Genomic DNA, 114,293 nt, shown 5'->3' with positions numbered 1-114,293 from the left:
GCACCGCCGCCCACGCTCCCGGACGCCGTCGGTGTGGGGAGGTCGGGTGAACGTCGTCCACAGCGTCGCGAGGGATCTGACACGCGGCGCGGGCGGATGGGATGCTGGCGCTCGTGTTCTCGAGCCTCGGTCGTCGTGTCGCCCGTCATCCCCGTCTCACGGTCGTCGTGTGGGTCGTGCTCACCGGGCTCGGCTTCGCGCTCGCGCTGTTCGGCGTGCACGGCGAGAGCGTGTTCGACCGGGTGACCACGGGGGCGCCCTCCATCCCCGGGTCGGACAGCGAGCGCGCGACCGAGATCCTCGCCGAGAACGACGAGGGCGGCCCGGAGATCACGCTGCTGGTGAGCGATGTCGACCCGGCGGACGCGCAGGTCGTGGAGGCCATGACCGAGGTGAACGCGGACCTCGTCGCGATCGAGGGCGTGGACACGGTCATCAACCCGTACGTGATCCCCGGCGGCGTGGAGGACCCGGCCGCGCAGTCGCTCGTCGCGAGCGACGGGGACGGGTTCCTCACCGTGGTGACGCTGCGCACGGACCTCGACGCCGAGCGCACGGACGCCGTGGCCGAGCGCGTCGTCGAGCAGCTCGAGGCGGTGCCCGGCGTCCTCGCGGAGGCCGCGCCCGACGCCGCCGGGGAGGCGACGGGGCTCGTCGGGTCGAACGCGCTCATCGTCGACGCCATCACGGGCCAGGTGGAGGAGGACCTCACGACCGGTGAGAAGTTCGCCCTGCCGGTCGCGCTGCTCATCATGGTGCTCGTCTTCGGCGGGTTCCTCGCGGCCGCGATGCCGATGGCGGGGGCCGTCGCCTCCATCGGGACGGGGCTCGGCGTGCTGCTGGGCCTCACGTACGTGCTCGACGTCGACGCGTCCGTGGTCAACGTCGTCACCCTGCTCGGGCTCGGGCTCTCGATCGACTACGGGCTGCTCGTCGTCTCTCGGTTCCGGGAGGAGCTGCACCGCCTCGTCGAGGCCGGCGACGACCCGGCGTTGCGGCGACGCCGCGGGGACGGCGTGGTCCACGCGGCGCTCGTGCGCACGATGGAGACGGCGGGCCGCACCGTCGCGTTCTCCGCGCTCACCGTCGCGATCTCGATCGCCGGGCTCATGGTGTTCCGCCCGGACATCCTGCGGTCCGTCGGCGCCGGCGGCCTCGGTGTCGTCCTCGTCGCCGTCGCGACGGCGCTCACGCTCGTCCCCGCGCTGCTCGCGTTCTCGGGCCGCCGCCTCGCGAAGCCCGGCGTCCTCGGCCGCGTCCCCGGCCTGCGCCGCGTGCTCGCCCGGACCGCGGACGTGCAGTCCGACGAGGGCGCGTTCTCCCGGCTCGCGGCGCGCGTGCAGCGTCACCCGGTGTGGGTGCTGCTCACGACGGTGGTCGTGCTCGTCGTCCTCGCCCTGCCCGTCCTCGGGCTGCACATGCGCAACTCCGGCATCGAGCTGCTCCCCCAGGGCTCCCCACAACGCGAGTTCGTCGACGAGCTCGCCGCGCAGTACCCCTCGAGCGAGAGCGCCCAGGTGGTGGCCGTGGTCGACGCGAGCGTCGAGGAGGCGCAGGCGTGGGCGGACGAGGTCGCCGGGCTGGACGGCGTCACGAGCGTCGACCCCGCGGCACCGCTCGGCGACTACGCCGTCGTGGGCGTGCACGTCGACGCGGACGACGCCGGCGGGCCGGAGGCGGTGTCGGTCGTGCGCGAGGTGCGGGCGACCGACAGCGCCTTCGACGTGTGGGTCACCGGGCAGGCGGCCGGCCAGGTCGACTTCCTCGACGCGCTCGGTGAGCGCGTGTGGTGGGCCGTCGGCATCGTCGTGGGCGCGACGCTCGTGCTGCTGTTCCTCATGACGGGGTCCGTCGTGGTGCCGGTCAAGGCGCTCCTCACGAACGCGCTCTCGCTCGCGGCCTCGCTCGGCGTGCTCGTCTGGGTGTTCCAGGACGGGCACCTCGAGGGCCTGCTCGACTTCTCCTCGGTCGGGGGGATCGAGACGTACGTGGTCGCGCTCGTCGTCGCCTTCGCGTTCGGCCTCGCCATGGACTACGAGGTGTTCCTGCTGGCGCGCGTCAAGGAGCTCTACGACGCCGGGCACCCCAACGACGAGGCGGTGCGCCTGGGGCTCCAGCGCTCCGGCCGGATCATCACGTCCGCGGCGGCGATCATCATCGTCGTGTTCGCGGGCTTCGTCTTCGGAGACCTCCTCGTCATCAAGGAGGTCGGGTTCGCGCTCGCCGTCGCGGTGCTCATCGACGCGACGATCGTCCGCCTGCTCCTGGTCCCCGCGACGATGACGCTGCTCGGCCGGTTCAACTGGTGGGCACCCCGCCCGCTGCGCTGGGTGCACCGCAAGCTCGCGATCACGCACTGAGATCACCCGCCCGGAAGAGGCCCTGTCGGGTGTCGTTCGTGCGCGGGCACCGCCACCTGCGGTTACGGTGGTCGGCAGCACACCGGTCACACGGGGGGAGACGGATGGCGGACGACAACCGCACCGCGGTCATCGTCGAGGACGACGCGGAGATCCGTGAACTCCTCCAGACGGTGCTCGGACAGGCGGGATTCACGACCGAGGCGGCGGCGACAGGCGTCGAGGGCGTCGAGCTCGTCCGGCGTACCGACCCTGTGGTGACGACCCTCGACGTCAGCCTCCCGGACATCGACGGGTTCGAGGTATGCCGTCGCATCCGCCGCGTGTCGGACACGTACGTGGTCATGCTCACGGCGCGCACCGACGAGATCGACACGCTCCTGGGTCTCGACGCCGGCGCGGACGACTACCAGACCAAGCCGTTCCGGCCGCGCGAGCTGCGCGCCCGCATCGAGGCTCTCCTGCGGCGACCACGCCACGGCCCGCCCGCGGAGGGCGTGGACCGGCCGCGCACGGCCCCGCCGCCCGGCGAGCCGGATCTCGTCGGCGCGGACGGCCTCCTTCTCGACGTGCCGCGGCGGACCGCCACGGTCGACGGCTCGGCGGTCCACCTCACACGCAGCGAGTACGACATCCTCGGCGCGCTCGTCGAGGCGTCGGGCCGTGTCGTGAGCCGGAACGAGCTCGTCCGCGTCCTGTGGGGAGAGGAGTACGACGCCGGCACATACGTCACGGACGCCGACCGCCGCAGCGTGGAGGTCCACGTCGCCAACCTCCGCCGCAAGCTCGGCGACGGTCCGACGACGCCGCGATGGATCCGCACGGTACGAGGGGTCGGCTACCGCTTCGACCCGATGGGCTGACCGAGCGTCGTCGGCGGGTCGCTCAGCAGCCAGGTCACCTCCTCGAGCACGGTGCGGGCGACGGCACGCAGTTCGTCGAGCGCCCGGCGCTCGTCCGCGACGCGGCGCACACCGCTCCGGTCGAGAACGCGCGTGACCGCCGCGGCCACCTCTTCGGCACCCACCATGAGCGACGTGGACCGCACCGTCAGGAGCATGCGGCGCGCCTCCACCTCGTCACCGCGGGCCAGCGCGCCGGCCGCAGCCTCGATCCGCGGGACGAGGAGATCCCGGTAGGCCACGAAGAAGCGTCGGACCGCCTGCGCGTCCCCGTCGAGGTCGTCCGCGAGCGCCGTCCAGGCCCTGCGCAGGTCGTCCTTCACGCGACGAGTCCGTGATGGCGCCGCACCAGCCGGCGCAGCATGAAGACGGTCTGGGCGATGGTGACGATCCCGAGGACCGGCCATCCGACGGCCAGCAGCGAGGACCGGGCGTCCGCCGGGAGGATCGTCCAGGCCCAGAGCACGAAGACCAGCCCGACCAGGGCGACGAGCAAGGGGCTCAGGAACGCCCAGCCGCTTCCGCGCTCCGCCTTCGCCTGCGCCGCCCAGTTGTCCGTCCGCGACCGCGCGAGGAACTTCGCCCACGCGCGCGCGAAGTGCCCGACCCGGATCCACATGTAGAGCTCCGCGGGCACGAGGGTGGCCGCGAACAGCACGTCGCGCCACGTGCGGTCCTTGATCGAGAGGGCGGTCCGTACGTTCAGGGCCACGGCGACGACCGGCGGGACGAGCCAGACCGGCGAGAACTCGAAGGCGTGGATGCTCAGCGCTCCGGCGACGAGCAGGCCGAAGAGGAGGCGCGTGACGGCGTTGACGAGCATGCCGACGTTCTCCATCCACCGCAGGCGCAGGTGGGGATGGAAGGGCTGGCCCCGCGTGTCGCCGCGCTGCCCGGGCCACATCAGGTCGATGGCACCGTAGTTCCACTTGACCTGCTGGCCGTCGAGCGCCCGGAGCGTGGTCATGCCGCCGACGGTGGCACGCGCGGTCGCGGAGATCTTCGTCGAGTAACCGAGGGACTTGATCTGCAGGCTGAGGAGGGAGTCCTCGACCTCCGAGTCGGAGACCCAGGGGTGGCGCTGGTGGTGGGCGCGCATCACGGCGTCGAGAGCGGACATCCGGAAGAGGGACGCCTGGCCGCCGAGGACGGCCATGTTCCGGCCGCGCAGCAGGTTCTGCATGTTGAACGCCGCGAACTGGGCGCGCTGCCCGGTGAGCAGGAACCGGGCGACCGCGCCGCGCGGAGACACGTTGTCCACGGTGTAGATGGCCGAGATCCCGCCGATGCGGGGGTCGGAGGCCATCTCGGCCTCGAGCCGCTCGACGGCGTCCTTGGCCATGACGGTGTCGCCGTCCACGCCGAGCAGGTAGTCCGCGCCTTGGACAAGGCGGAATCCGTAGTTGAGCGCACCGACCTTCTTGTCGGGGAGAGCGCCGAGGTCGTGGACGTAGACGCGCGTCGTCTGCTCCACGCCACGGCGTCGCACTGTGCGCTCGCCGGCGAGCTTCGACGCCTTGGCGAAGGTGCGGTCGCTGGTGTTGTTGACGACCACGTGCACCGCGTCCGGGACGCGGGTCTGGCGCAGGAGGCCCTTGAGGACCGCCTTGATCGTCGAACCCTCGTTGTACGCGGGGATGACAGCGCCGATCGTCGAGCGGCGCACCGGCTCGTGCACGACGAGGTCGTCCGGGGTGAAGTGGTAGCGGTCGAGCTCCTTGCCGAGCGGCGCGGGCTGGCCGACGCCGGCCGGGGGCCGGTCGGTCATCAGTGCGGTCATCATGGCCTCGTCTGTCGGGAGGATCAACGAGACCGACTCTGCGCGCCCCGGCGCGACGCAGGCGCCGCGTCGACGCAGCGGAACCTCAGGATCGGCTCAAGATCTGCCACGACGACGAGGGCGACCACGACCGCCCACGTGCCTGGACGCGCCGAGGGCGTGCCCCCGGACGGGTGGCACGCCCTCGGCGGAGACCGGGGTCAGGCGTCGTCGCGCTCCTGGCCGTCGCGGGCCGGGGATGCGGGCTCCGCGTCGACGCCCGCCTCCTTGCGCTGCTCGGGCGTGATCGGCGCCGGGGCCTGCGTGAGCGGGTCGAACCCGCCACCCGACTTCGGGAACGCGATGACGTCGCGGATCGAGTCCGACTTCGTCAGCAGCGCGACGATGCGGTCCCAGCCGAACGCGATCCCGCCGTGCGGCGGCGCGCCGAACTTGAACGCGTCGAGGAGGAAGCCGAACTTCTCCTGAGCCTCCTCGGGCCCGATGCCCATGACGTCGAACACGCGCTCCTGCACGTCGCGGCGGTGGATACGGATCGAGCCGCCGCCGATCTCGTTGCCGTTGCACACGATGTCGTACGCGTAGGCGAGCGCCTCGCCCGGGTTCTGCTCGAACGTGTCGACCCAGTCGGGGGTGGGCGACGTGAACGCGTGGTGCACGGCGGTCCAGGCCGAGTGACCGAGGTCGACGTCGTCGTCCTCGCCCGTCGGCTTGAACAGCGGCGCGTCGACGATCCAGACGAACGCCCAGGCGTCCTCGTCGATGGCACCCGTGCGCTTCGCGATCTCCTGGCGCGCGGCACCGAGCAGCGCGCGCGAGTCCGACGTCTTGCCCGCGGCGAAGAACACCGCGTCGCCCGGCTGCGCGCCGGTCGCGTCACGCAGGCCCTCGCGCTCGGCGTCGGACAGGTTCTTGGCGACCGGACCGGCGAGCGTCCCGTCCTCCTGGAACGTGACGTACGCGAGCCCGCGGGCGCCGCGCTGCTTGGCCCACTCCTGCCAGGCGTCGAACTGGCGGCGCGGCTGCGAGGCCCCGCCCGCCATGACGACGGCGCCCACGTACTCCGCCTGGAACACGCGGAACGGCGTGTCCTTGAAGTAGTCCGTGAGCTCGACGAGGGGGTTGCCGAAGCGCAGGTCGGGCTTGTCCGACCCGTAGAGGCGCATGGCGTCGTGGAACGTCATGCGCGGGATCGGCGTCGGGATCGTGTACCCGATCAGCTCCCACAGCGCGACGAGGATCTTCTCCGCGAGGGCGATGACGTCGTCCTGCTCGACGAAGCTCATCTCGACGTCGAGCTGCGTGAACTCGGGCTGGCGGTCGGCGCGGAAGTCCTCGTCGCGGTAGCAGCGTGCGATCTGGTAGTAGCGCTCCATGCCCGCGACCATGAGCAGCTGCTTGAAGAGCTGCGGCGACTGCGGCAGCGCGTACCAGGAACCGGGCGCGAGGCGCGCGGGCACGAGGAAGTCGCGCGCGCCCTCGGGCGTCGAGCGCGTGAGGGTCGGAGTCTCGATCTCGACGAACTCCTCGGCATCGAGCACGCGGCGCGCGGCCTGGTTGACCTTGGCGCGCAGGCGCAGCGCGTGCGCGGGGGCGGGACGGCGCAGGTCGAGGTAACGGTGCTTGAGACGCGCCTCCTCGCCGATCGTCTCGGTGTCCGCGAGCGCCGTAGAGACCTGGAACGGCAGCGCCTCGGACGTGTTGAGCACGACGACGTCGCTCGCGACGACCTCGATCTCGCCCGTCGGCAGGGATGGGTTCTCGTTGCCGTCGGGGCGGCGCGAGACCTCGCCGGTCACCTGGAGGACGAACTCGTTGCGCAGCGGGTGCGCGACGGCCTCGTCGCGGATGACGACCTGGGCGATCCCGGAGGCGTCCCGCAGGTCGATGAAGGCGACGCCGCCGTGATCGCGCCGACGGTCGACCCAGCCCGTGAGGGTGACGGTCTGACCGGTGTGCTCGGCCCGCAGTGAGCCGGCCGTTCGGGTGCGCAGCACGGAGGATTCCTTCCAGGTGGGCGGTGGGGGTCGCGCTCCCGGGGGCGGGCGCGCGTCCGGACGAGTCTAGTGCGGGCGGGCGGGCGGCTCGACCGGATACCGTGACGGTGCCGCCGCGCCGCCAGGGCGCCGACCGCGTCGCGCGTCCGGGCCGGCGGCACCGGCGCGCGCCGATCGGCCCGCCGTCCGCACGAGGAGGGTGACCCCGTGGCACGCACCATCGCGACGAACCGGCGCGTCGAGCGCGACGAGCTCGAGCAGTTCCTGCGGTCCCGGCACGACGGCGTCCTGGTCACGACGCGCGCCGACGGCCGACCCCAGCTCAGCCCGGTGACGTACGGGGTCGACGACGCGGGCCGGATCGTGGTGTCGACGTACCCGGAGCGCGCGAAGGCCGTCAACGTGCGCCGCGACCCGCGCGCGTCGCTGCTCTCGCTGGGCGAGCGCTTCTCCGACCCGTGGGTGCAGGTCGACGGCGAGGCCGAGGTGATCGACCTGCCCGAGTCCGTCGAGCCGCTCGTCGACTACTACCGATCCATCAGCGGGGAGCACCCCGACTGGGACGAGTACCGCGCCGCGATGGTCACGCAGGGCAAGTCGCTCGTGCGCCTGACGATCACGCGCTGGGGCCCGGTAGCGACGGGCGGGTTCCCGGCACGCCTCGCGGAGGCCTGACGAGCTCGTCGAGCAGCCATCTCGTGCTGACATCGACCGCGAACCACGGGGACGGGCGCTCCACGTCCAGCACCGACCAGGCGACGGCGGCGTGCACGACGCACTCCTCCCCGGGCTCCAGCCCCGGAAGACTCCAGAAGACTCCCGTGCCCGGTCGAGGGCTCCGGTGCTCACCAGCCCGTCGTTCTCCCACTCGGCCGTGCCGGGCCGGTACGGCACGCGCGCCCACCAGCGCGGGAGCAGGTCGGCGGATCGGGACCGCAGCCACAGCGACTCCTCGTCGTCACCGCCGATCGTCAGCTCCGTCGTGCCGTCGTCGATCGAGACGGCGCACAGGTACTGCCCCTCGTCGGCCGCCGCAGAGCACGAGGCGGGGACCTGGTCGAGCCCGGCGCTGAGCCGGAACGGGGCGAGGCGACCGCGAGCGCGCACGTGCCAGACCGCGCCCCACGCCGCGAGGAGCGGCGGGTAGCCCTCGGGGACGGTCCCGTCGAACGGGCCGCAGACGAGGCGGACGTCGGCGATCTCGCCGGCGCTGCGCACGGCACGAGTGCCAGGGCTGAGGGACTCTGGCTCCGCGCCCACGTCGCCGAGAGGCAACCCTTCGGTGTGGAACCGGACGGCCCCGAACGGAGTCGCTACCGACGGCCATCGCGGCCGAGGCGCGTGGTCGGGGCCTCCGCGCGGGCTCTCGTCCGGACTGCTCACGCCACGAGCGTAGGGTGCGCCGCATGACGGTGAAGGCGAACGTGACCCTGTGCGTCCTGCTGTGGCCCACGGAGGGCAACGCCGACCTGTTGCGCGAGTACGAGGACGACGTCCTCGCGCTGGTGCCGGTCTACGGCGGCCGCGTGCTGTCGCGCGTGCGCGCGCTGCCCGGCCAGGACGCGGCGCTGCCGACCGAGGTCCAGGTCATCGAGATGCCCGACGACGACGCCCTCGCCGCGTACCTTGCCGACCCCGCCCGCGTGGCGCTGGCCGACGTCCGGGACCGGGTCGTGGCACGGACGGACATCGTCCGGGTCGGTGCCGTCCCGCACGGCGACCAGACCTCCTGAGCCGCGCACAGGGCGCGCCATGGGTAGCGGCGTCGCCCGGTCGGCGTCTCGCGTGGCCCTCCACGCCGGGTCAGAACAGGACCTGCTCCACTCCCCCGCCGACGACGTCCAGGCCCCCGCCGTCGACCGGCATGCCCGCGAGGGCGCCGTCGTGACCGGGCCCGTCGGGCTCAGGGGACGTCCCGGCGAGGCTCCCGGCCGGGTAGGCGCCGTCCGTCGGCGGCCCCGCATCATGGTGACGGTCGCCGAGACCGCCGAGCTCGCCCCGGCGGTAGCGACCCTCGACGCCCGCGGGACCGCGGTGCCCGGAGACCGCGAAGCCGCGCGCCTCGAGCATCGGGCGCACGCGGTCCCACAGCCACGACCGGTAGGCCTTCGAGGCGTACGTGCCGCGCGCGTAGACGCGCTCGTACCCGGGCACGAGCTGCGGGTGCTCGCGCGCGAGCCAGCCCATGTACCACTCGCGCGTGCCGGGCTTGAGGTGCAGGGGCAGGACGGTGACGCCCGTCGCGCCGGCGTCCTTCACCGCGTCGAGCAGGTCGGTGAGCGCGCGGGTCGAGTCGGTCAGCCAGGGCAGCACGGGCGCGACCATGACCCCGCACGGGAGCCCCGCCTCGCGGACGGCCCGGATGAGGTCGAGCCGGGCGCGGGGCGACGGGGTGCCCGGCTCGACGCTCGCCTGGAGCGCCGGGTCGAGGAGCGCGAGCGAGACGCCGATCCCGACCTCGACGCGCGAGGCGGCGTCGACGAGCAGCGGCAGGTCGCGGCGCAGCAGCGTCCCCTTGGTGAGGACGGACAGCGGCGTGCCGGACCCTGCGAGGGCGTCGATGATGCCGGGCATGAGCCGGTAGCGGCCCTCGGCCCGCTGGTAGGGGTCGGTGTTGGTCCCGAGCGCGACCGCCTCGCGGCCCCACGACCGCCGGCCGAGCTCGGCGCGCAGCACGTCGTCGACGTTGACCTTGACCACGACCTCGCGGTCGAAGTCCTCGCCCGCGTCCAGGTCCAGGTACTCGTGGGTGGGCCGCGCGAAGCAGTTGTGGCTCACGACCCCCGCCGCGACGAAGTCGCGCGTGCCGGTCGTGATGTCGACGAGCTCGGTCTCCTTCCCCGGCCCGTCGAGGGCTTCCAGCGAGTCGACGCGCAGTGCGTCGCTGCCGGTGACGTCGCGCCCCTCGAGCGCGGCACCCTCGTGAGCGAGCGCCGCGGCGCCCGGGCCGACGAGCACGTCGCCGAGCGCGAGGTGGGCGCGGCGGCGCGGGCCGCCGACGACGTGACGCCAGCCGCGCTCCGTGAGGAACCGATGGTCGCCGCTCGCGACGAGCCGCGTGCCGTCCGCGAGGGTCACGCGGTACGCGCGCTTGCGGGTGGTCCAGCGGTCGAGCACACGCGTGCGTACGTACCGCCGGTACGCGCCGTGCGGCGCGGTCCCCAGGATCTCGTCGCCGACACGCAGCTCGCCGATCGGGCGCTGGGTGCCGTCGGCCAGGAGCACGGGGGTCGACGGGGCGAGGCAGTAGGAGCACGCATGGCTGCATCCCCGGTACGGGTTGACCGTCCAGCGGAACGGCATGCGCGACATCGCCGGGACCCTGGACAGCGCGCTCTTGGCAGTCACCTCGTGGAACGTGATCCCCGCGAACTCGGGCGTGCGCACGCTGCGCACGAGGCCGACGCGCTCCAGCCCGGGGAGCGCGCCGTCGTCCGCGCCGAGTGCCTGTCCGTCCCACCTCACCCTGGTATTCGAACAGGTGTTCGATCGCGAGTCAAGGTCGTCGGGCCGGGCGCGCGCCGCTCGGTCGGCGTCCCGAACCGCCCGCGCCGTGAGGAGCCACAGGCTCGCGAGCGGGACGTGGTGACCGGTCCCGCACCGTCCCGCGGGCTGAGACACCGGGATTGTCGAGAGCGCACGGAGGCCCTAGGGTCGGGGCCGAACGCCCCCGGGGAGCGCACGAGCGCTGAGAGTGCAGGCCGGACACCCGTCCCTCCTGCAGACCCGTGGAACCTGATCTGGTTCGTACCAGCGAAGGGAGCAGGGCCGACGTCACCGTCCCCTGCGCGCTCGTGCCCGCGCGCCCCGCGCCCGGGCCGTGCGTGCGGGCCGAGGCGGTGGCGTGCCGTCGTGCACCCTTCGCCCCGGGGGCCCGACGGAGGGATCCGCATGTCCGAACCCCGCACCACCCCGCAGCAGACGACCCCGAGCGCCGCCCCCGGGGCGGCCGTCGGGACGACCGACGACCCGACCACCGGGACGACGGGACGCACGCGCCCGGCGACGCCCCGGCGTGCCGTGCGCCGCCGGGGCCTGACCCTGCACGAGACGGTGCTCATCGCCGTCCTCGGGGTCGTCTTCGGGTTCGTGTACTGGGCGTTCGTGCAGCTCTGGGCCCCCTTGCAGCTCGCGATGGGCCCGCTCGCGGACCTCGCCGCGAACGTCCTCGCGGGCGCGTGGATCGTCGTCGGACCGCTGGCCACGTACATCGTGCGCAAGCCGGGCGTCGGCATCCTCGCCGAGACCCTGGCCGCGCTCGTCGAGGTCGTCTTCCTCGCCTCCCCCGCCGGGCCGCTCCTGCTCGTCGTGGGCCTGGTCCAGGGCCTCGGCGCCGAGCTGCCGTTCGCGCTCACGCGCTACCGCCGGTTCGGCTGGTGGGTGTTCGTCGCGTCCGGCGTGAGCGCCGCGCTCGTCACGTTCGCCTTCAACGCCGTGCGCTTCGGCTGGCTCGGGCAGGACTACGCGATGCTCCGGCTGGGGGTCCAGGTCGTGTCGTGCGTCGTGCTGTGCGGCCTCGCGGCCCGCCTCCTGGGTGACGCGCTCGCCCGCACCGGCGCCCTCGACGCCTTCGCGATCGGCGCGGCCCGCCGTGGCTGAGCGCGCCGCCTCCGGCACTCCCGAGGCCGCCCCACCCGACGCCGTCACGGCCGACGCCCTGACCGTGCACCTCGGGCACGACGGCGCCCGGGTGCTCGACGGCGTCGACGTCACCGTCCCGGCCGGGACCAGCCTGCTGGTGCTCGGCCCGTCCGGGTGCGGCAAGTCGACCTTCCTGCGCGCGCTCGTCGGCGTCGTCCCGCACACGCTCCCGGGCACCGTCGCAGGCGGGCTGCGCGCGGCCGGGCTCGACCCGCGCGACGTGCCGCCGCCCGTCCTCGCCGCCCGCGTGGGCCTCGTCCAGCAGCGGCCCGGCGACCAGCTCTGCCTGGCGCGCGTGGACGAGGAGCTGCGGTTCGCGCTCGAGAACCACGGCGCCGACCCGCGCACCATGGACGACCGCGCGACCGCCGCGCTCGCCGCGGTCGGCGCCGCGCACCTGCACGACCGCCCGACCCACGCCCTGTCGGGCGGCGAGGCGCAGCGCGTCGCGGTCGCCGCCGCGCTCGTCGCCGACCCGGAGCTCGTCGTCCTCGACGAGCCCACCGCGCTCCTGGACCCCGCTGCCGCCCACGAGGTCGGGTCGCTCGTCGCCGGCCTCGCCCGGACACCCGGGCCCGACGGCGAGGGGGCGCCCGCCAGGCTCCCCCACCGCTCCGTCGTGCTCGTCGAGCACCGCCTGGACGACCTGGGGGCGCTGCCCGGCGCCACCCTGGTGCTGGACCGTGAGGGCCGGGTCGTCACGCACGGCCCCACGCACCGCGTCCTGCGCGAGCACGCGCGCGACCTCGCCGACCTGGGGTGCTGGCTGCCGCTCGCTGTCCGCCTGGAAGAGGCGGGCGCCTCCGGGCCGCTCGGCTCGCCCGAGACCGACGACTGGCTGGTCGACCTCGTGCGAGCCTCGCCCGTGCGCTCGAGGACCACGGACCGGCCTCTGGACGCGACCCCGGCAGCAGCGCGCCCGGTCGTGCTCCGGGCACGCGGGCTCGCCGTCCACCGGGGCGGCCTCGGCGCGGGACGCACCCGCCGGGGCGAGCACCCCGTCGTGCGCGACGTCGACCTCGACGTCCGCGCGGGCGAGGTGCTCGCCGTCGTCGGGCCCAACGGGGGCGGCAAGTCGACGCTCCTGCGCGGCCTGGCGGGGCTCGAGCGCACCACGGGCGAGGTCGCGACCGCGACGGGCGATCCCGTCGCGATGGTCTTCCAGGACCCCGAGCACCAGCTCGTCGCGCGCACCGTGCGCGAGGAGGTCGCCTGGTCGGCGCGGCTCGCCCGCCTCGACGACGTCGACGCACGCGTCGCCCGGACCCTCGCCGCGTTCGGGCTCGCGCACCTCGCCGACGCGAACCCGTACCGGCTCTCGGGCGGCGAGCAGCGGCGCCTGTCTCTCGCGACGGCGACCGTGCTCGACCCGCCGGTCCTCCTCGCCGACGAACCGACGTTCGGCCTGGACCGTGCCCAGGCCCACGCGGCCGTCCGCGTGCTGCGGGGGCGTGCCGACGCGGGTGGCGCCGTGGTCGTCGTCTCGCACGACCTCTCGCTCGTCGCGGCGATCGCCGACCGGGTGGCCGTGGTCGTGGACGGCGCGCTCGCCACGGTCGCGGAGCCGTCCACGGTCCTCGCCGACGACGCGCTGTGCGCGCTCGCGGGCCTGCGCCGCCCACCGCTGCTCGACTGGTGGGCACGGACCGGCCGCGCGCGCGGCGTCGACCCGGGCGCGCTCGTGCGAGCGCTCGACACCGCGTGCGACGCCGTCGCGCGCGACGGAGGGTCGGGCGCCCCGGAGCCCGGGTCGCTCGTCCCCGCGGAGGTGGCCCCGTGACCGCACGCTCTCCGTCCGTCCTCGAACGCTGGAACCCGACGGTGAAGCTCGCCACCGTGCTCCTCCTGTCCACCGGCGCGCTGCTCGTCACCGACCCGGTCACCCCTGCGACGGCCTGGCTGCTGACGGTCGCGGCCCTGCTCGCGCTCGGTCGTGTGCCGGTGCGCACGCTCGCGCTGGCCCACGTCCCGTTCGTGGTCTTCGCGTCGAGCCTCCTCGTCGTCAACGTCGTCACCCGGCCGGGCGGCGACGACGTCGTGCTCGGGCCGCTCACGGTCGGCGCGGACGGGCTCACGATCGGTGCCGCGCTCGCCCTGCGCACGCTGTTCGTCGGGGCGCTGTCGCTCGTGCTCGTCCTCACGACCGACCCCGTGCGCCTCATGACGAGCCTGCACGAGCACGCCCGCCTCCCGGCGACCTGGACGTTCGCGGTGCTCGCCGCGCACCGGCTCCTCGTCGAGCTTCCCGACGCCTGGCACACGATCCGCTGCGCCCAGGCGGTGCGCGACCCGCGGCGACGTCGCGGCCGTCTCCCTCGCTCCCCGCGGTCGCTGGGCGCGGCAGCCTTCGCCCTCCTCGTCGGGGCGGTGCGCCGGAGCGAGCGGCTGACGGTCGCGCTCGAGTCGCGCGGCTTGGGCTCGGGCCCCCGGACGACGTCGCGCCCCGTGCCCCTGGGCGTGCCGGACGTCGTCGCGGCGGGCGCGGTGCTCGCCCTCGCCGGGGCGCTCGTCGCGGTCGGGGTGGTAGCGGGGTGGCTCAGGGGGATCGGCGCGCTCACCGCCTGAGGACGCCGCGGCGGGCGGACCCGGACCGCCTCAGGCGGGCTCGACCACCGCTCCCTCGACCGGGACCCCGAGTGCGACCGTGCCCGTCCGGCCGTCGCGGCCGTGCTCGCGGTAGTCGCGGAACGCCAGCGGCAGGCCGTGCGCGACGTGGGCGTCTGGACCGTCCATGACCTGGACGTGCACGTGCGGCTGCGTCGAGTTGCCCGAGTTCCCGCACCGGCCCACCACGTCGCCCGTCGTCAGCCGCTGCCCCGGACGCACCGCGACCGATCCGCGCCGCAGGTGGGCGAGCACCACGAAGACCCCCGGCGCGTCGAGCGCGAGCACCACGTGGTTGCCCGCGAGCGCCGCGCCGCCCGCGCGTGCCCGGGACGCCTGCGTGAGCGCGTACCCCAGCAGCGCGGACGGCGAGCGTCGGGCCACGTGGTCGGGCTCGCCGTCGTGCACCGCGACGACGGCCCCGGGGGCGGGGGCGAGGACGGGCAGGCCGAACGCGAGGAACCGCTCCGGCGGCTCGGTGCCCAGGGCGGTGCGCCAGTCACGCACGTCCGCGGTGCGGCGGCCGCGCACCGCGACGAAGTCGATCGCGTACGTCGTGGCGAACAGGTGCGTCCCGTGGCTCGGGACGCGGCGTGCGGGACTGTTCTGCACGAGCCAGGTCCCGGTGAAGGGCAGCCCGAGCTCGACCGGTCCGGCCACGTGGCCTCCCCTCGCGCCGGGCGTGCGGACCACCGCCGGTCGGTCAGCCGGCCGCCGGCACCACGCGCGGGAAGCGGTCCTCGGCCGGCGGCTCCCACGTCGCGGGTTCGGCGTCCACCTGCTCGCCCGAGCGGATGTCCTTGACCTGGTCCGGCGAGCGCGTCCCGTCCTCCTCGAGGCGCCCCGGGAACCAGACGAACGGGATCCCGCGCCGGTCGGCGTAGCGGATCTGCTTGCCGAACTTGGCGGCGGCCGGCGCGACCTCGACCGGGACGCCCCGTGACCGCAGCGCGGACGCGACGGCGTCGGACGCGTCGCGCGTCTCCTCGCTCGTCACCGCGACGACGACGGCGCTCGGCACGGAGCGCGTCGCCCGGACCAGGCCCGCGGACAGCAGTCGCGAGACGAGACGGGACACGCCGATCGACAGGCCGACGCCGGGGTAGGTGTTCGCGCCGTCGGACGCGAGCGTGTCGTAGCGGCCGCCCGAGCAGATCGACCCGAGCTGCTCGTGACCCACGAGCACGGTCTCGTAGACGGAGCCCGTGTAGTAGTCGAGCCCGCGCGCGATCTTGAGGTCCGCGACGACGACGCCCGGTGCGCGCACGCTCGCGGCCTCGATCAGGGCGCCGAGCTCGCCGAGCCCGGTCTCGAGCAGGTCGCTCTCCACGCCGTGCCGGGACGCGAGCGCCCGCACGCGGTCGACGACGCCCGTGTCGCTGCCACTGATCGCGGCGAGCGCGAGGCAGGCCTCGGCCTGCTCGGTCGTGGTGCCCGCCTCCGAGACGAGGAGCGCCGCCACCTTCTCGGGGCCGATCTTGTCGAGCTTGTCGATCTGACGCAGCACCTCGTCCACGGCGTCGATCCCCAGGCCGCGGTAGAAGCCCTCGGCGACCCGGCGGTTGTTCACCAGGACGCGGACCTCGGGGACGCCGATGTCGCGCAGCGCGCCGAGCGCCTCCGCCATGACGAGCGGCAGCTCGACCTCGTAGTGGTAGGGCAGCTCGCCCGCGCCGACGACGTCGATGTCCGCCTGGGTGAACTCCCGGAAGCGCCCGTCCTGGGGGCGCTCGCCGCGCCACACCTTCTGGATCTGGTAGCGCTTGAAGGGGAAGGCGAGGTGCCCGGCGTTCTCGAGCACGTAGCGCGCGAAGGGGACGGTGAGGTCGAAGTGCAGGCCGAGCTGCTTGTCGCCCCTGCTCGCACCCTCCGTCTCTCCGGCCTCCTCCTGGAGGCGGCGAAGGACGTACACCTCCTTGGACGTCTCGCCCTTGCGCAGGAGCTGGTCGAGCGGCTCGACCGCGCGCGTCTCGATCCCGCCGAACCCGTGCAGCTCGAACACCCGGCGCAGGGTGTCGAGGACGTGCTGCTCGACGATCCGGCCGTCGGGGAGCCATTCGGGGAAACCGGAGAGGGGTGTGGGCCTGGCCATGGGTCAGATCTTCCCAGACACCGGCACGGAGGTCCGCATCGTCCGCCCGACGGACGCGCACGCCCGGGGCGTGTCAGCCCGCGAGGAACGGGTTGGTCGCGAGCTCGCGCGCGACGGTGGTGGCGGGGCCGTGCCCTGGCAGCACGTGCCACGCGGGGTCGAGGCGCCCGACGACGTCGCGCAGCGTGCGGGCCATCGTCGCGCCGTCCCCGCCCGGCAGGTCCGTGCGACCGACGGACCCCGCGAAGAGGACGTCGCCGCTGAGCACGAGCCCCGCGCCCGGCTCGCCCACGAGGTAGAGGGTCGACCCCTCGGTGTGGCCCGGTGCGCCGACCGCGTGCAGCACGACGTCGCCCCAGCGCAGCGCCCCCTCCTCGCCCGCGGCGAGGTCGAACGTCTCCACGCGCGCGGGCTCGCGGTAGTCCCCCGGACGGGCCCCGGCCGCGGCGAGCGCCGCGCCGAGCGGGCCGGAGACGAGCGAGCGCTCGCCCCGGTCGCCGGTGGGCGAACCGTGCTCGAGGCTGCCGAACGGGTCGGCGAGCCGGTACGCGTCAGCGACGTGCAGGACGACGGGCACGTCGAACCGGTCCGCGAGCGCCGCCGCGTCCCAGGTGTGGTCCACGTGCCCGTGGGTCGCGAGCACGGCCCGCGGCACGAGGCCGGCCGACGCGACGTGGGCGGCGACGTCGTCGGCGGTCCCCGCGCCCGCGTCCACCACGACGCAGTCGCCGCTCGGCGCGCTCACGACCGTGCAGTTGGTCCCGAAGACGGGCGCGACCACGACGTGCAAGGTCACCGCGGCGGCGCCCGACGCGTCGTCGGGCGGGGGCGACGGCGTCGTGCCGGAAGGTCGGTCCACGCGCCCGAGGGTAGCCCGCGGGGCGTCAGCGGGTCGCCGTCCGCGTGCTCGGGACCTGCGGGGCACCCGGCCGGTCGATACCGGACCGTGACCTGCGCACGGCAAATCCACCCGCCACCAGGGCGCTCGGTGCCTAGACTGTCCCCTACCGACCGCGGCCGCACCGGGGTCGACCGTGCGCGCCACGACGGCGCCGGACGAAGGAGCTGGGGTGTCGACGAAGAGTCGCGAGCGCGAGCAGGCGCGCCGTCGCGAGGAGAAGTGGGACCGTCACGTGGCCCAGCTCCGCGCGAAGCGCCAGCGGACCTGGTCGATCGTCGGCGTCGTCGCGGCGCTCGTGGTGATCGGCGTCGCCGTGTGGTGGGCGCTGTCCGCCACCCAGGCGCCGGGGACCGACGCAGGCGGCGACGGCACCGCGCCGTCCGCCTCCGGCGAGCACACGCTGCCTCCCGCGTCCGCCGCCGAGGGGCGCGACTGGACGTCGACGCTCACCACGAGCGCCGGCGACCTCACGCTCACGCTCGACGGCGCGGCGGCCCCGCAGGCCGTCGCGAGCTTCGTCTCCCTCGCGGAGTCCGGGTACTTCGACGGCACGTCGTGCCACCGCCTCACCACGTCGGGCATCTACGTGCTCCAGTGCGGCGACCCGACCGGCACGGGCACGGGCGGCCCCGGCTACTCGTTCGGCCCCATCGAGAACGCCCCGTCCGACGACGTCTACCCGGCCGGGACCGTCGCCATGGCCCGCCAGGGCGGCGACGGCGAGTCGATGGGCTCCCAGTTCTTCCTCGTCTACGAGGACTCGACCATCCCGTCCGACGCGGCGGGTGGTTACACGGTGTTCGGCACCATCACGTCCGGCCTGGACGTCGTCCAGGCAGTCGCTGACGCGGGGACGCAGGACGGATCCGGCGACGGGTCCCCCGCCACCCCGGTCACCATCGAAGGAGTTGAGACCCAGTGAGCGATCCCGCCAAGGACCAGGCGAGCGCACCGGCACCGGAGCCCGCGGAGGCGAGCGAGACCGGACGGGTCGACGCGACAGACGTGGAGCCGACGGACGCCCCCGCCGTCACCGACGCGGCCGACGGGACCGCCGGCGCGACCGAGACCCCGGCCCCCGCTGACCAGGAGCCCACGGACGAGCCCGCCGCCGAGCAGCAGCCCGACGTCCCGGCCGAGCAGGCGACGGACGAGACCGCGACGGACACCGCGACGAGCGCGGAGGAGACCGCTCCGGACGTCGCCGAGCCCGTCACCGACGACGCGCCGGCCGAGCCGACCGACGCGCCGACCGCCGAGGCGCAGGACTCCGAGACGCCCGCGGCCGACGACCCGGCACCCGCGACGGACGCCGTCGCCGAGACGGAGGCCGTCGCCGAGGAGACCGCCGCCGAGACGGAGGCCGTCGCCGAGGCCGAGGCCCCGGCGGCGCCGAAGCCCGCCGCACCGCGACCAGGCCCCCGCCCCAAGCCGTCCGCCGTGCCTCACCCGCCGCGCAAGCCCGCCCCGGCCGCCGCGGGCGCCCCGGCCGCTGCGGCGTCCGTGCCCGAGGTGCCCGCGGTCCCGGCGCTCTCCGACGACTCCGCGGCCGCGAAGGCCGCGGCCGAGTTCGGTCGCGTGGACGAGGACGGCACCGTCTACGTCCGCGAGAGCGCGGGCGAGCGCTCCGTGGGTCAGTTCCCCGGTGTCGACGCCGAGGAGGCGCTCGCGCTGTACGTGCGGCGCTACCTCGACCTCCAGGCGAAGGTCGCGCTCTTCGAGGCGCGCCTGACGAGCACCGACCTGTCGGTCAAGGAGATCGACCAGACGATCGCCCGGCTCACCGAGGAGACCGCCGAGCCGTCCGCGGTCGGCGACCTCGACGGCCTGCGCGCGCAGGTCGAGTCGCTGCGCGGAGCCGCGGCCGAGCGCCGCGGCCAGCTCGAGGCGGAGCGCGCCGCCGCCAAGGCGGCCGCTCTTGAGGCCCGGACCGAGATCATCGAGGCGGCCGAGAAGATCGCCGCGACCGACCCGAGCCGCATGCAGTGGCGGCCCGCCGGCGAGGAGCTGCGCGGCCTGCTCGACCGCTGGAAGGAGGCGCAGCGCTCCGGCCCGCGCATCGACCGGGCGAGCGAGGAGGCGCTCTGGAAGCGGTTCAGCCACGCGCGGACCGCGTTCGACCGCGAGCGCCGGCACTACTTCGCCGAGCTCGAGCAGCGCAACGCCTCCGCCAAGTCGGCCAAGGAGAAGCTCGTCGCCGAGGCCGAGGCGCTGTCGTCCAGCACCGACTGGGGACCGACGGCGGGCGCGTACCGCGACCTCATGGCGCGCTGGAAGGCCGCGGGTCGCGCGAGCCGCAAGGACGACGACGCGCTGTGGGCCCGGTTCCGCGCCGCGCAGGACACGTTCTTCCAGGCCCGTGACGCCGTGAACTCGGCGACCGACGCCGAGTACGCCGCCAACCTCGAGGTCAAGGAGGCGCTGCTGACCGAGGCGGAGAAGCTCGTCCCGGTCAAGGACCTCGGTGCGGCCAAGGCCGCGCTGCGCGACCTCCAGGAGCGCTGGGAGGAGGCCGGGCGCGTGCCCCGCGGCGACCTGCAGCGCGTCGAGGGCCGCCTGCGCGCCGTCGAGAACGCCGTCCGCGACGCCGAGCAGGCGCAGTGGACGCGGACCAACCCTGAGACGCGGGCGCGCGCCGAGGGCGCCGCGGCGCAGCTCGAGTCCGCGATCGAAGGGCTCGAGGCGGACCTCGCGGCCGCGCAGGGCCGCGGCGACGCGCGCGCGGTCAAGGATCTCGAGACCGCGCTGACCGCGCGTCGTGCCTGGCTCGAGCAGGTCGTGCGCGCGGCGGAGGACTCGCGCGGCTGACGCCGCCGTCCTTCAGCAGCTACTCAGGGCCCGGGGGCCGGCGCTCGTCCACAGGCGAGCGCCGGCCCCTTCCGCGTGCCCGGGCCGATGGGGCACGGTGTGCGCATGCCGCCCGCTCCTCGCACCGTCCCGCCCGCACCCGCACCCGCACCCGGCTCGACGCTCACGCGGCTCCTCGCGCCCCGCGTCACGGACCTGGGACTGCTCGTCGTGCCGGCGGACGTCGGTGGGCACGCCGCCTTCCAGGACCTCGTGCGGTCGGGTGCGCTCCGCCGCCTCTGGGGCGACGTCGCCGCGCCCGCGCTCGTTCCGGACACACCGACCCTCCGCGCGCTCGCCGTCCGCGACCTCGTCCCGCAGGGGACCGTCCTCGCCGGGAGCGCCGCGGCCTGGGTGCTCTGCGGATCGCCCGCACCGCGCGTGCTCGACGTCGTGTACCCGCCGGGCCGGCACCGTCCCGCACCGCTCGCGGGCCGGGCGCCGCGCCAGTCGCACGTGCTGCGCGACGACCGGACCCTGGTCGCGGGGGTGCTGGTGACGTCGGTCGTGCGGACCGCCCTCGACGTCGCGACGCGGTGCGAGCCCGACGAGGCGCTGAGGACCCTCCGCCGGCTGCGTGACGTCTGCGGGCTCGAGCCCCGGCTCGCGGTCCGCTCGCTCGAGCTGCGCCACCGGTGGGCCGAGCGCCCGCGGGCGCGGCACACCCTCGCGCTCCTGCTCGCCGGGGAGCACGAGCCGGTCTAGGTTGGTCGGCATGGCCGCAGCCACGACACCTCCCGTGGAGCTCGACGTCCGTGGCCGGACCGTGCGCGTCACGAGCCCGGACCGCGTCGTCTTCCCCGCGCGAGGGGTGACCAAGCTCGACGTCGTGCAGTACTTCCTCAGCGTCGGGGACGGGATCCTCGGCGCCCTGGTCGACCGTCCGACGACGCTCGAACGCTGGCCCAAGGGCGTGTTCGAGGGGGCGCGGATGAGCACCCGCACCGACAACACCGGCGACGCGTTCTACCAGAAGCGCATCCCCAAGGGCGCGCCCGACTACGTGCGCACCGCACGCATCGCCTTCCCGAGCGGGCGGACCGCCGACGAGGTGTGCCCGACCGAGCTCGCCGTCGTCGCGTGGGCCGCGAACCTGGGGACCCTGACGTTCCACCCGTGGCCCGTGCGAGGCGAGGACGTCGAGGCCGTGGACCAGCTCCGCATCGACCTCGACCCCCAGCCCGGGACCGACTTCGACGACGCCGTGCGCGTCGCGCCGCACCTGCGCGAGGTGCTCGACGAGCTGGGCCTCCCCGGGTACCCGAAGACGTCGGGCGGTCGCGGCATCCACGTCTTCGTGCCGATCGCGCCCGAGTGGGACTTCGTCGCGGCGCGTCGCGCGACGATCGCGATCGGTCGCGAGCTCGAGCGCCGCCTTCCCGAGCAGGTCACCACCAAGTGGTGGAAGGAGGAGCGCGGCGCCAAGATCTTCGTCGACTACAACCAGATGGCGCGCGACCGCACCATCGCCTCGGCGTACTCGATCCGTTCCAACCAGCGCGCGACGGTGTCCGCTCCGCTGCGCTGGGAGGAGCTCGGTGACGTCCACCCGGACGACTTCGACGTGCTGTCGATGCCCGCGCGCTTCGCCGAGGTCGGCGACCTCTTCGCGCCGCTGCGCGCCGACCGTGACGACCCGGGGGCGTCGCTCGAGCCCGCCCTGGAGCTGTCCCGCCGCGACGAGGCCGAGCACGGGCTCGGCGACCTGCCCTATCCCCCGGAGTACCCGAAGATGCCGGGCGAGCCCAAGCGCGTGCAGCCGAGCAAGGACCGCGACCGGCCCCGCGCCTAGCGGCTGGTCGTCCGCGGTCGGCGCCGGCCGCAGCGCGACCCGCGCGTCAGACGACGCCCGGAGCGCCCGGGAGGATGTCGGTGAGGTCGTAGCGCACGGGCTCCTCGAGCTGGTCGTAGGTGCACGACGACGGATCTCGGTCGTCGCGCCAGCGCCGGAACTGCGCCGTGTGCCGGAACCGCGTGCCCTCCATGTGGTCGTACGCCACCTCCAGCACGCGCTCGACGCGCAGCGGCGTGAACGACAGGTCCTTGCCGGAGCTCCACCGCGACACCGCACCCGGCATCCGCTCGCCGGCGGGGTTCTCCCATCCCGACCACGGGTGCGCGTCGGCCTCCGGCGTGCCCGGCTCGACGACGAGCGGGGCGAGCTCGGTCACGAGCGCGGCCCGGCGTGCCGCCGGGAAGGACGCGGCGACGCCCACGAACTGGAGCTGGCCGCCGTCGTCGTACAGCCCGAGCAGGAGCGACCCGAGCAGCGGCTTCGCGGGCGTCGACGTCTTGTGCAGGCGGTAGCCCGCGAGCACGACGTCCGCCTCGCGCCCGTGCTTGATCTTGAGCATCGCGCGCTTGTTGGGCTGGTACGTCCCGTCGAGCGGCTTCGCGACGACACCGTCGAGCCCCGCGCCCTCGAAGGTGTCGAACCACTCGCGTGCGACCGCCACGTCACGGGTGCGGGGGGTGGCGTGCACGGCGGGGCCGTCGAGCCCGAGCGAGTCCAGCACCTCGTGGCGGCGCGCCAGCGGCTCGCCCGTGAGGTCGTCGTGGTCCAGGGCGAGCACGTCGAACACGACGAGCGCGGCGGGCGTCTGCTCGGCGAGCAGGCGCACCCGCGAGGCCGCGGGGTGGATCCGCTGCTGGAGCACCTCGAACTCGAGGCGCCCGTCCCGGGCGACGACGATCTCACCGTCGACCACGCAGCGGGGCGGGAGGGCCGCGCGCACCGCCTCGACGACCTCCGGGAAGTAACGCTCCATCGGCCGCGCGTTGCGGCTGTCGAGACGCACCTCGTCGCCGTCGCGATACACGATCGCGCGGAACCCGTCCCACTTCGGCTCGTAGACGTACCCGCCGTCCACCGCGTCGGGCTCGGGCACGTCGGGCACGGACTTGGCGAGCATGGGCAGCACGGGAGGCATGACGGGCAGTTCCATGTGCCGATGCTGCCACCGGCCGCAGCGTGCGGCACGACGACACGTCCGGGTACCCGGTACGGCCGCTCGCGCGGCGCGAGCGCGACGGGTCAGGCGGGGAGCTGCGTCGCCTCGGCGGCCTTCGTCCCGGTGATGCGGTAGACGTCGAACACGCCGTCGACCTTGCGGACCGCGCTGAGCACCTGCGCGAGGTGCGCGGGCTCCGCCATCTCGAACACGAAGCGGGACATCGCGACGCGGTCGTTCGACGTGGACACGGTGGCCGAGAGGATGTTCACGTGGTTGTCGGACAGGACGCGCGTGACGTCGGAGAGCAGACGCGCCCGGTCGAGCGCCTCGACCTGGATCTGGACCAGGAACATCGCGTTGCTGCCCGTCGTCCACGAGACGTCGACGATGCGCTCGGGCTGGTTGCGGAGCCCGACGACGTTGCCGCAGTCCGCGCGGTGGACGCTCACGCCCTGGCCGCGCGTGATGAAGCCGATGATCTCGTCGCCCGGGACAGGGGTACAGCACTTGGCGAGCTTGACCCAGATGTCGTCGACGCCCTTGACCATGACGCCGGGGTCCCCCGTGCGCACGCGGCGCGCGGTGTGCCCGGGGCGCGCGGTCTCCGCGACGTCCTCGACCGTGCCCTCCTCGCCGCCCATCGCCTGGACGAGCTTGGAGACGACGTTCGCCGCCGACACCTGGCCCTCGCCGATCGCGGCGTAGAGCGCCGTGACGTCGGCGAAGCGGAGCTCGTTGGCGAGCGCGACGAGCGACTCGTGCGACAGCAGGCGCTGGATCGGCAGGTTCTGCTTGCGCATCGCCTTGGCGATCGCGTCCTTGCCGTGCTCGACCGCCTCCTCGCGGCGCTCCTTGGAGAACCACTGGCGGATCTTGTTGCGGGCGCGGGGGCTCTTGACGAACGCGAGCCAGTCGCGGCTCGGGCCCGCGTTCTCGGACTTCGAGGTGAGGACGTCGACCGAGTCGCCGTTCTCGAGCGTCGAGTCGAGCGGGACGAGCCGCCCGTTGACGCGCGCGCCCATGGTCCGGTGCCCGACCTCGGTGTGCACGGCGTAGGCGAAGTCGACCGGGGTCGAGCCGGCGGGCAGCGCCATGACGTCACCCTTGGGCGTGAAGACGTAGACCTCCGCGCCGCCGATCTCGAAGCGCAGCGAGTCGAGGAACTCCGCGGGGTCCGCCGTCTCACGCTGCCAGTCCACGAGCTGGCGCAGCCACCGCATGTCGTTCGCCGCGGTGTCGTCCTTCGCGGTCTTGCCGCCCGACTTCGCGGTCTCCTTGTACTTCCAGTGCGCCGCGACGCCGTACTCCGCGCGCCGGTGCATCTCGTGCGTGCGGATCTGGATCTCGACGGGCTTGCCGCCGGGACCGATGACCGTCGTGTGCAGCGACTGGTACATGTTGAACTTCGGCATCGCGATGTAGTCCTTGAACCGCCCGGGCACGGGGTTCCACCGTGCGTGCAGCGCGCCGAGCGCCGCGTAGCAGTCCCGGACGCTGTCCACGAGGACGCGCGCACCGACGAGGTCGTAGATCTCCGCGAAGTCGTGGCCGCGCACGATCATCTTCTGGTAGATCGAGTAGTAGTGCTTGGGCCGCCCGGTGACGGTCGCCTTGATCTTCGCACTGCGCAGGTCGGCCGTGACCTGCTCGCGCACGACCGCGAGGTACTCCTCGCGCGCGGGCGCGCGCTCGGCCACGAGGTGCACGATCTCGTCGTAGACCTTGGGGTACAGGGCCTGGAAAGACAGGTCCTCGAGCTCCCACTTGATCGTGTTCATGCCGAGGCGGTGCGCGAGCGGAGCGTAGATCTCGAGCGTCTCGCGCGCCTTGCGGCCCGCTGACGACGACGAGACGTACTTCCAGGTGCGCGCGTTGTGCAGCCGGTCGGCGAGCTTGATGACGAGCACGCGGATGTCGCGCGCCATGGCGACGACCATCTTGCGCACCGTCTCGGCCTGCGCCGCGTCCCCGTACGTCACCTTGTCCAGCTTGGTCACGCCGTCGACGAGCATGGCGATCTCCTCGCCGTACTCCCCGGTGAGCTGCGCGAGCGAGTAGTCGGTGTCCTCCACCGTGTCGTGCAGCAACGCGGCGGCGAGCGTCGACCCGTCGAAGCCGAGCTCGGCGAGGATCGTCGCGACGGCGACGGGGTGGGTGATGTACGGGTCGCCGCTCTTGCGCAGCTGCCCGCGGTGCGCGCGCTCCGCGGTCTCGTAGGCACGCTCGATGACCGTGAGGTCGGTGCGGGGGTGGTTGGTGCGGACGGCCTGGAGCACCGGCTCGAGCGCCGGGCTGCCGGCGTTCGGCCGGGCGCCGAAGCGCACGAGGCGCGACCGCACCCCACGCCCGCCGGAACCGCCCTGCCCCGGGGTCGGCTGCGCGCCCGCCTTCTCCGGGGCGCGCGACGTCCGGGTGTTCTCGCTCATGCGCGCCTCCTTCCGCAGGCCGGCGATCGCCGACACCGTGTCGACGACCAGCCGAGACGACCGGAGTGGCAATCCTACGACTCGACGTGGACCAGAGTGGTCACGTCGCGGCCCGCGAGCCGCTCGCGACCACCCAGGCCCTCGAGCTCCATGAGGAACGCGAGGCCGACGACGACGCCTCCCCCGCGCTCGACGAGCTCGGCGCCCGCAGCCGCCGTGCCCCCGGTCGCGAGCACGTCGTCCACCACGAGAACACGCGCACCGGTCGGCAGTGTTCCCGAGCGCAGCTCGATCGTCGCCGTGCCGTACTCGAGGTCGTACGTCACGGCGTCGGTGGGCGGCGGCAGCTTGCCCGCCTTGCGCAGCGGCACGAAGCCGACGCCCAGGTGCGTCGCGAGGGGGGCGCCGACCAGGAAGCCCCGCGCCTCCATGCCCGCGACGAGGTCGATGCCGCCCGCCGCACGCGCCACGTCCCCGAGCGCCTCGACGACGTGACCGAAGGCCTCGCCGTCGGCGAGGAGCCCGGTGATGTCGCGGAAGGTGATGCCGGGCCCAGGGTAGTCGGGCACGGCGCGGACGAGCTCGAGCACGCGGGACGCCCGCTGCGCGCCGAGACCGGCGAGGCCGACGGCCCGCAGGCCGTCCACCTCGCCGGTCGGCGTGTGGTGCTGGTCCGTCATCGGGGACGACGGCGGCGCGGCTGCGCCTTGTTGCCCAGGTGCTCGCCCGGCTGGAGCTGGCGGTGACCCGCCCCGACGCCGGCTGCCGCGAGCGCGGCGTCCTCGTCGTCGCCCGCCGCCTCGACGCGCTCGGCCCGCAGCGCGAGCACCTTCGCCGTGTGGTCCCGGATCGGCTTCTCGCGCTCGCGCAGGGCGACCTCGAGGGGGGTGGCGAGGTAGACCGACGAGTACGCTCCCACGGCCATGCCGACGAACAGCGCGAGCGCGATGTCGCGCAGTGTGCCGGCACCGAGGAGGAACGCACCGATGAAGAGGATGCCCGCGACCGGGAGCAGCGCGACGATCGAGGTGTTGATCGAGCGCACGAGCGTCTGGTTGATCGCGAGGTTCGCCCGCTCGGCGTAGGTGCTCCGCGTCTGGTCGAGGACGCCCGCGGTGTTCTCCCGCACCTTGTCGAACACCACGACCGTGTCGTAGATCGAGTACGCGAGGATCGTCAGGAGCCCGATCACGGTCGCCGGGGTGATCTCCCAGCCGATGAGCGCGTAGATGCCGACCGTGACGACCAGGTCGTGGAACAGGGCGATGACCGCGGCGAGCGCCATGCGCCAGTTCCGGAAGTAGACCGTCATGACCAGGCTGACGAGCAGCAGGAACACGACGAGGCCGACGACCGCCTTCTGGGACACGTCCTTGCCCCAGGTCGGGCCGATGTAGGAGCTCGTCACCTCGCCCGTCGAGACGCCGTAGGCGTCGGCGAGCTCCGTGGCGACCTGCTCGACCTGCTCGTTGCTGAGCTCGGCGGTCTGGATCCTGACCGTGCTGGAGCCCACCGAGGTGACGCGCGGGACCTCCTCGGGCGCGACCGCCGCGACAGCGTCGAGCGCCGGGTGCTGCGACGTGTCGGACACGCCGGAGACCGTGAACTCGGACCCGCCGCGGAACTCGATCCCGAGGTTGAGGCCACCACCCGCCATGCGGATGCCGATGACCCCGAGCGAGAGGACGACCAGGACGATCGCCACCAGGAAGTAGCCGCGTCGCTTCGCGACGATGGCGTAGGACCGACGGCCCGTGTACAGGTCGTTGCCCCACTGGGCGAAACCGCTGGCCATCAGTGCTTCTCCTCGTTCTCGTCGCCCGCCGCGTCAGCGGAAGGAGACCCGTCGTCGCCGGACGCCGCGGCGGCGCGCCGTTCGGCCGCCCGGCGTTCAGCGATGGTCATGCGCGGCCCGTCGGCTCGGCCCACGCCGGCGCCGACGGTCTCCCGTACCGGCGCCGCACGCGTGGGCTCGGGGGCGTCCGTCACCGGCGCGTCCTCGGGCTCCGCGCCCGCGACCGGCGCGGCCTCGGTGGTGGTCGCGCCGACGACGCGACCACGGCCCGCGTACCGCGCGGTCCGCACGCCCAGGCGCCGGGGGTCGAGGCCCGAGGCCGGGTGGCCGTTCGCGAAGAACTTCGTCCGGGCGAGCAGCTGCATCAGCGGGTGCGTGAAGAGGAACACCACGACGAGGTCGACGAGCGTCGTCAGACCGAGCGTGAAGGCGAAGCCGCGCACACCGCCGACCGCCAGGTAGTACAGGACGATCGCGGCAACGAAGTTCACGGCATCCGAGGCGAGGATCGTGCGGCGCGCGCGCTGCCAGCCCTTCTCGACCGCAGAGTTCAGAGTCCGGCCGTCGCGCAGCTCGTCGCGGATGCGTTCGAAGTACACGATGAACGAGTCTGCGGTGATGCCGATCGCCACGATGAGTCCCGCGACGCCGGCGAGCGACAGCCGGTACCCGATCGTCCACGACAGGACCGAGATGACGCCGAACGTGATGACGGCGGCGATACCGAGCGACGCGACGGTCACGAGCCCGAGCATCCGGTACTGGAAGAGCGAGTAGATGACGACGAGCAGCATGCCGATCGCGCCCGCGAGGAGGCCCTTCTCGAGCTGCTCGGAGCCGAGCGTCGCGGAGATCTGCTCCTGGCTCTGCACCTCGAACGTGAGGGGCAGCGAGCCGAAGTTGAGCTGGTTCGCGAGCGTCGCCGCGCTGTCGCGCGTGAAGCTCCCGGAGATCTCGGCCTTGCCGTCCGGGATGGCGACCTGCGACACCGGCGCCGAGATGACCAGGCCGTCGAGCACCATCGCGAACTGGTTCTGCGGAGCCGGGAGCGACGTGAGGCGGGTCGTGACGTCGCGGAACGCCTGGGTGCCCTCGCCGTCGAACTCGATGTTGACGACCCACTCGTTCGTGACGACGCCGTTCTGGCCGACCCGCAGGCCGGAGTTGGCGTTCGAGATGTCCGTGCCCTCGATCTCGACGGGACCGAGGATGTACTTGGCGGAGCCGTCGTCGGCGCACGCGACGAACGCGGAGTCCGTCGGACCGCTGTCGCCGCCGACGAGGTTCTCCGGGAGCGTGCAGTCGAGCGCGTCGAACTGCTCCTGCAGCTCGGGCGTGATCTGGGCCAGGTCGCTCGGGTTCTCCGGTCGCGTCGCCTCGTCGGCCGGGTCGGACGCGGCGTCTTCCGCAGGAGCGTCCGTCGCCTCGTCGGCGGCCGGGTCGCCCGTCTCCTCGGTGGCCGCGTCGCCGGACTCGGCGGCGTCCGCGGACTCCGTCGCGTCAGGTGCGTCCTCTGCCGCGGCGTCCTCACCCGCAGCCGCGTCGGTCGCCTCGTCGGCCGGCGTCGCGGTCGGCATCCCCACGGTCAGCACGGGCCGGAAGCGCATCTGCGCCGACGTGCTGACGAGGTCGATCGTCTCCTGGGACGGCTGCCCGGGGATCCCGACGACGATGTTGTTCTGACCCTGGCTCGTGATCTCCGCCTCGGAGACACCCTGCGCGTCGATGCGCTGGCGGATGACGTTGATCGCCTGGTTGATGTCCTCGGCCGTCGGCTGCGAGCCGTCGGTGGTGACGGGCTGCAGGATGATCTGCGTGCCACCCTCGAGATCGAGCGCGAGGCCCGGGGTCAGGCTCGCCCCGCCCGGGTTGTCCTCGGTCTTCGGGTCGAGCTTCGTGCCCGCGAAGAGGGACCCGAAGAGGACGACGATGAGGATTCCCAGGGTGACGAGGGTCCGTACGGGCCTCGCTCGTGTGCTGCTGGTGGCCAACTGTCCGTCTCTTCTCGTGCGTGTGCGGTGGGCCTCGCGGCCCACCGCGTCAGACCGGTCGCGGCAGCGACCGGCATAAGGTCACTTGGTATCGGTGCCGTCGTCCCGGCGCCCGCGCTCCTTCTCCGACCCGTCGTCGGTCAGACCGGACAGGTCGTCGGGGACGACGAGGTCGTCGACGTCCCCCTTCGACGTGCTGGGGTCGGCGTTCGCGCTGCCGTAGACCGCCGCGGTCTCCGACGTCTCGTCGGTCTCCGTCTCCTCGGTCTCGACCGGAGGCTCGACGAGCTTCGCGATGGCCGCGCGCAGCCACCGGGACTGGTTGCCCGGCGTGGACTCGATCGTGATGACGTCAGCGTCCTCGTCGACGTCGACGATCGTGCCGAACATGCCCGAGCCCGTCATCACCTCCTGCCCGGGGGCGAGGGTCGCCCGGAAGTTCTGGGCCTCGCGCTGCTGCTTGCGGGTGCGGCTGGTCATGAGGAACATCGCACCCGCCGCGAGGGCGAGGATGAGGATGAAGCTGATATCCATGACGGAGTCTCGTGTCCTGTTCTGTGCGGGATCTGCGCGCAGTCTAGGCGTGCGCGCACGGTTCACCAACGAGCCGTCTCGCCGCGGAGTTCCGCCCGCTCGGGTCCCGACCATTCTAGGACCACGTTCGGCGCGCCTGTGACCGCCGTCACGGGGCCCTGCCGCGAGGCCCGCACGGCCGGGCCGTCAGGCGTCGAACAGGGTGCCGCCCTCGCGCGGCGGGGTGAGCCCGAGGTGCGCCCACGCGGCCGGCGTCGCGACACGCCCCCGGGGCGTCCGCCCGATCAGCCCCTCGCGCACCAGGTACGGCTCGGCGACCGTCTCGACCGTCTCGGCCTCCTCGCCGACCGTCACGGCGAGCGTCGTCAGCCCGACCGGCCCGCCGTTGAACCGCGTGCACAGCGCCGTGAGGACCGCCCGGTCGAGGCGGTCGAGGCCGATGGGGTCCACCTCGTAGACCTCGAGCGCCGCCCGCGCGGCCGCGAGGTCCATGCTCCCGTCGCCGCGGACCTGCGCCCAGTCGCGCACGCGCCGCAGCAGGCGGTTGGCGATGCGGGGCGTGCCGCGCGAGCGGCCCGCGATCTCGCGCGCGGCGTCCGGGTCGAGCGCCACGCCGAGCAGCCCGGCGGACCGGGAGAGCACGCGCTCGAGCTCGTCGCTCGAGTAGAAGTCGAGGTGCCCGGTGAAGCCGAAGCGGTCGCGCAGCGGCGCGGGCAGCAGTCCCGCGCGCGTCGTGGCGCCGACCGCCGTGAACGGGGGCAACGAGAGCGGGATCGCGCTCGCGCCCGCGCCCTTGCCCACGACGACGTCGACCCGGAAGTCCTCCATCGCCATGTAGAGGAGCTCCTCCGCCGGCCGTGCGAGGCGGTGGATCTCGTCGATGAAGAGGACCTCGCCCTCCTCGAGCGAGGAGAGCACGGCAGCCAGGTCGCCCGCGTGCTGGATCGCCGGGCCGGACGTCACGCGCAGCGACGTCCCGAGCTCGGCGGCGATGATCATGGCGAGCGTCGTCTTGCCGAGCCCGGGCGGCCCAGACAGGAGCACGTGGTCCGGCGAGCTCCCGCGGGCGAGCGCGGCCTGGAGCACGAGCGAGAGCTGGTCGCGCACGACCGCCTGCCCGACGAACTCCTCGAGCCGGCGCGGACGCAGCGCAGCCTCGGCGGCGCGCTCGAGGTCGTCGGCACCCGCCGCGACGATCCGCTCGGACGAGAACGTCCCGTCCCCGCCGAACCCGTCCACGCCCACCTGGTCGAAGTTCGCCATGGTCAGCCCCTCGGTCCGCCGAGGACGCGCAGCGCGGCGCGCAGCGCACCGGCCACGTCGGGCGCCTCGACGACGTCGACACCGGCCTCCGCGAGCACGGTGGAGACGGCGTCGTCCGCGGCCTTGAGGTTCCAGCCGAGGCCCACGAGCGCCTCGACCACCTGGTCGCGTCGGTCGTCGACCTGACGCGGCCCGGTCCCGACGGCCGTCGCGCCGGCCTCGGGGGCGTCGGCACCGGTGGGCGGCCCGAGCTTGTCGCCCAGCTCGAGCGCGATCCGCTGCGCGCCCTTGTTCCCGATGCCGGGGACGCGCACGAGGGCCGCGATGTCGGCGCCGGCCACGGCACGGCGCAGGGCGTCGGGCGTGTGCACGGCGAGCATCGCGAGCGCGAGCCGCGGCCCGACGCCGCTGACGGTCTGCACGGTCTCGAAGACGCTGCGCTCGTCGTCGTCGGCGAACCCGTACAGGGTGAAGGAGTCCTCGCGGACCACGAGGCTCGTCGCGAGCCGGGCGTCCTCGCCGACCCGCAGACCCGCGAGCGTGGCGGGCGTGGCGTGCACGAGGTAGCCCACTCCCCCGACCTCGAGCACGGTGCGGTCGAGCTGGACGCTCGCCACGACTCCGCTCAGCGACGCGATCACCCAGGCTCCTCTCCCGGTCGGCAGCGCCGACCTGGTCCGATGGTCGACCGGCCCACGACCTCGGGCGGCACCGAGGAGTGCGTCGAACACCCGTACGACCGCGGTCACTCTAGCAAGGTGCGCCCACGCCCCGGTCGACCGACACGGGAGCCGTCAGCGCGGTGACCGCCGCCCCTTCGCCGCGTGCTCCGCCGCGGCCCAGGCGCGCTGCGCCGGGGTTAGCTCGTGCCGCTCGCCGCCCTGGAGCGCACCCGACGGCCGCCACAGGTGGCAGATGGCGAGCGCGAGCGCGTCAGCCGCGTCCGCGGGCTTCGGCGGCTCCGCGAGCCCCAGGATGCTCGCGACCATGCGCTGGACCTGCTCCTTGCCGGCACGCCCGCTCCCCGTGACCGCGGCCTTGACCTCGGACGGCGTGTGCAGCGCCACGGGGACGCCCCGCTTCGCCGCCCCGACCATCGCGAGACCCGCGGCCTGAGCCGTGCCCATCACGGTCCCGACGTTGTGCTGGGCGAAGACCCGCTCCACCGCGACGACGTCCGGCACGTGCTCGTCGAACCACGCGTCGAGCCGCTCCGCGATCCGCAGGAGCCGCAGGTCCACGCTGAGGTCCGGGTCCGTCCGGATGACGCCGACGGCCACGAGCTCGGCCCTCCGCCCCCGCGCGGAGTCCACCACCCCGACACCGCACCGGGTCAGCCCAGGATCCACTCCGAGAACGCGCACCCCGCTACCCTCCCACGAGCCGACGACGGGACGTCGCCGCCTCGCGGGAACGCGGCGAGGTGAGCCGACACCGGCGGGGTGGCTGGTACGCGCGCGATCGTGGCAGGCCTGGCGGGAGCCGCGAGGGACGAGCGGCGGATGGTAGACCGCGCGCGTMCCACCCACCCCGCACCCAGGGCGACCAGATCGTCACCTCGGGCGACCCCAGCGGTCAGTCGTCGTTCTCGAGCTCCGCCATGACCTCGTCCGACGCGTCGAAGTTCGCGTAGACGTTCTGCACGTCGTCGCTGTCCTCGAGCGCGTCGATGAGGCGCAGGATCTTGCGCGCGCCCTCGGCGTCGACCTCGACCTCCATGGACGGGTGCCAGATCGAGTCGGCGGAGTCGTACTCGATCCCTGCCTCCTGGATCGCGCTGCGCACGGCGATGAGGTCGCTCGCCTCGGACAGCACCTCGATGACCTCGCCGGAGTCGGTGACCTCCTCGGCGCCCGCCTCGAGCGCGGCGAGCATGACGTCGTCCTCGGTCACGCCGTCCGCCTTCGGCACGACGACGAGGCCCTTGCGCGAGAAGAGGTAGGACACGGAGCCCGGGTCGGCGAGGTTGCCGCCGTTGCGGCTGAACGCGAGGCGGACCTCGGAAGCCGCCCGGTTCTTGTTGTCGGTGAGGCACTCGACCAGGACGGCGATGCCGTTGGGGCCGTAGCCCTCGTACATGATCGTCTGGTAGTCGACGGCGTCGGCACCCGTGCCGGACCCGCGCTTGACGGCGCGGTCGATGTTGTCGTTGGGGACCGACGACTTCTTCGCCTTCTGGATGGCGTCGAACAGCGTCGGGTTGCCCGCGGGGTCACCGCCGCCCGTGCGCGCCGCGACCTCGATGTTCTTGATGAGCTTCGCGAAGAGCTTGCCGCGCTTGGCGTCGATGGCCGCCTTCTTGTGCTTGGTCGTGGCCCACTTGGAATGCCCTGACATGCGTTCCTACCCCTTCGCGATTCTGACGAACAGCTCGTGCACGCGCGCGTCCCCGGAGATCTCCGGATGGAACGAGGTGGCGAGCAGCGATCCCTGCTGGACTGCGACGATCCTACCGGCGGCGGCCGCGGGGATGCCGGGCGCCTCGTGGTCGGGGATGCGCGCGAGCACCTCGACCCCCGGGCCGACCTCCTCGACCCACGGCGCGCGGATGAACACCGCGTGCACCGTGCCGGCGCCGCCGTCACCCTCCGCACGGCTCTCCCGCGGGCCCAGACCCGCGAACGCGAGGTCGGTCTCGAACGAGTCGACCTGGCGGCCGAACGCGTTGCGCCGGACCGTCACGTCGAGCCCGCCGAGGGTCCGCTGGTCCGCGGTACCGCCGAGGATGCGGTCGGCGAGCAGGATCATGCCGGCGCACGAGCCGTAGACCGGCAGGCCCTCGGCGATGCGGGCGCGCAGCGGCTCGTCGAGCTCGAAGATGCGCAGGAGCTTGTCGATGGTCGTCGACTCGCCCCCGGGGAGCACCAGCCCGTCGACCGCGGCGAGCTCCTCGGGACGCCGTACGCCGACCGTGCGCGCACCCGCGGCCTCGAGCGCGGCGCGGTGCTCGCGCACGTCGCCCTGAAGGGCCAGGACTCCGATCGTGATCGTCACGAACGGGAATGATACGTCCGTCTGCGCCCGGGCCCCGTCCCGGGCTGTTGCTAGCCTCGCCGTCGTGACCACTGCGCCCGGCACCGGACCCACACCGCCCTACCCTGCCCCGCCGCCGTCCGGGTACCCCGGGCCCTCGACCCCGTACCCCGGCCTCCCGCCGCGTCCGCCGCGGAGCACGCGCGGCGCGACGGTTCTCATCGTGGTCGGCGCGGTCCTGCTCGTGGTCGCGCTCGTCGCGGGCGTCCTCGGTGTGACGACCTTCGTGCGGGCGCTGCCCACGGGCGTGGTCGACGGCACCGGCGACCCGGGCTCGGCCGCCCTCGCTTCCGGCGACGTGCCGGGCGAGGCGGAAGTCCCCGTGTCGGGCGGCCAGCCCTACAGCGTGTGGGCGGTCGTGCCGATCGGAGCCGAGGGCTTCGACACCGACGACGTCACCGTCTCGTGCCCGGGCGGCGACCTCGAGGTTCGCGCGCCGTCCGTCTCGGGGAGCTCCGGCTTCGGCTCGCACGAGGCGACGACCGTCGCCGAGGTGACCTCGCCGTCGGCCCAGACCTGCACGGTGTCCGTCGCGCAGGGGGACGCCTCGCCCGGGGCGACGTTCGTCGTCACCGACGGGTGGAGGTTCGGCGAGTTCTTCGCGACCGTCGGCGGCACGATCCTGCTGTGGTTCGTCGCGATCGGCGGGGTGCTGCTGGGCCTGGGGCTCCTCGTCGGCGGGATCGTGTGGCGCGTCGTCGCGCGCCGGCCGTAGCGGTCGCGCATCCCTCCGCGGAGGGTCCGCCGCGGAGGGCTCAGTCCTCGCGCGCGATCCCCAGGTGGTGCGTCACGCCGTCCCACCCGCCCAGCAGGGGGGTGACGAGGTCCGGCAGGCCCTCCGGGAAGACCTCGATCTCGACGCCGCGCAGGTCGTCGAGCGACCACCACCGCATCTCGTCGACGACGTCGAGCTCGACGTCGGTCCACCCGTCCCGGCTCAGCGTCCCCGCGTCCCCGCCATCGCCCGAGGCGTCGTCGACGCGCGCGAGGAAGAGCACCTCGTCCTGGCGGCAGTGCTGGCGGTAGAAGTCGAAGATCGCGCTGCGCGTGTAGACCGGCCCGACGAGCGCGCCCGGGTCGAGCAGGATCCCCGTCTCCTCGCGGACCTCGCGCAGCGCGGCGTCGCGGTCGCTCTCACCGGGGTCGACGCCCCCGCCGATGGTGAACCACCACGAGCGCTCCGGCTGGTCGACGTCGTGCCCGCGGGCGAGGAGGATCCGGTCGGCGTCGTCCAGGAGCAGGACGCGCGCGCCCCGGCGGAAGTAGAGCCCGTCGTCCCCGAGGACCCAGTCGGGACCCAGGGACGACGGCGCTCCGGCGGCCTCGGCCACGACGGCTCAGCCGTCCGTCGCCGGCACGACGACGGACGGCTGCGCCGTGGGAAGCTCTGTCACCAGCCGCGCTCGGCGAGGCGGTGCGGCACGGGGATGTCGTCGACGTTGATGCCGACCATCGCCTCGCCCAGACCGCGCGAGACCTTCGCGATCACGTCGGGGTCGTCGTAGAACGTCGTCGCCTTGACGATCGCGGCGGCGCGCTGCTCCGGGTTGCCGGACTTGAAGATGCCCGAGCCGACGAACACGCCCTCGGCCCCGAGCTGCATCATCATCGCGGCGTCGGCCGGCGTCGCGATGCCGCCGGCGGTGAACATGACGACGGGCAGCTTGCCCGTCGCGGCGACCTCCTTGACGAGCTCGTACGGCGCCTGGAGCTCCTTGGCCGCGACGAAGAGCTCGTCCTCCTGGAGCGAGGTGAGGCGGCGGATCTCGGCGCGGATGGTGCGCATGTGCGTCGTCGCGTTGGAGACGTCGCCGGTGCCGGCCTCGCCCTTCGAGCGGATCATCGCCGCGCCCTCGGTGATGCGGCGCAGCGCCTCGCCGAGGTTCGTCGCCCCGCACACGAACGGGACGGTGAACTGCCACTTGTCGATGTGGTTGGCATAGTCGGCCGGGGTGAGCACCTCGGACTCGTCGACGTAGTCCACGCCGAGCGACTGGAGCACCTGCGCCTCGACGAAGTGGCCGATGCGGGCCTTCGCCATGACCGGGATCGAGACGGCCTCGATGATGCCGTCGATCATGTCGGGGTCGGACATGCGCGAGACGCCGCCCTGCGCGCGGATGTCCGCGGGCACCCGCTCGAGGGCCATGACCGCGACCGCGCCGGCGTCCTCGGCGATCTTCGCCTGCTCGGGCGTGACGACGTCCATGATGACGCCGCCCTTGAGCATCTCGGCCATCCCGCGCTTGACCTTGGCGGTGCCGACGGCGCCGGCGCCCTCCGCGGTCGCGGCGCCCGGGGCGCTCTCGGCAGGGACGTTCTGGTCGGCCACGTTGGTCACCGGTACCTCACACCTTCAGGTCAGGGGAACGTCGCGCGCACGCGCACGGACGCCGTCGAACAGGCTCGACGGCACATGCTCCCACGCGCTCCCATCCTATCGCCGGGGCGTCCACCCGAACCCAGCCCCGAGCCCGCGCGCGGAGCGCCGCCGGCCGCCCCCGGAGGGTCAGTCCGGCGTGCCCGCCGACGCGGCGGGGCGCACGAGGACGTCGAGCGCGGCGTCGTCGAGCTCGACCGTCGCGGGCATCGGCGCGTGCCCGGCGAGGTGGAACAGCCGCACCCACCACTTGCGCCGCACGCGCTGCGCCTGGGCGACGGCCTCGTTGTGGAACCGGCGCGCGAGCTGCGCGCGGTACCACGCGGCGGAGAGCGTGCCGAGCAGCTCGTCGCCGACAGGCCCGGACCGCAGCTCGGCGACGTCGTCGGCGTCCTCGAGGGCCGAGCGCAGCGTGGCCGTGAGGTCGCTCTCGGCGAGGGCGCGCGACTCGGCCATGCCGCCCAGCAGCCGCCGGGGGCGCGGTCCCCCGGACGCCGCCAGGCCGGGCACCTGGTCGGCGAGCCGGCTCGTGTCGTCGTCGTCGTCGAGGACGGCGTGCGCGGCCTCGGCGACGAGGATCGAGCTGGCCGGGTCGAGCTCGCCGGAGGCGGCCAGGTCGACGGCGGCCGACGCGCGGCGCACGAGCTGCGCGTCCAGCGCCAGGCGCGAGGCCATCACCTTGCGGTGCAGCCGGTCGAGCCGCGATGCGGCGACCCACAGGAGCCACGCCACCAGCGCCGCGACCACGAGGACGAGGACGGTGATCTCGGACCAGGTCACGGGCGGCCTCCCTCGTCGTCACGCGCCCGGCCCAGGAGGCGTCCGCCCCGGCGCGAGCGCGGGTCCTCGTGGACCGGGATGACCGCTTCGGACGCCGCGAGCACGGTCTCGTAGACGGCGAGCACCTGGGCGGTCACGGCGGACCAGTCGAAGCGGCGGACGAACTCGCTCGCCCGGGCACGGTAGGCGTCGCGCCGCGGCGGGTCGGCGAGCACGTCGAGCACGGCCGCGGCGAGCGCGTCCGGGTCGCCCACCGCGAACAGCGTCCCGGCTGCGCCGTCGTCGAGCACGCGCCGGAAGGCGCCGAGGTCGCTCGCGACCACGCAGGCGCCGGCGCTCATCGCCTCGACGAGCACGATGCCGAAGCTCTCGCCCCCGGTCTGCGGCGCGATGTAGAGGTCGACGGACGCGAGCATGCTCGCCTTGTCCTCGTCGCTCACGCCCCCGAGGAACTCGACGGACGCGGCGTGCTCCCCCAGCGCCTCGATCGCGGCCTCGCGGCCGTCGTCGCCGCGACCCGCGACGAGGAAGCGTGCGCCGGGGACCTTCGCGAGGATCGCCGGGATCGCCGCGGCGAGCACGGGCAGGCCCTTGCGCGGCTCGTCCAGGCGGCCGAGGAAGCCGATGGTCGGCGCGTCGGGCGTGCCCTGCCACGCGGGGTTCGCGGGCGCGGACTCGAACGTGTCGACGTACACCCCGTTGGGGATGACGACCGCGTCCCCGCCGAGATGGTCGACGAGCGTGCGCCGCGCGTCCTCCGAGACGGCGATGCGGGCGTCGATCTTCTCCAGGCTCTGCCGGACGAGCGGGTACGCGACCTGGAGCGCGCGCGAGCGCACGATCGAGGTGTGGAACGTCCCGACGATCGGGCCCTGGGCGATCCACAGCGCGACCATGCTCAGCGACGGGTTCACGGGCTCGTGGATGTGGAGCACGTCGAACCGGCCCGCCTCGAGCCAGCGCCGGACCCGGCCCGCGGTGCGCGGGCCGAACGTCACGCGCGCGACCGACCCGTTGTACCGGACCGGGACCGCGCCCCCGGCGGGCGTCAGGTAGTCCGGCACGGGCGTGTCGTCGTCGGCGGGGGCGAGGACGGAGACCTCGTGGCCCTGCGCCATGAGCGCCTCGGCGAGGTCGCGGACGTGGAACTGGACCCCGCCCGGGGCGTCGAAGGAGTAGGGGCACACGATGCCCACGCGCAGGCTCATGCGGCCCGCTCCGCGTCCGGCTCGCCCGCGGCGGCCCGGGTCCGGGCGTAGCGCGCGGGGTCGAGGTCGTCGACGAACACCTTCTGGAGCATGTGCCAGTCCTCGGGGTGCTCGCGGATCGCGACGCTCAGCGCGTCCACCCAGCCCTGGGTCGCGAGCGCGACCTGCTCGGAGCGCGGGACGTCCCGCGCGATCTCCACGCGCGGGAAGAAGCGGATGACGAGGCCCCACGGCGAGCCCGCCGCGCGGCGTCGCGCGCCCCGCAGCCGCTCGTAGTAGATCCCGGCCGGGATCAGCGGCGTCCCGGTGCTCACGGCGAGCGCCGCGGGGCCGGCGGCGACGCGCGCGCGCTGGCCGAACAGGTCGACCTCCACGCCGCGGTGGGTGAGGTCGCGGTCGGCGAGCAGCGGGATGATCTTGCCCGGCCGGCTCGCGCCGCGGACGAGGTCGCGGAACACGTCGCCGTCGCCGAGCGCGAGGATCTCCAGCCCGATCGAGTTCCGGAACGCGAGGAACTCCTCGAACAGCTCGTCGGGCTTCAGCCGCTCCGCGACGGTGAGCACGGGCGCGATGTTCGGGGTCGCGTACGCGCCCGCCAGGTCCCAGTTGCCCTGGTGCGACAGCGCGAGCACCGGGCTCCGGTCGCCGTCGAGGTGCGGCGCGAGGTTGTCGAGCCCGACGACCCGGACCCGCGCGCGTACGCGCTCCGGCGTCCAGGCGGGCAGGGTGAACGCCTCGCGGTAGTACCGCATGTACGAGCGCATGCCCGCGCGCGAGAGCCGGCGCAGCGCGCGCGGCGAGAGCTCCGGGCGCACCCGGGCGAGGTTGCGCTCGAGCTGGCGCACTCCCCCGCCATGCAGGAGCCAGGTCACGTCGGCGATCGCGCCGAACAGACCGCGCAGGACCGGTTCGGGGACCTTGCGCGCGTTGCGCCAGGCGAACGTGAACGCCTTGCCGGCGTCGAGGGCCATCAGCGACCGTCCTCCTTCTCCTCGGGGCGCGTGGGCACGAGCGCGAGCGCCTGGCGACGCACGGTGGCCACGCGCTGCACGACCGTGACGGCGCTCGCGAGGGCGAGCAGCCCCAGGACGACGACGAGCACGACGGGCGGCACGCCCAGCCCCACGATCCCGGCGGCCACGAGCGCGGCGACGAGCCGGTCGGCGCGCTCGGCGATCCCGACCTGCGCCGTCATGCCGACGCTCTCGGCGCGGGCGCGCGCGTACGGGACGACCGCGCCGAGCGCGAGGCACGCGAGCGCGACGCCGGTCCCCCAGGCGGCGAGGTCGGGCGTGAGTCGCGGGTCGTCGGCCCGCACGAACCACAGCGTGAGGCCCACGAACACGGCGGCGTCGGCGAGCCGGTCGAGCGTCGAGTCGAGGAACGCGCCCCAGGGTCCCGACCGGCCCGCGCGGCGCGCCATGACGCCGTCGAGCACGTCGGCGAAGGCGCAGACCATGACGACCATGACGCCCGCGAACAGGTGGCCCGTCGGGAAGAGCCACAGGGCGCCGACGACGACGCCGACGGTCCCGGTGATCGTCACCGCGTCCGGGCTCACGCCGAGGCGGAGCAGCAACGCGGCGAGCGGGGTGAACAGGCGGGTCGTGAGCGCGCGCAGGCGTCCGAACATCAGGCGGTTCCCTCCGCGGGGACGTCGGGTCGAGCGGGCGGCCACGCCGCGGCGAGCCGCGCCCGCGTGTCCGCGAGCAGCTCGGGCACGGCCTTGGTCTGCGCGACGATCGGCAGGAAGTTCGCGTCGCCCGACCAGCGCGGCACGACGTGCTGGTGCAGGTGGGCGGCGATGCCGGCCCCGGCGACCGCGCCCTGGTTCATGCCGAGGTTGAACCCGTCGGGCGCCGACACGGCGCGCACGACCCGCATCGCGGTCTGCGTGAGGTGCGCGACCTCGACCGTCTCCGCGTCGGTGAGGTCCGTGTAGTCGGACACGTGGCGGTAGGGCACGACCATGAGGTGGCCCGGGTTGTACGGGTAGAGGTTGAGCACGACGTACGCGGCCTCGCCGCGCGCGACGATCAGCCCGTCCTCGTCCGACCGGTCCGGGATGCGGCAGAACGGGCACTGACCGCGCGAGTCGTCCGCGGGCTTGTCCTGCCCGCCGATGTACACCATCCGGTGCGGCGTCCAGAGCCGGTCGAGGCCGTCGTCGAACCGCGGGTGGGTGTCCGGGAGCTCCACGCTCGCCTCGTCGGCAGGGTCGGGGGCGCCGCCCGGCGCGGCCGCGTCGGCCGCGCCGGGCGACCCCGTGCGCTCGTCGCTCACGCGCCGTCAGACCTGGACGCGGTCGCGGACGGCGGTGACGATGCGCTCGACCGCCTCGGCGACGGGCACGCCGTTGTCCTGACGGCCGTCGCGGTACCGGAACGACACGGCGCCCGCCTCGGCGTCCTCGCCGCCCGCGATGAGCACGAACGGCACCTTGCGCGTGCTCGCGTTGCGGATCTTCTTGCCGAACCGGTCGTCGGAGTAGTCGACCTCCGCGCGGATCCCCTGGGCCTTGAGCTGCGCGACGACGTCGGCCACGTAGTCGTTGAACGGCTCCGCGACCGGGACCGCGACGACCTGGACGGGCGCGAGCCACGCCGGGAACGCGCCTGCGTAGTGCTCCACGAGGATCCCGAAGAACCGCTCGATCGAGCCGAACAGCGCGCGGTGGATCATGACCGGACGCTGGCGCGTGCCGTCGGACGCCGTGTACTCGAGCTCGAACAGCTCCGGCTCGAAGAAGTCGAGCTGGATCGTCGAGAGCTGCCACGTGCGGCCGATCGCGTCCTTCGCCTGGACCGAGATCTTGGGGCCGTAGAACGCCGCGCCGCCCGGGTCGGCGACGAGCTCGAGGCCCGACTCCGTCGCGACCTGGCGCAGGATCTCGGTCGCCTCCTCCCACGTCGCGTCGTCCCCGACCGACTTCTCCGGGTCGCGCGTCGACAGCTCGAGGTAGAAGTCCTCGAGGCCGTAGTCGCGCAGGAGGTCGAGGACGAACGTCAGCGTCGAGGACAACTCGTCCTTCATCTGCTCGCGCGTGCAGTAGATGTGCGCGTCGTCCTGGGTGAAACCGCGCGCACGGGTCAAGCCGTGCACGACGCCCGACTTCTCGTACCGGTACACCGTGCCGAACTCGAACAGGCGCAGCGGCAGCTCCCGGTACGAGCGACCCCGGGAGTTGAACACGAGGTTGTGCATCGGGCAGTTCATCGGCTTGAGGTAGTAGTCCTGGCCGGCGCGCTTGACGTTGCCCTCGTCGTCGAGCTCCTCGTCGAGGTGCATGGGCGGGTACATGCCGTCCGCGTACCAGTCGAGGTGGCGCGACGTCTGGAAGAGGTTCGCCTTGGTGATGTGCGGCGTGCTGACGAACGAGTAGCCCGCCTCCACGTGCCGCTTGCGCGAGTACTCCTCCATCTCCATGCGGATCGTCGCGCCGTTCGGGTGGAACACGGGCAGGCCGGAGCCGATCTCCTCCGGGAAGGAGAACAGGTCGAGCTCGTTGCCGAGGCGGCGGTGGTCGCGACGCTCGGCCTCCGCGAGGCGGTCGAGGTACGCCTTGAGCTCGTCCTTCGTCGGCCACGCCGTGCCGTAGATGCGCTGGAGCTGGGGGTTCTTCTCGCTGCCGCGCCAGTAGGCCGCGGCCGAGCGCATGAGCTGGTAGCCGTTCCCGATCAGGCGCGTGCTCGGCAGGTGCGGGCCGCGGCACAGGTCCTTCCAGACCACCGTCTCGCTCTCGCGCCCGGCGCCGCGCACGTTGTCGTAGATCGTCAGCTCGCCGCCGCCGACCTCGACGCTCGCACCCTCGGTGTCGTCGGCCGCGCCGCCCTTGAGCCCGATGAGCTCGAGCTTGTACGGCTCGTGGGCCAGCTCGGTGCGCGCCTCGTCCTCCGTCACGACCCGGCGGCGGAAGGTCTGGCCCTCCCGGATGATCCGGGACATCGCCTTGTCGAGGGCCTTGAGGTCCTCGGGCGTGAACGGCGTCGCGACGTCGAAGTCGTAGTAGAAGCCGTCCGTGATGGGCGGGCCGATGCCGAGCTTCGCGTCGGGGTTGACCTGCTGGACGGCCTGGGCGAGCACGTGCGCGGCCGAGTGCCGCAGCACCGCGAGGCCGTCGGGCGAGTCGATGGTCACGCCCTCGACCACGTCGCCGTCGGCGACCGGGGTGTCGAGGTCCTTGAGGACGCCGTTGACGCGGATCACGACGACGTCGCGACGGGCGGCGAACAGGTCCGTGCCCGTCGTGCCCGTCGTCACCGTGGTCTCCTCGGCGTCGAGGGTGATGGTGAGGGGTGACGAGACGACGTCAGACACGTCCGTGCTCCGATCTGCTGGCGGGAGGCGCGCGGCGCGCGCCCGGTCGAGGTCCTGCGGCCGGCGGGCCCTGCCCGACAGCACGAAGGGCGCCGTCGTGGACGGCGCCCCTCGATCGTACCGACCCGCAGGTCAGTCGTTGGCCTCCTTGGCCTTCTCGGCCAGGGTGTCGACGTGCTGGTCGACCGAGTCGGGCGCGACGGACTTGATCTGCTCCGCGACGTCGTCGATCCGGTCGTCGGTGAGGAACTCCTTCGCCTTGCCGAGAAGGTCGCCGAGGCCGCCCTCGCTCTTCGGTGTCTGCTCGCTCATGCCGGCTCCCTCGAGGATGCTCCGCGCGCGTCCCGCGCCGGGCGCCGGACCGTTCCCGCGCCCGTCCGGAAGGCTACCCGCGCCCGCGCCGCCACGCGACGCGAGCCGCGACGTCGTGCGCCCGCGCCGCGCCGCGCCGCCACGTGCCGCGGCCTGTCACAATCGTCGCCATGGACGACGACGTGGCACCCGGCGAGCGGACGGCGCGGGTCTTCCGTCGCCGGCTCAACGAGCTCTTCGCACGCGGGCGCGGCGGGCGACCCGTGACCAACCGCGAGGCCGCCCAGTGGATGACCGAACGCGGGTACTCGATCAACGAGGCGTACCTCAGCGCGCTCCGGGGCGGGCACCGCTCCTCGCCGAGCCTGCGCGTCGTCGAGGGCATCGCCGCGTTCTTCCACGTGAGCACGGGCAGCCTCGTCGACCCCGAGGAGGACCCGGACGACAGCTTGCGGGCCGCGCTCGCAGACGAGGGCGTCGAGCAGTTCGCGCTGCGCGCCCAGGGGCTGTCACCGGAGAACGTCCGCGCGATCATCGAGATCGTGGACCGCGTACGGCGCCTGGAGCACCTCCCGCCCGTGACCCCGCCCGTCCCGGACGGCGACCGTGGATGACCTGCTGCGCGCCGCGGGCCTGGACCGCGCCCGCAGCGTCGAGGAGGCGTGCCGCCTGGTCGCGGCGGTGCGCGGCCGTCCCCTCGAGGTCGTCGAGGGTGACCTCGGCCCCGGAGTGACCGGGCTCTGGCTCGCCTTCCCGGAGCGCGACCTCGTCCTCGTGGACGCCCGCCAGACCCTGCCCGGCCCGCACCGCGACCACGTCGTCGCGCACGAGCTGGTCCACGTCCTCGACGCGGCGGCCACGGCGGGCGCGCCCCGCGTCGGCGCGTGCCGCGACGGGTACGAGGACCCCGACGAGCTGCGCGTGGAGCGCCTCGCGAGCGAGCTCATGATCTCGATCGCCTCGCACGGGAGCTCCGCGAGCCGGCTCACGTCCCTGGAGCTGTACCGGTGAGCCACGTGCTCGACCTCCTCGCCGCGGCGCTCTTCGCCACCGCGGCGACGTGGACCGGCCTGCGCGCCCGCACGCGCGCGGACGCGGCCCTCCCTCTCGGCCTGGGCTTCGTCGCCGTCGCCTGCGCGCTGCGGGTCCCGCTGGTGGCGGACCTGCTCAAGGAGCACGCACCCGCAGGGACCCACGAGGTCGCCAAGCACGTCGCGCTGGTCACCGGCTGCCTCTTCGTGGGCGTGTGGGCGTACAGCGCCACCACCGGCCGGGCACCGCGCACGCGGCACGTGGCGCTCGCGGCCACGGGCGTCGGGGCCGCCATGGTGGTGCTCGCCACGGCGAGCGGCCCCTGGACGACCCACGACCTCGACGCGCAGGTCCACGACCGTCCGCTCATGTGGGGCTACTGGGCGCTCTACTACGGGACGTTCGTGACGGCGACCGCGACCTTCGCCGTCTCCTGCCTGCGCACCCGCTCACGACGGCCGCTCCGGCTGCGCTGGGGCATGGACGTGGCCGGGGCGGGCGCCGTCGTCGCGGTCGCGTGGGCCGTCGTGAGCTTCGTGGCGATGGTGCAGCACGAGCCGGGCAGCACCGAGCCGTACCTGGTCCTCGGCCTGCGGACCCGGTACCTCGTGCTCGTGGCGACGGTCCTGCTCACCGTCGGCATCGTGGGCCAGCTCGCGTCGTCCGCGGCCTTCGCGCGCGAGCGCCGCCGCGACCTCGGGCACCTCCACACGTTCCTCCGCGCGGTCGTGGGCGACGGCGGTCTGCGGGGGTCGAGCGCCGCCGTGGACGAGTACCACCGGACCATCGAGATCTTCGACGGCCTCACCACGCTCGCCCTCCACTCGCGCCGGGACGACGTGGACCACGTGCGGATCGCCGTCCCGGGGAGCCCTCGGGAGGTGATCCTCGCCTACCAGCTCCAGGTCGCCGCGATCCGCAAGACCCGGGGCGACGCGCCGAGCCTCGACCCCGACGACTGGTCCGGCCTGCTCGCGGACGACGACGCGCTGCGTCGGCTGGGACGCGCGCTGCGCGACCGGACGAACCGGGAGGGGACGGCCCGCGTCCTCGCGGGCGTCTGAGACGGGCCGCCGTGGCTCGACGCCAAGCTCCCCCTGCGCGCTTGGCCCCGCGCCGAGCCTCGGCCGGCGGGCCTCAACCTACAGACAGACGCCCTACGGCGCAACATGCCTCTCAGTTGAAATCTCAACGTTTCCGGCGCTGCGCGCGTCCTCGTCCACGGCTCCCGGGAGCGGACCCGTGAGGTAGCCCTGGATCGTCGGTCCGACCGCCCCGACCACGGTCTCGGCGGGAGCCCCCGCGAGCGGCTCGACCCGGAGCACGTACCGCACGACGACGAGCCCGGCGAGCTGGCTCGCCATGAGCGCACCACGCCACGCGGCCCGGTGCGGGTCCGGCTCGCTCCGCGCCACCGTGGGCCGCACGACCCGGGCAAGCACGAACTCGCGCAGCATCCGCGCGGCTCGCTCGGAGCTCGTCGCCGAGCGCAGGAGCGCGAGCGCGACCCGCCCGCGCGGCGAGTCCCAGGCGCGCAGGAGCGTGCGGACGACGTGCTCGCCCAGGCGCGCCACGTCGTCGGGCGCGCCGTCGAGGAGGAGCTCCTGCGGGTCGAAGGGCACGTCGACGGCGGCCTGGAAGAGCCTCTCCTTCGTCCCGAACCAGTGGTGGACCATCGCGGCGTCGACCCCCGCCCGGGTGGCGATGTCGCGGACCGTCGCGCGGTCGTAGCCGTGCTCCGCGAACGCGTCCCGTGCGGCGGACAGGATGTCGGAGCGCGTGTCCGAGCGGCCCGGGCGTCGCCCTCGCCGCCCGCTCACGCCGCACCCGCCGGGGTCGCCGACGCGCGGTCCACGAGCACCATGGTCTCCTCGAGCGTCGCGGGCACGACGTCGCACGTCGCGGCGACGCCCGCCGCGGCGAGCGCGTGCCGGACCGTCGCGGGCGGCGTCCCCGCCACGCGCGCCGCGCGGCCGTCGAGCATGACGGGCAGGCCTGCGGCGTCGAGCGCCGCGAACGCCGCCTGCCAGGCCCGGGACCGCACGACGACCGCCTCCCGGCCGCCCACGACGTCGGCGACCGTCCCTGACGCCACGGAGCGCCCGCGCGACAGGACGTGCAGGCGGTCGCACTGCTCGGCCTCCTGGAGGTGGTGCGTCGTCACGAGGACGCCGACGCCCGCGTCGGCCTGCGCGTGGATCGCGTCCCACGCGCGCGCCCGCGCGAGCGGGTCGACGCCGGACGTCGGCTCGTCGAGGACGAGGAGACGCGGCGCGTGCAGCAGGGCGCAGTGGAACGCGAGCTGGCGCCGACGCCCCAGCCCGATCTCCGCGACGGGCCGACGGTGGACGGCCGCGAGCGCCGACGGCAGCGCGGGCACGTCCCGCACCCCGTACACCGCCGCCACGAACTCGACGTTCTCCTCGACGCTCAGGTCGCCGGCGAGCCCGAGGCCCTGCGGGACGTAGCCGACCGACCGGCGGCCCGCACGGTCCGGCGGTGCGCCGAGGACCTCGACCCGCCCGCCGTCGAGCCGGTCGAGGCCGAGGATCATGCGCAGGAGCGTCGTCTTGCCCGCGCCGTTCGCGCCGAGCAGGCCCACCACCTCGCCGGGGCGCACGACGAGGGAGACGTCGTCGACGGCCGCGACGTCCCCGAACCGGCGCTCGGCACCCTCGACCCGCACGAGGGGCACGTCCGGCGCGGACGTGCCTCCCGCCGGTCGTTCCGTGCGGGGTGTCGCCGGGCTCGCAGGGTCGTCGTCGGCGTCGTCGGTGCCGTGCGTGCCGCGACCGAGCGTGAGGGCCACGACGGCGTCCTCCAGGTCGACGGCCGCGGTGCCCGCGGAGGGCGAGGGCGCGCCGTCGGGCCACCACGTGCGGAACGTCGGGCCGCGGCGCCACGTCCGCCCGAGCCCGCCTGCCGGCGGGCGGGTCGCGACCGTGAGCCGCCCGGGCGCGGCGGCGCGCACGTCGTCGGGCGTCCCCGCGGCGAGCACCGTGCCGGCGTCGAGCACGACGACGTCGGCGGCCCGCTCGGCCTCGTCGAGGTACGTCGTCGTGACGAGGACCGCCGCCCCGGACGCCGCCGACTCCGCGACGAGCCGCCACAGCTCGACGCGGCTCACGGGGTCCACCCCGGTGCTCGGCTCGTCGAGGAGCAGGACGTCCGGCTCGTGCAGCATCGCGAGGCACACCCCGAGCTTCTGCCGCATCCCCCCGGACAGCTGCGACCCGAGCCGGCCGCGCGCCTCGGCGAGGCCCGCCCGCTCGAGCAGCTCGTCCGCGCGCCGTTCCCTGCGGGCGGCCGGCATGCGGTACGCGTCGCCGACGAGCTCGACGTTCTCCGCGACGCTCAGCGCCGGCCAGACGCCGCTGGAGGACGGCTGGTAGCCGACGCGGTCGCGCGTCGGGACGTCCACGGTGCCGCCCGCGACCGGCACTTGCCCGAGCAGCGCGCGCACGAGCGTCGTCTTGCCCGCTCCGTCGCCGCCCACCACCGAGGTGACCTGCCCCCGCGGGAGGTCGAGGTCCACGCCGGCGAGCGCGCGGACCACGTGCCCGGGCGCGGCGCGGAAGGTGACGTCGAGACCGCGCGCTCCCCAGGTCACCGGACCGCTCCGCTCGCCGCGGACGTCGCGGCCTCAGGCGCGGCGGGCCGGTGCCGGCGGGGCTCTCTCGCGGGCGAGAGCTCGCGCGAGAGCCGCAGGACGGCCAGCCCGAACACGGCCACGGCCATCACGGCGAGCACCAGGAGCGGCAGCCAGAGCGCGGACCACGACGCACCGCGGACCATGACGCCCTGCGAGACCTCGGTGAACCACGTCAGGGGCAGGAGGTACCCGATCCAGCGCACCCCGGCCGCCATGGCGTCGAGCGGGAAGATCATGCCCGAGAGCAGGACCTGCGGGAGCATCGTCATGAGCGCGACCTGCACCGCCTGCCCGGTGGTCTGCGACACGGTCGAGATGAGCGCGCCGATGCCGAGGACGACGAAGAGGAACAGGGCCGCGCCCACGACGAACGGCCCGACGGGGCCGGCGAACGGCACGTCGAAGATCCACATGCCGAGCAGCGTCACGGCGACCATGTCCAGGCACGCCAGCAGGAAGTAGGGCGTGATCTTCCCGAGGATCACCGCGGCGGGGCCCAGCGGCATCACCGCGAGCTGCTCGAACGTCCCCGCCTCGCGCTCCTTGACGAGCCCGATCGACGTGATGATCGTCCCGATGAACGTGAGGATGAGGCCGATCAGCGCCGGCACCATCACCCACGAGGTGTCGAGGTCCGGGTTGAAGAGGATCTCCGAGTCCACCGCGTCCCCGAGGGAGGCGACGAGCACCTTCGCCGACTGCGCGGCGAAGAGGTTGGACCCGTCGATGTAGACGGTCGGCTTGTCCTGCCCCGGCGTGGGCGCGACGACCGCGACGTCGCTGCGGTCGTCGCGCAGCGCCGCGCGGGCGTCGGCGTCCGTGCCCGCGGGCTCCACGCTCACGACGTCGAGCGCGTCCGCGGCGGAAGGGTTCGCCTCGATCGCGTCCACCGCCTGCTCGGCGCCCGGCCCGACGGCCGTGACGGTCAGCGTCTCGACCGTGAAGTTCGCCGCGAACCCGAACACGACGAGCAGCAGCAGCGGCATCCCGACGAGCATCGCGACGGTGCGCCGGTCCCGGCGCAGCTCGCGGAACTCCTTGACGACCATCGCACGCACGGCGACCTCCTGAGGTGACCGTCCCGGGAACCGGAGGCGGAAATTCATCGTATGATGAATCCCACGTTAGGCACGACGCCGGGCCGCGTCAACGGACGAGCCGCCTGCGACCTTCGTCACGATCGGGCCCCGCAGGTGGAGCGGCTCGGGGAGCGGTTGTTTAGATGGGCGACCGTTCGCGGGCGACCGTCTCCCGCCCCGTCCCCCGGACGGGTCCCCCTCAGCCTGAATCGCCTGCCGTGCCTCTCCCTGCCCTGCCCTCGCTCCACCGTGCCCGCACGACCCCCGACCGGTCTCCGTGGCGCGCGCTGCGCCACCGCTCGATGCGCTGGTGGTCCGGCGCCAACCTCGTCTCGAACGCCGGCGCCTGGATGCAGCTCACCGTGCAGAACCTGCTCGTGCTGCAGATCACCGGCTCCCCCGCGGCCACCGGCCTCTCCCTCGCGGTGCAGGCCGCGCCCGGCCTGCTGCTCGGCGTGGTCGGCGGCGCGGTCGTCGACCGGTGGCCCCGCAAGCTCACGGCGGCGGTGAGCCAGGCCGCCCTCGCCGCCGTCGCCCTCGCGACCGCCGCGCTCGTCGCCCTCGACCTCCTGAGCCTGCCCACGCTGCTCGCCCTGTCAGCGCTCACGGGGCTCGTCGCGACCGTCGACGGCCCGGCCACCGCCCTGCTCGGCAACGACCTCGTCCCCGTCGACGACGTCCCGTCGGCCATCGGCATCGGGTCGGTCGTGCACAGCGCCGGACGGCTCGTCGGCGTCGCGCTCGCCGGCGGCGCCGTGGCGCTCGCGGGTCCCGCCGTGGCCTACGTCGCCAACGGCGTGTCGCTCCTCGGTGTCGCCGCCGTCGTCCCGTTCCTGCGCCTCCACCCCGACGCCGCACGTCCGGCTCCCCTGCCCGCGTCACCCCCGGCCGACGTCGCGGACGACGAGGGGCTCCCCGTCGCGACGCCGACCGCGCGGCGCGACGCCGGGGGTGTCCGCTTCTTCCTCGGTCGGCCCCGGCTCGTCGCGCTTCTCGTCGTCACGGCCGTGAGCTCGCTGCTCGGGCGCAACTACACCCTGACGCTCGCCGTGCTCGTCACCGGGGCGCTCGCAGGCGGCCCACAGGAGTTCGGCACCGTGTCCACCGTGCTCGCCGTGGGCGGGATCGCCGGAGCAGTCCTCGCGGGCAGGCTCCGGCGCCCGACCGTCCGCCTCGTCGCCCTGCTCGCGGCCGCGGGCGCCGCGCTCCAGGTCGTCGCGGGCTTGGCGCCGACGCTGACCGTGCTCCTCGTCGTCGTCGGCCCGATGGCCCTCGTCGAGGCGGTCTCCGACACCGCCGGGACGACCGTGCTCCAGACCGACCCGCCGCCCGCCATGCGGGGCCGCGTCCTCGGGGTCTGGCGCAGCGCGAGCACCGCCTGGGGCCTCGCCGGCCCACCGCTCCTCGGCCTGCTCCTGGAGCTCTGGGGCCCCCGCGGAGCCCTCGCGGTCGGGGGACTCGTCGTCGTCGGCGTCGTGGGCGCAGGACTCGCGCTGCGTCGCGTGCGCCTGCTGGACCGCCGCCGCGTGGCGCGCCGCGCGGCGCTCGCGCCCACCCCAGCGCCCCCGACACCGACACCGACACCGACACCGACACCCAGCGAGGCTGACGTCCCGCCAGCGGCGGCGCGTACCGACGAGCCCGTGCTCGTCGCCGCCTGAGGCGCACCTCGACCGCGGTCCGTGCGAGCGCAGGTGCCCTCTGCACGCGCCGACCTCTCACCGTCCGGCCACCTCACGCGGTCGCAACAAAACCCGGTATCGCACGATCCCGGCGTGCGGCCGGTCCCACGTGACGCCACCGACCTTCTCGATCAGGCCGGCCGACGCACGGTTGCCCTCCTCGCAGACGAGGTCGGCATGGGACATCCCGTGCACGCCCGCCGCCACGGCGAGCACCCGCTCCAGCGCCCACGTCGCATGCCCCTGCCCGCGCGCACCCGGCCTGACGCCGTACCCGACGTGCCCGAGCCTCTCCGCCGTCGGGTGGTCAGGGTGCCGCAACGCGATCCCACCCACCACGTCGTCCGGGCCGTCGTCGTGCTCGACGACGATCCACCAGAGGGTGGCGGCCTCGGTCGCTCGAACGGCCGCCACCCAGTCCTCGAAGCCCGCGGCGGACTCGACGTCCGTCTCGGGACCCAGGCCGAAGCCGTCCTCGTGGAGACCGGGCCCCCAATCGCTGTGCGCGGCGTGCCAAGCCTCAGCGAGATCGATCGTGGGTGGGACGAGCCGGCGAACGGGTGACGACGTCATGCGCTCATCCGACACCCCGCTCGCCCCTGTGCCAAGGGGGCGAGGACGACACGATGGCACTCCGACCGGCTCGCGGGCCGCCTTCACGGACGGCGCCCAGGCCGCCGCCCCGCGACGTCGATGCTCGCATCGAAGCACACTGTCGGGAGCACCGACGCTCTCGTCGACGGCGTCGAGGGATCCGCAGCCGCGCGGCGTCCGGACACGACAAAGGCCCGGAACCACGACGGTTCCGGGCCTCGATCTCGGTGGGCGATACTGGGTTCGAACCAGTGTCACCGGACGCTTGGGATTCTGTTGTTCACCTGGTCGAACGCTCTGTGACCTGGCTCTTGATCACACAGTAGCGCGGGACACTGGTAGACACAATAGGTCACGGATAGACTCCTGTTCTGCACGTATCCTGCACGAAGGAGAGTCCAGTGCCCCCTAAGCCACGTCGCAAGCGGTCGTTCGGAGGTCTGCGCCAGCTCCCTTCGAAGCGCTGGCAGGCCAACTACACGGCACCTGACGGTCTGATCTACAACGCCCCGCACACCTTCGACACGTCCCTCGACGCCGAGGCCTGGCTAGCAGCGGAGCGCCGCAAGATCAGCATGGACCTCTGGGTCCCGCCCAGCGAGGCACTAGTGAAGCCCGTGACGTTCGGCGAGTACTCGTACCGGTGGCTCGAGGATCGCCCGCTCAAGCCCCGAACGCGACAGCACTACCAAGCCATCCTCGACTCGCTCCTGCTCCCCACGTTCGAGGACGTGGCTCTCAAGCACCTCACCCCGGCGTCTGTACGGCGCTGGTACACGGATCAGGGCGCATCACGCCCGACCTACCGCGCACACGCATACGGACTCCTGCGAACCATCCTCGGGACTGCCGTGACCGACGAGATCATCTCGTCGAACCCCTGCACCATCCGAGGCGCGGGCGCCTCCAAGCGAGCAGTGAAGATCAAGCCGGCGACGCTGCCCGAACTTGAGGCGATCGTCGCCGGCATGCCCGAACGACTCCGGCTCATGGTGCTCCTCGCCTCCTGGTGCGGGATGCGATTCGGTGAACTTGCGGAGCTCCGCCGCCAGGACATCGACCTGAAACACGGCGTCGTGCGCGTCCGACGCGGTGTCACCCGCGTCAAGGGGCAGGTAGTCATCGGCACCCCCAAGACCACCGCGGGGATTCGTGACGTCGCAGTGCCACCACACCTGCTCCCCCTCGTCGAGGCTCACCTCAACGAGCACACCGCGCCCGGGCGAGAGGCGTTGCTGTTCCCGGCCGACGATGGGACAAGCAACCTCGCCACCTCAACCCTGTACCGCGCCTACTACCCCGCCCGCGCCGCTGCTGGACGTGAAGACCTCCGCTGGCATGACTTGCGCCACACAGGGGCGGTTCTAGCGGCCCAGACGGGGGCAACGCTCGCCGAGCTCATGGGGAGACTCGGGCACTCCTCCCCCGCTGCCGCGCTGCGCTACCAGCACGTCGCGCGCGGGCGTGACGCAGAGATCGCGGAGGCTCTATCAAGGATTGCGCGCGGCGAGTAGCGAGAACGACGAGTACATCCAAGCGGCCGAGAGCCCACCCTCCTTCGAGGGTGGGCTCTCTTGTGCTCGTGAGCGGGTGAAATCTGACACGTGGTTTCGATGGTTCTCGTGTGCTCTACATGTGCTCATTGTCGGTCTACGTCGGTAAGTCGAACGCCGGTTCTCCGACAACGCCGTTGAGGGACCCCAAAGTGTCGTACTGGGTGGGTAGTGTTTGTCCACGGGAGGCCAGCAAAAGCGGCCAGACAGGACCTGGAGGAGTCTTCATGCCAACAGCGACGCAAGCTGCCACAGAGATCCGATCTGCTTTCGCGGCTCGAGGTATCGCGATCAGTCGAAAGAAGGCACTCGACTTGGCCATCAAGACCCGGCGCGACCTGGAACTGCGCCCACGTCCCTCAGCCCCTCCCACTCAGGCAGACACACGCAAGCGGATCTGCTACGCCGACTACACGGGAGACGAAGCAGTCGGCTTCCGCGTACCACGACCCACCTCTTGAAGATCGGAGACCCGAAAATGATCACTCGCCGCCTCGTCTCACTCGCGGTCGCCGCGTCCATCGCGGACGTCTCGACCAAGACCATTCGCCGCCGCATTGCAGACGGGACACTCCCGGCATTCCGCGTCGGAAATCTTGTCAAGGTCGATCTTGGCGACCTCGAAGCGATCGTCAAGCCAATTCCCACGACACGCGCCGCGTAATAGCAATAGAAACGCCATAAGACCCCACGTAGAAGGGGAGCCCTGCCGGAATGAGCCACCGGCGAGGGCTCCCCTTTTGCTTGCCCCCACGAAAGGGATCGCATGTACGACGACTACACGACACTTGAGTACGCGCGGGCCGTCGGCCGCCGTCTCGAAAGGCTCTCCCAGCGCACCATGCGCATGGACCGCAGGATGCTTGACGACCTCACTGCCGCTCTCGACGCGGTGCGGGACAACGCTCGCGCCCGCCGTGAGGAGCGTGATGCCCGATGACGGCGGAATTCACTGAGCGCGATGGCAAGGCCTGGGCTCACGGGTACTCAACGGGCTACGCCGTGGGCCATGTAGACGGCTGGTCTACCGGGTACGTCGTCGGATACGACTCGGGTATGCCCGCGGGCGCCGAAGCGCTTGAGACGCAGCTCGCTGGCGACTGGTCCGAGATGAAGGCGCACCTGCGCGGTGTCACGACCTCGCCCTCGCACGCCGAGGTCATCGCCCGGCGCAACGCGGTAGGTCCGGTGAAGCCAGTTCCGACCGGGCAGGTTCGGCTTGCGGCCGACTGGGACAGGCGCTGGCTAGCTGGCGCCCCCGCCACGCGGTTCCTCGAGCAGCGTCAGGAGGTGGCCGCATGACCAGCGACGACCTCCTCAGTCTCGTTCGTACCGGTGACTGGCTCGACGCGCAGGTCTTCCCTGAGCTCGCGTGGACGGTTCCCGGGATCATCCCCGAGGGTTTCGGGCTTCTAACTGGCCCGCCGAAGCTCGGCAAGTCGTGGCTGGCTCTCCACCTGGGCCTCGCGGTCGCGCAAGGTTCAGAGGCGTTTGGAGCGGTCAGCACAGGTCGAGCGCGCCCGGTGCTGTATCTGGCGCTCGAGGACGGTGATCGACGCTTGCAGGACCGCTCCCGCAAGCTCCTCGACGGCGCGCCCATCCCCGCGAACTTGCACAGTGTCACCAGCACGCACGGCACGCCCGTCATCCCCTTGATTGGTGCGTGGCTGGACGTGTACGGCGAGCGCGACCCGCTTGTAATCCTCGACACGCTCGGCAAGGTCATGCCGGCCAGCAAGCCGGGCGAGTCCGCCTACCAGCGTGACTATCGGATCGGTTCAGCGTTGAAGGGACTCACCGATGGTCACCCCGGCTCGACTCTTCTTGTGGTGCACCACACCCGGAAGGCCGAGGGTGTGGACTGGATGGACTCCACGTCAGGCACCCAGGGCCTCAACGGCTCGGCGGACTTCACGGTTTCGTTGACTCGCGACCGGAACAAGTCTGAGGCGGTGCTCAAGGTCACGGGACGCGACGTCCGCGAGAACGAGTACGCCATGACGTCGGAGGACGGCAACTGGCAGCTCGCCGGTAAGTCGCTGGTCGAGGCTGCACAGGCGGCTCTGAGCCTCAAAGCGACAACTGGGTTGGGCGACCGTGCCGCCGAACTCGTCTCCTTCGTCAATGAGCATCCGGAGGGTGTGCGCGCATCCCAGGTCGCCGCGGCGATCGACGGTCTCGACGCCGATCAGGCGCGTGTGTACCTCGCTCGCCTGTTCAAGGCGGAGCGGATCGAGAAGGCCGCGGCGGGTCTCTACACCCCTGTTTCACCTGTTTCACCTGTTACGCCGCTCGGACGTAACAACGAAACAGGTGAAACACACCCTTGTCCGAACTGCGGCCAACAGCAAGACCCCGTGCTCGTCACGACCGGGGTCCCTCACTGCGAAGGGGCGGCGGCATGAACAGCCTGTGCACCTGCGGACACGCCTACCGGATCCACGGCCGCTCCTGGATCCCCGACGACCACTGCCGCGCATGGCAACCCCAAGACGGCCCATGCGACTGCGAACTCTTCACCGACCCAGACGGGGAGCCCCAATGACCACCGCCCCCACCTCCGCACAGGCCGGCATCATGACCCGCCTCGTGTCTCTCGCCGCCCACTCCAAGGGATTCAGTCGGGAACAGATCACGCTCCTTCACAGCCTCCTCAACGAGTTCCGAGACAAGTCCGCGGCCATGAAGCGAGCTAAGCGCAAGGAGAGCAAGTGACCGACAAGAGAGACGAACTTCTCGACGCCGCATTGGGCTCCGTCCTCGCCGCTCACCTCACTGGCACACCAGGACTCTTGCCAGAGTTCGTCCTCACGCTGGAGACCCAGGAACTGCAGAGATTCACGGGAAGACTCGCCCTACTCGCTGCGTGGGCAATTACCACGGGAGACGCACAAGAACTCGCGAACACAGTCGAGCAAGTGCAACGGAACATCTCCAAGGCAGCGTGACTGAGCGAGGGGGCGTCGTCATCGCGACGGCGCCCCCTCGCGGAATACACACCGGCGAGTAGTCCCTCTCTCCCTAACCTGAAAGACCCCATCGCGCGCGCGTGCGCGCGATAAACCAAGAACGTTGGAAAAGGAAGAACAATGACGGTAGACTCTAATCAGAGATACGGCATCCGATCTCACGGCACGGCTTCCGGCCAGCAGCAACAGCACTCAGGCGTCGAGGCATCCTCCGCCACAACGAGTGCATCCCATCGAGCAGCAGCCGAGGACACCGTGACCGACTCGCACACTCGCTCCGCCGCCATTCAGGAGCTTCACTACAGAAGCCCGGACGGAGTGCCTCCCATGCCCGCCGACGTCGCGAAGGCCCGAAAGGCCCTCAGTGAGCTCGTCGCGAAGCACACGGGAGACCTCGAGTGGAGCCGCGACACGCGACGAGCCGTCAAGCGCTACGAGGGCGTCCTGAACGCCTGGGACGACAGCCTCGTCGACCTCGCCCGCACCAAGGGGCTGCTCCCCAACACCAAGGAGCACCGACCATGAGCAACAACGGATTCAGCCTTCGAGAGCGCGCAGACCGCGCCTACAAGGCCGCACAGGACATCTTTGACGCCGCCGGAGTGACGCGAGCCGACGACCTGTCACCCCAGCAGCAGAACGAGGCCAGGAAGCACCTCCAGGAGCACGACCGACTCTCCAAGCTCAGCAAGAGCGCGGACGAGGCACAGGCAAACTTCATGAAGTACGCCGGCATCCCGGACGACCAGGCCACAGACATGAACGGCAACCCCGTGGTCGGCAGCGGAATCGCCAAGGGCAACGTCCTGGCACTCACCGGCACCGGCTCCAAGGACTTCGCGCGGATCGTCGCTAGCAAGGCCATCGCCGAGCACGGCACCATCCAGGGCGCGAAGGCCATCGTCGGATCGGGCGCCACTGTCACCGACGTTCCCGTCGTCTCCTCACATCAGCTCGGCACCCAGCCGGTCAACCTCCTGCGACTCCTCAACTTCGTCAAGCGCGAGACGCCGAGCTACCGCTACCTGCGTCAGGTCACCCGAACCAATAGCGCCGCGATCGTCGCACCCGGAGCGACGAAGCCCACCTCGACCTACACCATCGCCCCGTACGACGGGAAGGTCGAGGTCTTCGCCCACCTGTCCGAGCCGATCGACAAGTACCTCCTCCAGGACATGGACGGCCTCGAGCGCTTCATCCAGATCGAGATGCTGATCGGCCTGAACGCCGCACTCGAGCAGGAAGTCCTGAACGGCGACGGCACGACAGGCCACCTGCGCGGCATCCTCAACACCAGCGGCATCCAGACCGTTGCGCCAACCACCGGTGACGACCTCACCGCCCTGCGTAGTGCGATCACCCAGATCGAGAACGCTGGCTACGTCACGAGTGCATTCGTCCTGAACCCGCTGGACTGGCAGGCCCTCGAGACTGCCCGCAACACCTCCGGGGCATTCGACCTGGAAGGCCCCATCGACCGGGCCCGGCCCCGCATCTGGGGCGTCCCGGTCGTGACCTCATCCCGCCTCGCCGCAGGAACGGCGCTCGCGCTCGACACTGCGGCGCTCGACGTCTCCACGGACCGCAGCGGGATCGAGACCAAGTGGAGCGACCAGCACGGCGACCTGTTCTCCAAGAACCAGATCGTGTGCCGCATGGAGGGCCGGTTCGGTCTGGACGTCTACCTTCCGACCGGCATCGCGAAGGTCACGCTCCCGTCGGCCGCGTGACGCCCCAAGCCGCTGCCCGCGAAGGTTCGTGACAGTTCCGCCAGCGGGCAGCACAACGGGAGCCCCACTCCGTGACTCGTGGAAGCGGAGTGGGGCTCCCGCTCTATCTCAAGTGAGGAACCAACCCCCAAGAGGGAGGGGCGTCGATGCCACGGAACACCGCCGCGTCGGCCTAGAGACCGGCGAGTGTTCCGTACCCCCCCGACCCACCCCCCTCCACACCGAGGGCTTAAGGAGCCATCGTGATGCAGGTTGTTGAGTGGCGTCCGATCCCGGGCGTTGATGGTTATGAGGCGAGTAGCGACGGTCGTATCCGTTCGCTGAGGTCTGGCGAGGCGCACGTCATGAAGCCGTCGATGGGCCCGTGTGGGTTCCTGACCTTGGGCTTGCAGCTCGGGGGGAGGCGGAGGTGTCGTCGTGTCGGGTCGCTGGTGGCTCTGGCGTTCTTGGGGCCGAGGCCGCTTGGTGCTGAGGTGCGACGTCTGAACGGTGTCACGACGGACGACCGGCCCGAGAACCTGGCCTACGGCACCCGCGAGGATGTGGCGAACGATCAGGCAGCGAGGGCGCGTCGTGAGGAGGCTGCGGGAGCGCCAAAGCGGTGCCCGAACAACCACGCCTACGCCGACTCATATCTCGGTGAGTGGGGTGAGAGGTTCTGCCCTGAGTGCCGTCGCCTCGGCCTGTCGGGTCATCTCCCGGAGAATCTGAACGCGGTTGAGTGCACGGACTGTGGTCGTGAGTTCTGGTGGGACAAGCACGGACCTCGGCCGGCCTGGTGCGCGGAGTGCAAGGTGGCGAACGGCGACACGGTCTACACGCCCGCTCATCTGGAGACGGTCCGTCTCGGTTCCTGCAAGGACTGCGGTCGTGACCTTCCTCCGAACAACAACTCTGGCCCGCTGCCGTCGCGGTGCTTCCTGTGCGCGCAGTTGGCTCGTCGTGAGGCGGAGCGGCGGGCGGCGAAGCGGTACAAGGAGCGTCGTGGGATGACGCTCCGTGAGGCGACGGGTCTGTGTGAGGACTGCGGGGTGACGCTCGAGTTGTCTCCGGTTGGTGGGCAGAAGCGGCGGTGTGACGACTGCAAGCGTGAGGCTCGTCGCTTGCAGGCCGAGCAGTACCGCGAGCGTCATCGCGGTGAGAGAACTCCCACGGTCCGCCGCGCTGAGTGCCGTGATTGCGGCGCGGAGATCGTTCGCACGGGCCCTGGGGGGATGCCTCTTCGGTGTGAGCCGTGCCGGAAGGCTGACGGACCTGTTCGGGACCGGCGTCACCGCGCGAAGGCGGGGACGATGAAGCCTCCGGAGACTCCCTGCGTCGACTGTGGCACGTCAGTTCCTCAACATCCGGGCCACGGCCGAGCGTTCCTTCGCTGCCCTGACTGCGCTCTCGTTGAGCGGCGACGGGCATCCCGTGAAGGCCAGCGACGTCGGCGTGCTGCTGGGATCGTCAGCCAGAGCGGCAGGGTTTGCACGGTCGACGACTGCGAGAGGTCGGCTATCGCGCGCGGCTGGTGCAGGAAGCACTACAACCGCTGGTACGCCACGGGGAGCGTCACGACGACGCAAGGAGACAAGATCCCCACATGAGGCTCCCTTGGCCCCCCGACTCGCCAGACAGCGAGTCGGGGGGCCTTGTTCCGCGTGACGGCTCATCTGAGTAGGTCCTCGCGAAGCGATGGGAAGAACTTGGCCAGCCTGTCCGAGTGGTTGCGATTCACGTATCGCCCGAGAGGAAGTCGTAGCTTCGGCCCGTCGTCATAGTCGAGCTCGAGTCGGACATGGCCTGGCCAGCGTGCATCGATACGAGTTTCTGTCGCGCTGGTCCCGGTGTGCACCTGAAGCCTCGACAGCGTGGATCTGGAGATGACGGTTGTGGTCCTGCTGTCGCCATCCTCTCGCTTCTCTGCCTTGACGTGGATGAGAAGCGAGTTGGTGAATACGGCGATCTCCGCAGTATGTGGCTCTTCGGATTCTGCATCGCTAGCTGCGGCGTCGGTGTATACGATCTCGTCATCGCCAACGACCAGCGCGATATCGCCGAGGGCGAATCCATACCAATCTGGTAGGTCGAGCTCTAGGAAGTGCTGTGGATGCCCCCAGCCTTCGATGATGCGCTTGTGAACGAGGCGGAAACTATCCTTGTCGTCCTGCGTCATTGCCGGCCCCCCTTGTTCGGGTCTGGTGCGCTGACCTTCGAGGCTAGGACGATTGACCTCGTTGTTCACCATGCAGACCGGGTGAAACGTTGAGCCGTTTTGGCAGGGTTGAGGACACGTCATCGGCGCGGAACCAGTGGCACCGCTCCGACCGCACGTCGGCCGGGTCGGTGAGCCAGCACACCATGACGTGCTCGGCGGTCCACCGGATGGCGCGACCGGGAACGAACTCTTCCCGGTCGCGCCAGAGGGTGCGGACGATGACGGGCCGGTCACCCTGGGGGTTCAGGGGGAAGCGGGCGGGTTGCTCGCAGTTGAGTGGCCGGCCGCTGTCGAACATGTGTTCGAGTGTACGGGCCTAGGCGCTCCGGTTCCGCTTCGATGGCTCAGGACGCGGGACCCACACGGAGACGCTGACGCGATCTCTCTTCAGCGCGTGCACGCTCCGGACGTACCCGAGGCGGCGGGCGATCTCTCGCTCGATGGTCGTGCGCATCCAGATCGTCCTACGTGTCCCCGTGGGCACGTCGTCGAGCTCCCTGACGAGGTCGTCCCACTCCTGTAAGTCAGCCTCCGCTACTCGCCACTGTCGGCCCATCTTGTGCCCGGGCATGAGGCCGATCTTGAGCCAGTGCTTCACTATCTCAGGCGTCACGCGCAGATGGGTCGCCACTTCGAGCGGTGTCAGGTAGGGGCCCGGCCGTGGCGGCTGCCTAGGTGGAAGGGTAGCGGGGGTGACGATGGTGTCCGCGCGCCGCCTGCGCTCCTTCTCCTCCGCCATGCGCAAGGCGTGGTCCACGGTGTTCTGCCGGATGTAGCGGTCCAGATGCTCCTGCGTGTACCGGATCAGGCTGCCCATGCGAATGTGCGGGACGTCGTCGCGGTGGTCGCGCATCCAGGAGACGGTCACGCCAAGTCTGCGCGCAGCCTCTTTCATGTCGAACGCGGGTTCGTGGAACTCCGCTGCGCCCTGGGTCATGGCCGCAAGATAGGGGCACGTCCGGACCCAATTCAAGCAAAGTGCTGATATGGGTCCGAACGTGCCCATACGGAAACGGCCTCAGCGCAAGAGCTGGGCTCCGTCGTGCTCCATGTCGAGCGCCTCCGCCGCATACCAGATGTCGTCGACCAGCCACGGCGTGCGGCCGATCATCCGGTTCTTGAGCTGGTCGCGGGTGAGGCCGATGGCGTCACCGAGCTGCCGGCGTGTCATGCCCAGCTCGGTGAGGCGCCGGGCGACGTTCCGGGAGACCGTCATGTTGAGGCCCCTCGCGGTGTCACGAATCTCGTTCGGCCCGCTCTCTCCGGTCGGGCGCGCAGTAGCGTTGCTCATGGCCGTTGCCTCCTAGATAGGTGATGGCCGGCCCCGCTTGGTGTTCCAGCACCGGGCGGGGCACTTCTTTGTCTCCTGTGACGTCTGACACGGGAGAGGGGCGCCCAGTGCTCGCCGATTCGATCGACGCGGTTCCGCACGTACAACGCACGAGAGGCGCCTTCCCGGGTGGGAAAGCGCCTCTGACCTGCGGTGATCTCGGTGGGCGATACTGGGTTCGAACCAGTGACCTCTTCGGTGTGAACGAAGCGCGCTACCACTGCGCCAATCGCCCGAGTGCGAGGTCGATACTAGCCTGAAACGGACCGGATCGAAAAACCGGCCGTGATCAGGGGTCGAGGCGCTCGCGACGACGCCGCTCGAACAGCTCGCGCGCGGCGAGCGACAGCTCCCCGGCGGCCACGTCGACTCCGTCGAGCCAGGTCACGGGCTGGACGTTGCGCACCGAGCCGGTGAGGAGCAGGGCGGCCTCCCCCGCGGTCACCTCGTCGAGCACCGCGAACGGCAGCTCTTCGGGTCGGGCCTCGCGCACCGGCAGCCCGTCCTCTGCGGCCCACTCGAGCAGCAGCTCGCGCGTGATGCCGGCGAGGCAGCCCGACGCCAGGAGCGGCGTGACGAGCTCACCCCCACGCTCGACGAAGACGTTCGCCCCCGTGCCCTCGCACAGGTCGCCCGCCGTGTTCGCCAGGAGCGCCTCGTCGCCGCCCTTCGCGACGGCGTCGGCGAGCGCGACGACGTTCTCGGCGTAGGACGTCGTCTTCAGCCCCGCGACGGCCGACCGCTCGTTGCGCGTCCACGGCGAGCGCACGGCTCGCCCGGCAGGGCTGATGGTCGCGGGGCCCGCGGCGACGACGACGGTCTGCGCGCCGGGCGTCCGTCCGGACCCGAGAGGCCCGACGCCGGCGGTCACGGTGATGCGCAGGCGCCCGACGCCGCCCGCCCCGGCCCGTGTCCGGGCGTCGGCTTCCGCGAGCACGGCCGTGACGCCGTCGAGCACGCGCTGCTCGTCCGGCGCGTCGAGCCCGAGGCCCGCGGCAGACCGCGCGAGCCGGCGCAGGTGCCGGCTGAGCGCGAACGCCTGCCCGTCGAACACGGCGCACGTCTCGAACACGCCGTCCCCGACCGTGAGGCCGTGGTCGACTGCGCTCAGCGCCTCCTCGCCCGGACCGACCAGCCTCCCGTCGGCCCAGATCACGAGGTTCTCGGACGGTCGGTCGGACGTCGGCGTCGCGGCGGCAGCGGGGCTCATGGCTCCAGTGTGCCGGAGGCGAGGCCGACGAGGCGTCGCGCCTTGAGCTCGGTCTCCTCCCACTCGCGCGCGGGGTCGCTCCCCCACGTGATCCCGGCCCCCGTGCCGAACCGGAGCACGCCGTCGGCCCACCAGAAGGTCCGGATCCCGACGGCGAGCACCGCCTCGTCGCCGTCGACCCAGCCGATCGCCCCGCAGTAGGGACCGCGCGGCACGGGCTCGAGCGCGTCGATGATCCGGAGCGCGGACGACTTCGGGGCGCCGGACACGGACGCGGGCGGGAACGTCGCGTCGAGCAGCGCCGGCCACAGCGCCCCCGTGCCGCGCAGCCCGCGGCGCAGGCGACCGGTGACCGTGCTCACGAGGTGCACGAGGCCGGGGTGCGGCTCGATCGCGAGCAGGTCGGAGACCTCGACCGTCCCCGGGTCGCACACGCGCTGGAGGTCGTTGCGCACGAGGTCGGTGATCATGACGTTCTCCGCGCGGTCCTTGGCGGTGAGCCCGTCCGGCGTCGGAGCGGTGCCCTTGATCGGTCCGGACGTCACCGTCCCGCCGGCGACGCGGAGGTAGAGCTCGGGGGACGCGGTCACGACCCAGACGGGGTCGACGCCGGAGCTCGCCGGGACGTGCAGGACGCCCGCGTAGGGCGCCGGGTTCCCCCGGGCCAGACGGCGCCCGAGGGCCGCGGCGTCCGGCTCGGTGCCGTCCGGGGCGACGAGCGGGGCGGACAGCACGCGGCAGACGTTGGCCTGGTAGACCTCGCCCTCGCGGACCTCCTCGCGCACGCGGGCGACCGCGGCCTCGTACGCCGCACGGTCCATCGAGCTCTCCCAGTCGGACGGCGCGGGCCCGCGCCATGCGTTCCTTCCGCCCTCCTCCCGCGCGAGCTCTGCCGGGTCGACGCGCTCCGCGAACCGCCAGGCGCGCGCTCGCCCGCCGCGAGCGGGGGCGTCGAAGTCCGCCACGACGAACCACGGGCCCTCGCCGGCGAGCCGCTCCGGCTCGCGCCACAGGTCGACGACCTCCACCACACCGGTGGCAGCGCGGCCCGCGAAGCTCGCGAGCCCCGGCCTCGACGACGTTCTCCCAGGTCCTGGCACGGGACCACGCTACCGAGCACACGCGCGCCACCCGGACGAGCCCGGGTGCGCACCCGACGCGCACGGGACGACGCCGGTTGGACTCCGGGCGCGAACGTGGACTAATGTCTGGGACGCGCCGGAACGCCGGGGGCCGACAGGAAGTGATTCCTCGAAGTTCTCACCCGTCCGGCCGCGCGGATGTGGCTCAGTTGGTAGAGCATCACCTTGCCAAGGTGAGGGTCGCGGGTTCGAGTCCCGTCATCCGCTCGGAGGCCCACTCTCCGACCGCTCTCGCGGCGGCGGAGGGCAGGTCGCGGTGGAGTGGCCGAGAGGCGAGGCAGCGGCCTGCAAAGCCGTATACGTGGGTTCGAATCCCATCTCCACCTCGCAGCAGCACCACCCTTCGGGGCGATTGGCGCAGCGGTAGCGCGCTTCCCTGACACGGAAGAGGTCACTGGTTCGATCCCAGTATCGCCCACGAGCACGACGCGAGAGGCCGCCCCGGCACCGTCCGGAGCGGCCTCTCGCGTGCCGACCATCACCCGGACCGGATGCACGGTCCGGACGGGAAGTCGGCTAGTATGTGCTTCGCGCCGGATCACGAAGGCTCTCAGGAGCCCGACGACCGGCCGCGCGGATGTGGCTCAGTTGGTAGAGCATCACCTTGCCAAGGTGAGGGTCGCGGGTTCGAGTCCCGTCATCCGCTCGGAGGCCCACTCTCTGGCCTGCTCTCTCGGGAGCGAGAGGGAGCACGTCTCATGGTGGAGTGGCCGAGAGGCGAGGCAGCGGCCTGCAAAGCCGTATACGTGGGTTCGAATCCCATCTCCACCTCGCATGCAGTGCAGCATCACCCCGGGCGATTGGCGCAGCGGTAGCGCGCTTCCCTGACACGGAAGAGGTCACTGGTTCGATCCCAGTATCGCCCACCAGCACGAAGGCCGTCCCGGGTTCCCCGGGGCGGCCTTCGTCGTCCACTACTCTCGGCCCATGCCCGACCTGAGCCCCGCCCACGACGTGCTGCCGCTCGGCACCGCCCCGCGCCCCACGACCGCCGCCGAGTTCCTCGCCCGGCTGCGCCCCGTCCTGCTCGACGCGCTCGGCCCGACCGTCCAGGGCGCCGAGCGGGCCCGGCTCGACGCCGACCTCGACGGCGCCGACGTCGCGCGGCTCGACGTCGACCTGACCGGGGTGCACGTGCGCGTCGGCGGCTCGTCCCCGAGCACGCCGACGGACACGACGTCGGCCGGTCCCACGACCTCTGACGTCGAGGACGTGCGCTCGCGCGAGGACGCGGTCCTGCGCCGGGTGCGCGTCGACGCCCACCCGCTCGTGGTGGAGGACGTGCCGGTGGACGTCGTCGCCGAGGCCGAGGGTCTGCGGTTCCACTGGGTCGAGGACGCGGCCGGCGGCCTCGGGGTCGAGGGCGTCGAGCCCGACGACGCCGCACCCCTCACCGGCCACGTCCGGGTCGCGGCGCCGCGCGACGCGATCGTCGCGACCGCGCGGCGGCTCGTCGCCACGGAGCTCCAGAACCTCGGCCTCACGCTCGCGTCGCTCGACGTCGAGCTCGAGTCGGCGGGACCCCGCAGCGTCACGCTCCGCGCGTTCGCCCGGGTCCGCAAGGGCATCCTCTCCGCGAGCGTCCGCGCGACGGCCACCGCCGAGGTCGACGCCCAGATGGTGCTCGCCGTCCGGGGCCTCGAGCTGTCGAGCCGCAACCCCGTCGTCGCGGCGCTGCTCGTCGCGGCGCGCGGCGAGCTCGCCAAGGTCGAGGGTCGCCAGGTCGACCTCGTGTCCGACCTCCCCCCGGGCGTCCGCCTCGCGGACGTCCGCGTCGACGTCGGCGAGACGCTCGCCGTCTCGGCACGGTTCGCCTGACGACGCAGGCCGCTCTTGTGGTGCTCCTCGCCCGCACGTAGCGTCGAGGGCATGTGCCGGAACATCACGACCCTGCGCGGCCTCGAGCCCCCCGCCACGGACGAGGAGATCGAGGCGGCGGCTCGCCAGTTCGTCCGGAAGGTGACCGGGATCCAGCGCACGAGCGCCGCGACGCAGGAGCCGTTCGAGCGGGCGGTCGACGAGGTCACGGCCATCGTCGCGCGGCTCCTCGGCGAGCTGCCGGAACGTCGCAACCCGCCGACGACCGTCCCCCCGCTCCGGCGCGAGGAGGTCCGAGCCCGCATCGCGGCGCGCGAGGCCGCCGAGCGCGAGCACGAGCGGGCGCACGCCCTGGGGATCGCCCACACCCACTGAGACGGCCGGCGGGTCCACGGCCCCGTCCGGTCGGAGACGTGCGCTGCGTGCACGGACCCGCGCGTCGCCGTCTAGGCTCGGGCTCTGTGAGTGCCGCACCCGCCCCGACCCCGCCGGAGGCCACGCGCCCCGAACCCGTCAGCGCGAGCATGCGCCGCGCGAAGGCGGACGCTCGCTCCGCGCACGTGACGATCGGGCAGGTCCGTGAGGACGCGGCCGGGCAGGTGAGGATCGACTGCTCGTGCGGCATGTCGCTGACGAACGGTCCGGACTGGACCGTCGACGAGCACATCCGCCTCCATCGCGCCGAGGCGCGCTACCTCGCGCTGAGCGCCGTGGCTCCCGCCGGGATGCCCCGGCTCATCCCGGTCGACGCCGACCGGCTGCCGCGCGTGGACTGACGCTCAGAGCTCGTCGGGGTCGTCCCAGGACGTGCCCGACGACGCGCCGTCGATCGGCCGACGCTCGTTCTCCGAGAGCGACTGCGGGGCCTTGGTCGCGTCCCCACCGGTCAGCACGTCACCGACGGGCTCCCCCTCCTCCTCGCGCCGCGGGGACAGTCGGGCGGAGGCGACGTCGGACTCGTTGAGGTCGTCGCGGTGGTCTGCGTGGGTGCTCATAGGCACGGGTCTACCAGGTCCGTCGCCGCCATGCACGACCGTCCGCGGCGCGGCGCCGCCCGGGCGCCCGACGGTGAGACGGGTGCGCGGCGCACGCCGGATGTCGTGCGTGCTTGGCACACTATTTCATCTGCGTGGTCCCCGTCACTCGGGATCAGGCGCCTCCTGCGACGACAGCGACCCGGGGTGCGTGGAATCCTCAAGGGCATGCAGACCTGGCCAGGCCACCCCTACCCGTTGGGCGCCACCTACGACGGGACGGGGACGAACTTCGCCCTGTTCTCCGAGGTCGCGGAGCGCGTGGAGCTCTGCCTCCTCGGCGACGACGGCACCGAGACGCGCGTCGACCTCGAGGAGGTGGACGCGCACGTCTGGCACGTCTACCTCCCCGGGAAGGGCCCCGGCACGCGCTACGGCTACCGCGTGCACGGCCCTTACGACCCGGCGAACGGCCACCGCTGCAACCCGGCCAAGCTGCTCCTGGACCCGTACGCGAAGGCGATCGAGGGCCGGGTGGACGGCGACGAGTCCCTGTTCTCCTACCGCTTCGCCGACGGCGGGGACGCGGTGCCCGGGGGCGAGGCCGCCGAGGGTGAGGACGCCGAGGACGCGACCGCTCCCCCGCTCAACGACGACGACTCCGCCGGGCACACGATGGTCTCGGTCGTCATCAACCCGTACTTCGACTGGGGGCACGACCGCCCGCCGAACCGGGACTACCACGACAGCGTGGTCTACGAGGCGCACGTCAAGGGCATGACGATGCTCCACCCGGACGTGCCCGACGAGCTGCGCGGCACGTACGCGGGCATGGCGCACCCCTCCGTGATCGAGCACCTCGTGACGCTGGGCGTCACGGCGGTCGAGCTCATGCCGGTGCACCAGTTCGTCAACGACCCCACGCTCGTCGAGAAGGGGCTGTCGAACTACTGGGGCTACAACACCATCGGGTTCTTCGCGCCCCACAACGGCTACGCGGCGTACGGCACGCGCGGGCAGCAGGTCATGGAGTTCAAGACCATGGTCAAGGCGCTGCACGAGGCCGGCATCGAGGTCATTCTCGACGTCGTCTACAACCACACCGCCGAGGGCAACCACCTCGGCCCGACGCTGAGCTTCCGCGGCATCGACAACAAGGCGTACTACCGGCTGGTCGACGGCGACGAGGCGCACTACTTCGACACGACCGGCACGGGCAACTCGCTGCTCATGCGCTCGCCGCACGTGCTCCAGCTCATCATGGACTCGCTGCGCTACTGGGTGACCGAGATGCACGTCGACGGGTTCCGCTTCGACCTCGCGGCCACGCTCGCGCGCCAGTTCCACGAGGTCGACCGCCTCTCGGCGTTCTTCGACATCGTGCAGCAGGACCCGGTCATCTCCCAGGTCAAGCTCATCGCCGAGCCCTGGGACCTCGGCGACGGCGGCTACCAGGTGGGCGGCTTCCCGCCGCTGTGGACCGAGTGGAACGGGCAGTACCGGGACACCGTGCGCGACTTCTGGCGCGGCGAGCCGTCCACCCTGCCCGAGCTCGCGAGCCGGCTCACGGGCTCGTCGGACCTCTACGAGCACAGCGGCCGCAAGCCCATCGCGTCGATCAACTTCGTCACGGCGCACGACGGCTTCACGCTGAACGACCTCGTCTCCTACGACGAGAAGCACAACGAGGCCAACGGCGAGGGCAACAACGACGGCGAGAACCACAACCGGTCGTGGAACTGCGGGGTCGAGGGTCCGACGGACGACCCCGAGGTGCGGGCGCTCCGCGCGCGCCAGCGCCGGAACTTCCTCGCCACGCTGCTGCTCTCCCAGGGCGTGCCGATGCTCGCGCACGGCGACGAGATCGCGCGCACCCAGCACGGCAACAACAACGGCTACTGCCAGGACAACGAGATCACCTGGATGGACTGGGGCGGCGAGGAGGGCCTCGACGACGAGCGGGCCGCGCTCCTCGACTTCGCCCGCCGCGTCGTGTGGCTGCGCCGTGACCACCCCGTGCTGCACCGACGGCGCTTCTTCCTGGGACGCGGCGGTGCGGGTACGGCGGACGACGAGCTGCCCGACATCGAGTGGCTCGACATCACCGGGTCGCGCATGGACCAGCAGGACTGGGACCACGCGTACGCGCGGACCGTCATGGTGTTCCTCAACGGCGACGCCATCCCGGAGCAGGACCGGCGCGGCGAGCCGATCGTCGACGACTCGTTCCTCCTGCTGCTCAACGCCCACTCGGACGCCCTCGAGTTCACCGTGCCGCCCGCGGCGTACGGGGAGGAGTGGGACGTCGTGCTGGACACCGACGGCACGGTGAGCGTCGGCGACGCGCTGCACCCGAGCGACACGGTCTCCGTGACGGGCCGCAGCGTCATCGTCCTGACCCGACCGCCGCTGCGATGACGGCCGCCCTCCCCACCGTCGGCGCGGCCGGCGCGCACGGTGCGCCGCCCCGCGTCCCGGTCTCGACGTACCGGCTGCAGCTCGGCCCCGACCTGACGTTCGACGACGCCGCGCGCCAGGTGCCCTACCTCGCGTCACTCGGGGTCACGCACCTCTACCTCTCCCCCGTGCTCCAGGCCGCGCCCGGCTCGACGCACGGGTACGACGTCGTCGACCACTCGCGCGTCAGCGACGAGCTCGGGGGGCGCGAGGGGCTCGAGCGCCTGGCCGCGAGCGCCCGGGCGGCGGGCCTGGGCATCGTGCTCGACGTCGTGCCGAACCACATGGCCGTCCCGACGCCCGCCTGGCACAACCGTGCGCTGTGGTCGGTCCTGGAGGACGGTGCCGACTCGCCTTACGCCCGGTGGTTCGACGTCGACTGGTCGGCGGGCGAGGGCGCGGTGCTCATGCCGGTCCTCGGCGCGCGCCTGGGCGACGTGCTCGCGGCGGGCGAGATCGCGGTCGACGAGGTCGAGGTCCCCGGGTCGCCGGAGCCCCGGCGTGTGCTCCGGTACTACGACCACGTCTTTCCCGTGCGGGCGGGCACGGAGGACCTGCCGCTCACCGAGCTGGTGGAGCGCCAGCACTACCGCCTCGCGTACTGGCGCGTGGGCGACGAGGAGCTCAACTACCGGCGCTTCTTCGACGTCGGGTCGCTCGTCGCGGTCCGGGTCGAGGACGAGGAGGTGTTCGACGCGACGCACGCGCTCGTGCTCGGCCTCGTCACGGACGGCACGGTCGACGGCCTGCGCATCGACCACCCGGACGGCCTCGCGGACCCGGCGCAGTACCTCCAGCGGCTCGCGGACCGCACGGACGGCGCGTGGGTCGTGGTGGAGAAGATCCTCGCGGGCGAGGAGCAGGTGCCCCCGGACTGGGCGACGGTCGGGACCACGGGCTACGACGTCGCGTGGCGGCTCCAGCAGCTCTTCGTCGACCCGGGCGGCCGGTCGGGCCTCGACGCGGTGATGACGCGCCTCACGGGCGCGGCGCCGGGCGGCCTGGGCGCGCTCGTCGAGGAGGCGAAGCGCGAGGTCGTCGCGGGGCCGCTGTACGCGGAGGTGCACCGGCTGACCGACCTGGCGGCCGCCGTCTGCCACGACGACCCGCGCCTGCGCGACCACACGTGGCGCGGCCTGCACCAGTGCCTGCGCGAGCTGCTCGTCGCGTTCGACCGGTACCGCGCGTACGTCGTCCCGGGCACGCCGCCGCGGCACGAGGCGGTCCGGGCGGTCGAGGAGGCGGCCGAGCGCGCGCGGGCTCGGCTCGACCCGCAGCGCGCGGAGACGCTCGACGTCGTGGTCGACCTCGTGCTGGGCCGGGAGGTGGGGAGCGCGGGCCGGCGCCGGGAGGCGCGGCGCGACGAGCTCGTGGTGCGCTTCCAGCAGGTGTGCGGGGCCGTGACGGCGAAGGGGGTGGAGGACACCGCGTTCTACCGCTGGACGGAGCTCGTGAGCCTGTGCGAGGTGGGGGGCGAGCCGGACCGGTTCAGCCTCGGCGTGCACGACTGGCACGCGTTCGCGCAGCGGTTCGCCGCGCTCACCCCGCACGCCCTCACGGCGGGCTCCACGCACGACACCAAGCGCGGCGAGGACACGCGCGCCGCGCTCGGGGTGCTCTCCGAGGACGCGACGGGTTGGTCACGGCTCGTCGACGAGGTCCGCGCGGCGACCGCGCCCTACCGCGGGGTGCTCGTGGACGGGCTCGCGGAGAACCTCCTGTGGCAGACGGTCGCGGGGACGTGGCTGCCCGACGCGGGCGCCGGGGCCGACCTGGCCGACGTCGCGACCGACGGCACGTCCGTCGCGGCGATCGCGCCCGACCGCCTCGTCGACTACCTGCGCAAGGCGCTCCGCGAGGCCAAGGTCGCGACGTCCTGGACGAGCCCCGACGACGCCTACGAGGAGGCCGTCGCGGACCTCGCGCGGCGCGCGCTCGCCGACCCGGCCGTGACCGGCGCCTTCGCCCGGTGGTCCCGGGAGCACCGCGAGGAGCTGCGCGCCGCGAGCCTCGGGATCACGCTCGTCCGGCTCACGGCGCCCGGCGTCGCGGACGTGTACCAGGGAGCGGAGTCCTACGCGCCGACCCTCGTGGACCCGGACAACCGCCGCCCGGTCGACGTCGAGGCGCTGACGGAGCGGCTCGCGCGGCTCGACGGCGGGGCGCCCGCGCGCACGCTCGCGGACGAGAAGCTGCTCGTCACGGCACGCGCCCTGCGGCTGCGCCGCGCCCTGGCCGACGCGTTCGTGGGCGACGGCGCGGGGTACGCCCCCGTCGCGTCGTCGACGCCGTGCGCGCTCGCGTTCGCGCGCACGACGCCGCGCGGCCCGCGCACGGGCGCCGACGCGGACGCCGCGCCCGTCGCGCGCGTGGTGACCGTCGCGACGCGCCTCGCCGGCACGGTCGACCGGCTCGGCGGGTGGCGCGACCACGTCGTCGCGCTGCCCCAGGGGACGGGGGCGTGGGTCGACGTGCTCACCGGCCGGGAGCACCCGTCCGGCACGGTGCCCGTCGCCGACCTGCTCGCCGACCTCCCGGTCGCGCTCCTCGTCGACCGGGGCGACGCCGTGAGCGCCGCCGTCGCGAGGACGGGCGAGGCGCACGAGCCCGCCAGGGACGCGCCGTGACGACCGACCCGACGACCCCGACGCCCGGCGCCCCCGCTCCCCGCGTCCCCCCGCCCCGCTCGACCCCCATGCTCTCCGTGCCCGGGCCACGACCGCTCGTCTGGGCGCCGACGGCGCGCGGCGTCGAGCTGCTCCTGCCCGAGCCCGGCTCGGGCACGTTCGACGGCGCCGAACGACGACCGCTGCGCCTCGTGGGCGCGCACGTGCCCGGCTGGTGGGGCTACGACCACGAGCTGCCGTGGGGCACGGACTACGGGTACGCGGTCGACGGCGGACCTGGCCGGCCCGACCCCCGCAGCCCGAGGCAGCCCTATGGCGTGCACGGTCCGAGCCGCACGTTCGACTCGGCGTTCGCGTGGACCGACGACGCGTGGGCGGGCCGGGACGTGCGGGGCGAGGTCCTCTACGAGCTGCACGTGGGGACGTTCACGCCGCAGGGCACGCTCGACGCCGCGGCCGACCGGCTCGACCACCTGGTCGACCTGGGCGTCGGCGCGGTCGAGCTCCTGCCGGTCGCGGCGTTCGGCGGCGAGCGCGGCTGGGGCTACGACGGCGTGCACCTGTACGCGGTGCACGAGCCGTACGGCGGTCCCCGCGCGCTCCAGCGGTTCGTGGACGCCGCGCACGCGCGCGGGCTCGCGGTCGTGCTCGACGTCGTCTACAACCACCTCGGCCCGTCGGGGAACTACCTGCCGGAGTTCGGCCCGTACTTCACCGACGCGCACGAGACTCCTTGGGGCTCGGCGGTGAACCTCGACCGCCCGGGCAGCCGCGAGGTGCGCGAGTGGGTCATCGACAACGCCGAACGATGGTTCGTCGAGTTCCACGTCGACGCGCTGCGCCTCGACGCCGTGCACGCGCTCGTCGACGACTCCCCCACGCACCTGCTGGCCGAGCTCGCGCGACGCGTCGACCGGGTCGAGCAGGAGCTCGGGCGACCGCTCACCCTCGTGGCGGAGTCGGACGAGAACGACCCGGCCACGGTCACGGGCGTCGAGCAGGGCGGGCGCGGAATGCGCGCCCAGTGGGCCGACGACGTCCACCACGCCGTGCACGCGCTCCTCACGGGCGAGCGGCAGGGCTACTACGTCGACTTCGGCTCGGTCGCGGTGCTGCGCAAGGCCCTCACGGGCGTGTTCGTGCACGACGGCACGTTCTCCACGTTCCGCGGCCGCACGTGGGGCCACCCGGTGCCCGCGGGGGCCGACGGGCACGCGTTCGTCGTGAGCGCGCAGAACCACGACCAGGTCGGCAACCGCGCGTTCGGGGACCGGACGTCGGCCACGCTCGACGGCGGGGGGCTCGCCGCGGCCGCGGCGCTCGTGCTCGTCTCCCCGTTCACCCCGCTGCTCTTCATGGGCGAGGAGTGGGGCGCGTCCACGCCGTGGCAGTTCTTCACCGACCACGCCGAGCCGGAGCTCGCCGAGGCGGTCCGGCGCGGCCGTGCCGCCGAGTTCGCCGACCACGGGTGGACCGACGGCGCCCCCGTCCCCGACCCGCAGGCGCGGGAGACCCGCGACGCGAGCGTCCTCGACTGGGACGAGCGCGACCGCGGCGAGCACGCGCGGCTGCTCGCCTGGTACCGGGCGCTGGTGGAGTTGCGGTCGCGCCCAGACGTCCGCTCGGGCGACCTCTCGGTCGTGCGGGTGCACGGGCCCGGTGGCGTGGACGACGACGCGTCCGGCGAGGAGCCGTCCGCGGCGTCCGCCCCGCGCGGCGGTCCCGCGTTCGTCGTGGACCGGCGGACGGTCGCGGTCGCGGTCAACCTCGGCGAGGAGCCCCGGCGGCTCCGGCTGGCGCTCGGCGGCACGCCGCGCGTGCTCGCCGCGTGGGACCCGACGACGAGCGTGCACCGGCGCGGCGTCGACCTCCCCGCGCGTTCGGTCGCCGTCCTGGCCTGGGTGTGACTACGCTCACGCCCATGTCGACGACGAAGAAGAAGTCGAAGAAGAAGCACGGCAAGGGCTCGGCGTCCGGCTCCGGTCCCGGCGCAGGGTTGGGCGCGGCGTCGGCGGCGCTCGACGCCGACTGGGAGGTCGCCCCGACCGAGTCGCTGCGCGTGCGCGCCGGGTTCGACCTCGCCTCGTTCGACCGTGGCTCGACCCCGGGCTTCGCGGGCGACAAGGCGGCCGGCCAGGCCCTCGTCGCGCGGCACGCGGACGAGCTCTCCGAGCTCCAGGAGCGCCTGTTCGCCGAGGGCCGGTCGGGCGGCTCGCGCTCGGTGCTGCTCGTGCTCCAGGGGATGGACACCGCGGGCAAGGGCGGCATCGTGCGCCACGTCGTCGGCCTCGTCGACCCGCAGGGCGTCGCGCACCGCTCGTTCGGCGTCCCGACGCCCGAGGAGCGCAAGCACCACTACCTCTGGCGCATCCGCCGCGCGCTGCCCGAGCCCGGGTACATCGGCGTCTTCGACCGTTCCCACTACGAGGACGTGCTGGTCGCACGCGTCGACGGTCTCGTGGCGCCCGACGTCTGGGAGGCGCGGTACGACGAGATCAACCGGTTCGAGGAGAAGGTCGTGGCGTCCGGGACCACGATCGTCAAGGTCGCGCTGCTCGTCTCCTACGAGGAGCAGCGCGCGCGGCTCATGGAGCGCCTCGAGCGACCGGACAAGTTCTGGAAGTACAACCCGAACGACGTCGACTCGCGCCAGAAGTGGCCCGCGTACCAGGAGGCGTACCAGGCCGTCCTCGACCGGACGAGCACCGAGGCCGCGCCCTGGCACGTGGTCCCGGCCGACCGCAAGTGGTTCGCGCGCCTCGCGGTGAGCGAGCTGCTCCTCGACGCGCTGCGTCGCCTCGATCTCGGCTGGCCGCCGGCCGACTTCGACATCGAGGTCGAGAAGAAGCGCCTCGCCGCGACGTGAGCCGCGGCACCGTGCTCGCTCGTGCCCGGCGTCAGGCCGACGCGCGCGCGACCGCGCGACCGTCCTCGGCGAGCGCGCCGAGGCGGGAGAGCGCGCGGTAGTACTTCTTGCGGTACCCGCCCCGCAGCATCTCCTCGGTGAAGAGGCTCCGCTCGCCGGTGTACCCGTCGGACCCGGCGAGCAGCACGGGCACGTCGCGGTCGTAGAGGCGGTCGACGAGGACCACGAGGCGCAGCGCGGCCGACTGCTCGGTCACGGTGTGCGCGCCGGTGAGCGCGACGACCTCGACGCCGTCGAGCAGGGCACGGTAGCGGCTCGGGTGCACCTGGGAGAGGTGCCCGAGCAGGTCGTCGAACGCGTCCAGCGTGGCTCCGGGCCGGCCGGTGACCGCGGCCCGCACGGCGTCCTCGGGGAGCGGGGCGGAGTCGGTGACGACCGCACGGTGGCGGTAGTCCTCGCCGTCGACGCGCAGCACCTCGAACCGGGCCGCGAGCGCCTGGATCTCGCGCAGGAAGTCCTCGGCCGCGAAGCGGCCCTCGCCGAGCGCCTCGGGCAGCGTGTTCGACGTCGCCGCGAGCGCGACGCCACGGTCGGCGAGCTCGCGCAGGAGGCGCGACATGAGGACGGTGTCGCCCGGGTCGTCGAGCTCGAACTCGTCGATGCACACGAGCTTCTTCGTGGCGAGCGCGTCCACGGTCGCCTGGAAGCCGAGCGCGCCCACGAGGTTCGTGTACTCGACGAAGGTGCCGTAAGCGCTCACGTCGAGGCCCACGGCGTGCGCGAGGGACGTGAGGAGGTGGGTCTTGCCGACGCCGAACCCGCCGTCCATGTACACCGCGGGCGCGGTCTGCTTGCGAGGGCCGAAGAGCCCCTTGCGCGCGGGCTTCACGACGGCCGCCGCGACCTCCTCGAGCCGGGCGACGGTGCGCGCCTGGCTCGGGTACGCGGGGTTCGCGCGGTAGGTCGAGAAGCGGGCGTCGGCGAAGTGCCGGGGCGGCAGGAGGTCGGCCAGGAGCCGTGCGGGCGGGACGGACGGGCGGACGTCGGCGAGGGCGCGCGCACGTCCGGGCACGGCGGGAGCCGCGTCGGAGGCCGACGCGCGGGCGGTGCCGGGGAGAGCTGCCGGGGCTGAGGCGCCACCGGCGACGGGCGCAGTCACGAGGATCCAGCCTACGCCTGCGGCTAGCCTGGCCGCTGTGACCTCCACCACGGCACCCTCCGACGAGCCCGCTGCGGCGTCCACCGAGCCGCCCGCGGGACGCACGGACCTCCCCCTGCTCGACGTGCTCCTGCCCGCCGCGGAGCACCTGCCCCCCGACCCGCGCGAGGAGCGCCTCGCGACCCTCTACGCGTACGGGCCGCCGTCGCGCGCCGCCCACGTGGTGCGCGCCAACATGGTCGCGAGCGTCGACGGCGCGGCGTGGGGCCCGGACCACCGCTCGGGGTCCATCAACGACGACGCGGACTGGCGGGTCTTCCGGGTCCTGCGCGCGCTCGCCGACGTCGTGCTCGTCGGCGCGGGGACCGCCCGCGCCGAGGGCTACACCGCGCTCGACCGGCCGCGCGGCCTGCGGCACCTGCACGACGCCCCGCTCGAGCTCGCGATCGTGACCCGGACGGGTCGCGTGCCCGAGGCGCTCACGCACGGTCACCGCCCGCCGTACGTGCTCACCGGACCTGCCGGGGCCGCCACGGCGAGGGGCGACGTGCCCGCGGACCGGGTGCTCGTCGTCGGGCACGACGCCGCGGGCGCGCAGGACGAGCACGAGCCGGGCGCCGGCGTCGACCTCGCCGCGGGGCTCGCCGCGCTCGCCGACCGCGGCCTGGCCCGCGTGCTCACCGAGGGCGGGCCGAACCTCCTGGGCGACCTGCTCGCGGCGGACCTCGTCGACGAGCTGTGCGTCACCACGACCCCGACCGTCGTCGGGCGCGGTCCCGGCCGCATCGTGGCCGGGGCGGTGCGGTCCGGCACGACGGCGCTCCCGCCCCGGGGCGCGCGCCTCGCCCACCTGCTGCACAGCCCCGAGGACCGGCCGGGCTCCCCCGCCGGTACGACCGCCGCGCGCTGGCTCCTGCCGATAGGCTGACCCGCGTGACCGACACGATCCTCGTCCTGACCGAAGACACGCTGAACCCGGCCGACGTGCAGCACATCCTGTCGCTGCACGAGGACGAGCAGCTCGCCTACCGGGTCCTCGTGCCCGCGGACACGGAGCGCAACGTGATCTCCGGGATCATCGACCACCTGAGCGTGGGCGAGCTCAAGGAGGCGTGGGACGAGGTCCTGGGGCGCGAGCCCTCGCCCGTCCAGGCGACGGTGACGGCGGGCGAGCAGCTCGAGCGCAGCGTCGCCGAGCTGCGCGCGGCGGGCCGCGAGGCCGACGGCGCGGTCGTCGACGACGACCCGCTGCCCGCGCTGCACAAGGCCGTCGCCGCGGACGGCGTGCGCGAGATCGTCGTGGTGACCTACCCGCACGCCGTCGAGGACACGTTCCACACCGACTGGGCGTCCCGCGCGCGCGAGGAGCTCCACGTCCCGGTGCTGCACCTGTACTCGGGCACGAGCGAGCTCGGCTGACCCGGCGTCGAGCTTCTCTGCCGACGTAGAGGCCCGGTCCGTCGAGGTAGAGGCCGGTCAGGCCCCGCGGACGCGGTGCCCCGCGCGGCGGATGGTCGCGCGGGCGAGCTGGTCGGTCGAGTCGAGGTAGAGCGGGTCGGCGAGCAGGTCGTGGTCGACCGCAACGACCGACAGCTCCGTGCAGCCCAGCACGATCACCTGGGCGCCCCGCTCGACGAGCCGCCCCGCGACGGCGCGGAACGTCTCGATGTCGACGGGCCGGCCCGCCTTGACCTGCTCGTAGATGATCTGCGACACGAGGGCCTGGTCGGCGTCGTCCGGGACGAGCGCGTCGACGCCGTGACGGGCAAACGCGTCCTGGTAGACGCCCGACGCCGCGGTGCCCGCCGTCGCGAGCAGCCCCACCGCGCGCAGGTCCGCGACCCGTGACCGGGCCGCGTCGACCGTCGTGTCGATGATGGACACGAACGGGACGCTGATCGCGTCGAGCACCTGCTGGGTGAAGTAGTGCGCCGTGTTGCACGGCATGACGAGGAAGTCCGCCCCGAAGCGCTCGAGCCGCTCCGCGTCGCGCGCGAGCACCGGACCCGGGTCGGCGTCCGAGCGGCCGAGGATGAACGCCGTGCGGTCGGGGATCGTCGCGTGGTTGAGCACGACGGCGTCCACGTGGTCCTGGTCGCGCTCCGCCTCCGTGAGCTCGACGAGGAGCTGGAGGAAGTACGCCGTGGCGAGGGGCCCGACACCTCCGAGCACTCCGACGAGGGGCTGGGCGTGGTCCTGGTCCGGTCGCGACGTCACTCGTGGATCCTACGGCGGCCCGCCCCGCCCGCCGCCACGGCCACAGGTCCCGGCCCGACGACCCCCGCCGCTAGGGTGGCGGCCATGACCGTGCGCCACGTCCTGTTCGACGCCGACGGCGTGCTCCAGCACATCCCTGACGGCTGGTACGCGGCCGTCGCGCAGTACCTGGGCGACCGTGCGCACGACTTCGTCCGGGAGACGTGGAGCGAGGACCTGCCCATGCTCGTGGGCGAGGGCGACTACCTCCCCGTGCTGGCCGCCGGGCTCGAGCGGTACGGCGTGGCGGTGCCGGCGGAGGACGTGTACCGCGCGATCTGGTTCGACGCGCTCGAGGTCGTGGACGCGTCGTTCGACCTCGTGCGGGCGCTGCGCGCGAGCGGCTACGGCGTGCACCTCGGCACCAACCAGGAGCGCCGGCGCGTGCCGTTCATGCGTCACACGCTCGGGTATGACGCCGAGTTCGACACGAGCTGGTACTCGTGCGAGCTCGGGATCGCCAAGCCGGACCCGCGGTTCTTCCTCGAGGCCGCGCGGCGCATCGGCACGGACCCGGGCGACGTGCTCTTCGTCGACGACACCGCGCGCAACGTCGAGGGCGCGCGCGCCGCCGGCATGGTCGGGGTGCACTGGGACGTCTCGCGGGGCCACGACGAGCTCGTGCGCGTGCTCGCCGGGCACGGCGTCGTCGTCCGCGCCGGTCAGGACCGCGCGGGTGAGGCCGTCGCGGGCGAGGGGGTCGGCCCGGGCGCGGCCGTACCCGGCCCGTAGGATGGCGGACGCCCGCCGACCACACAGAGAAACGGACGACTTTTCGCGATGACGTACGGCAACGCCGAGTTCCTCCCCATCGTCCTGGGGACCAACCTCAACACCTACAACATCGCGAGGTCGTTGCACGAGGCGTACGGCGTCCGCACGCTGGCCCTGGGCCGCTTCCCCCTGCGCGAGACGGCGGACTCCCGCATCGTCGACGTGCGCACCTACCGCGACTTCGACGACCCCGAGCGCATCGTCGCGGTCCTGCGCGAGCTGGCCCAGGAGTTCCCGGGCCGCAAGCGCCTGCTCATCGCGAACATCGAGTTCTACACGAACGTCGTGATCGCGCACCGCGCCGAGCTCGAGGACCTCTACCTCATCCCGCTCGTGGGCCAGGAGCTGGCGGCGCGGCTCATGAACAAGACCGACTTCTACCGCACCTGCGCGGAGCTGGGCGTGCCGCACCCGGAGACGGTGATCGCCACGGCGGCGCACGTCGACGCCCCGGGCTTCGGGGAGGACCTGCCGTTCCCGTACCCCCTCATCCTCAAGCCGTCGGACACGGACACGTACCCGCGCCTGCAGTTCGAGGGCAAGAAGAAGGTCTACCTCGTGCAGGACGCGGCCGAGCTGCGCGACGTCGCGCGCCGCATCTACGCCGCGGGCTACACGGACGACCTCATCGTGCAGGAGTACCTCGCGGGCGACGAGTCGGTCATGCGCGTGGTCAACACGTACTCCGACCGGCACGGCCGGCTGCGGTTCCTGTCCGCCGCCCAGATCGTGCTCGGCGAGTACGACCCGAAGCTCGTGGGCAACTACAACGCCGTCGTGACGATGAAGGACGACAAGCTCACCGAGTCGATCCGGCACCTGCTCGACAGCCTCGGCTACGTCGGTGCCGCGAACCTCGACGTCATGTACGACCGCCGCACCGGCACGAGCAAGATCCTCGAGGTCAACCTGCGCCAGGGCGCGGCGAGCTTCTACACGATGGCCGCGGGCGGCAACCTCGCGCGTTGCTACGTCGAGGACCTGGTGCACGGGCGCGAGCTGGCCGAGCAGGTCACGTCGGAGGCCCGGCTGTGGGTCAACGTGCCCTACCCGGTCGTCCGCGCGCTCGTGCCGGTGTCGCTGCGCCACCGCGTGAAGAAGGCCCGCAAGCACGGGGTCTGGCACACGCTGCGCTACGCGCCCGACAGGAGCCTGCGCCGCCGGGTCGACGTGTGGCGCGTCGACCTGCGCCACACGCTCGACTACGTGAAGTTCGCTCGCTCGCGACCGTCGGCATGACCCCGGGCAGTGCTGCGCCGACAGGGATCGCCTGATCGAGGGTCTCAGGCGCCCAGCGCGGACCGCACCGCCTCGACGATCCGGCGCGCCGTCGCGACCTCGACCGTGGTCGGCAGGTTGACGACGCGCGCCACGAGGTCCTCGGTCGTCGCGAGCGCCGGGTCTCCCGGCGTGTACCCGTAGACCGTCGGGTCGTCCGGGCCGGGGAACAGCGCCGGCCGGTACCACTTGCCGACGTAGAACCCGGCCGCCGTGAGCTCCCGCACGAGCCGGTCGGCGGTCGCGGCGTCGGGCGCGAAGAAGGGGAACCGGACCAGCGGCGCGCGCTCGCCGATCCCGGCGGGCACCTCGACGACGTCGGACAGCCCGCGCACGTACTCCGCGACCGTGTCGGCACGGCGCGCCTCGACGTCGCCGCTCGACCGCAGCGCGTCGACCATCCGGCCGGTGACCCACGACGACGGCCGCTGCGGCGGGTGCGCGAGGCCGCCCCGGTTCTCGACGGGGGCGATCGCCGGCTCGTACGCGCCGACGGCGGTGAGCGCGCCGCGCACCTTCCCCGCCGCCCCGCCAGGGAGCCGGTTGAGCACGCGCACCTGCGTCCGGAAGCTGCGCGCGGCGAGGTCGAGCCGTGCGCCCACGACCGGCAGCGCGTCGAGCGCGGAGACGATCGCGGCGCGCAGCCCCGGCTCGAGCGCGGGGTTCACCCATACGGCGCCGCCGAACCGCGTCGGGAGCATCTTCTCCACCCCGAACGAGTGGAACGAGACGTCCGCGACCGGCGACCCGTCGGCGTCCCGCGCGAGGCGCGTCACGCAGTGCGCGCTGTCCTCGACGAGCAGCGCACCGACGGAGCGCGCGGCGGCGCGCAGCCGGAGCGCGGTCGCGTCGTCGACGATGCCGAACGTGTTCTGGAGCACGACGGCGCGCGTGGCCGGCCCGACGACGAGCCGCTCGGGGTCGATCGCGACGGTCGCCGGGGAGACCTCGGCGTAGACGGGCCGCAGCCCGGCGACGAGGACGGGGTCGACCGCCGTCGAGCACGTGAACACCTGCGTGACGACGTCGCCCGTCCCGCGCGCCTCCGCGAGGGCGCGGAACACGACCTCCATCCCGTAGCGGGCCTTGAAGACGAGGAACCAGTCGGCCGGGTCCGTGCCCGTCCGGTCGGCGAGCATCCTCGTCGCGGTCGCGTCCTGCGGGTGGCGGCTCATCGTTCTCCGTGTCGTCCGACGTCAGGGGTGGGGCCGACGCAGCGTCCGGCCGGGTCTAGCCTGCCACGTCGGAGGCGCGTGCGGCCCGGGCCGCACGCGCGCCGTCGTCCCGGGCCAGGCCCGGAGAGGCCGGACGCGCCGACGGCGGCCGCCGCGCCGGAGCGCGACGACCGCCGTCGGGTCGTGCGGTGGTGAGCCGTCAGGCGTCGGACTCGGTCCGGTCGCCCGACCACTCGGTGTGGAACGTGCCCGCCTTGTCGACGCGGCGGTAGGTGTGCGCGCCGAAGAAGTCGCGCTGCGCCTGGATCAGCGCAGCGGGCAGACGCTCGGCCCGGACGCCGTCGTAGTAGGCGAGCGACGACGAGAACGCGGGCGTCGGCACCCCGTTGAGGGCGGCCTGCGCGACGACGCGACGCCACGCCGCGAGGCCGTTGCCCACCGCGCCGGTGAAGTACTCGTCGGCGAGGAGCAGCGGGAGCTGCGCGTCGCGCTCGTACGCCTCGGTGATGCGGTTGAGGAAGCGAGCGCGGATGATGCAGCCGCCGCGCCAGATGCGCGCCATGGCTCCGCGGTCGATGTCCCAGCCGAACTCGGCGGACGCCGCGGCGATCTGGTCGAAGCCCTGCGAGTACGCGACCACCTTCGACGCGTAGAGCGCGAGGCGCACGTCCTCGACGAACGCGTCGCGGTCCTGCACGTCCCACGCCGCGGCGTCGGCGGGCAGCGCGGCGCGGCCCGCCTCGCGCTGCGGGACCGACCCCGACAGCGCGCGGGCGAACGTCGCCTCGGCGATGCCGGTGATCGGCACGCCCAGGTCGAGGCCGTTCTGCACCGTCCAGCGGCCGGTGCCCTTCTGCTCCGCCTGGTCGAGCACGACGTCGACGAACGCCTTGCCGGTCTCCGCGTCCACGTGCTGGAGCACGTCCGCGGTGATCTCGATGAGGAACGACTCGAGGTCGCCCGTGTTCCACTCCTCGAAGATCTTCCCGATCTCCGCGGCGGACGCGCCGAGCCCCTGCTTGAGCAGGTCGTACGCCTCGGCGATGAGCTGCATGTCGGCGTACTCGATGCCGTTGTGCACCATCTTGACGAAGTGGCCGGCGCCGTCGGGCCCGACGTAGGTGCAGCACGGCACGCCGTCGACCTTCGCCGAGATGTCCTCGAGGATCGGGCCGAGGCTCTGGTAGGACTCGCGCGTGCCTCCGGGCATGATCGACGGGCCGTTGAGCGCGCCCTCCTCGCCGCCCGAGACGCCGGTGCCCACGAAGTGCAGGCCCTGGGCCGCGAGCGCCTTCTCCCGGCGGATCGTGTCGGGGAAGTGCGCGTTGCCGGCGTCGACGACGATGTCGCCCTCCTCCAGCAGCGGCACGAGCTCGTCGATGACGGCGTCCGTCGCCGCGCCGGCCTTGACCATGATGACGACCTTGCGCGGGCGCTCGAGCGACGCGACGAAGTCGGCCATCGACTCGGACGGGACGAAGTCGCCCTCGCTGCCCGCCTCGGCGATCAGGGACTCGGTCTTGGCGTACGAGCGGTTGTGCACCGCGACCGTGTAGCCGTGCCGGGCGAAGTTCCGGGCCAGGTTGCGACCCATGACGGCGAGTCCGGTCACACCGATCTGTGCGCGTGCTGACATCTGCTTCCCTGCTCCTCGAGGGTCGGTCCCGGCGCACGACGGCCGCGCGGGGAGGGCGCGGAACCGGACCGGGCCGGGCGGGAGCGCGGCCGGGTGCACCGGTGATGGATACCCCGCCAGCCTAGTCCTCGTGCGCCGCACCGCTCCCGAGCGGCCACGATCCGGTCACCGGAAGCGTTCTTGACGAAGTCGGGATCACGATTCGATGACACCCGCGCGGCGCGCGTCCGGTTCGTCCGGTCGGCTCGTAGTGTGCCGAGGGTGATCACCGCTCACGGGACCGACGCTCCCCCGGAGTTCCGTGCCGTCCTCGACGCCCTCGGCGCGCGGCGGCTGCGACCCGAGGTGACGCTGCGCGAGGTCCCCGCCCCCCGCCGGATCGCGCCGTGGTCGGTCGCGCTCACGGGCGAGGTGGAGGCCGCGCGCTCCGAGGACCCCGACCTCGCGTCGGGCCGGTTCATCGTGCTCCACGACCCCGACGGCCAGGAGGCGTGGCAGGGCACCTTCCGTGTGGTGACCATGGTGCGCGCGACGCTCGAGCCGGAGATGGCGTCGGAGGAGATGCTCGCCGAGGTCGCGTGGACATGGCTCGAGGACGCGCTCCACGACACGGGCGCCGCCGTGCGAGCGGAGGGCGGCACGGTGACGCGCGTCCTGTCGCAGAGCTTCGGCGCGCTCGCCGGGAAGCACAACGACGTGGAGCTGGAGATGCGCGCGTCGTGGACGCCGGTGCCCGCAGGGGGCGCCGGTGCGGCGGACCTCGGAGACCACCTCGCGGCGTGGGCGCAGCTGTTGTGCACGGCCGCCGGGCTGCCTCCCCTGCCCGACGGCGTGACACCCCTCGGTGCTCGGCCCCCCGCGCGACGCAATACCGTGAACCCATGAGCTCGACCGCAGCACCCGCACCCCCGCCGCTCGACCCGACCCCCGCGGCCGGCACGCACCAGACCGTCGTCACGCCGCTCACCGAGCCGTCCGACGGGCTCGGCCGCGTCGTCGACACCCCGGCGGCCTTCGCCCGCATCGTCGACGCGTTCGCCGCCGCGAGCGGCCCGGTCGCCGCCGACGCGGAGCGTGCGTCGGGCTACCGCTACGGTCAGCGCACCTACCTCGTCCAGGTGCGCCGCGAGGGCGCGGGGACGGCGCTCGTCGACCCGGTCGCGGTGCCCGACCTGTCGCCGCTGCGCGAGGCGGTCGGCGACGCCGAGTGGGTCCTGCACGCCGCGTCGCAGGACCTGCCGGGCCTCGCCGAGCACGGCGTGGTCCCGGCGAGCGTGTTCGACACCGAGCTCGCGGCGCGGCTGCTCGGCATGGAGCGCGTCGGCCTCGCCGCCGTCGTCGCCGAGGTGCTCGGCCTGGGCCTCGCGAAGGAGCACTCGGCCGTCGACTGGTCGACCCGCCCGCTCCCGGACGACTGGCTGCGGTACGCCGCGCTCGACGTCGAGGTGCTCGTCCCGCTGCGCCGGGCCCTCGGCGAGCGGCTCGAGGAGGCGGGCAAGGCCGGCTGGGCGGCGGAGGAGTTCGAGGCGGTGCGCACCGCCGGACCGCCGGCACCGCGCCCCGAGCCGTGGCGGCGCACGTCCGGCACGCACACGCTGCGCGACCCCCGTCGCCTGGCGGTCGTGCGGAGCCTGTGGGAGGCCCGCGACGCGACCGCGCGCGCGCGGGACATCGCGCCCGGCCGCGTGCTGCCCGACCGCGCGATCGTCGCCGCTGCCGAGGCGCTGCCCCGCACGGCCGGCCAGCTCGTCGAGCTCCCCCCGTTCGCGGGCAAGGGCACGCGCCGCCGGGCGGCGTACTGGCAGCGCGCGATCGACGCCGCGCTCGCGCTGCCCGCGAGCGCCCTCCCCACGACACGGGGGCCGCGCACGGACGCCCCGCCGCCGCCGCGCGCGTGGGCCGACCGCGACCCCGGCGCCGCGGCCCGCCTCGAAGCGGCGCGCGGCGTCGTGCAGGGGATCTCGGAACGGTTCGCGCTCCCGGTGGAGAACGTGCTCCAGCCCGACGCGCTGCGGCGCCTGTGCTGGACGCCGCCGGACCCGCTCGATGCGGCGGGGATCGCCGCGTTCCTGCACGGGCGCGGCGCGCGCGACTGGCAGGTGGCGCTCGTCGCCGAGCCCCTCGCGCAGGCGTTCGCGAGCATCGGGCGGGCGTAGCGAGCGGGTAGGGTCGTCCGCGTGCACGACGCGAACCTGACGATCCGGACAGTCACCGACCGCGCCTCCTGGGACGCCCGGGTGAACGAGCTCGGCGGCCACCCCCTCCAGCTCTGGGGCTGGGGCGAGGTCAAGGCCACGGGAGCGTGGACCCCGCACCGCGTGGAGGCGGTGGACGCCGACGGCCGCGTCCGCGGCCTGGCCCAGGTGCTCGTGCGCTCGCTCCCGGCGCAGTTCAAGGCGCTGTGCCACGTGCCCCGCGGGCCCGTGATCGCGCCGGCGGGAGACGGCTGGGGCGCCGGCCCGGGCGTGGGCGACGACGCGACGCGCGACGCCGTGACCCGTGCGGTCGTCGCGTGGTGCAAGACGACGGTGGGCGGCGTGGGCGTCACGATCGAGCCCGACTGGCCGGTCGGGACGCACCTCGCGCTGCCCGACGCCCGCCCCGCGGCGAACCCGATCCTCTACCCGGTGACGCTGATCCTCGACCTCACGAAGTCCGAGGACGAGCTGACGAAGGCCATGGGCAAGTCGACGCGGTACGACATCCGCAAGGCGGCGCGCACCGGGCTCGAGGTGCGCCGCGTGACGGACGAGGCCGACGTGCGCCAGGTGCTCGACGTCTACCACGAGACCGCCGAGCGCGCGGGCTTCGCGCTGCACGACGACGAGTACTACCTCGCGATCCACCGCGAGCTCGGCGAGCACTCGGTGCTCGTCGCCGCGTTCTCCGAGGGCGCGCCGGTGTCGTTCGTGTGGTGCGTGTCGTCGGCGACGACGTCGTTCGAGCTCTACGGCGGCATCAACGACGCGGGGCGCAAGCTGCGCGCGAACGCGCCGGTGAAGTGGCACGCGATCACGCTCGCGCAGCAGGCGGGGCTGGTCCGGTACGACATGAACGGGCTGCTCAACGACGGGATCAGCGAGTTCAAGCGCAGCTTCGCCCAGCACGACGACGAGCTCGTGCACAGCGTCGACGTGCCGTTCTCGATGTGGTACTCCGCGTGGAACAAGGGCCTGCCGACCGCGAAGAAGGTCGTGCGCAAGCTCCGCGGGAGCCGCTGACCGGAGCTCGCCGCTTTCCACCACCACTCCGAGAGACCCGGTATCGCAGGATGCGATACCGGGTCTCTTCATGTCGTAGCATCGGTCTCGTGCTTTACCGATACTCGCGGTAGCGTGTATCGCACGTACGACCCCCGAGCGGTGCCGCTCCCGGACACCGCCGTCCCGACCATCTGCATCGGATGGAGATGCCATGACCGTGGCCAACGAGGCCCCCTCTCCCACCTCGGCACCCACCCAGGCCGCGCGCCGCCGCCCCGTGCGCGACGTCGTCTTCGTCGAGGGCGTGCGCAGCCCGTTCGGCAAGGCGCGCCCCGACGGGATCTACGCGGAGACCCGCGCGGACGACCTCGCCGTGAAGACGATCCGCGAGCTGCTGCGCCGCCGCCCCGAGCTGCCCGCCGAGCGCATCGACGAGCTCGCGCTCGCCGCGACCACGCAGACCGGAGACCAGGGCCTCACCCTCGGCCGCAGCGTCGCCGTCCTCGCCGGGCTCCCCAAGTCGGTGCCCGGCTTCGCGATCGACCGCATGTGCGCGGGCGCGATGACGGCGGTCACGACCACCGCGGCGAACGTCGCCGTGGGCGCGCAGGACGTCGTCGTCGCGGGCGGCGTCGAGCACATGGGCCACCACCCCATGGGCGAGGGGTCGGACCCGAACCCGCGGTTCGTCGCCGAGCGCCTCGTCGACTCCTCCGCGCTCGTCATGGGCGCGACGGCCGAGAACCTGCACGACCGGTACCCGCACCTCACCAAGGAGCGCGCCGACGCGTACGCCGTCGCGAGCCAGGCCAAGTACGCGAAGGCCCTCGCGAACGGGGACATCTCCCCCGACCTCGTGCCGGTCGCGACCCGGTCGACCGAGCTCGGGTGGGGCCTGGCCACGGCCGACGAGCTGCCCCGCCCCGGCACCACGGTCGACTCGATCCGCGACCTCAAGACCCCGTTCCGCCCCGGCGGGAAGGTCACCGCGGGCAACGCCTCGCCGCTGACCGACGGCGCGACGGCGTGCCTGCTCGCCGCGGGCGACGTCGCCGAGGAGCTCGGCCTGCCGGCGCGCATGCGCCTCGTCGCCTACGCGTACGCGGGCGTCGACCCCGAGGTCATGGGCATCGGGCCGGTCCCCGCGACCGAGCGCGCGCTCGCGTCCGCGGGCCTGACGATCGACGACATCGGCCTGTTCGAGATCAACGAGGCGTTCGCGGTCCAGGTGCTCGCGTTCCTCGACCACTTCGGCATCGCGGACGACGACGAGCGCGTCAACCAGTACGGCGGCGCCATCGCCATGGGCCACCCGCTCGCGTCGTCGGGCGTGCGCCTCATGACGCAGCTCGCGCGCCAGTTCGAGCAGCACCCCGAGGTGCGCTACGGCCTGACGACCATGTGCGTCGGGCTCGGCATGGGCGGAACCGTGATCTGGGAGAACCCGCACCACGCCGACTACTCCGGCCACACCTTCGAGACCGCGGAGAACTGACGATGAGCGCACCCACCGACACCCAGACCCCCGCGGCCTCGCAGGACGCGACGCAGGACGCCCCCCGCGGCGAGCGCGTCACGCACTCGCTCGTGCGCGACGTCGCGCTCCCCGGCGGCACGGGCACGCTCGCCCTGCTCACGCTCGACAACGGGCTCGACCACACCAAGCCGACGACGCTCGGCCCCGAGGGCCTCGCGGAGCTGCACGCCGCCCTCGAGACGCTCCAGCGCCGGGCCGCGGACGGCGAGATCGTCGCCGTCGCGATCACCGGCAAGCCGTACTTCCTCGCCGCGGGCGCGGACCTCACGCAGGCCGCGGCCGTCCAGGTGCGCGACGACGCGCTCGCCCTCGGGCGGGCCGGTCACGCCGCGTACTCGCTGCTCCAGGACATGGGCGTGCCGACGTTCGCGTTCGTCAACGGCGTCGCGCTCGGCGGCGGCCTGGAGGTCGCGCTGAACTGCACGTACCGGACCGTCGCGTCCGACGCCGGTGCGCTCGCGCTGCCCGAGGTCGGCCTGGGCCTGGTCCCCGGCTGGGGCGGCGCCTACCTCGTGCCGCGCCTGCTGGGGGTCGAGAAGGCGATGGACGTCATCCTCGCCCGCCCGGCCGCGAACAAGCCGTTCAAGGCCAAGGAGGCGTACGAGATCGGGCTCGTCGACGCGCTCTTCGAGGCGCCCGACTTCCTCGAGTCCTCGCTGCGCTGGGCCGAGGCCGTGCTGCGCGGCGAGATCGTCGTCGAGCGGCGCGAGCTCGACCCGCAGCCCGTGTGGGACGCCGTCGTCGCGGGCACGCGCCAGCGCCTCGACGCGGTCGTCGCCGGCTCGCGCCCCGCGCCGTACCGCGCGCTCGACCTCGTCGCGGCCGCGCGCACCGCGTCGCGCGAGGAGGCGTTCGCCGCCGAGGACGAGGCCCTCGCGGACCTCATCATGAGCGACGAGATGCGCGCGAGCGTCTACGCGTTCCAGCTCGTCTCGAAGGGCAAGCGGCCCCAGGGCGCGCCCGACGCGAAGCTCGCCCGCCCCGTCACCCGCGTGGGGATCGTCGGCGCCGGGCTCATGGCCGCGCAGATCGCGCTGCTGTTCGCCCAGCGCCTCCAGGTGCCGGTCGTCATGCGCGACCTCGACCAGGAGCGCGTCGACAAGGGCCTCGGCTACGTGCGCGCGACGGTCGAGAAGCTCGTCGGCTCGGGCCGCATGTCCGCGGACACCGGCGCGCGCATCGTCGGCTCGGTGCACGGCACGACCGAGCTCGGCGACTTCGCGGGCTGCGACGTCGTCATCGAGGCGGTCACGGAGATCCTGGGGCTCAAGAAGAAGGTCTTCGCCGAGCTCGAGGGCGTCCTCTCGCCCGAGGCCGTGCTGCTGACCAACACGTCCGCGCTCTCGATCACGGAGATGGCGGCCGACCTCCAGCACCCCGAGCGCGTCGTCGGGATGCACTTCTTCAACCCGGTCGCCCAGATGCCGCTCGTCGAGATCATCCAGGCGGCGAAGACCGACGACGCCGCCCTCGCCACGGCGTTCGCCATGACGAAGAAGCTCCGCAAGACGGCCGTCCTCGTCGCCGACCGCCCCGGGTTCGTCGTCAACCGCCTCCTCATCCTGCTCATGGGCAAGATCGTCGAGGCGGTCGAGAACGGCACGTCGGTCGAGGTCGCGGACCGGGCGGTCGCGCCGCTCGGCCTGCCGATGCCGCCGTTCGCGCTGTTCGACCTCGTGGGCCCGGCCGTCGGCCTGCACGTCCTCACGTCGCTGCGCGAGGACCTGGGCGAGCGGTTCCCCGAGTCCCCCGGTCTCCAGCGCATCGTCGACGAGCAGATCCCCGTCGTCCTCGACGCGCCGAAGGGCCTGCCCAAGCCCGTCGACCCGGCGATCCAGGCCGTGTTCGGCACGGGTAAGGCGGGCGGCCCAGGAGCGCTGGACGAGGCCGGCGTCCTCGACTCGGTGCTCACCGCGCTCACGCAGGAGATCGGGCGCATGCTCGACGAGGGCGTGGTGGCGAGCCCGTCGCAGATCGACCTGTGCATGATCCTCGGCGCAGGGTGGGGCTTCCACCTCGGCGGCATCACGCCGTACCTCGACCGCACGGGCTACAGCGAGAAGGTCCTGGGCCGCCGACTCCTGCCCGACGGCGTCGCGAACGTCCCGGCGGCGTCGCGCGTCTGACCGACCGCGGTCGGATCTCGGGCCGCGAGCGCCCTCCCGTGGTCGTACGACGACCACGCGGAGGTTCCGCTCGCGGCCCGATCCGTCGCGCTCGCGCGCTCCGTAGCGTCGTGGGCATGACGAACCGCACCCCCGCCCAGCCCGCCACCGGCCTCCCCCTGACCACGACCCCGCGCGGCACGACCGAGCGCCGGATGCTCGGCGCCCTCACGCTCGCTGCCGGTGCCGCGCTCCTCCTGTCCGCGTGCGGCAGCATCGGTGAGGCGGTCGCCGAGAACCGTGCGGGCCACACCAAGACCTACGAGTTCGCGACCGGGAAGGTGGGCAAGGCCGACGCCGTGCTCCCCGACTGGGTCCCCGACTCCGCCACCGACGTGCGCGAGGTGGTCCGTACGACGGGCGACGAGCGGATCCTCACGATGACGGCCGACCTCGGCGCGCTGCCCGCGAGCTGCACTCCCGTCTCGGCGCGGCGCCCCCTGGAGCCTCGGCCCGAGCGTGGCGAGCTGACCGCCGCCGACTACCGCACGACGGCGACGCTCGAGGCGTCGTGGTGGGACGAGGGCACCGAGCAGTCCGCGACCGCGATGTGCGGGACGTGGTGGGTCGGCTCGCGCGACGGCGCGCTGTTCGGGTTCACCCCCGAGCTGAAGGCCGTCGAGATCGAGGACCAGCCCGGCCCCGCCTGAGTCAGTCCTCCCAGCCCATGCGCAGGACCTCGAACGCGACCGCGTGCGTGACACCCATGCGTTCGCCCGTGGGCGCGCTCATGGAGGCGAGGAACGCGGCCGGGTCGAAGTCCGCCCAGCCGAGGCCGTCGAGATAGGCGGCGTGCGCGCGCAGGGACGCGACGCCCGCGTCGAACGTCGCGCTGACGTCCACGCCGTGCCGAGCGTCGGGCGACGCGGCGACCCACACCTGGCGCACGCCACCCCAGGGCTCGACCCCGTCCGTCTCGACCTGCTCGCGGAACACCCACCGGTTCCCCGCGTCGCGCACGGCGTCGACGACGGCCCGCCCCGTCGCGACGTGGTCCGCCTGGTTGAGCATCCCGCCCGGGAACGTCTCGCGGTAGTTCCCGGTGATCACGACGTCGGGCCGGTGACGCCGGACCGCCCCCGCGATCGCCCGCCGCAGCGGCAGCCCGTACTCGAGCACGCCGTCCGGCAGCCCGAGGAACTCGACCTCCTCGACGCCGACGATCCGCCCGGACTCGATCTCCTCCGCCTCGCGCACGCGTCGCGCCTCGTCGGGGTCCATGCCGTCGATGCCGGCCTCGCCGCTCGTCACCATGCAGTACACGACCCGCTTGCCCTGCCCCGTCCACCGCGCGACCGCCGCGGCGGCGCCGAACTCCATGTCGTCGGGGTGGGCGACGACGGCGAGCGCCGTGGACCAGTCCTCGGGCAACGGGGTGAGCGGGGGCAGGGCGTCCGGAGCGGTCATGACGCCACGCTATGCCGCGCCACGCCAGCGGGCGCGCCGACCGGGTGCACGGCGCCGCGTCATCGCTCGACCGGTTCGTCCTCCACGACGGCGTCGACGACGGGCGCATCCTCGACGGACGTGACCGCCGGATCGACGAACAACCGGGCGCGCTCGGCGTCGACGACCGCGCGCGCGAGCGACGCCTCGGACACGTCGACCGCGCCCGCGACCTCCTCGGCGAGCGCGCTGCGGCGCGCGTACGCGTCGAACAGCCGCGCCTTGGTGCCGAGGAGGCGCACGAGGTGCTCGTCGACGCTGTCGGCAGTGAGCAGGCGGTGCACCTGGACGGTCTCGACCTGACCCATGCGGTGGGCGCGGGCGACCGCCTGCGCCTCGGTCGTGGGCTTGGTCTGGGGCTCGCACAGGATGACCACGGAGGCGGCCTGGAGATTGAGGCCCACTCCCCCGACGTCGATCTGGCTGACGAGCACGCGCGGGGCCTCGGAAGCGGTGAAGTCGTCGACGACGGTCTGGCGGGCGCGTGCGGGCACCGAGCCGGTGAGGGGTGGGAGCGCGAGGTCGCCGAGCGCGCGCACGACCGCATCCACGACGTCCCGGAAGTACGAGAACACCACGACCTTGCGTCGGTTCTCGGCCGCCTCGCGCGCGAGCTCCACGAGCCGGCGCAGCTTGGCCGAGTCCTCCGGGTGGTCGACCGCGAACGCCGCGCGCCGCATCGCCATGAATGACCCGGCCGCAACCGCCTCGCGGTACGCCGCGCCGTCGACCGCCCCGAGCCGCTCCCACTCGTCGACCTGCACGAGCTCGGGCAGCTCCTCGAGCACGTCCTCGGCGTTGCGGCGCAGGTAGGCGGGCGCGACGGCGTGCCGGAACGCGTCGGGGCCGGCGGCCCCGTGCGCGGCGTCGAGGCGTGCCGCGAGCTCGGGCTGGAGGTAGCCCAGCAGGGTGCGGAACTCCTCGACCCGGTTCTCCATGGGCGTGCCCGTGAGCAGCAGCACGTGCTCGGTCGCCCGCGCGAGGGCCGCGACGGCCACGGACCGCTTCGCGAGCGGGTTCTTCACGAAGTGCGCCTCGTCCACGACGAGCACCGCCGGCGCCGCCGCGGCGAACGCCTCGGTCCCCGCGCGCCGCAGGCCCGCGAACGTCACGACGGCGACGCCGCCCGTCGCGCGCCACGCCTCGGCGGCCTCGTCGCGGTCCTCGCCGTGGACGGCGTGCACCGAGAGGTCCGCGTGCGCGCGCAGCTCACGCACCCAGTTCTCCAGGACGCTCGCCGGGCACACGACGAGCGCGTGCGTCGCGCCGCGCGCGAGGAGGTGCGCGACGACGGCGATCGCCTGCACGGTCTTGCCGAGGCCCATCTCGTCGCCGAGGACGACGCGCCGCTGCGCGAGCGCGAAGCGTGCCCCGAACGCCTGGTAGCCGCGCAGCGAGACCCGCAGCAGCGACTCGTCGAGCGCCTGCGTCTGGACGCGGTCGACCAGCTCGGCGGGCAGGTGGCCCGCCGCGGCGGCGACGTCGCGCCCGGTGGGGGCGACGCCGTCGAGCAGCGCGTAGTACGCCGCGGACCGGCGCCGGAAGTCCGTCCACACGTCGTACGGGCGCGCGGGCTCGGTGAGCAGCGCGGTGACGCGCCGGGCGTCCTCGTCCAGCCCCGTCGCCCGGGCCTGCTCCACGAGCCCGGCGAGCGTCGAGACCGCCGCGAACGCCCGGCGGCGCCGCTCGCCCCACGCGACCAGCCGGCGCGGCCTGCTCGCGGCGACGAGCGCGTCGGCGCGCACGCGCTCGTGCTCCGCGAGCGCGGCCCGCACCTGATCGCCGTACCGCGCGACGGCGGCGTCGGCCTGGTCGAGCGTGTGCAGCGCCTGGACGAGCGCGGTCGCGACCGGGTCCGTCGGCGTGAGGTCGATCCGGAAGCGCAGGCTCTCGCGCACGGCGCGCGCCACCTGCTCGGCGGCGGCGAGCAGGTGCGTCGCCGTCTGCGGGCCGATCTCGGGGAGCTTCTCCAGCCCGTCGCGCCCGAGCCGCGCGACCTCGCCGACCGTCCGCACGCCCGCGTCTGCGAGCGCCCCGAGCCGCAGGCGCTCGCGCGTGACGTCGCGCAGCGACGCGACGTCGACGGCGTCGAGGCGCGCCAGGACCTTCTCCTCGCGGCTGTCGCCGAACGCGGCGCGCACCTGCTCACGAGCCGTCCGGGGCGCGGCGGAGAGGGTCGCGAGCAGCGCGGCGAGGGCATCCGCGTCCGCGACGACCGCCCGAGCGGTGGCGACGTCGGGCAGCGCGCCGCTCGCGGCGGTCACGACTCGCGGCGCACGACGTGCTCCGCGAGCCTCCGCGCCACGGTCTCGACGTCGTCGATCTCGCCGGCTGCGACACCGACGACGAGGGCGTACGCGGTGTCCTGCGGCATGACGAGCCGCACCCCGTTGAGCGCGTAGAAGAGTCTGACTGCGACCCAGCCCAGTCGCTTGTTCCCGTCGATCAGCGCGTGGTTCTTCGTGACGGAGAGAAGCAGCGCCGCTGCCTTCTCGTCGAGGGCGGGGTAGGCCTCGACGCCGTACATCGACGCGGCCGGACGCGCCAGTGCGGACGACAGGAGCCCGAAGTCGCGGACGGCGGGCGGGTGCCCGAGGAACGCCGTGGCGGCGGCGACGAGGTCGTCCTCGTCGAGGTACACGACCACGGCTACTGCGCGAGCCGGTCGAGCAGCTCCTGGTCCTCCGCCACGATGTCGGCGAGCAGCCGGTCACGCATCTCGCGCCGCTTCGCGTCGTACTCCACGACGGCGCGTGCGACGGCTGTGTTCGCGGAGACGCCCTCGCGGCGGGCGATACGCTCCAGCGCCGCCTGCGCGTCGTCGTCGAGCCGCAAGGTCATAGCCACGTGAGCTCCTCTCGTTTGGTACCACCACGGTATCAGAGCTCGGGCGGCACCGTGCAGGGATCAGGCAGGAGCGTTCGCGCGCTCGGCGAGCCAGCGCTCCATCCGGGACTGCGCCGCGTCGAGGAACGCCGTCTTGTCGCGCGTGTAGTCGTCGTAGTCGTCGGCGTCCGCGTGGCGCGCGGCGAGGTCGCGCTTCGTCGCCTCGTACGCCGCGGCCTCGGCGGGGACGGCGCGCAGCCAGTCGCGGAACGCGACGACGTACGCCGCGAACGGGGAGTCGAGACGCCGGACGTGGAGGATCACGGGCGGCTCGTCGTCGTCACCGGGGCGGGTGAGCAGGCGCTTGGCGTAGAGCTCGGGGGCGGGGTCGGCGCCCGGGCGCGGGACGTCCCGGTACACGCCGGGCGAGTCGGGGCGCGCCCCGCGCTCGATCGAGAACCCGAGCGGCCCGAGCGCGGCGTCGACCTCCGCCTCGGAGGGCAGCGGCGCGACGCGCACCTGGAGGTCGATGATCGGCTTCGCCGCGAGCCCGGGGACGGCCGTCGACCCGATGTGCTCGACGACGACCGGACCCGTGCCGTCGGGGTTCGCGAGGTCGGCGAACGCGCCGGCGACGCGCTCCGTCCACCGCCTCCCGGCGTCGGTCCATCGGGGGTCGTGGGCGTCGACGGTCGCTGCAGGCACCCGCGCACCCTACGACCCGACCCCGCCCCGGGGAGCGCGCACCCGCCGAGACGGGAGAAGTGGCCCCTGGAGCACGGCGGTCCGGGGTAACTTCTCCCGTCTCGGCGAGCGGGCGCTCGTCGGCGGGTCGGGTCAGTACGTCGTCAGGCCGTGGGCGCGGAACTGGTCGCGCACGCGCTCGGTGAGCTCGGCGGACGGCGCGGGCGTGTCGTCGAGCTCGTAGGTGCGCCCGAGCGCGTCCCACTTGTCGCGGCCCATCTGGTGGAAGGGCAGCACCTCGACGCGCGTCACCGTGCCGGGGCGGATCGCGTTGAGCGAGGCCGCGTACTCCGCGACCTTCTCCACGTTGTCCACGTCGTCGGTGAGGCCCGGGACGAGGACGAAGCGCACCCACACCTCGGGCGCGTGGCCGGTGAGGCCGCGCTCGGCGATCCGCCTCCCGAACCGCAGCGTCGGCTCGAGGTCGCGACTCGTGACCTTCCTGTAGGTGTCGGGGTCGCCGGACTTGACGTCGAGCAGCACGAGGTCCGTGTCGTCGAGCATCGCGTCGGTCGCGTTCGCGCCGAGGAAGCCCGACGTGTCGAGCGCGGTGTGCACGTCCATCGCCTTGGCGCCGCGCAGCACGCGGGCGGCGAACGCGGGCTGCATGAGCACTTCGCCGCCGGAGAGCGTGAGCCCCCCGTGCGTGGCCCGGAACACGGGCAGGTAGCGCTTGACGCGCCCCAGGAGCTCGTCCGCCGTGACGGGCCGACCGTCCTTCATCGCGAACGTGTCGGGGTTGTGGCAGTACAGGCACCGCAGGGGGCACCCGTTGAGGAACACCGTGAGCCGGGTCCCCGGCCCGTCCACGGCGGTGACGAGCTCCCAGGAGTGGACCGAGCCGAGCTCGCCCGCGCGCATCGCCGCGAGCTTGTCGGCCCGGTCCACGTCCGCGACCGTCAGCCCGTCCAGGCCCGCGCCCGCACGGCGGGCGTGGCCCACCGGGGTGCCCGACGCCGCGGGCTCGCCCGTCGTCGTCGGCGCACCCGGGACGTCGAGGCGCGTGGCGTCGTCGGGCAGGGTGCCCCCGGCGACGCCGCACCCGCGCGCCGCGCCGGGTCGGCGGGCGGTGGGGCCGGGGAGGGTGACGGTCATGGTCGGCTCCTCAGCGCTCGTCAGAGCGCGCCGTGGAAGGTGCGCGAGAGCACGTCCAGCTGCTGCTCGCGCGTGAGGCGGACGAAGTTCACCGCGTACCCGGACACGCGGATCGTCAGCTGCGGGTAGTTCTCCGGGTGGTCCATGGCGTCCAGGAGCGTCTCGCGGTTCAGCACGTTGACGTTCATGTGGTAACCCTCGGACCCGATGTAGGCGTCCAGGAGGCCGGCGAGATTGGTGACCTGCTCCTCCTTGGTGCGCCCGAGGCCGCTCGGCACGACCGTGTTGGTCAGCGAGATGCCGTCCTGCGCCTCGTCGTACGGCAGCTTGGCCACCGACAGCGCCGAGGCGAGCATGCCGTGCGTGTCGCGCCCGTTCATCGGGTTGGCGCCCGGGGCGAACGGCTCGCCGGCGCGGCGGCCGTCGGGCGTGTTGCCCGTCGCCTTGCCGTACACGACGTTCGAGGTGATCGTCAGGACCGACTGCGTCGGCACCGCGTCGCGGTAGGTCGGGTGCGTGCGGACCTTCGCCATGAACCGCTCGACGAGGTCGACAGCGATCGCGTCGGCCCGGTCGTCGTCGTTGCCGTACGTGGGGTACTCACCCTCGGTCACGTAGTCGACGACGAGGCCGCGCTCGTCGCGGACGACGGAGACCTTCGCGTGCTTGATCGCCGACAGCGAGTCCGCCGCGACGGACAGGCCCGCGATGCCGCACGCCATGGTCCGCAGCACGTCCTTGTCGTGCAGCGCCATCTCGATGCGCTCGTACGCGTACTTGTCGTGCGACCAGTGGATGCAGTTGAGCGCCTCGACGTACGTCTCGGCCAGCCAGTCCATCGTCGCGTCGAACTTCGCCATGACGTCGTCGAAGTCGAGCACGTCGCCCTCGACGGGCGCCGCCACGGGCGAGACCTGCTTGCCGGAGATCTCGTCGCGCCCGCCGTTGATCGCGTAGAGCAGCGTCTTGGCGAGGTTCACGCGAGCGCCGAAGAACTGCATCTGCTTGCCGACCCGCATCGGGGACACGCAGCACGCGATCGCCGCGTCGTCGCCCCAGTGCTGGCGGATGAGCTCGTCCGACTCGTACTGCACGGCCGAGGTGTCGATCGAGACCTGCGCGCAGTAGTCCTTGAAGCCCTGCGGCAGCTCCGGGCTCCAGAAGACCGTCATGTTCGGCTCGGGGGCCGGGCCGAGGTTGTAGAGCGTCTGGAGGAAGCGGAACGAGTTCTTCGTGACGAGCGGGCGCCCGTCCTCGCCCATGCCGCCGATGGTCTCGGTGACCCACGTCGGGTCGCCGGAGAACAGGGCGTCGTACTCGGGGGTGCGCAGGAACCGCACGATGCGGAGCTTGATGACGAAGTCGTCGATGATCTCCTGCGCCTCGGACTCCGTGATGCGGCCGGCCTCGAGGTCGCGGTCGAGGAACACGTCGAGGAACGTCGACGTGCGGCCGAGCGACATCGCGGCGCCGTTCTGCTCCTTCACCGCGGCGAGGTAGGCGAAGTAGAGCCACTGCACGGCCTCGCGGGCGGTGGTCGCCGGGCCGGAGATGTCGTAGCCGTACTCGGCGGCCATCTCCTTGAGCTCGCCGAGCGCGCGGATCTGCTCGGCGTGCTCCTCGCGCTCGCGCACGACCTGCTCGCTGAACGGCTGCGTGTCGAGGCCGAGCTTGTCGAGCTTCTTCGCGGCGATCAGCGCGTCGACCCCGTAGAGCGCGACGCGGCGGTAGTCGCCGATGATGCGGCCGCGGCCGTAGGCGTCGGGCAGGCCGGTGATGATGTGCGAGCTGCGGGCCGCGCGGACGTTCGGCGGGTAGACGTCGAACACGCCCTGGTTGTGCGTCTTGCGGTACTCGGTGAAGACCTTCTTCAGGGTCTCGTCGACCTCGTAGCCGTAGGTCTGGAGCGCGCCCTCGACCATGCGCCAGCCGCCGTTCGGCATGATCGCGCGCTTGAGCGGGGCGTCGGTCTGGAGGCCGACGATGACCTCGTGCGCCTTGTCGATGTAGCCGGGCGCGTGCGCCGTGATCCCCGCGGGCGTGTGGGGGTCGACGTCGTAGATCCCCATCTCGCGCTCCTCGGGGAACATCGCGGACAGCGTGTCCCAGATCCCCGTCGTGCGCTCCGTGGGCCCGGCGAGGAACGACGCGTCGCCCGTGTACGGGCGGTAGTTGCGCTGGATGAAGTCACGCACGTCGACCGTGTCGCGCCACGGGCCGTCGGTGAAGCCCTCCCACGCGGGGACGTGCGCGGTGTCGTGCTGCGGGTCGACGCTGCCCTCCACCGCACGGCCGCCGCTCGTCGTGCCGGGTGCCTCGGAAACGCTGGTCATCTGGACCTCCCTCGTGCCTGACGCGCGGGTCCGCGCGCCGGCCGGACCCGCCGGTCTCGCGGGGCCTCGGGTGGAGGCCCTCGGTCGAGGTTCCGACGGGCTCCTTCGCCACCTCCAGGCTAGGTTCAGGACGCTGCTCACGGAGGGGTTTCGGGCCGGCCGGGGACCTAGGTCCCGAGCCGGGCGGGACCCGCGGGAACCCGCGAGAATCCGCGGGATCCTGCGGCTCCCGAGGATCCGCGCCGGCCCGTCGAGGTCGCCTTGTGATGACCTTCACAAGCCCTCTCGACCTCCGGTCGATGCCCGCTCGGAACGGTCGTGACGCACGACACGGACGCACGTCACACGCTCGCCCGACGAGCCGGCGGCTTCCGTGTGAGACTGCCCGGGTGAAGCGCACCGTAGGGGTCGAGGAAGAGTTCCTGCTCGTCGGCGACGACGGGCACCCGGTCGCCCGGGCCGCGGAGGCCCTGGAGGCGTCGGGGACCGACGACAAGGGCGGCGGGACCGGCTCGCTCGAGTCGGAGTTCATGGAGGAGCAGCTCGAGACGGCGACTCATCCGCGTCGCGAGCTCGACGACCTCGCGACGGAGATCCGCGACGGCCGTCGGCGTGCCCAGGAGGCCGCGGACCGCGTCGGCGCCCGGGTCGCCGCGCTCTCGACCTCTCCCCTGCCGTTCGAGGGCACGACGGTCTCGCGCCTGCGCTACCTCGAGGCGCGCGCCGCGTTCGGCCTCACGGCGCGCGAGCAGCTCACGAGCGGGTGCCACGTGCACGTCGCCGTCGCGGACGACACCGAGGGCGTCGCGGTCCTCGACCGCATCGGGCCGTGGCTCTCCACGCTCCTCGCGCTGAGCACGAACTCCCCGTTCTGGCAGGGCCAGGACAGCGGGTACGCGAGCTTCCGGTCCCAGGTCTGGTCCCGCTGGCCCACCTCGGGCCCGACCCGGGCGTTCGGGACGCCTGAGGCGTACCGAGAGGCGGTCGACGGGCTCGTCGCGACCGGCACGATCCTCGACGAGAACATGGTCTACTTCGACGCGCGGCTGTCCTCGCGCTACCCGACGGTCGAGATCCGCGTCGCCGACGTGTGCCTCGACCCCGACACGGCGACGCTCCTCGCGGCACTCAGCCGCGGCCTCGTCGAGACGGCGGCACGCGAGGCCGCGGACGGCGTCGCGCCCCCGGAGCTCCGCCCCGAGATCCTGCGGACCGCGTCGTGGCGCGCCGGGCGTTCGGGCCTCGAGGAGGACCTGGTCTCCCCGCTCACGTGGCGCCCCGCTCCCGCGCACGACGTCGTCGGGCTGCTCGTCGCGCACGTCCGCGACGCGCTCGTCGACGCGGGCGACCTCGACGCGGTGACGGAGCTCCTCGGCCGGCTCTGGTCCGGCGGCAACGGCGCGGCGCGCCAGCGTGCGTGGCACGCGGCGTCCGGCGGGGACCTGCGCGCCGTCGTCGAGGAGGCCGTGAAGGTCACGCACTCCTGATCGACCGCGAGGCGGCCGGATGCGCTGCGCGGCGCCCCGGCCCGGCGCGCGTCAGACGGTGACCGCGGCGCAGGCCGCGAGCGCCTCGAGGGTCGTCGTCGCCACGACGTCGGGAGCGGTGCCGCCCGTCCAGGCCTGGCCGTGCGAGACCCATGCCGTGCGCATGCCGGCCGCCCGACCCGCCGCGACGTCGAGGTGGGCGGCGTCGCCGACCATCCACACCCCGGCGCGGTCGGCGTCCCGCGCTCCGACGCGGTCGAGCCCGATCTCGAGCAGCCGCGGGTCGGGCTTGGCGACGCCCTCCTCGTCGGAGACGACGATCGCGTCGACGTGCGGCTCGATCGCGCAGCGGGCGATCTTGCCGCGCTGCTGCGCGGACGTGCCGTTCGTGACGACGACGACCCGGTCGCCGCGGTCGCGCAGCGCGTCGAGGGCGTCGAGCACGCCGGCGTAGGCGCGCACGTGCTCGAGGATGCCGTGGCGGAAGCGGGTCACCACGGCGTCCAGGTCCGCCTCGCCGCCCAGCCCGAGCCGCTCGACGACGACGCGGGCCACGTCGCGCTTGGGCGCGTGGCCGCCCTGGTCGGCCGCGACGACCGCCGCGAGGTCGGAGGCGTCGCGCCCGGCGCGCGCGACGGCGTCGGCCGCCCAGGCGGCGAACGCGTCGTCGCGCCCGACGAGCGTGTTGTCGAGGTCGAGGAGCCAGATCACGCCCCGGACCCTAGCGCGCCCGGCCCGGCCGTCGCCGCGGTGTCCGCGCCGGGAGCGCTGCGCTCCGGCGGCCGTCCCGCGCGCCGGGCGCGGACCGTGCTCAGCCGCGCGCGAGGGCCGCGAGGGCGTCCAGCACGTCGCGCGCGACGTCGGCCGCGGTGAGCCGGTACGCCGAGGCGATCTGGTCGCGGGTCGCGTGGTCGAGGAACCGCGCGGGCAGACCGAGCGCGTGCACGGGCGTGCGCACGCCGGCCTCGAGCGAGCGCTGCGCGAGGAGCGCGCCCACGCCGCCGTCCGCGACGCCGTCCTCGACGCTCACGACGAGGTCGTGCTCGCCCGCGAGCTTGACGAGCGCGCTCGGCATGGGCAGGACCCACGTCGGCGACGCGACGGTGACGTCGACCCCGTGCGCCGTGAGCGACTCCGCCGCCTCCAGGGCGACGCGCGCCATCGAGCCCGGGCCGACGAGCAGGACGCGGGCACGCGGGGCCGCCTCCGAGGTCGCCTCTCCCGTCGCGCCCGCGGGGACCGCGAGCAGGTCGACGCCGTCCACGGTGTCGACGGTGGGCAGCGGGTCCCCGAGCGCCCCCTTGGGGTAGCGCACGACCGTCGGCGCGTCGTCGACGTCCACGGCCTCGCGCAAGGCCGTCCGCAGCGTCTCCTCGTCGCGCGGCGCGGCGAGCCGCAGGCCGGGCACGATGCGCAGCATCGCCATGTCCCACATGCCGTTGTGGCTCGCGCCGTCGTCGCCCGTGATGCCCGCGCGGTCGAGCACGAACGTCACGCCGGCCTTGTGCAGCGCCACATCCATGAGGACCTGGTCGAACGCGCGGTTGAGGAACGTCGCGTACACGGCGACGACGGGGTGCAGCCCCGCGAACGCCATGCCCGCCGCGGACGTGGCCGCGTGCTGCTCGGCGATGCCGACGTCGAACGTGCGCTCCGGGAACGCCTGCGCGAACGGCTTGAGACCCACGGGCTCGAGCATCGCCGCGGTGATCGCGACGACGTCGGACCTCCGGCGGCCGATCTGGACGATCTCGTCCGCGAAGACGCTCGTCCAGCCGAAGCGCGAGGGCGCGACGGGCAGTCCCGTCTCCGGGTGGATCTTCCCGACGGCGTGGAAGCGGTCGGCGACGTCCTGCTCGGCGGGCGTGTACCCACGCCCCTTCTCGGTGAGCGCGTGCACGATCACGGGCGCGCCGTACGCCTTCGCGCGGCGCAGCGCGTGCTCCATGGCCTCCACGTCGTGGCCGTCCACGGGGCCGACGTACTTGATGCCGAGGTCCTCGAACATGCCCTGCGGGGCGACGACGTCCTTGAGGCCCTTCTTCAGGCCGTGCAGCCACTCGTACGCGAACCGGCCGGGCGCGCCGGACCGGTTGAGCGTGCGCTTGCCCCACTGCAGGAAGCTCTCGTAGCCGTGCGTCGTGCGCAGCGTCGACAGGTGGTGCGCGAGCCCGCCGATCGTGGGCGAGTACGAGCGCCCGTTGTCGTTGACGACGACCACGAGCCGCCGGTCCTGGCTCTCCGCGATGTTGTTGAGCGCCTCCCAGGCCATGCCGCCGGTGAGGGCGCCGTCGCCGATGACCGCGACGACGTGCCGGTCGGTGAGGCCGCGCACGACGTTCGCCTTCGCGATGCCGTCGCCCCACGAGAGCGCGGTGGACGCGTGCGAGTTCTCGACGACGTCGTGCTCGGACTCGGCGCGCGACGGGTACCCGGAGAGCCCGCCCTGCTTGCGCAGCGCGGAGAAGTCCTGGCGCCCCGTGAGGAGCTTGTGCACGTAGGACTGGTGGCCCGTGTCGAACACGAAGGTGTCCGTGGGCGACGAGAACACGCGGTGCATCGCGATCGTCAGCTCCACGACCCCCAGGTTCGGGCCGAGGTGGCCGCCCGTGCGGGAGACGGAGTCGACGAGGAACGCCCGGATCTCCGCGGCGAGCTCGCGCGCCTGCCCCGGGGTCAGCCGTTGCACGTCCTCGGGCGAGGTGATCGTGCCAAGCAGGCTCATGCAGATGCTCCGTTCCGTTCCCGTGCGACCAGCCCGACAACTCTAGGCCGTCCGGGCCGATGACCTGCGCCGCGGTGCGCAGGGCGACGGGACCTTCACGCCATTGACCCACACTCCGGCGCCCGACGCACGGACCGCACGGCTGCGGAATCTCACTTCCGCAGTGCGGACAACGATGAGTCAGACCTCGTAGGATGGGGGCATGCGCTTCCTGCCCGGCCAGTCCCCTGCGACCGACCTCACGTACGGCGACGTGTTCCTCGTCCCGTCGCGCTCCGAGGTCGCGTCGCGCTTCGACGTCGACCTCTCCTCCGCCGACGGGACGGGCACCACGATCCCTGTCGTCGTCGCGAACATGACCGCCGTCGCGGGCCGCCGCATGGCCGAGACGGTGTCGCGCCGCGGCGGTGTCGCGATCATCCCGCAGGACGTGCCGACCGACGTCGTCGCCGACGTGGTCGCCGACGTGAAGTCCAAGGACCCCGTCATCGAGACGCCCGTGGTCGTCGGACCGCACGACACCGTCCACACGGCCCTCACGCTCATCGGCAAGCGCTCGCACGGCGCCGCGGTCGTCGTGGACGGCGGGCGCCCGGTCGGCGTGGTCACGGAGGCCGACTGCGCCGACGTCGACCGCTTCACCCAGGTCCACCAGGTGATGACCGACCACCCCCTCGTCCTCGACGCGTCCGTCCTCGACGGCGGCCGCGCCGGGCTCGAGGCGGCGTACGACCAGCTCCACACCGCGCGCCTCAAGGTCGCGCCCGTGACGCGCGACGGCGCGCTCGTCGGCGTGCTCACGCGCAAGGGCGCGCTGCGCTCGTCGGTCTACGCACCCGCGCTCGACGCGGCCGGCCGTCTGCGCGTCGGCGCCGCGGTCGGGATCAACGGCGACGTCGCCGCCAAGGCGAAGGAGCTCCTCGCCGCCGGCGTCGACGTGCTGGTCGTGGACACGGCGCACGGCCACCAGGCCAAGATGCTCCAGGCGCTCGACGCCGTCCGCTCCGTGGGCCCCGACGTCCCGGTGGTCGCGGGCAACGTCGTCACGGCGGACGGCGTGCGCGACCTCGTCGCCGCGGGTGCCGACATCGTCAAGGTGGGCGTCGGTCCGGGCGCGATGTGCACGACCCGCATGATGACCGCCGTCGGGCGCCCGCAGTTCTCCGCCGTCCTCGAGTGCGCCGCCGCGGCGCGCGAGCTCGGCAAGCACGTGTGGGCCGACGGCGGCGTGCGCCACCCGCGCGACGTCGCCCTCGCGCTCGCCGCGGGTGCGTCGCAGGTGATGATCGGCTCGTGGTTCGCCGGCACGTACGAGTCCCCCGGCGACCTGCACGACGACGGCACCGGCCGGCTCTACAAGGAGAGCTTCGGCATGGCGTCGGCGCGCGCCGTGGCGGCGCGCACCGCGGGCGGGTCGCCGTTCGACCGTGCGCGCAAGGCCCTCTACGAGGAGGGCATCAGCTCGGGGCGCATGTTCCTCGACCCGCAGCGCCCGGGCGTCGAGGACCTCCTCGACCAGATCACGTCGGGGCTGCGCAGCTCCGCGACCTACGCGGGCGCGTCCAGCCTCGCGGAGTTCGCCGACCGCGCGGTCGTGGGCATCCAGTCCGCCGCGGGCTACGAGGAGGGCCGCCCGCTCCCGGTGAGCTGGTGACCGCCGACCCGGCCGGCTCGCGCCCGGCCGCGCGCGAGCAGCTCGCCGCCCTCGCGCGCGACGGCGGTGCCTGGCCCGAGCCGTGGCGCCACGCCGTCGGCGCGCTGCGCGACGACGCCCGCGGCGCCGCCGTGCTCCTGCTGTTCGGCGCGCTCGACCGGGTTCCCGCCGAGCACGCCGCGGCCTCGGTGCCGCGCGACCTCGACGTGCTCCTCCTCGCACGTGCCACGACGCTCGGCCACCACCCCGGCCAGGTCGCCTTCCCCGGGGGACGGCTCGAGCCCGAGGACGACGGCCCGGTCGGCGCCGCGCTGCGCGAGGCCGAGGAGGAGACGGGGCTCGAGCCCGCCGGCGTCGACGTGCTCGGGACGCTCGGCGAGCTGCCCGTGCCGGTGAGCAACCACCTCGTGACCCCGGTCCTCGCGTGGTGGTCGCGCCCCACGCCCGTCCGCGCGGTCGACGCCGCCGAGTCCGCGCACGTGTTCCGCGTCCCCGTCGCCGACCTCCTCGACCCCGAGCGGCGTCGCACGGTGACGGTCCGGCGCGACCGCCGCGTGCACAAGAGCCCCGGGTTCCTCGTCGAGGCGGACGGCCGTGAGCACCTCGTCTGGGGGTTCACGGGCGGGATCCTCGACGCCCTGTTCGACCGGCTCGGCTGGACGGAGCCCTGGGACCGGACGCGCACGCTCGACGCCCCGCTCTGACCCGACGGCGCGGTCGCGTCAGGAGGGCTCCTGCGCCGACGGGCCGGAGAGCCGGCGGCCGAGCTCGGGGCCGTCCGTGAGGGTCGCGTACGAGCGGCGTACGACCTCCTCCAGGACGCCGAGGTCGACGGCGTCGAGGTCCTTCACGTAGACGCAGCCCTTGCCGACGGTGTGCGGGCCCAGGCGGCCCAGCAGCGCCGCGTGGGCGTCGACCCCGTCCATGAGGTACACGGTCGTCGCCGCCTTGCGCGGCGAGAAGCTCGCCGCCGCCATGTCGCCCTCGCGTCCGGTCGCGTAGCGGTAGTGGTACGTGCCGAACCCGACGATCGACGAGCCCCACATCCTCGGCGGCTCCCCCGTGACGTGGGACAGGAGCTCGACGAGACGGTGCGCGTCGCGGCGCCGGACGGGGTGCTCCACCGCCGCGAGGAACGCCTCGACGTCCGCGTCCGTCGGCTGGGTCGTGTTCTCGCTCGCCATGCCCCAGTCTCTCGCAGCGCCGAGGGTCCGCGCCCCGCCGGGGTGCGCGTGCGCCGTCGGGAGGCCCCGCGGCGCTAGCGGTGGCTCACGCCACCAGGGAGCGCAGCACGTACTGCAGGATGCCGCCGTTGCGGTAGTAGTCCGCCTCGCCGGGCGTGTCGATGCGCACGACGGCGTCGAACTCGACGCTCGTCCCGTCGGTCTTGGTCGCGGTGACCTTGACGGTCGACGGCGTGGTGCCCTCGTTGAGCGCCGTCACGCCGGCGATGTCGAACGTCTCGGTGCCGTCGAGGCCGAGCGACCCGGCGTTCTCGCCCGCCGGGAACTGCAGCGGCAGGACGCCCATGCCGATGAGGTTCGAGCGGTGGATGCGCTCGAAGCTCTCCGTGATGACGGCCTTGACGCCCAGGAGCGCCGTGCCCTTGGCCGCCCAGTCGCGCGACGAGCCGGAGCCGTACTCCTTGCCGCCGAGGATGACGAGCGGCGTCCCCTGCGCGGCGTAGTCCTGCGCGGCGTCGTAGATCGTGTCCTGCGCGCCCTTGACGAAGTTGAAGGTGAACCCGCCCTCGACGCCGTCGAGGAGCTGGTTGCGCAGGCGGATGTTCGCGAACGTGCCGCGGATCATGACCTCGTGGTTCCCGCGGCGCGACCCGTAGGAGTTGAAGTCACGACGCGAGACACCGTTCTCCGCGAGGTACTTGCCGGCGGGCGAGTCCACCTTGATGGCGCCAGCGGGGCTGATGTGGTCCGTGGTCACCGAGTCGCCGAGCTTCGCCAGGACGCGCGCACCGGAGATGTCCGTCACGGGCGACGGCTCCATGCCCATGCCCTCGAAGTACGGGGGCTTGCGCACGTAGGTCGACTCCGCGTCCCACGCGAACGTGTCGCCCTCGGGCGTCTCGAGCGCACGCCACCGGTCGTCGCCGGTGAAGACGTCCGCGTAGTCCTTGGTGAACATGTCGCGGTCGATCGACGCGTCGATCGTCGCCTGGACGTCCTCGGGCGACGGCCAGATGTCCTTGAGGAAGACGGGCTCGCCGTGCGGGTCCGTACCCAGGGGCTCCCCGTCGAAGTCGAAGTCCATCGTGCCGGCGAGCGCGTAGGCGATGACCAGGGGCGGCGACGCGAGGTAGTTCATCTTCACGTCGGGGTTGATGCGCCCCTCGAAGTTGCGGTTCCCGGACAGCACCGAGACGACCGACAGGTCGTGCTCGTTGACCGTCGCGGAGATCTCGTCCGCCAGGGGGCCCGAGTTGCCGATGCACGTCGCGCAGCCGTAGCCGACCAGGTGGAAGCCGAGCTTCTCGAGGTACGGCCAGAGGCCCGACTTCTCGTAGTAGTTCGTCACGACCTGCGACCCGGGGGCCATCGAGGTCTTGACCCACGGCTTGGACGCGAGGCCGCGGTCCACCGCGTTCTTCGCGAGCAGCGCCGCCGCGAGCATGACCGACGGGTTCGACGTGTTGGTGCACGAGGTGATCGACGCGATGACCACGTGGCCGTGGTCGAGCTCGGTCGACGTGCCGTCCTCGAGCGTCACGGGGACGACCTTGTGCGGGCGCTTCGCGCTGTCCGCGTGGCCCGGCGCGACCGGGTGGTCCGACGCGTTGTCGTGCGCCCCGGCGGCGATCGGGTCGGACGCGGGGAAGGTCTCCTCGACCGACTCGTCGAGGCCCGTGAACGGCGCGGCCTCGCCGGCGTCGACGTAGTCGAGGATCGCGGAGGCGAACGACTCCTTCGCCTCGCCGAGCTCGATGCGGTCCTGCGGGCGCTTCGGCCCGGCGATCGACGGGACGACCGTCGAGAGGTCGAGCTCGAGGTACTCCGAGAACACCGGCTCGACGTAGCTGTCGGACTCCGGGTCGAGCCACAGGCCCTGCTCCTTGGCGTACGCCTCGACGAGCGCGAGCTGCTCGTCGCTGCGGCCCGTGAGGCGCAGGTAGTCGATCGTCACGCCGTCGATCGGGAAGATCGCGGCCGTCGAGCCGAACTCGGGGCTCATGTTGCCGATCGTCGCGCGGTTCGCGAGCGGCACCTGGGCCACGCCCGCGCCGTAGAACTCGACGAACTTCCCGACGACGCCGTGCTGGCGCAGCATCTGCGTGATGGTGAGCACGACGTCCGTCGCGGTGACGCCCGCGGGGATCGAGCCGTTGAGCTTGAAGCCCACGACGCGCGGGATGAGCATCGAGACGGGCTGGCCGAGCATGGCCGCCTCGGCCTCGATGCCGCCGACGCCCCAGCCGAGCACGCCGAGGCCGTTGACCATCGTCGTGTGGGAGTCGGTGCCGACGCACGTGTCCGGGTAGGCGCGCAGCACCCCGCCGACCTCGCGCGTCATGATCGTGCGCGCCAGGTACTCGATGTTCACCTGGTGCACGATGCCGGTGCCCGGGGGGACGACCTTGAAGTCGTCGAACGCCGTCTGGCCCCAGCGCAGGAACTGGTAGCGCTCGTGGTTGCGCTGGTACTCGAACTCCACGTTGCGCTCGAACGCGTCCGAGCGGCCCGCGACGTCGATCTGCACCGAGTGGTCGATGACCATCTCGGCCGGCGCGAGCGGGTTGATGCGCGACGGGTCGCCGCCGAGCTCCGCGACGGCCTCGCGCATGGTGGCGAGGTCGACGACGCACGGCACGCCGGTGAAGTCCTGCATGATCACGCGCGCGGGCGTGAACTGGATCTCGGTGTCGGGCTGCGCGTCCGGGTCCCAGGACGCGAGCGCACGGACGTGGTCCGCGGTGATGTTGGCGCCGTCCTCCGTGCGCAGGAGGTTCTCGGCGAGGATCTTCAGGCTGTACGGGAGGCGCTCGACACCCTCGACGGCGGACAGGCGGAAGATCTCGTACGAGTTCTCACCGACCTCCAGCGTTCCCTTCGACCCGAACGTGTCGACGCTGCTCACTCGTAGCTCCTTCGTGGCGAGACGGTGGCACGGATGCCATGGTTCAGGGGGCTTCGCCCAGCCTACGCCGGGCCGGCGCGCCGCTCAGGCCTGGTCCGGAGGACCGCCCTGGCGGTGGTCGGCGGCTCGTCCACGACCCGCTGCGACCTGCACCGCGACCAGCATACCCCATATATCTTGACGTCAAGATATATGCCCGCGCGCCTGAGCCCCGCACCCCTCACAGTTTAGAGATCGCAGTCGCACAGCAGGTTGAGCTCGACGACCTGCTCCCCCTCGTCGGGCCTCGCCCAGGCCTCCGCCTCCGCGCGCGAGGCGAAGCTCCGCCCCGCCAGCCGGCCGTTGGGCAACAGCACGCCCACGCCGACGACGTCGCGCACGTCGTCCGAGGCGGGGAACGCCTGGTGCTCGCCCGGACCGGCCACCGTCGAGCCGCTCGCCGCACCCGTGCTCGTCATGCCCGTCACCGTCCTGCTCGTCCGACCGTCTCTCCCTATCGTCCTCCCGCCACGCGCCGGGACGCACCCGGGCTCACGCAGGGCCGAGCGCCCTGCCGCCTCAGCGCGTCAGGACGGCGACCGCCTCGAGATGGTGCGTCATCGGGAAGAGGTCGAAGGCGCGCAGGGACGTGAGCCCGTAGCCGTGGCCGGCCAGGTAGGAGACGTCGCGCGCGAGCGCGGCGGGGTCGCACGCGACGTACACGACCCGGCCGGGCTGCCGGGAGGCGATCGCCTCGACCACGGCGCGGCCGGCACCGACGCGCGGCGGGTCGAGCACGACGACGTCCGCGCCGGTCGGGTCGACGGCGAGCACCTGCTCGACGGGTCCGTGGTGCAGCTCCACCCGGTCGAGCCCGTGCGCGTTGCGGCGCGCGTCGCGCACGGCCCGCTCGTCGCCCTCGACGGCGACCACGGAGCCCGCCGCCCCCACGGCCGTGGCCAGGGGCGCGGTGAACAGCCCGGCGCCCGAGTACAGGTCGAGGACGCGCGCGCCGTCGACGTCCCCCACGCCGTCGAGCACCGCGCGCGTCAGCGTGGCCGGCGCCTCGCGGTGCACCTGCCAGAACCCGCCCGCCGCGACGCGGTACTCGTGCTGCTGGCCGTCGAGGACGACGCGCTCGGTCACGCTGCGGCGCGCGTTGGGGCGCTGGTCGGGCGAGCCCGACCGCCACGGCTCGCCGTCCACGAGGAGGACCGGCGCCGAGCCGACGGGCGCGACGAGCTCGATCCGCGTGCCCGCCCGCCAGGTGCGCGTGAAGACCTTCTCGCGCGCCGCGAGCTCCGCGACGTCCTCCGTGGCGAGCGGCATGCCGTCCAGCGCGACGACGTCGTGGGACCGGAAGCGGTGCATGCCCGCACGGCCCGTGCCGTCGGCGACGAGGTCCACGCGCGTCCGGTAGCCGAGGCCGCCGCGCTCGTCGTCGCCCGGCAGACCCTCGACCTCTACCTGAAGGTCAAGCTCGTCGAGGTCGACCTTCCCGAGCCGCCGGAGCTGCTCGGCGAGCACGTCCCGCTTCCAGCGGCGCTGCGCGTCGAGCGCGACGTGCGCGAGCTCGCCGCCGCCGACACCCCCCGGACCGGCCTCCGGCCACACCGACGGGACCCGGTCGGGCGACGCCTCGAGGATCTCGAGGGCGTCGGCGCGCCAGAACTTCGCGGCCTCCCCGCCCTCCGTGACGCGGGCGCGCACCCGCTCCCCGGGCAGGGTGTGGCGGACGAAGACGACGCGCCCGTCGTACCGCGCCACGCAGTGGCCGCCGTGGGCCACCGGGCCGACCTCGAGCTCGACCTCGACCTCAGGTCGAGGGTCGACGCGGGCCGACTGACGTGTCGTCCGACCGCCCTGACGGCGGGTCGCACGGCGCCCGCCGCCGCGCGCGGCGCGACGGTCCGCGAAGGGGTCGGACGGTCGGTCGGAGGGCACGGCAGGACCACGCGAGGAGGACGGCATGCCCCCAGTATCCCGGACACGGCCCGACGCACCCGCCGGGGCGCCGCTCCGCGCACGACGAAGGCCCGCTCCTCTCGGGAGCGGGCCCAGGTCACGACCGTGGCCGCCCGGCGATCAGTACCCGGTGAAGCGCTGGCGGAACCCCTCGCCCTCGAGCCCGGTCTGCCCCTCGGTGGACGAGAGCTGCCACGGCACGGACGCCACGACGACGCCCGGCGTGAACAGCAGGCGGCCCTTGAGGCGCAGCGCGCTCTGGTTGTGCAGGAGCTGCTCCCACCAGTGGCCCACGACGTACTCGGGGATGTAGACGACGACGAGGTCGCGCGGGGACTCGCGCCGCACCGACCGGACGTACGAGAGCACAGGCCGCGTGATCTCGCGGAAGGGCGAGTCCAGCACGCGCAGCGGCACCGGGAGGTCGAGCGCCTCCCACTGCCGCATGAGGTCCTCGACGTCCTCGGCGTCCACGCCGACCGTGACGGCCTCCAGGACCGACGGGCGCGAGGCCCGCGCGTACGCGAGCGCGCGCATCGTGGGTCGGTGGATCTTGGAGACGAGGACGATGGCGTGCACCCGGCTGGGCAGGGCCCGGGCGGCGGCGGCCTCGTCGCCGAGCGCGAGCTCGTCCCGCACCGTGTCGTAGTGCTTGCGGATCGACTTCATGAGCACGAACACGAGCGCCATCGCGAGGATCGCGATCCACGCGCCGTGCGTGAACTTCGTGATGAGGACGATGACGAGGACGGTCCCCGTCATCGCCAGGCCCACCGTGTTGACCACGCGCGAGCGCCGCATGCGCGACCGCTCGCGCGGCTGGTGCTCGGTGCGCAGCGCGCGCGTCCAGTGCCGCACCATGCCGAGCTGGGACAGCGTGAACGACACGAACACGCCGACGATGTAGAGCTGGATGAGGCGCGTGACCTCCGCGTCGAACGCCCAGATGAGCACGATCGCCGCCACGGCCAGCGTGATGATGCCGTTGGAGAACGCGAGCCGGTCGCCGCGCGTGTGGAGCTGGCGCGGCAGGTAGCCGTCCTTGGCGAGGATCGAGCCGAGGACGGGGAAGCCGTTGAACGCCGTGTTCGCGGCGAGCACGAGGATCAGCCCCGTCACGGCGGACACCACGTAGAACAGCACGGGCACCCCGCTGAACACCGTCTCGGCCAGCTGCCCGATCACCGGGTGCTGCACGTAGTCCACGGGCAGCGGCTCTCCGTTCAGCGAGAGCTGCGTGTGCGGGTCCTCCGCGTAGTGCACGCCCGTCGCGCGCGCGAGGAAGAGGATCGACATCATCATCACGGCCGAGATGCCGCCCAGGAGGGCGAGCGTCGTGGCGGCGTTGCGCGACTTGGGCTTGCGGAACGCCGGGACGCCGTTGCTGATCGCCTCCACACCGGTGAGCGCCGCGCACCCGGACGCGAACGCGCGTGCCACGAGGAACGCGCCCGCGATGCCGATGAGCCCCTGGTCGAACCCGCTCTCGGCCGTGAGCTCGAACTCCGCGCTCTCGGCCGCGCCCAGGCTGCCGGTGACGTACTGGAAGAACCCGACGACCGCCGTCGTGCCGATGGCGAGCATGAAGAGGTAGACCGGGATCGCGAAGAACGTCCCGGACTCCTTGACCCCGCGCAGGTTGACGAGCGTGAGCACGACGACGAGGCCGACCGCGAACGCGGCCTCGTGGTCGCGCAGCGCGGGGATCGCGCTGGCCGCGTACTGCGCCCCCGACGAGATCGAGACGGCGACCGTGAGCACGTAGTCGACCATCAGCGCCGACGCGACGCCGACGCCCGCGGTCGGGCCGAGGTTGACGGTCGCGACCTCGTAGTCGCCCCCGCCCGACGGGTAGGCACGCACGTTCTGCCGGTACGACGCGACCACCGTCAGCAGCACGACCACGACCGCGAGACCCACCCACGGCGAGATCATCGTCGCGCTCAGGCCCGCGATCGCGAGCGTCAGGAGGATCTCGTCCGGGGCGTACGCGACGGACGACAAGGCGTCGGACGCGAACACGGGCAGGGCCACACGCTTGGGGAGCAGCGTGTGCCCCAGGTGCTCGCTGCGGACAGGCCGCCCGAGCAGCAGCCGCTTGGCGGCATCAGCGATCTCCGACACGAGGCCTCATGCTATGCCCGACGGCGCCCGGTCGCGCTGGTGCGCGCCCACCGGCCCGGCGAGCGGTAGCGTTCGGTGCGTGCACTTCGTCATCATGGGCTGCGGCCGCGTCGGCGCGACGCTCGCCCAGTCGCTCGAGTCGAGCGGCCACTCGGTCGCCGTCGTCGACCAGAACCCCGACGCGTTCCGGCGTCTCCCGGCCGAGTTCACCGGGAAGAAGGTGACCGGGGTCGGCTTCGACCGGGACACGCTCGTGCAGGCCGGCATCGAGGACGCGTACGCGTTCGCCGCGGTCTCCGACGGCGACAACTCGAACATCCTCTCCGCGCGCGTCGTGCGGGAGACGTTCGGCGTGGAGAAGGTCGTGGCCCGCATCTACGACCCGCAGCGCGCCGAGATCTACCAGCGCCTCGGCATCCCGACCGTGGCCACGGTCCGCTGGACGGCGGACCAGGTGCTGCGCCGCATGCTCCCATTCGGCGCGACCGACGAGTACCGCGACCCGTCCGGCCGCGTGCGGCTCGCGCAGGTCGACTTCCACCCCGACTGGGTCGGGCGCACCGTCCGCGCCATCGAGGACGCCACGGGGGCGCGCGTCGCGTTCGTCAGCCGCTTCGGCGACGGAGTCCTCGTCACCGACCGCACCGTCCTCCAGGAGAACGACGTGCTCCACGTGCTCATGGACGACGAGCAGGCCGCCGTCGTCGAACGCAGGCTCACCCACGCACCGAAGGTCGAGGCCGAGTGATGCGCGTCGTCATCGCCGGAGCGGGCTCGGTCGGCCGCTCGATCGCTCGCGAGCTCCTCAGCCACGAGCACGAGGTCATGCTCATCGACAAGCAGCCGGCGGCCATGCGGGTCGCCCAGGTCGCGGAGGCGGACTGGCTGCTCGCCGACGCGTGCGAGCTCTCGACGCTCGCCGAGGCCAAGGTCGACGAGTGCGACGTCATCGTCGCGGCGACGGGCGACGACAAGGTGAACCTCGTCGTGTCGCTCCTGGCCAAGACCGAGTTCGGTGTGCCCCGCACGGTCGCGCGCGTGAACAACCCCAAGAACGAGTGGATGTTCGACGAGTCGTGGGGCGTGGACGTCGCCGTGTCCACGCCGCGCATCATGACGGCGATGGTCGAGGAGGCCGTCGCCGTCGGCGACCTCGTCCGCATCTTCACCTTCCACCAGTCCGGCGCCGACATCCTCGAGGTCACCCTGCCCCCGAGCTCGCCGCTCGTCGGCCACCGCGTCGGCGAGGTGAGCTGGCCCCCGGACACCGTGCTCGCGGCGATCGTCCGCGGCACGCGACCGATCGCGCCCAGCCAGGACGACACGCTCGAGGTCGGTGACGAGCTCCTGCTCGTCACGGGCGACGAGGCGGACGAGGGCGCCCTCTCCCGGTTGCTCGCGGGCGAGGCGGAGGCGGCGCCGACCGCGCCGGACGCGCCCGTCGAGGCGCCCGAGGTCCCCCCGGCCGGTGACGGCGTCCTCTGACGGGGCTCCTCCCCGCGTCCGCCGGGCTACGCCGTCGGCTGCGAGGGCGCCGCGGCGTGGGGCCGACGCACCAGGATCCACGTGAGCCACAGGACGAGCGCCCACAGCGGGATGCCCATGACGAGGCGCGCGGTGCCGAGCCAGCCGACGTCGCCGTCGAGGTAGAGCGGGACCTGGACCGCGAGCCGGGCGGCGAACAACCCGATCCACAGCCACGTCGCGGCGGTGTAGCGGCGCATCAGCGTGCGGTCGGACCGCCAGGTGCGGGCCCAGCGGGCGAACGCGCCGGGCTCGGCGGCGCCCGCGTCGACGGGGGTGCCGGCCGGCGTCGCGGCCGCAGGCCGCGGCTCGGCCGAGGAGTCCGCGGCGTCGACCGCGTCCGGTGACGGGTCCGTCGTCGTCCCCGCCGACCCCGATGCGGCTCCCGCGCCGAACCCGCTGCGGAAGCCCTCGACCACGAGGCCGACGAGCGGCCAGCGGGCCAGGACGGAGACGAGGAGCGCGACGAGGTACGCGGCGTTCGTCCACAGGCCCCACGCGAAGTAGTCCTGCGCCTCGCCCGAGCGCCACGCCCAGATCACGCCGATGCCGACGCCCAGGAGGCCGCCGAACGCCTGGGTCACGGGGGTGCGCTGGATCAGCCGCGCCGCGACCGCGACGAGCGCCGCCGCGACCGAGGTCACGAGCGCCCACTGAAGGTTCGTCGTGGCGACGTAGACGACGACGAACACGAGGCCCGGAGCGACCGACTCGACGAGCCCGCGCACGCCCCCGATCGCGTCGGCGACGGAGAACTCCTGCCCGGCGAGCGCGCGGACGCCGCGGGCGCGACCGTCCTCGGGCGCGGTGACGTCGTCGACGACCGTCTCCGCGACGTCGGCGTCGTGCGCGAGTCCCTCCGGGGCGCGCCCGGGGCCGGGACGCCCGTCCGCGGGGCCGCCGCTCGCGTCGCTGCTGCTCGTCATCTCGTGGCGTCCTCGGTGGCTCGGGGTCGGTCGGCTACGGTCCGGGCGACTGGCCCGGGTCCTCCGCGGCGCGTCCGCAGGATCGTACGGCACCGCCGCGCGTCGGCGGGAGCGAGGTCACTCCCCCGGCTTGGCGAGGAGCTCGTAGCGCGGGTTGAAGA

The 114,293-nt window shown here is 73.3% G+C and carries 105 protein-coding genes, 7 tRNA genes and 1 riboswitch (1 of these 113 only partly in view); of the genes, 53 read left to right on the top strand and 59 right to left on the bottom strand.

Annotated features, from left to right (window positions below; genetic code table 11):
• Positions 1–113 precede the first annotated feature (113 nt).
• Positions 114–2,360 (top strand): MMPL family transporter, encoded by a 2,247-nt coding sequence (locus A0J59_RS10705; RefSeq protein WP_369799766.1) that lies wholly within the window; start codon positions 114–116, stop codon positions 2,358–2,360.
• Between the two features lie 104 nt (positions 2,361–2,464).
• Complete coding sequence (locus tag A0J59_RS10700; protein WP_064316078.1) at positions 2,465–3,223, top strand: response regulator transcription factor; 759 nt, start codon at positions 2,465–2,467, stop codon at positions 3,221–3,223.
• Here the strand turns inward: A0J59_RS10700 and A0J59_RS10695 are convergent.
• The 3 genes from A0J59_RS10695 to aspS form a co-directional block, all read right to left on the bottom strand.
• The gene (locus A0J59_RS10695; protein ID WP_064316077.1) at positions 3,199–3,585 is read right to left on the bottom strand and encodes a hypothetical protein; all 387 of its coding nucleotides are present in this window, start codon (positions 3,583–3,585) and stop codon (positions 3,199–3,201) included. The two genes, A0J59_RS10700 and A0J59_RS10695, sit on opposite strands and share 25 nt — an antisense overlap.
• Positions 3,582–5,042, bottom strand: a complete 1,461-nt coding sequence (locus A0J59_RS10690; RefSeq protein WP_255365147.1) for a glycosyltransferase family 2 protein — start codon at positions 5,040–5,042, stop codon at positions 3,582–3,584. Before A0J59_RS10690 ends, A0J59_RS10695 begins: the two co-directional genes overlap by 4 nt.
• Before the next feature lie 200 nt (positions 5,043–5,242).
• Entirely contained in the window at positions 5,243–7,039 is a 1,797-nt protein-coding gene (gene aspS / locus A0J59_RS10685; RefSeq protein ID WP_047234509.1) for an aspartate--tRNA ligase, read from the bottom strand.
• 207 nt (positions 7,040–7,246) lie between these two features.
• Between aspS and A0J59_RS10680 the strand changes: the two genes are divergently transcribed.
• Together A0J59_RS10680 and A0J59_RS10670 are read left to right on the top strand one after the other, a co-directional pair.
• Positions 7,247–7,714 (top strand): PPOX class F420-dependent oxidoreductase, encoded by a 468-nt coding sequence (locus A0J59_RS10680; RefSeq protein WP_047234525.1) that lies wholly within the window; start codon positions 7,247–7,249, stop codon positions 7,712–7,714.
• Between the two features lie 731 nt (positions 7,715–8,445).
• Positions 8,446–8,772: a hypothetical protein gene (locus A0J59_RS10670; protein WP_064316074.1), complete on the top strand. Its 327-nt coding sequence runs from the start codon at positions 8,446–8,448 to the stop codon at positions 8,770–8,772.
• Positions 8,773–8,842: 70 nt separating this feature from the next.
• Here A0J59_RS10670 and A0J59_RS10665 read toward each other — a convergent pair whose 3' ends face one another.
• Positions 8,843–10,504, bottom strand: a complete 1,662-nt coding sequence (locus tag A0J59_RS10665) for an Rv2578c family radical SAM protein (RefSeq protein ID WP_064316073.1) — start codon at positions 10,502–10,504, stop codon at positions 8,843–8,845.
• Positions 10,505–10,700: 196 nt separating this feature from the next.
• Positions 10,701–10,820, top strand: a riboswitch (TPP riboswitch).
• 110 nt (positions 10,821–10,930) lie between these two features.
• Between A0J59_RS10665 and A0J59_RS10660 the strand changes: the two genes are divergently transcribed.
• The 3 genes from A0J59_RS10660 to A0J59_RS10650 are packed head-to-tail and all read left to right on the top strand — an operon-like array spanning position 10,931 to position 14,245.
• Complete coding sequence (locus A0J59_RS10660; RefSeq protein ID WP_082918921.1) at positions 10,931–11,638, top strand: ECF transporter S component; 708 nt, start codon at positions 10,931–10,933, stop codon at positions 11,636–11,638.
• Positions 11,631–13,460, top strand: coding sequence for an ABC transporter ATP-binding protein (locus A0J59_RS10655; RefSeq protein ID WP_064316072.1), 1,830 nt, complete (start codon positions 11,631–11,633; stop codon positions 13,458–13,460). The genes A0J59_RS10660 and A0J59_RS10655 overlap by 8 nt, the downstream gene beginning before the upstream one ends.
• A complete protein-coding gene (locus tag A0J59_RS10650; protein ID WP_064316071.1) occupies positions 13,457–14,245 on the top strand; it encodes an energy-coupling factor transporter transmembrane protein EcfT in 789 nt (262 codons plus the stop codon). Before A0J59_RS10655 ends, A0J59_RS10650 begins: the two co-directional genes overlap by 4 nt.
• 30 nt (positions 14,246–14,275) lie before the next feature.
• Here A0J59_RS10650 and A0J59_RS10645 read toward each other — a convergent pair whose 3' ends face one another.
• The 3 genes from A0J59_RS10645 to A0J59_RS10635 all read right to left on the bottom strand — a co-directional run bounded on the left by A0J59_RS10645 (position 14,276) and on the right by A0J59_RS10635 (position 17,235).
• Positions 14,276–14,944, bottom strand: a complete 669-nt coding sequence (locus tag A0J59_RS10645) for a M23 family metallopeptidase (protein WP_064316107.1) — start codon at positions 14,942–14,944, stop codon at positions 14,276–14,278.
• A gap of 43 nt (positions 14,945–14,987) precedes the next feature.
• Positions 14,988–16,376 (bottom strand): histidine--tRNA ligase, encoded by a 1,389-nt coding sequence (gene hisS / locus A0J59_RS10640; protein ID WP_064316070.1) that lies wholly within the window; start codon positions 16,374–16,376, stop codon positions 14,988–14,990.
• Positions 16,377–16,449: 73 nt separating this feature from the next.
• Positions 16,450–17,235, bottom strand: coding sequence for an MBL fold metallo-hydrolase (locus A0J59_RS10635; protein ID WP_369799765.1), 786 nt, complete (start codon positions 17,233–17,235; stop codon positions 16,450–16,452).
• A gap of 211 nt (positions 17,236–17,446) precedes the next feature.
• Between A0J59_RS10635 and A0J59_RS10630 the strand changes: the two genes are divergently transcribed.
• The 4 genes from A0J59_RS10630 (at position 17,447) to ligD (ending at position 21,916) form a co-directional block, all read left to right on the top strand.
• Entirely contained in the window at positions 17,447–18,199 is a 753-nt protein-coding gene (locus A0J59_RS10630; RefSeq protein WP_064316069.1) for a peptidylprolyl isomerase, read from the top strand.
• Positions 18,196–20,085, top strand: coding sequence for a DUF349 domain-containing protein (locus A0J59_RS10625; RefSeq protein ID WP_082918919.1), 1,890 nt, complete (start codon positions 18,196–18,198; stop codon positions 20,083–20,085). Before A0J59_RS10630 ends, A0J59_RS10625 begins: the two co-directional genes overlap by 4 nt.
• 105 nt (positions 20,086–20,190) lie before the next feature.
• Positions 20,191–20,829, top strand: coding sequence for a hypothetical protein (locus A0J59_RS10620; protein ID WP_144425611.1), 639 nt, complete (start codon positions 20,191–20,193; stop codon positions 20,827–20,829).
• 10 nt (positions 20,830–20,839) lie between these two features.
• Positions 20,840–21,916, top strand: coding sequence for a non-homologous end-joining DNA ligase (ligD, locus tag A0J59_RS10615; protein ID WP_047234554.1), 1,077 nt, complete (start codon positions 20,840–20,842; stop codon positions 21,914–21,916).
• Between the two features lie 46 nt (positions 21,917–21,962).
• Here ligD and A0J59_RS10610 read toward each other — a convergent pair whose 3' ends face one another.
• From A0J59_RS10610 to pdxT, 11 genes are all read right to left on the bottom strand, one after another.
• Positions 21,963–23,069, bottom strand: a complete 1,107-nt coding sequence (locus tag A0J59_RS10610) for an ATP-dependent DNA ligase (RefSeq protein ID WP_064316068.1) — start codon at positions 23,067–23,069, stop codon at positions 21,963–21,965.
• Between the two features lie 89 nt (positions 23,070–23,158).
• A complete protein-coding gene (locus A0J59_RS10605) occupies positions 23,159–25,504 on the bottom strand; it encodes a bifunctional (p)ppGpp synthetase/guanosine-3',5'-bis(diphosphate) 3'-pyrophosphohydrolase (RefSeq protein WP_064316105.1) in 2,346 nt (781 codons plus the stop codon).
• Positions 25,505–25,578: 74 nt separating this feature from the next.
• Entirely contained in the window at positions 25,579–26,184 is a 606-nt protein-coding gene (locus A0J59_RS10600) for an adenine phosphoribosyltransferase (protein ID WP_082141525.1), read from the bottom strand.
• Complete coding sequence (secF, locus tag A0J59_RS10595) at positions 26,181–27,299, bottom strand: protein translocase subunit SecF (RefSeq protein ID WP_064316067.1); 1,119 nt, start codon at positions 27,297–27,299, stop codon at positions 26,181–26,183. The genes A0J59_RS10600 and secF overlap by 4 nt, the downstream gene beginning before the upstream one ends.
• A complete protein-coding gene (secD, locus tag A0J59_RS10590; protein ID WP_064316066.1) occupies positions 27,299–29,290 on the bottom strand; it encodes a protein translocase subunit SecD in 1,992 nt (663 codons plus the stop codon). Before secD ends, secF begins: the two co-directional genes overlap by 1 nt.
• 81 nt (positions 29,291–29,371) lie before the next feature.
• Positions 29,372–29,824 carry a preprotein translocase subunit YajC gene (yajC, locus tag A0J59_RS10585; RefSeq protein WP_064316065.1) on the bottom strand — a complete coding sequence of 151 codons (453 nt, stop codon included), beginning with the start codon at positions 29,822–29,824 and terminating at the stop codon, positions 29,372–29,374.
• A 186-nt stretch (positions 29,825–30,010) separates the two neighbouring features.
• Positions 30,011–31,087 (bottom strand): Holliday junction branch migration DNA helicase RuvB, encoded by a 1,077-nt coding sequence (ruvB, locus tag A0J59_RS10580; protein ID WP_064316064.1) that lies wholly within the window; start codon positions 31,085–31,087, stop codon positions 30,011–30,013.
• A 2-nt stretch (positions 31,088–31,089) separates the two neighbouring features.
• The gene (ruvA, locus tag A0J59_RS10575; protein ID WP_064316063.1) at positions 31,090–31,728 is read right to left on the bottom strand and encodes a Holliday junction branch migration protein RuvA; all 639 of its coding nucleotides are present in this window, start codon (positions 31,726–31,728) and stop codon (positions 31,090–31,092) included.
• Between the two features lie 153 nt (positions 31,729–31,881).
• Complete coding sequence (gene ruvC, locus A0J59_RS10570) at positions 31,882–32,451, bottom strand: crossover junction endodeoxyribonuclease RuvC (protein ID WP_047234541.1); 570 nt, start codon at positions 32,449–32,451, stop codon at positions 31,882–31,884.
• A 211-nt stretch (positions 32,452–32,662) separates the two neighbouring features.
• Positions 32,663–33,424: a YebC/PmpR family DNA-binding transcriptional regulator gene (locus tag A0J59_RS10565; RefSeq protein ID WP_064316062.1), complete on the bottom strand. Its 762-nt coding sequence runs from the start codon at positions 33,422–33,424 to the stop codon at positions 32,663–32,665.
• Positions 33,425–33,430: 6 nt separating this feature from the next.
• Positions 33,431–34,081: a pyridoxal 5'-phosphate synthase glutaminase subunit PdxT gene (gene pdxT, locus A0J59_RS10560; RefSeq protein ID WP_064316061.1), complete on the bottom strand. Its 651-nt coding sequence runs from the start codon at positions 34,079–34,081 to the stop codon at positions 33,431–33,433.
• Between the two features lie 64 nt (positions 34,082–34,145).
• Here pdxT and A0J59_RS10555 point away from each other — a divergent pair, with 64 nt between their 5' ends.
• Positions 34,146–34,835: a hypothetical protein gene (locus tag A0J59_RS10555; protein WP_156532955.1), complete on the top strand. Its 690-nt coding sequence runs from the start codon at positions 34,146–34,148 to the stop codon at positions 34,833–34,835.
• 40 nt (positions 34,836–34,875) lie between these two features.
• Here the strand turns inward: A0J59_RS10555 and A0J59_RS10550 are convergent, their stop codons facing one another.
• The 9 genes from A0J59_RS10550 to A0J59_RS10510 form a co-directional block, all read right to left on the bottom strand.
• Positions 34,876–35,451: an NUDIX hydrolase gene (locus tag A0J59_RS10550; protein ID WP_047234537.1), complete on the bottom strand. Its 576-nt coding sequence runs from the start codon at positions 35,449–35,451 to the stop codon at positions 34,876–34,878.
• A gap of 59 nt (positions 35,452–35,510) precedes the next feature.
• Complete coding sequence (pdxS, locus tag A0J59_RS10545) at positions 35,511–36,452, bottom strand: pyridoxal 5'-phosphate synthase lyase subunit PdxS (protein ID WP_082141527.1); 942 nt, start codon at positions 36,450–36,452, stop codon at positions 35,511–35,513.
• 177 nt (positions 36,453–36,629) lie between these two features.
• Complete coding sequence (locus tag A0J59_RS10540; protein ID WP_064316059.1) at positions 36,630–37,280, bottom strand: hypothetical protein; 651 nt, start codon at positions 37,278–37,280, stop codon at positions 36,630–36,632.
• Complete coding sequence (locus A0J59_RS10535) at positions 37,277–38,482, bottom strand: glycosyltransferase family 4 protein (protein WP_172820044.1); 1,206 nt, start codon at positions 38,480–38,482, stop codon at positions 37,277–37,279. The genes A0J59_RS10540 and A0J59_RS10535 overlap by 4 nt, the downstream gene beginning before the upstream one ends.
• A 2-nt stretch (positions 38,483–38,484) precedes the next feature.
• Positions 38,485–39,459, bottom strand: coding sequence for a phosphatidylinositol mannoside acyltransferase (locus A0J59_RS10530; protein WP_064316058.1), 975 nt, complete (start codon positions 39,457–39,459; stop codon positions 38,485–38,487).
• Positions 39,459–40,121 (bottom strand): phosphatidylinositol phosphate synthase, encoded by a 663-nt coding sequence (pgsA, locus tag A0J59_RS10525; protein WP_064316057.1) that lies wholly within the window; start codon positions 40,119–40,121, stop codon positions 39,459–39,461. Before pgsA ends, A0J59_RS10530 begins: the two co-directional genes overlap by 1 nt.
• Complete coding sequence (locus A0J59_RS10520) at positions 40,121–40,687, bottom strand: HIT domain-containing protein (protein WP_047234550.1); 567 nt, start codon at positions 40,685–40,687, stop codon at positions 40,121–40,123. Before A0J59_RS10520 ends, pgsA begins: the two co-directional genes overlap by 1 nt.
• Positions 40,688–40,777: 90 nt before the next feature.
• Positions 40,778–42,805 (bottom strand): threonine--tRNA ligase, encoded by a 2,028-nt coding sequence (thrS, locus tag A0J59_RS10515; protein ID WP_082918918.1) that lies wholly within the window; start codon positions 42,803–42,805, stop codon positions 40,778–40,780.
• Between the two features lie 132 nt (positions 42,806–42,937).
• Positions 42,938–43,117, bottom strand: a complete 180-nt coding sequence (locus A0J59_RS10510; protein WP_047234532.1) for a hypothetical protein — start codon at positions 43,115–43,117, stop codon at positions 42,938–42,940.
• A gap of 170 nt (positions 43,118–43,287) precedes the next feature.
• On the opposite strand from A0J59_RS10510, the gene A0J59_RS10505 reads away from it, so the two are divergent.
• The 3 genes from A0J59_RS10505 to A0J59_RS10495 are packed head-to-tail and all read left to right on the top strand — an operon-like array spanning position 43,288 to position 45,213.
• The gene (locus A0J59_RS10505; RefSeq protein WP_047234531.1) at positions 43,288–43,731 is read left to right on the top strand and encodes a hypothetical protein; all 444 of its coding nucleotides are present in this window, start codon (positions 43,288–43,290) and stop codon (positions 43,729–43,731) included.
• Entirely contained in the window at positions 43,724–44,128 is a 405-nt protein-coding gene (locus A0J59_RS10500) for a hypothetical protein (RefSeq protein ID WP_052877795.1), read from the top strand. Before A0J59_RS10505 ends, A0J59_RS10500 begins: the two co-directional genes overlap by 8 nt.
• Positions 44,125–45,213, top strand: a complete 1,089-nt coding sequence (locus tag A0J59_RS10495) for a hypothetical protein (protein ID WP_064316056.1) — start codon at positions 44,125–44,127, stop codon at positions 45,211–45,213. Before A0J59_RS10500 ends, A0J59_RS10495 begins: the two co-directional genes overlap by 4 nt.
• 93 nt (positions 45,214–45,306) lie before the next feature.
• On the opposite strand, the gene A0J59_RS10490 is transcribed toward A0J59_RS10495, so the two are convergent.
• From A0J59_RS10490 to A0J59_RS10480, 3 genes are read right to left on the bottom strand one after another with little or no spacing between them, the layout of a single operon-like run.
• Positions 45,307–45,969: a TetR/AcrR family transcriptional regulator gene (locus tag A0J59_RS10490; RefSeq protein ID WP_064316055.1), complete on the bottom strand. Its 663-nt coding sequence runs from the start codon at positions 45,967–45,969 to the stop codon at positions 45,307–45,309.
• Entirely contained in the window at positions 45,966–47,759 is a 1,794-nt protein-coding gene (locus A0J59_RS22345) for an ATP-binding cassette domain-containing protein (RefSeq protein ID WP_082918917.1), read from the bottom strand. The genes A0J59_RS10490 and A0J59_RS22345 overlap by 4 nt, the downstream gene beginning before the upstream one ends.
• Positions 47,756–48,850, bottom strand: coding sequence for an ABC transporter permease (locus tag A0J59_RS10480; protein ID WP_082918916.1), 1,095 nt, complete (start codon positions 48,848–48,850; stop codon positions 47,756–47,758). The genes A0J59_RS22345 and A0J59_RS10480 overlap by 4 nt, the downstream gene beginning before the upstream one ends.
• A 248-nt stretch (positions 48,851–49,098) precedes the next feature.
• Between A0J59_RS10480 and A0J59_RS10475 the strand changes: the two genes are divergently transcribed.
• Positions 49,099–50,541, top strand: coding sequence for an MFS transporter (locus A0J59_RS10475; protein WP_220084465.1), 1,443 nt, complete (start codon positions 49,099–49,101; stop codon positions 50,539–50,541).
• Between the two features lie 57 nt (positions 50,542–50,598).
• Here the strand turns inward: A0J59_RS10475 and A0J59_RS10470 are convergent, their stop codons facing one another.
• Positions 50,599–51,222: a GNAT family N-acetyltransferase gene (locus A0J59_RS10470; protein WP_220084464.1), complete on the bottom strand. Its 624-nt coding sequence runs from the start codon at positions 51,220–51,222 to the stop codon at positions 50,599–50,601.
• Positions 51,223–51,557: 335 nt separating this feature from the next.
• On the opposite strand from A0J59_RS10470, the gene A0J59_RS10465 reads away from it, so the two are divergent.
• The 9 genes from A0J59_RS10465 (at position 51,558) to A0J59_RS22640 (ending at position 58,997) form a co-directional block, all read left to right on the top strand.
• Complete coding sequence (locus A0J59_RS10465; RefSeq protein ID WP_064316053.1) at positions 51,558–52,670, top strand: site-specific integrase; 1,113 nt, start codon at positions 51,558–51,560, stop codon at positions 52,668–52,670.
• Positions 52,671–53,475: 805 nt separating this feature from the next.
• On the top strand, positions 53,476–53,649 hold the full coding sequence (locus tag A0J59_RS21575) for a hypothetical protein (protein ID WP_156532953.1): 174 nt from the start codon (positions 53,476–53,478) through the stop codon (positions 53,647–53,649).
• Positions 53,646–54,011: a hypothetical protein gene (locus A0J59_RS10455; protein ID WP_064316051.1), complete on the top strand. Its 366-nt coding sequence runs from the start codon at positions 53,646–53,648 to the stop codon at positions 54,009–54,011. The genes A0J59_RS21575 and A0J59_RS10455 overlap by 4 nt, the downstream gene beginning before the upstream one ends.
• Positions 54,008–55,114, top strand: a complete 1,107-nt coding sequence (locus A0J59_RS10450; protein ID WP_064316050.1) for an AAA family ATPase — start codon at positions 54,008–54,010, stop codon at positions 55,112–55,114. Before A0J59_RS10455 ends, A0J59_RS10450 begins: the two co-directional genes overlap by 4 nt.
• 136 nt (positions 55,115–55,250) lie before the next feature.
• Positions 55,251–55,424 (top strand): hypothetical protein, encoded by a 174-nt coding sequence (locus tag A0J59_RS21570; protein ID WP_156532951.1) that lies wholly within the window; start codon positions 55,251–55,253, stop codon positions 55,422–55,424.
• Complete coding sequence (locus A0J59_RS21565; protein ID WP_156532949.1) at positions 55,421–55,657, top strand: hypothetical protein; 237 nt, start codon at positions 55,421–55,423, stop codon at positions 55,655–55,657. The genes A0J59_RS21570 and A0J59_RS21565 overlap by 4 nt, the downstream gene beginning before the upstream one ends.
• Positions 55,658–56,005: 348 nt before the next feature.
• The gene (locus tag A0J59_RS10445; protein WP_064316049.1) at positions 56,006–56,203 is read left to right on the top strand and encodes a hypothetical protein; all 198 of its coding nucleotides are present in this window, start codon (positions 56,006–56,008) and stop codon (positions 56,201–56,203) included.
• The gene (locus tag A0J59_RS10440; RefSeq protein ID WP_064316048.1) at positions 56,200–57,408 is read left to right on the top strand and encodes a phage major capsid protein; all 1,209 of its coding nucleotides are present in this window, start codon (positions 56,200–56,202) and stop codon (positions 57,406–57,408) included. The genes A0J59_RS10445 and A0J59_RS10440 overlap by 4 nt, the downstream gene beginning before the upstream one ends.
• 245 nt (positions 57,409–57,653) lie before the next feature.
• Positions 57,654–58,997, top strand: coding sequence for an NUMOD4 domain-containing protein (locus tag A0J59_RS22640; RefSeq protein WP_369799767.1), 1,344 nt, complete (start codon positions 57,654–57,656; stop codon positions 58,995–58,997).
• Positions 58,998–59,059: 62 nt separating this feature from the next.
• Here the strand turns inward: A0J59_RS22640 and A0J59_RS10435 are convergent, their stop codons facing one another.
• The 7 genes from A0J59_RS10435 to A0J59_RS10410 all read right to left on the bottom strand — a co-directional run bounded on the left by A0J59_RS10435 (position 59,060) and on the right by A0J59_RS10410 (position 63,248).
• Positions 59,060–59,566, bottom strand: coding sequence for a hypothetical protein (locus A0J59_RS10435; protein WP_064316047.1), 507 nt, complete (start codon positions 59,564–59,566; stop codon positions 59,060–59,062).
• A 43-nt stretch (positions 59,567–59,609) separates the two neighbouring features.
• Positions 59,610–59,906, bottom strand: coding sequence for a hypothetical protein (locus A0J59_RS21205; protein WP_082918913.1), 297 nt, complete (start codon positions 59,904–59,906; stop codon positions 59,610–59,612).
• 18 nt (positions 59,907–59,924) lie between these two features.
• Positions 59,925–60,545 (bottom strand): helix-turn-helix domain-containing protein, encoded by a 621-nt coding sequence (locus A0J59_RS10430; RefSeq protein ID WP_064316046.1) that lies wholly within the window; start codon positions 60,543–60,545, stop codon positions 59,925–59,927.
• Positions 60,546–60,626: 81 nt separating this feature from the next.
• Positions 60,627–60,899 (bottom strand): hypothetical protein, encoded by a 273-nt coding sequence (locus A0J59_RS10425; protein ID WP_064316045.1) that lies wholly within the window; start codon positions 60,897–60,899, stop codon positions 60,627–60,629.
• Between the two features lie 202 nt (positions 60,900–61,101).
• Positions 61,102–61,173, bottom strand: a tRNA-Val gene (locus A0J59_RS10420).
• Positions 61,174–61,227: 54 nt separating this feature from the next.
• Positions 61,228–62,148, bottom strand: a complete 921-nt coding sequence (locus A0J59_RS10415) for an aminotransferase class IV (protein ID WP_064316044.1) — start codon at positions 62,146–62,148, stop codon at positions 61,228–61,230.
• Entirely contained in the window at positions 62,145–63,248 is a 1,104-nt protein-coding gene (locus A0J59_RS10410) for an anthranilate synthase component I family protein (protein WP_053370910.1), read from the bottom strand. Before A0J59_RS10410 ends, A0J59_RS10415 begins: the two co-directional genes overlap by 4 nt.
• Before the next feature lie 176 nt (positions 63,249–63,424).
• On the opposite strand from A0J59_RS10410, the gene A0J59_RS10405 reads away from it, so the two are divergent.
• The 9 genes from A0J59_RS10405 to A0J59_RS10365 all read left to right on the top strand — a co-directional run bounded on the left by A0J59_RS10405 (position 63,425) and on the right by A0J59_RS10365 (position 65,884).
• Positions 63,425–63,497, top strand: a tRNA-Gly gene (locus A0J59_RS10405).
• 48 nt (positions 63,498–63,545) lie between these two features.
• Positions 63,546–63,616 (top strand) — tRNA-Cys (locus A0J59_RS10400).
• Positions 63,617–63,636: 20 nt separating this feature from the next.
• Positions 63,637–63,708: transfer RNA gene (locus tag A0J59_RS10395), tRNA-Val, on the top strand.
• A 155-nt stretch (positions 63,709–63,863) separates the two neighbouring features.
• Positions 63,864–63,936, top strand: a tRNA-Gly gene (locus A0J59_RS10390).
• 54 nt (positions 63,937–63,990) lie between these two features.
• Positions 63,991–64,061: transfer RNA gene (locus A0J59_RS10385), tRNA-Cys, on the top strand.
• Between the two features lie 23 nt (positions 64,062–64,084).
• Positions 64,085–64,159: transfer RNA gene (locus tag A0J59_RS10380), tRNA-Val, on the top strand.
• A 58-nt stretch (positions 64,160–64,217) separates the two neighbouring features.
• Positions 64,218–65,108, top strand: a complete 891-nt coding sequence (locus A0J59_RS10375; RefSeq protein WP_064316043.1) for a hypothetical protein — start codon at positions 64,218–64,220, stop codon at positions 65,106–65,108.
• A 51-nt stretch (positions 65,109–65,159) separates the two neighbouring features.
• A complete protein-coding gene (locus tag A0J59_RS10370) occupies positions 65,160–65,483 on the top strand; it encodes a DUF2277 domain-containing protein (RefSeq protein WP_053370911.1) in 324 nt (107 codons plus the stop codon).
• A gap of 86 nt (positions 65,484–65,569) precedes the next feature.
• Positions 65,570–65,884, top strand: a complete 315-nt coding sequence (locus A0J59_RS10365; protein WP_369799764.1) for a hypothetical protein — start codon at positions 65,570–65,572, stop codon at positions 65,882–65,884.
• Positions 65,885–65,887: 3 nt separating this feature from the next.
• Here the strand turns inward: A0J59_RS10365 and A0J59_RS10360 are convergent, their stop codons facing one another.
• Positions 65,888–66,103: a hypothetical protein gene (locus A0J59_RS10360; RefSeq protein ID WP_047233847.1), complete on the bottom strand. Its 216-nt coding sequence runs from the start codon at positions 66,101–66,103 to the stop codon at positions 65,888–65,890.
• Between the two features lie 207 nt (positions 66,104–66,310).
• Between A0J59_RS10360 and glgX the strand changes: the two genes are divergently transcribed.
• The 4 genes from glgX to A0J59_RS22335 all read left to right on the top strand — a co-directional run bounded on the left by glgX (position 66,311) and on the right by A0J59_RS22335 (position 74,032).
• Positions 66,311–68,500: a glycogen debranching protein GlgX gene (gene glgX, locus A0J59_RS10355; RefSeq protein ID WP_064316041.1), complete on the top strand. Its 2,190-nt coding sequence runs from the start codon at positions 66,311–66,313 to the stop codon at positions 68,498–68,500.
• Positions 68,497–71,166: a malto-oligosyltrehalose synthase gene (gene treY / locus A0J59_RS10350; RefSeq protein WP_064316040.1), complete on the top strand. Its 2,670-nt coding sequence runs from the start codon at positions 68,497–68,499 to the stop codon at positions 71,164–71,166. The genes glgX and treY overlap by 4 nt, the downstream gene beginning before the upstream one ends.
• 68 nt (positions 71,167–71,234) lie before the next feature.
• Positions 71,235–73,073: a malto-oligosyltrehalose trehalohydrolase gene (gene treZ, locus A0J59_RS22340; RefSeq protein ID WP_082918928.1), complete on the top strand. Its 1,839-nt coding sequence runs from the start codon at positions 71,235–71,237 to the stop codon at positions 73,071–73,073.
• Positions 73,074–73,087: 14 nt separating this feature from the next.
• Entirely contained in the window at positions 73,088–74,032 is a 945-nt protein-coding gene (locus A0J59_RS22335) for a PPK2 family polyphosphate kinase (protein WP_082918911.1), read from the top strand.
• 31 nt (positions 74,033–74,063) lie between these two features.
• On the opposite strand, the gene zapE is transcribed toward A0J59_RS22335, so the two are convergent.
• A complete protein-coding gene (gene zapE, locus A0J59_RS10335; protein ID WP_047233844.1) occupies positions 74,064–75,104 on the bottom strand; it encodes a cell division protein ZapE in 1,041 nt (346 codons plus the stop codon).
• Positions 75,105–75,228: 124 nt separating this feature from the next.
• On the opposite strand from zapE, the gene A0J59_RS10330 reads away from it, so the two are divergent.
• On the top strand, positions 75,229–76,119 hold the full coding sequence (locus A0J59_RS10330; RefSeq protein ID WP_255365136.1) for a dihydrofolate reductase family protein: 891 nt from the start codon (positions 75,229–75,231) through the stop codon (positions 76,117–76,119).
• Positions 76,120–76,124: 5 nt separating this feature from the next.
• A complete protein-coding gene (locus A0J59_RS10325) occupies positions 76,125–76,610 on the top strand; it encodes a hypothetical protein (RefSeq protein WP_047233843.1) in 486 nt (161 codons plus the stop codon).
• Between the two features lie 57 nt (positions 76,611–76,667).
• Here the strand turns inward: A0J59_RS10325 and A0J59_RS21820 are convergent, their stop codons facing one another.
• Positions 76,668–77,408 carry an aspartate/glutamate racemase family protein gene (locus tag A0J59_RS21820; protein WP_047233842.1) on the bottom strand — a complete coding sequence of 247 codons (741 nt, stop codon included), beginning with the start codon at positions 77,406–77,408 and terminating at the stop codon, positions 76,668–76,670.
• Between the two features lie 84 nt (positions 77,409–77,492).
• Between A0J59_RS21820 and A0J59_RS21195 the strand changes: the two genes are divergently transcribed.
• Both A0J59_RS21195 and A0J59_RS10310 read left to right on the top strand, forming a co-directional pair.
• On the top strand, positions 77,493–78,179 hold the full coding sequence (locus A0J59_RS21195; protein ID WP_064316038.1) for an HAD-IA family hydrolase: 687 nt from the start codon (positions 77,493–77,495) through the stop codon (positions 78,177–78,179).
• A 48-nt stretch (positions 78,180–78,227) separates the two neighbouring features.
• Positions 78,228–79,460 (top strand): ATP-grasp domain-containing protein, encoded by a 1,233-nt coding sequence (locus A0J59_RS10310; RefSeq protein WP_064316037.1) that lies wholly within the window; start codon positions 78,228–78,230, stop codon positions 79,458–79,460.
• A gap of 44 nt (positions 79,461–79,504) precedes the next feature.
• Here the strand turns inward: A0J59_RS10310 and A0J59_RS10305 are convergent, their stop codons facing one another.
• Both A0J59_RS10305 and gndA read right to left on the bottom strand, forming a co-directional pair.
• Positions 79,505–80,674, bottom strand: a complete 1,170-nt coding sequence (locus A0J59_RS10305; protein WP_064316036.1) for a DegT/DnrJ/EryC1/StrS family aminotransferase — start codon at positions 80,672–80,674, stop codon at positions 79,505–79,507.
• Between the two features lie 199 nt (positions 80,675–80,873).
• Positions 80,874–82,310, bottom strand: coding sequence for an NADP-dependent phosphogluconate dehydrogenase (gene gndA / locus A0J59_RS10300; RefSeq protein ID WP_047233839.1), 1,437 nt, complete (start codon positions 82,308–82,310; stop codon positions 80,874–80,876).
• A 261-nt stretch (positions 82,311–82,571) separates the two neighbouring features.
• Here gndA and A0J59_RS10295 point away from each other — a divergent pair, with 261 nt between their 5' ends.
• The 6 genes from A0J59_RS10295 (at position 82,572) to A0J59_RS10270 (ending at position 89,865) form a co-directional block, all read left to right on the top strand.
• Positions 82,572–83,195: a DUF3000 domain-containing protein gene (locus A0J59_RS10295; protein ID WP_231581887.1), complete on the top strand. Its 624-nt coding sequence runs from the start codon at positions 82,572–82,574 to the stop codon at positions 83,193–83,195.
• Positions 83,192–84,466, top strand: coding sequence for a ribonuclease D (locus A0J59_RS10290; RefSeq protein ID WP_047233838.1), 1,275 nt, complete (start codon positions 83,192–83,194; stop codon positions 84,464–84,466). Before A0J59_RS10295 ends, A0J59_RS10290 begins: the two co-directional genes overlap by 4 nt.
• A gap of 21 nt (positions 84,467–84,487) precedes the next feature.
• Positions 84,488–85,531, top strand: a complete 1,044-nt coding sequence (locus A0J59_RS10285; RefSeq protein WP_231581886.1) for a peptidoglycan bridge formation glycyltransferase FemA/FemB family protein — start codon at positions 84,488–84,490, stop codon at positions 85,529–85,531.
• Between the two features lie 193 nt (positions 85,532–85,724).
• On the top strand, positions 85,725–87,008 hold the full coding sequence (locus A0J59_RS10280; protein ID WP_047233837.1) for a thiolase family protein: 1,284 nt from the start codon (positions 85,725–85,727) through the stop codon (positions 87,006–87,008).
• 2 nt (positions 87,009–87,010) lie between these two features.
• Positions 87,011–89,176: a 3-hydroxyacyl-CoA dehydrogenase NAD-binding domain-containing protein gene (locus tag A0J59_RS10275; RefSeq protein ID WP_064316035.1), complete on the top strand. Its 2,166-nt coding sequence runs from the start codon at positions 87,011–87,013 to the stop codon at positions 89,174–89,176.
• Positions 89,177–89,292: 116 nt separating this feature from the next.
• Complete coding sequence (locus A0J59_RS10270) at positions 89,293–89,865, top strand: hypothetical protein (RefSeq protein WP_064316034.1); 573 nt, start codon at positions 89,293–89,295, stop codon at positions 89,863–89,865.
• Position 89,866: 1 nt separating this feature from the next.
• Here A0J59_RS10270 and A0J59_RS10265 read toward each other — a convergent pair whose 3' ends face one another.
• From A0J59_RS10265 to pflB, 7 genes are all read right to left on the bottom strand, one after another.
• Complete coding sequence (locus tag A0J59_RS10265) at positions 89,867–90,622, bottom strand: PIG-L deacetylase family protein (RefSeq protein ID WP_047233835.1); 756 nt, start codon at positions 90,620–90,622, stop codon at positions 89,867–89,869.
• A 59-nt stretch (positions 90,623–90,681) separates the two neighbouring features.
• Positions 90,682–92,925 carry a DEAD/DEAH box helicase gene (locus A0J59_RS10260; protein WP_064316033.1) on the bottom strand — a complete coding sequence of 748 codons (2,244 nt, stop codon included), beginning with the start codon at positions 92,923–92,925 and terminating at the stop codon, positions 90,682–90,684.
• Positions 92,922–93,308, bottom strand: coding sequence for a type II toxin-antitoxin system death-on-curing family toxin (locus A0J59_RS10255; protein WP_061268196.1), 387 nt, complete (start codon positions 93,306–93,308; stop codon positions 92,922–92,924). Before A0J59_RS10255 ends, A0J59_RS10260 begins: the two co-directional genes overlap by 4 nt.
• Before the next feature lie 2 nt (positions 93,309–93,310).
• Positions 93,311–93,508 (bottom strand): CopG family transcriptional regulator, encoded by a 198-nt coding sequence (locus A0J59_RS10250; RefSeq protein ID WP_108047630.1) that lies wholly within the window; start codon positions 93,506–93,508, stop codon positions 93,311–93,313.
• Between the two features lie 60 nt (positions 93,509–93,568).
• A complete protein-coding gene (locus tag A0J59_RS10245; protein WP_082918909.1) occupies positions 93,569–94,192 on the bottom strand; it encodes a GrpB family protein in 624 nt (207 codons plus the stop codon).
• 132 nt (positions 94,193–94,324) lie between these two features.
• Positions 94,325–95,326, bottom strand: a complete 1,002-nt coding sequence (pflA, locus tag A0J59_RS10240) for a pyruvate formate-lyase-activating protein (protein ID WP_082379922.1) — start codon at positions 95,324–95,326, stop codon at positions 94,325–94,327.
• 20 nt (positions 95,327–95,346) lie between these two features.
• Complete coding sequence (gene pflB / locus A0J59_RS10235; protein ID WP_082918908.1) at positions 95,347–97,659, bottom strand: formate C-acetyltransferase; 2,313 nt, start codon at positions 97,657–97,659, stop codon at positions 95,347–95,349.
• Between the two features lie 389 nt (positions 97,660–98,048).
• Here pflB and A0J59_RS10230 point away from each other — a divergent pair, with 389 nt between their 5' ends.
• On the top strand, positions 98,049–99,146 hold the full coding sequence (locus A0J59_RS10230; RefSeq protein ID WP_047234805.1) for a glutamate--cysteine ligase: 1,098 nt from the start codon (positions 98,049–98,051) through the stop codon (positions 99,144–99,146).
• Between the two features lie 51 nt (positions 99,147–99,197).
• On the opposite strand, the gene A0J59_RS10225 is transcribed toward A0J59_RS10230, so the two are convergent.
• Both A0J59_RS10225 and dxs read right to left on the bottom strand, forming a co-directional pair.
• Positions 99,198–99,857 (bottom strand): HAD family hydrolase, encoded by a 660-nt coding sequence (locus A0J59_RS10225; protein ID WP_064316031.1) that lies wholly within the window; start codon positions 99,855–99,857, stop codon positions 99,198–99,200.
• 100 nt (positions 99,858–99,957) lie between these two features.
• On the bottom strand, positions 99,958–101,871 hold the full coding sequence (gene dxs / locus A0J59_RS10220) for a 1-deoxy-D-xylulose-5-phosphate synthase (RefSeq protein WP_047234808.1): 1,914 nt from the start codon (positions 101,869–101,871) through the stop codon (positions 99,958–99,960).
• Positions 101,872–102,073: 202 nt separating this feature from the next.
• Here dxs and A0J59_RS10215 point away from each other — a divergent pair, with 202 nt between their 5' ends.
• Both A0J59_RS10215 and A0J59_RS10210 read left to right on the top strand, forming a co-directional pair.
• Positions 102,074–103,525: a GuaB1 family IMP dehydrogenase-related protein gene (locus tag A0J59_RS10215; protein ID WP_064316030.1), complete on the top strand. Its 1,452-nt coding sequence runs from the start codon at positions 102,074–102,076 to the stop codon at positions 103,523–103,525.
• Positions 103,522–104,229, top strand: a complete 708-nt coding sequence (locus tag A0J59_RS10210; protein WP_047234794.1) for a CoA pyrophosphatase — start codon at positions 103,522–103,524, stop codon at positions 104,227–104,229. The genes A0J59_RS10215 and A0J59_RS10210 overlap by 4 nt, the downstream gene beginning before the upstream one ends.
• A gap of 18 nt (positions 104,230–104,247) precedes the next feature.
• Here the strand turns inward: A0J59_RS10210 and A0J59_RS10205 are convergent, their stop codons facing one another.
• The 5 genes from A0J59_RS10205 to A0J59_RS10185 all read right to left on the bottom strand — a co-directional run bounded on the left by A0J59_RS10205 (position 104,248) and on the right by A0J59_RS10185 (position 111,682).
• Positions 104,248–104,709, bottom strand: a complete 462-nt coding sequence (locus A0J59_RS10205) for a DUF1801 domain-containing protein (protein WP_053370927.1) — start codon at positions 104,707–104,709, stop codon at positions 104,248–104,250.
• 85 nt (positions 104,710–104,794) lie between these two features.
• The gene (locus A0J59_RS10200; RefSeq protein WP_047234796.1) at positions 104,795–107,614 is read right to left on the bottom strand and encodes an aconitate hydratase; all 2,820 of its coding nucleotides are present in this window, start codon (positions 107,612–107,614) and stop codon (positions 104,795–104,797) included.
• A gap of 227 nt (positions 107,615–107,841) precedes the next feature.
• Positions 107,842–108,072: a hypothetical protein gene (locus A0J59_RS10195; protein ID WP_255365135.1), complete on the bottom strand. Its 231-nt coding sequence runs from the start codon at positions 108,070–108,072 to the stop codon at positions 107,842–107,844.
• 100 nt (positions 108,073–108,172) lie between these two features.
• A complete protein-coding gene (locus A0J59_RS10190; RefSeq protein ID WP_064316098.1) occupies positions 108,173–109,381 on the bottom strand; it encodes a class I SAM-dependent RNA methyltransferase in 1,209 nt (402 codons plus the stop codon).
• A 297-nt stretch (positions 109,382–109,678) separates the two neighbouring features.
• On the bottom strand, positions 109,679–111,682 hold the full coding sequence (locus A0J59_RS10185; protein WP_047234726.1) for an APC family permease: 2,004 nt from the start codon (positions 111,680–111,682) through the stop codon (positions 109,679–109,681).
• A 94-nt stretch (positions 111,683–111,776) separates the two neighbouring features.
• On the opposite strand from A0J59_RS10185, the gene A0J59_RS10180 reads away from it, so the two are divergent.
• Both A0J59_RS10180 and A0J59_RS10175 read left to right on the top strand, forming a co-directional pair.
• The gene (locus A0J59_RS10180; RefSeq protein WP_047234730.1) at positions 111,777–112,430 is read left to right on the top strand and encodes a TrkA family potassium uptake protein; all 654 of its coding nucleotides are present in this window, start codon (positions 111,777–111,779) and stop codon (positions 112,428–112,430) included.
• Entirely contained in the window at positions 112,430–113,167 is a 738-nt protein-coding gene (locus tag A0J59_RS10175) for a TrkA family potassium uptake protein (RefSeq protein ID WP_047234729.1), read from the top strand. The genes A0J59_RS10180 and A0J59_RS10175 overlap by 1 nt, the downstream gene beginning before the upstream one ends.
• A gap of 26 nt (positions 113,168–113,193) precedes the next feature.
• On the opposite strand, the gene A0J59_RS10170 is transcribed toward A0J59_RS10175, so the two are convergent.
• Together A0J59_RS10170 and A0J59_RS10165 are read right to left on the bottom strand one after the other, a co-directional pair.
• On the bottom strand, positions 113,194–114,132 hold the full coding sequence (locus A0J59_RS10170) for a DUF3159 domain-containing protein (protein ID WP_082141556.1): 939 nt from the start codon (positions 114,130–114,132) through the stop codon (positions 113,194–113,196).
• A 117-nt stretch (positions 114,133–114,249) separates the two neighbouring features.
• Positions 114,250–114,293 carry the end of an OB-fold nucleic acid binding domain-containing protein gene (locus A0J59_RS10165; RefSeq protein WP_047234725.1) on the bottom strand. 331 nt of this gene lie beyond the right edge of the window, so only the last 44 of its 375 coding nucleotides appear in the window; its start codon lies beyond the right edge, outside the window; its stop codon occupies positions 114,250–114,252.

Origin of the sequence: Cellulosimicrobium sp. I38E, from assembly GCF_001647255.1 — a bacterium.
Lineage (GTDB): Bacteria > Actinomycetota > Actinomycetes > Actinomycetales > Cellulomonadaceae > Cellulosimicrobium > Cellulosimicrobium cellulans_E.
The sequence above is the reverse complement of the archived record's forward strand: the minus strand, read 5'-3'. Positions and strand labels throughout refer to the sequence as shown.

Bases quoted from the DNA above. Each gene is read 5' to 3' on its own strand.
- A0J59_RS10700 (WP_064316078.1), top strand. From the start codon at position 2,465: ATGGCGGACGACAACCGCACCGCGGTCATCGTCGAGGACGACGCGGAG.
- A0J59_RS10690 (WP_255365147.1), bottom strand. From the start codon at position 5,042: ATGACCGCACTGATGACCGACCGGCCCCCGGCCGGCGTCGGCCAGCCC.
- A0J59_RS10670 (WP_064316074.1), top strand. From the start codon at position 8,446: ATGACGGTGAAGGCGAACGTGACCCTGTGCGTCCTGCTGTGGCCCACG.
- A0J59_RS10660 (WP_082918921.1), top strand. From the start codon at position 10,931: ATGTCCGAACCCCGCACCACCCCGCAGCAGACGACCCCGAGCGCCGCC.
- hisS (WP_064316070.1), bottom strand. From the start codon at position 16,376: ATGGCCAGGCCCACACCCCTCTCCGGTTTCCCCGAATGGCTCCCCGAC.
- A0J59_RS10620 (WP_144425611.1), top strand. From the start codon at position 20,191: ATGCCGCCCGCTCCTCGCACCGTCCCGCCCGCACCCGCACCCGCACCC.
- ligD (WP_047234554.1), top strand. From the start codon at position 20,840: ATGGCCGCAGCCACGACACCTCCCGTGGAGCTCGACGTCCGTGGCCGG.
- A0J59_RS10610 (WP_064316068.1), bottom strand. From the start codon at position 23,069: ATGGAACTGCCCGTCATGCCTCCCGTGCTGCCCATGCTCGCCAAGTCC.
- A0J59_RS10605 (WP_064316105.1), bottom strand. From the start codon at position 25,504: ATGAGCGAGAACACCCGGACGTCGCGCGCCCCGGAGAAGGCGGGCGCG.
- A0J59_RS10600 (WP_082141525.1), bottom strand. From the start codon at position 26,184: ATGACGGACCAGCACCACACGCCGACCGGCGAGGTGGACGGCCTGCGG.
- secF (WP_064316067.1), bottom strand. From the start codon at position 27,299: ATGGCCAGCGGTTTCGCCCAGTGGGGCAACGACCTGTACACGGGCCGT.
- yajC (WP_064316065.1), bottom strand. From the start codon at position 29,824: ATGGATATCAGCTTCATCCTCATCCTCGCCCTCGCGGCGGGTGCGATG.
- ruvB (WP_064316064.1), bottom strand. From the start codon at position 31,087: ATGGCGAACTTCGACCAGGTGGGCGTGGACGGGTTCGGCGGGGACGGG.
- A0J59_RS10565 (WP_064316062.1), bottom strand. From the start codon at position 33,424: ATGTCAGGGCATTCCAAGTGGGCCACGACCAAGCACAAGAAGGCGGCC.
- A0J59_RS10530 (WP_064316058.1), bottom strand. From the start codon at position 39,459: ATGGCCCTCGACGCCGGCAAGGCGTTCACGTTCGCCTGGCGCAACGCG.
- pgsA (WP_064316057.1), bottom strand. From the start codon at position 40,121: ATGTTCGGACGCCTGCGCGCGCTCACGACCCGCCTGTTCACCCCGCTC.
- A0J59_RS10510 (WP_047234532.1), bottom strand. From the start codon at position 43,117: ATGAGCGAGCAGACACCGAAGAGCGAGGGCGGCCTCGGCGACCTTCTC.
- A0J59_RS10505 (WP_047234531.1), top strand. From the start codon at position 43,288: ATGGACGACGACGTGGCACCCGGCGAGCGGACGGCGCGGGTCTTCCGT.
- A0J59_RS10480 (WP_082918916.1), bottom strand. From the start codon at position 48,850: ATGGTCGTCAAGGAGTTCCGCGAGCTGCGCCGGGACCGGCGCACCGTC.
- A0J59_RS21575 (WP_156532953.1), top strand. From the start codon at position 53,476: ATGTACGACGACTACACGACACTTGAGTACGCGCGGGCCGTCGGCCGC.
- A0J59_RS10455 (WP_064316051.1), top strand. From the start codon at position 53,646: ATGACGGCGGAATTCACTGAGCGCGATGGCAAGGCCTGGGCTCACGGG.
- A0J59_RS10450 (WP_064316050.1), top strand. From the start codon at position 54,008: ATGACCAGCGACGACCTCCTCAGTCTCGTTCGTACCGGTGACTGGCTC.
- A0J59_RS21570 (WP_156532951.1), top strand. From the start codon at position 55,251: ATGACCACCGCCCCCACCTCCGCACAGGCCGGCATCATGACCCGCCTC.
- A0J59_RS10445 (WP_064316049.1), top strand. From the start codon at position 56,006: ATGCCCGCCGACGTCGCGAAGGCCCGAAAGGCCCTCAGTGAGCTCGTC.
- A0J59_RS10440 (WP_064316048.1), top strand. From the start codon at position 56,200: ATGAGCAACAACGGATTCAGCCTTCGAGAGCGCGCAGACCGCGCCTAC.
- A0J59_RS22640 (WP_369799767.1), top strand. From the start codon at position 57,654: ATGCAGGTTGTTGAGTGGCGTCCGATCCCGGGCGTTGATGGTTATGAG.
- A0J59_RS10435 (WP_064316047.1), bottom strand. From the start codon at position 59,566: ATGACGCAGGACGACAAGGATAGTTTCCGCCTCGTTCACAAGCGCATC.
- A0J59_RS21205 (WP_082918913.1), bottom strand. From the start codon at position 59,906: ATGTTCGACAGCGGCCGGCCACTCAACTGCGAGCAACCCGCCCGCTTC.
- A0J59_RS10430 (WP_064316046.1), bottom strand. From the start codon at position 60,545: ATGACCCAGGGCGCAGCGGAGTTCCACGAACCCGCGTTCGACATGAAA.
- A0J59_RS10425 (WP_064316045.1), bottom strand. From the start codon at position 60,899: ATGAGCAACGCTACTGCGCGCCCGACCGGAGAGAGCGGGCCGAACGAG.
- A0J59_RS10415 (WP_064316044.1), bottom strand. From the start codon at position 62,148: ATGAGCCCCGCTGCCGCCGCGACGCCGACGTCCGACCGACCGTCCGAG.
- A0J59_RS10375 (WP_064316043.1), top strand. From the start codon at position 64,218: ATGCCCGACCTGAGCCCCGCCCACGACGTGCTGCCGCTCGGCACCGCC.
- A0J59_RS10370 (WP_053370911.1), top strand. From the start codon at position 65,160: ATGTGCCGGAACATCACGACCCTGCGCGGCCTCGAGCCCCCCGCCACG.
- A0J59_RS10360 (WP_047233847.1), bottom strand. From the start codon at position 66,103: ATGAGCACCCACGCAGACCACCGCGACGACCTCAACGAGTCCGACGTC.
- glgX (WP_064316041.1), top strand. From the start codon at position 66,311: ATGCAGACCTGGCCAGGCCACCCCTACCCGTTGGGCGCCACCTACGAC.
- treY (WP_064316040.1), top strand. From the start codon at position 68,497: ATGACGGCCGCCCTCCCCACCGTCGGCGCGGCCGGCGCGCACGGTGCG.
- treZ (WP_082918928.1), top strand. From the start codon at position 71,235: ATGCTCTCCGTGCCCGGGCCACGACCGCTCGTCTGGGCGCCGACGGCG.
- A0J59_RS22335 (WP_082918911.1), top strand. From the start codon at position 73,088: ATGTCGACGACGAAGAAGAAGTCGAAGAAGAAGCACGGCAAGGGCTCG.
- A0J59_RS21195 (WP_064316038.1), top strand. From the start codon at position 77,493: ATGACCGTGCGCCACGTCCTGTTCGACGCCGACGGCGTGCTCCAGCAC.
- A0J59_RS10310 (WP_064316037.1), top strand. From the start codon at position 78,228: ATGACGTACGGCAACGCCGAGTTCCTCCCCATCGTCCTGGGGACCAAC.
- A0J59_RS10305 (WP_064316036.1), bottom strand. From the start codon at position 80,674: ATGAGCCGCCACCCGCAGGACGCGACCGCGACGAGGATGCTCGCCGAC.
- gndA (WP_047233839.1), bottom strand. From the start codon at position 82,310: ATGTCAGCACGCGCACAGATCGGTGTGACCGGACTCGCCGTCATGGGT.
- A0J59_RS10290 (WP_047233838.1), top strand. From the start codon at position 83,192: ATGAGCTCGACCGCAGCACCCGCACCCCCGCCGCTCGACCCGACCCCC.
- A0J59_RS10280 (WP_047233837.1), top strand. From the start codon at position 85,725: ATGACCGTGGCCAACGAGGCCCCCTCTCCCACCTCGGCACCCACCCAG.
- A0J59_RS10275 (WP_064316035.1), top strand. From the start codon at position 87,011: ATGAGCGCACCCACCGACACCCAGACCCCCGCGGCCTCGCAGGACGCG.
- A0J59_RS10270 (WP_064316034.1), top strand. From the start codon at position 89,293: ATGACGAACCGCACCCCCGCCCAGCCCGCCACCGGCCTCCCCCTGACC.
- A0J59_RS10265 (WP_047233835.1), bottom strand. From the start codon at position 90,622: ATGACCGCTCCGGACGCCCTGCCCCCGCTCACCCCGTTGCCCGAGGAC.
- pflA (WP_082379922.1), bottom strand. From the start codon at position 95,326: ATGACCGTCACCCTCCCCGGCCCCACCGCCCGCCGACCCGGCGCGGCG.
- pflB (WP_082918908.1), bottom strand. From the start codon at position 97,659: ATGACCAGCGTTTCCGAGGCACCCGGCACGACGAGCGGCGGCCGTGCG.
- dxs (WP_047234808.1), bottom strand. From the start codon at position 101,871: ATGAGCCTGCTTGGCACGATCACCTCGCCCGAGGACGTGCAACGGCTG.
- A0J59_RS10215 (WP_064316030.1), top strand. From the start codon at position 102,074: ATGCGCTTCCTGCCCGGCCAGTCCCCTGCGACCGACCTCACGTACGGC.
- A0J59_RS10205 (WP_053370927.1), bottom strand. From the start codon at position 104,709: ATGGCGAGCGAGAACACGACCCAGCCGACGGACGCGGACGTCGAGGCG.
- A0J59_RS10195 (WP_255365135.1), bottom strand. From the start codon at position 108,072: ATGACGAGCACGGGTGCGGCGAGCGGCTCGACGGTGGCCGGTCCGGGC.
- A0J59_RS10180 (WP_047234730.1), top strand. From the start codon at position 111,777: ATGGGCTGCGGCCGCGTCGGCGCGACGCTCGCCCAGTCGCTCGAGTCG.
- A0J59_RS10175 (WP_047234729.1), top strand. From the start codon at position 112,430: ATGCGCGTCGTCATCGCCGGAGCGGGCTCGGTCGGCCGCTCGATCGCT.
- A0J59_RS10170 (WP_082141556.1), bottom strand. From the start codon at position 114,132: ATGACGAGCAGCAGCGACGCGAGCGGCGGCCCCGCGGACGGGCGTCCC.